This window comes from Collinsella aerofaciens, assembly GCF_041537385.1.
Classification (GTDB): domain Bacteria; phylum Actinomycetota; class Coriobacteriia; order Coriobacteriales; family Coriobacteriaceae; genus Collinsella; species Collinsella aerofaciens_BV.
The window spans coordinates 286,947-402,289 of sequence record NZ_JBGORS010000001.1 but is presented as its reverse complement, the minus strand read 5'-3'; the positions used below and the strand labels follow the sequence as shown (position 1 = coordinate 402,289).

General features: G+C 59.0%; 97 protein-coding genes and 3 tRNA genes (1 of these 100 only partly in view). 78 read left to right on the top strand and 22 right to left on the bottom strand.

Annotation, left to right across the window (positions count from 1 at the left end):
* The 19 genes from ACEG18_RS01860 to ACEG18_RS01770 all read left to right on the top strand — a co-directional run.
* Positions 1 to 340 carry the end of a replication-associated recombination protein A gene (locus ACEG18_RS01860; RefSeq protein WP_372541035.1) on the top strand. The gene continues 1,010 nt to the left of window position 1, outside the view, so 340 of the gene's 1,350 nt are visible here — the last part of the coding sequence; its start codon lies off the left edge, out of view; its stop codon occupies positions 338 to 340.
* Between the two features lie 94 nt (positions 341 to 434).
* Complete coding sequence (locus tag ACEG18_RS01855) at positions 435 to 1,025, top strand: hypothetical protein (RefSeq protein WP_372541034.1); 591 nt, start codon at positions 435 to 437, stop codon at positions 1,023 to 1,025.
* Complete coding sequence (locus ACEG18_RS01850) at positions 1,018 to 1,395, top strand: ATP-binding protein (protein ID WP_372541033.1); 378 nt, start codon at positions 1,018 to 1,020, stop codon at positions 1,393 to 1,395. The genes ACEG18_RS01855 and ACEG18_RS01850 overlap by 8 nt, the downstream gene beginning before the upstream one ends.
* A gap of 1 nt (position 1,396) precedes the next feature.
* Entirely contained in the window at positions 1,397 to 2,188 is a 792-nt protein-coding gene (locus tag ACEG18_RS01845) for an RNA polymerase sigma factor SigF (protein ID WP_372541032.1), read from the top strand.
* Positions 2,185 to 3,594: an AI-2E family transporter gene (locus ACEG18_RS01840; RefSeq protein WP_372541031.1), complete on the top strand. Its 1,410-nt coding sequence runs from the start codon at positions 2,185 to 2,187 to the stop codon at positions 3,592 to 3,594. The genes ACEG18_RS01845 and ACEG18_RS01840 overlap by 4 nt, the downstream gene beginning before the upstream one ends.
* A gap of 441 nt (positions 3,595 to 4,035) precedes the next feature.
* The gene (gene alaS / locus ACEG18_RS01835; protein ID WP_372541030.1) at positions 4,036 to 6,693 is read left to right on the top strand and encodes an alanine--tRNA ligase; all 2,658 of its coding nucleotides are present in this window, start codon (positions 4,036 to 4,038) and stop codon (positions 6,691 to 6,693) included.
* A 9-nt stretch (positions 6,694 to 6,702) separates the two neighbouring features.
* Complete coding sequence (ruvX, locus tag ACEG18_RS01830; protein ID WP_372541029.1) at positions 6,703 to 7,131, top strand: Holliday junction resolvase RuvX; 429 nt, start codon at positions 6,703 to 6,705, stop codon at positions 7,129 to 7,131.
* Positions 7,124 to 8,515, top strand: a complete 1,392-nt coding sequence (gene mltG / locus ACEG18_RS01825; protein WP_372541028.1) for an endolytic transglycosylase MltG — start codon at positions 7,124 to 7,126, stop codon at positions 8,513 to 8,515. The genes ruvX and mltG overlap by 8 nt, the downstream gene beginning before the upstream one ends.
* Position 8,516: 1 nt before the next feature.
* Positions 8,517 to 9,014: a YqeG family HAD IIIA-type phosphatase gene (locus ACEG18_RS01820; RefSeq protein WP_099431674.1), complete on the top strand. Its 498-nt coding sequence runs from the start codon at positions 8,517 to 8,519 to the stop codon at positions 9,012 to 9,014.
* An 8-nt stretch (positions 9,015 to 9,022) separates the two neighbouring features.
* Positions 9,023 to 9,556, top strand: a complete 534-nt coding sequence (locus ACEG18_RS01815) for a shikimate kinase (protein ID WP_099431675.1) — start codon at positions 9,023 to 9,025, stop codon at positions 9,554 to 9,556.
* Entirely contained in the window at positions 9,553 to 10,662 is a 1,110-nt protein-coding gene (locus ACEG18_RS01810; RefSeq protein WP_372541027.1) for a hypothetical protein, read from the top strand. The genes ACEG18_RS01815 and ACEG18_RS01810 overlap by 4 nt, the downstream gene beginning before the upstream one ends.
* A gap of 131 nt (positions 10,663 to 10,793) precedes the next feature.
* Positions 10,794 to 11,924 (top strand): M24 family metallopeptidase, encoded by a 1,131-nt coding sequence (locus tag ACEG18_RS01805; RefSeq protein ID WP_372541026.1) that lies wholly within the window; start codon positions 10,794 to 10,796, stop codon positions 11,922 to 11,924.
* Positions 11,925 to 12,082: 158 nt separating this feature from the next.
* Complete coding sequence (gene efp / locus ACEG18_RS01800; protein WP_154515524.1) at positions 12,083 to 12,646, top strand: elongation factor P; 564 nt, start codon at positions 12,083 to 12,085, stop codon at positions 12,644 to 12,646.
* Between the two features lie 24 nt (positions 12,647 to 12,670).
* Complete coding sequence (locus tag ACEG18_RS01795) at positions 12,671 to 13,033, top strand: Asp23/Gls24 family envelope stress response protein (RefSeq protein ID WP_372541025.1); 363 nt, start codon at positions 12,671 to 12,673, stop codon at positions 13,031 to 13,033.
* Positions 13,034 to 13,036: 3 nt separating this feature from the next.
* Complete coding sequence (gene nusB, locus ACEG18_RS01790; RefSeq protein ID WP_372541024.1) at positions 13,037 to 13,621, top strand: transcription antitermination factor NusB; 585 nt, start codon at positions 13,037 to 13,039, stop codon at positions 13,619 to 13,621.
* Between the two features lie 2 nt (positions 13,622 to 13,623).
* On the top strand, positions 13,624 to 13,890 hold the full coding sequence (locus ACEG18_RS01785; protein WP_154515533.1) for an exodeoxyribonuclease VII small subunit: 267 nt from the start codon (positions 13,624 to 13,626) through the stop codon (positions 13,888 to 13,890).
* Between the two features lie 8 nt (positions 13,891 to 13,898).
* Positions 13,899 to 14,702 (top strand): TlyA family RNA methyltransferase, encoded by an 804-nt coding sequence (locus ACEG18_RS01780; protein WP_372541246.1) that lies wholly within the window; start codon positions 13,899 to 13,901, stop codon positions 14,700 to 14,702.
* Positions 14,699 to 15,559: an NAD(+)/NADH kinase gene (locus ACEG18_RS01775; RefSeq protein WP_372541023.1), complete on the top strand. Its 861-nt coding sequence runs from the start codon at positions 14,699 to 14,701 to the stop codon at positions 15,557 to 15,559. Before ACEG18_RS01780 ends, ACEG18_RS01775 begins: the two co-directional genes overlap by 4 nt.
* Positions 15,549 to 17,177, top strand: a complete 1,629-nt coding sequence (locus tag ACEG18_RS01770; RefSeq protein ID WP_372541022.1) for a DNA repair protein RecN — start codon at positions 15,549 to 15,551, stop codon at positions 17,175 to 17,177. The genes ACEG18_RS01775 and ACEG18_RS01770 overlap by 11 nt, the downstream gene beginning before the upstream one ends.
* 263 nt (positions 17,178 to 17,440) lie before the next feature.
* Here ACEG18_RS01770 and ACEG18_RS01765 read toward each other — a convergent pair whose 3' ends face one another.
* Positions 17,441 to 18,298 (bottom strand): MurR/RpiR family transcriptional regulator, encoded by an 858-nt coding sequence (locus ACEG18_RS01765; protein WP_372541021.1) that lies wholly within the window; start codon positions 18,296 to 18,298, stop codon positions 17,441 to 17,443.
* Positions 18,299 to 18,571: 273 nt separating this feature from the next.
* Between ACEG18_RS01765 and ACEG18_RS01760 the strand changes: the two genes are divergently transcribed.
* The 10 genes from ACEG18_RS01760 (at position 18,572) to ACEG18_RS01715 (ending at position 29,494) form a co-directional block, all read left to right on the top strand.
* Complete coding sequence (locus ACEG18_RS01760; RefSeq protein WP_372541020.1) at positions 18,572 to 20,581, top strand: fructose-specific PTS transporter subunit EIIC; 2,010 nt, start codon at positions 18,572 to 18,574, stop codon at positions 20,579 to 20,581.
* Between the two features lie 547 nt (positions 20,582 to 21,128).
* Positions 21,129 to 21,392: an HPr family phosphocarrier protein gene (locus ACEG18_RS01755; RefSeq protein ID WP_022094575.1), complete on the top strand. Its 264-nt coding sequence runs from the start codon at positions 21,129 to 21,131 to the stop codon at positions 21,390 to 21,392.
* 133 nt (positions 21,393 to 21,525) lie between these two features.
* The gene (ptsP, locus tag ACEG18_RS01750) at positions 21,526 to 23,229 is read left to right on the top strand and encodes a phosphoenolpyruvate--protein phosphotransferase (protein ID WP_372541019.1); all 1,704 of its coding nucleotides are present in this window, start codon (positions 21,526 to 21,528) and stop codon (positions 23,227 to 23,229) included.
* Positions 23,230 to 23,303: 74 nt separating this feature from the next.
* The gene (locus tag ACEG18_RS01745; protein WP_372541018.1) at positions 23,304 to 24,236 is read left to right on the top strand and encodes a 1-phosphofructokinase family hexose kinase; all 933 of its coding nucleotides are present in this window, start codon (positions 23,304 to 23,306) and stop codon (positions 24,234 to 24,236) included.
* 217 nt (positions 24,237 to 24,453) lie between these two features.
* On the top strand, positions 24,454 to 25,386 hold the full coding sequence (locus ACEG18_RS01740; RefSeq protein WP_372541017.1) for a 1-phosphofructokinase family hexose kinase: 933 nt from the start codon (positions 24,454 to 24,456) through the stop codon (positions 25,384 to 25,386).
* 194 nt (positions 25,387 to 25,580) lie between these two features.
* Positions 25,581 to 26,975: a CCA tRNA nucleotidyltransferase gene (locus ACEG18_RS01735; RefSeq protein ID WP_372541016.1), complete on the top strand. Its 1,395-nt coding sequence runs from the start codon at positions 25,581 to 25,583 to the stop codon at positions 26,973 to 26,975.
* A gap of 151 nt (positions 26,976 to 27,126) precedes the next feature.
* A tRNA-Glu gene (locus ACEG18_RS01730) sits at positions 27,127 to 27,203 on the top strand.
* A gap of 22 nt (positions 27,204 to 27,225) precedes the next feature.
* A tRNA-Glu gene (locus ACEG18_RS01725) sits at positions 27,226 to 27,302 on the top strand.
* A gap of 151 nt (positions 27,303 to 27,453) precedes the next feature.
* Entirely contained in the window at positions 27,454 to 28,746 is a 1,293-nt protein-coding gene (locus ACEG18_RS01720) for a lysylphosphatidylglycerol synthase transmembrane domain-containing protein (RefSeq protein WP_372541015.1), read from the top strand.
* 136 nt (positions 28,747 to 28,882) lie between these two features.
* Entirely contained in the window at positions 28,883 to 29,494 is a 612-nt protein-coding gene (locus tag ACEG18_RS01715) for a TetR/AcrR family transcriptional regulator (protein ID WP_372541014.1), read from the top strand.
* 112 nt (positions 29,495 to 29,606) lie between these two features.
* Here ACEG18_RS01715 and ACEG18_RS01710 read toward each other — a convergent pair whose 3' ends face one another.
* From ACEG18_RS01710 to ACEG18_RS01690, 5 genes are all read right to left on the bottom strand, one after another.
* Entirely contained in the window at positions 29,607 to 30,923 is a 1,317-nt protein-coding gene (locus ACEG18_RS01710) for an ABC transporter ATP-binding protein (protein WP_372541013.1), read from the bottom strand.
* On the bottom strand, positions 30,924 to 31,964 hold the full coding sequence (locus ACEG18_RS01705) for a FecCD family ABC transporter permease (protein WP_372541012.1): 1,041 nt from the start codon (positions 31,962 to 31,964) through the stop codon (positions 30,924 to 30,926).
* Positions 31,965 to 31,968: 4 nt separating this feature from the next.
* Complete coding sequence (locus tag ACEG18_RS01700) at positions 31,969 to 33,540, bottom strand: ABC transporter substrate-binding protein (protein WP_372541011.1); 1,572 nt, start codon at positions 33,538 to 33,540, stop codon at positions 31,969 to 31,971.
* 4 nt (positions 33,541 to 33,544) lie between these two features.
* Positions 33,545 to 34,078, bottom strand: a complete 534-nt coding sequence (locus tag ACEG18_RS01695; protein ID WP_372541010.1) for a hypothetical protein — start codon at positions 34,076 to 34,078, stop codon at positions 33,545 to 33,547.
* 144 nt (positions 34,079 to 34,222) lie between these two features.
* Complete coding sequence (locus ACEG18_RS01690; RefSeq protein WP_022094564.1) at positions 34,223 to 35,149, bottom strand: sirohydrochlorin cobaltochelatase; 927 nt, start codon at positions 35,147 to 35,149, stop codon at positions 34,223 to 34,225.
* A 458-nt stretch (positions 35,150 to 35,607) separates the two neighbouring features.
* Between ACEG18_RS01690 and cobM the strand changes: the two genes are divergently transcribed.
* Genes cobM through cobK form a run of 17 tightly spaced genes read left to right on the top strand, consistent with a single transcriptional unit; the run spans position 35,608 to position 51,912 of the window.
* On the top strand, positions 35,608 to 36,399 hold the full coding sequence (gene cobM / locus ACEG18_RS01685) for a precorrin-4 C(11)-methyltransferase (protein ID WP_372541009.1): 792 nt from the start codon (positions 35,608 to 35,610) through the stop codon (positions 36,397 to 36,399).
* A 1-nt stretch (position 36,400) separates the two neighbouring features.
* Positions 36,401 to 37,585 carry a cobalt-precorrin-5B (C(1))-methyltransferase CbiD gene (cbiD, locus tag ACEG18_RS01680; RefSeq protein ID WP_372541245.1) on the top strand — a complete coding sequence of 395 codons (1,185 nt, stop codon included), beginning with the start codon at positions 36,401 to 36,403 and terminating at the stop codon, positions 37,583 to 37,585.
* Positions 37,578 to 38,267 (top strand): precorrin-2 C(20)-methyltransferase, encoded by a 690-nt coding sequence (gene cobI, locus ACEG18_RS01675; protein WP_372541008.1) that lies wholly within the window; start codon positions 37,578 to 37,580, stop codon positions 38,265 to 38,267. Before cbiD ends, cobI begins: the two co-directional genes overlap by 8 nt.
* Positions 38,268 to 39,401 (top strand): cobalt-precorrin 5A hydrolase, encoded by a 1,134-nt coding sequence (locus tag ACEG18_RS01670; protein WP_372541007.1) that lies wholly within the window; start codon positions 38,268 to 38,270, stop codon positions 39,399 to 39,401.
* Entirely contained in the window at positions 39,401 to 40,144 is a 744-nt protein-coding gene (gene cobJ / locus ACEG18_RS01665) for a precorrin-3B C(17)-methyltransferase (RefSeq protein ID WP_372541006.1), read from the top strand. The genes ACEG18_RS01670 and cobJ overlap by 1 nt, the downstream gene beginning before the upstream one ends.
* Positions 40,132 to 41,481 (top strand): precorrin-6y C5,15-methyltransferase (decarboxylating) subunit CbiE, encoded by a 1,350-nt coding sequence (cbiE, locus tag ACEG18_RS01660; RefSeq protein WP_372541005.1) that lies wholly within the window; start codon positions 40,132 to 40,134, stop codon positions 41,479 to 41,481. The genes cobJ and cbiE overlap by 13 nt, the downstream gene beginning before the upstream one ends.
* Entirely contained in the window at positions 41,478 to 42,860 is a 1,383-nt protein-coding gene (locus ACEG18_RS01655) for a cobyrinic acid a,c-diamide synthase CobB (RefSeq protein WP_372541004.1), read from the top strand. The genes cbiE and ACEG18_RS01655 overlap by 4 nt, the downstream gene beginning before the upstream one ends.
* A complete protein-coding gene (locus ACEG18_RS01650) occupies positions 42,853 to 43,995 on the top strand; it encodes a nicotinate-nucleotide--dimethylbenzimidazole phosphoribosyltransferase (RefSeq protein WP_372541003.1) in 1,143 nt (380 codons plus the stop codon). Before ACEG18_RS01655 ends, ACEG18_RS01650 begins: the two co-directional genes overlap by 8 nt.
* The gene (locus ACEG18_RS01645; protein WP_372541002.1) at positions 43,992 to 44,540 is read left to right on the top strand and encodes a bifunctional adenosylcobinamide kinase/adenosylcobinamide-phosphate guanylyltransferase; all 549 of its coding nucleotides are present in this window, start codon (positions 43,992 to 43,994) and stop codon (positions 44,538 to 44,540) included. Before ACEG18_RS01650 ends, ACEG18_RS01645 begins: the two co-directional genes overlap by 4 nt.
* A complete protein-coding gene (locus ACEG18_RS01640) occupies positions 44,426 to 45,304 on the top strand; it encodes an adenosylcobinamide-GDP ribazoletransferase (RefSeq protein WP_372541001.1) in 879 nt (292 codons plus the stop codon). The genes ACEG18_RS01645 and ACEG18_RS01640 overlap by 115 nt, the downstream gene beginning before the upstream one ends.
* The gene (locus ACEG18_RS01635) at positions 45,238 to 46,302 is read left to right on the top strand and encodes a histidine phosphatase family protein (protein ID WP_372541000.1); all 1,065 of its coding nucleotides are present in this window, start codon (positions 45,238 to 45,240) and stop codon (positions 46,300 to 46,302) included. The genes ACEG18_RS01640 and ACEG18_RS01635 overlap by 67 nt, the downstream gene beginning before the upstream one ends.
* Complete coding sequence (cbiB, locus tag ACEG18_RS01630; RefSeq protein WP_372540999.1) at positions 46,302 to 47,276, top strand: adenosylcobinamide-phosphate synthase CbiB; 975 nt, start codon at positions 46,302 to 46,304, stop codon at positions 47,274 to 47,276. The genes ACEG18_RS01635 and cbiB overlap by 1 nt, the downstream gene beginning before the upstream one ends.
* On the top strand, positions 47,273 to 48,496 hold the full coding sequence (locus tag ACEG18_RS01625; protein WP_372540998.1) for a pyridoxal phosphate-dependent aminotransferase: 1,224 nt from the start codon (positions 47,273 to 47,275) through the stop codon (positions 48,494 to 48,496). Before cbiB ends, ACEG18_RS01625 begins: the two co-directional genes overlap by 4 nt.
* Positions 48,489 to 49,988 carry a cobyric acid synthase gene (locus tag ACEG18_RS01620; protein ID WP_372540997.1) on the top strand — a complete coding sequence of 500 codons (1,500 nt, stop codon included), beginning with the start codon at positions 48,489 to 48,491 and terminating at the stop codon, positions 49,986 to 49,988. The genes ACEG18_RS01625 and ACEG18_RS01620 overlap by 8 nt, the downstream gene beginning before the upstream one ends.
* Positions 49,985 to 50,500, top strand: a complete 516-nt coding sequence (locus ACEG18_RS01615) for a cob(I)yrinic acid a,c-diamide adenosyltransferase (protein WP_372540996.1) — start codon at positions 49,985 to 49,987, stop codon at positions 50,498 to 50,500. Before ACEG18_RS01620 ends, ACEG18_RS01615 begins: the two co-directional genes overlap by 4 nt.
* Positions 50,501 to 51,142, top strand: a complete 642-nt coding sequence (locus ACEG18_RS01610) for a precorrin-8X methylmutase (RefSeq protein WP_372540995.1) — start codon at positions 50,501 to 50,503, stop codon at positions 51,140 to 51,142.
* Positions 51,139 to 51,912 (top strand): precorrin-6A reductase, encoded by a 774-nt coding sequence (gene cobK / locus ACEG18_RS01605; RefSeq protein WP_372540994.1) that lies wholly within the window; start codon positions 51,139 to 51,141, stop codon positions 51,910 to 51,912. The genes ACEG18_RS01610 and cobK overlap by 4 nt, the downstream gene beginning before the upstream one ends.
* Before the next feature lie 211 nt (positions 51,913 to 52,123).
* On the opposite strand, the gene ACEG18_RS01600 is transcribed toward cobK, so the two are convergent.
* The 6 genes from ACEG18_RS01600 to metK all read right to left on the bottom strand — a co-directional run bounded on the left by ACEG18_RS01600 (position 52,124) and on the right by metK (position 60,757).
* A complete protein-coding gene (locus tag ACEG18_RS01600; protein WP_372540993.1) occupies positions 52,124 to 53,338 on the bottom strand; it encodes an ABC transporter permease in 1,215 nt (404 codons plus the stop codon).
* On the bottom strand, positions 53,335 to 54,108 hold the full coding sequence (locus ACEG18_RS01595; RefSeq protein ID WP_372540992.1) for an ABC transporter ATP-binding protein: 774 nt from the start codon (positions 54,106 to 54,108) through the stop codon (positions 53,335 to 53,337). Before ACEG18_RS01595 ends, ACEG18_RS01600 begins: the two co-directional genes overlap by 4 nt.
* Entirely contained in the window at positions 54,108 to 55,541 is a 1,434-nt protein-coding gene (locus ACEG18_RS01590; protein WP_372540991.1) for an efflux RND transporter periplasmic adaptor subunit, read from the bottom strand. The genes ACEG18_RS01595 and ACEG18_RS01590 overlap by 1 nt, the downstream gene beginning before the upstream one ends.
* 132 nt (positions 55,542 to 55,673) lie before the next feature.
* Complete coding sequence (locus ACEG18_RS01585) at positions 55,674 to 57,407, bottom strand: L,D-transpeptidase (protein ID WP_372540990.1); 1,734 nt, start codon at positions 57,405 to 57,407, stop codon at positions 55,674 to 55,676.
* Between the two features lie 149 nt (positions 57,408 to 57,556).
* Complete coding sequence (gene sdaAA, locus ACEG18_RS01580) at positions 57,557 to 59,164, bottom strand: L-serine ammonia-lyase, iron-sulfur-dependent, subunit alpha (protein ID WP_372540989.1); 1,608 nt, start codon at positions 59,162 to 59,164, stop codon at positions 57,557 to 57,559.
* Between the two features lie 312 nt (positions 59,165 to 59,476).
* The gene (metK, locus tag ACEG18_RS01575) at positions 59,477 to 60,757 is read right to left on the bottom strand and encodes a methionine adenosyltransferase (protein WP_089571822.1); all 1,281 of its coding nucleotides are present in this window, start codon (positions 60,755 to 60,757) and stop codon (positions 59,477 to 59,479) included.
* A 220-nt stretch (positions 60,758 to 60,977) separates the two neighbouring features.
* Here metK and gltX point away from each other — a divergent pair, with 220 nt between their 5' ends.
* The 5 genes from gltX to ACEG18_RS01550 all read left to right on the top strand — a co-directional run bounded on the left by gltX (position 60,978) and on the right by ACEG18_RS01550 (position 68,247).
* Positions 60,978 to 62,453, top strand: coding sequence for a glutamate--tRNA ligase (gene gltX, locus ACEG18_RS01570; protein WP_372540988.1), 1,476 nt, complete (start codon positions 60,978 to 60,980; stop codon positions 62,451 to 62,453).
* Positions 62,454 to 62,592: 139 nt separating this feature from the next.
* The gene (gene priA, locus ACEG18_RS01565) at positions 62,593 to 65,046 is read left to right on the top strand and encodes a replication restart helicase PriA (protein ID WP_372540987.1); all 2,454 of its coding nucleotides are present in this window, start codon (positions 62,593 to 62,595) and stop codon (positions 65,044 to 65,046) included.
* An 18-nt stretch (positions 65,047 to 65,064) separates the two neighbouring features.
* Complete coding sequence (gene def / locus ACEG18_RS01560; RefSeq protein WP_148331380.1) at positions 65,065 to 65,601, top strand: peptide deformylase; 537 nt, start codon at positions 65,065 to 65,067, stop codon at positions 65,599 to 65,601.
* Between the two features lie 328 nt (positions 65,602 to 65,929).
* Positions 65,930 to 66,850 (top strand): methionyl-tRNA formyltransferase, encoded by a 921-nt coding sequence (fmt, locus tag ACEG18_RS01555; protein ID WP_372540986.1) that lies wholly within the window; start codon positions 65,930 to 65,932, stop codon positions 66,848 to 66,850.
* Positions 66,847 to 68,247: an RsmB/NOP family class I SAM-dependent RNA methyltransferase gene (locus ACEG18_RS01550; RefSeq protein ID WP_372540985.1), complete on the top strand. Its 1,401-nt coding sequence runs from the start codon at positions 66,847 to 66,849 to the stop codon at positions 68,245 to 68,247. Before fmt ends, ACEG18_RS01550 begins: the two co-directional genes overlap by 4 nt.
* A gap of 141 nt (positions 68,248 to 68,388) precedes the next feature.
* Here the strand turns inward: ACEG18_RS01550 and ACEG18_RS01545 are convergent, their stop codons facing one another.
* The 7 genes from ACEG18_RS01545 to glgB all read right to left on the bottom strand — a co-directional run bounded on the left by ACEG18_RS01545 (position 68,389) and on the right by glgB (position 81,790).
* The gene (locus ACEG18_RS01545) at positions 68,389 to 68,625 is read right to left on the bottom strand and encodes an FmdB family zinc ribbon protein (protein ID WP_118334366.1); all 237 of its coding nucleotides are present in this window, start codon (positions 68,623 to 68,625) and stop codon (positions 68,389 to 68,391) included.
* An 88-nt stretch (positions 68,626 to 68,713) separates the two neighbouring features.
* Positions 68,714 to 72,010 carry a 4-alpha-glucanotransferase gene (locus ACEG18_RS01540; protein WP_372540984.1) on the bottom strand — a complete coding sequence of 1,099 codons (3,297 nt, stop codon included), beginning with the start codon at positions 72,008 to 72,010 and terminating at the stop codon, positions 68,714 to 68,716.
* Positions 72,011 to 72,225: 215 nt separating this feature from the next.
* Complete coding sequence (glgA, locus tag ACEG18_RS01535) at positions 72,226 to 74,532, bottom strand: glycogen synthase GlgA (RefSeq protein ID WP_372540983.1); 2,307 nt, start codon at positions 74,530 to 74,532, stop codon at positions 72,226 to 72,228.
* A 90-nt stretch (positions 74,533 to 74,622) separates the two neighbouring features.
* Positions 74,623 to 75,750: a glucose-1-phosphate adenylyltransferase subunit GlgD gene (gene glgD, locus ACEG18_RS01530; RefSeq protein WP_117564079.1), complete on the bottom strand. Its 1,128-nt coding sequence runs from the start codon at positions 75,748 to 75,750 to the stop codon at positions 74,623 to 74,625.
* Between the two features lie 4 nt (positions 75,751 to 75,754).
* Positions 75,755 to 76,903 (bottom strand): glucose-1-phosphate adenylyltransferase, encoded by a 1,149-nt coding sequence (locus tag ACEG18_RS01525; RefSeq protein ID WP_035138263.1) that lies wholly within the window; start codon positions 76,901 to 76,903, stop codon positions 75,755 to 75,757.
* Between the two features lie 104 nt (positions 76,904 to 77,007).
* Complete coding sequence (locus ACEG18_RS01520) at positions 77,008 to 79,434, bottom strand: glycogen/starch/alpha-glucan phosphorylase (protein WP_372540982.1); 2,427 nt, start codon at positions 79,432 to 79,434, stop codon at positions 77,008 to 77,010.
* 94 nt (positions 79,435 to 79,528) lie between these two features.
* A complete protein-coding gene (glgB, locus tag ACEG18_RS01515) occupies positions 79,529 to 81,790 on the bottom strand; it encodes a 1,4-alpha-glucan branching protein GlgB (RefSeq protein ID WP_372541244.1) in 2,262 nt (753 codons plus the stop codon).
* Positions 81,791 to 82,121: 331 nt separating this feature from the next.
* On the opposite strand from glgB, the gene ACEG18_RS01510 reads away from it, so the two are divergent.
* From ACEG18_RS01510 to ACEG18_RS01440, 15 genes are all read left to right on the top strand, one after another.
* Entirely contained in the window at positions 82,122 to 82,811 is a 690-nt protein-coding gene (locus tag ACEG18_RS01510; RefSeq protein ID WP_372540981.1) for an HAD family hydrolase, read from the top strand.
* Between the two features lie 9 nt (positions 82,812 to 82,820).
* Entirely contained in the window at positions 82,821 to 83,486 is a 666-nt protein-coding gene (locus ACEG18_RS01505; RefSeq protein ID WP_372540980.1) for a thiamine diphosphokinase, read from the top strand.
* A 129-nt stretch (positions 83,487 to 83,615) separates the two neighbouring features.
* Positions 83,616 to 83,691 (top strand) — tRNA-Ala (locus ACEG18_RS01500).
* Positions 83,692 to 84,472: 781 nt separating this feature from the next.
* Complete coding sequence (gene loaP, locus ACEG18_RS01495; protein WP_372540979.1) at positions 84,473 to 85,024, top strand: antiterminator LoaP; 552 nt, start codon at positions 84,473 to 84,475, stop codon at positions 85,022 to 85,024.
* A 54-nt stretch (positions 85,025 to 85,078) separates the two neighbouring features.
* A complete protein-coding gene (locus tag ACEG18_RS01490) occupies positions 85,079 to 85,909 on the top strand; it encodes a sugar transferase (RefSeq protein WP_372540978.1) in 831 nt (276 codons plus the stop codon).
* A gap of 2 nt (positions 85,910 to 85,911) precedes the next feature.
* Positions 85,912 to 86,736, top strand: a complete 825-nt coding sequence (locus ACEG18_RS01485) for a glycosyltransferase (RefSeq protein ID WP_372540977.1) — start codon at positions 85,912 to 85,914, stop codon at positions 86,734 to 86,736.
* Between the two features lie 4 nt (positions 86,737 to 86,740).
* Positions 86,741 to 87,721 (top strand): glycosyltransferase family 2 protein, encoded by a 981-nt coding sequence (locus ACEG18_RS01480; protein WP_372540976.1) that lies wholly within the window; start codon positions 86,741 to 86,743, stop codon positions 87,719 to 87,721.
* A 26-nt stretch (positions 87,722 to 87,747) separates the two neighbouring features.
* A complete protein-coding gene (locus tag ACEG18_RS01475; RefSeq protein WP_161145327.1) occupies positions 87,748 to 87,918 on the top strand; it encodes a glycosyltransferase in 171 nt (56 codons plus the stop codon).
* A complete protein-coding gene (locus tag ACEG18_RS01470; RefSeq protein WP_372540975.1) occupies positions 87,918 to 89,033 on the top strand; it encodes an EpsG family protein in 1,116 nt (371 codons plus the stop codon). The genes ACEG18_RS01475 and ACEG18_RS01470 overlap by 1 nt, the downstream gene beginning before the upstream one ends.
* The gene (locus tag ACEG18_RS01465; protein WP_372540974.1) at positions 89,026 to 90,021 is read left to right on the top strand and encodes a glycosyltransferase family 2 protein; all 996 of its coding nucleotides are present in this window, start codon (positions 89,026 to 89,028) and stop codon (positions 90,019 to 90,021) included. Before ACEG18_RS01470 ends, ACEG18_RS01465 begins: the two co-directional genes overlap by 8 nt.
* A 160-nt stretch (positions 90,022 to 90,181) precedes the next feature.
* Complete coding sequence (locus ACEG18_RS01460; RefSeq protein ID WP_372540973.1) at positions 90,182 to 91,447, top strand: oligosaccharide flippase family protein; 1,266 nt, start codon at positions 90,182 to 90,184, stop codon at positions 91,445 to 91,447.
* The gene (locus ACEG18_RS01455) at positions 91,447 to 92,277 is read left to right on the top strand and encodes a LicD family protein (protein WP_372540972.1); all 831 of its coding nucleotides are present in this window, start codon (positions 91,447 to 91,449) and stop codon (positions 92,275 to 92,277) included. The genes ACEG18_RS01460 and ACEG18_RS01455 overlap by 1 nt, the downstream gene beginning before the upstream one ends.
* Before the next feature lie 3 nt (positions 92,278 to 92,280).
* Positions 92,281 to 93,000: an IspD/TarI family cytidylyltransferase gene (locus ACEG18_RS01450; protein ID WP_161145322.1), complete on the top strand. Its 720-nt coding sequence runs from the start codon at positions 92,281 to 92,283 to the stop codon at positions 92,998 to 93,000.
* On the top strand, positions 92,993 to 94,063 hold the full coding sequence (locus tag ACEG18_RS01445; RefSeq protein WP_372540971.1) for an NAD-dependent epimerase/dehydratase family protein: 1,071 nt from the start codon (positions 92,993 to 92,995) through the stop codon (positions 94,061 to 94,063). Before ACEG18_RS01450 ends, ACEG18_RS01445 begins: the two co-directional genes overlap by 8 nt.
* A 294-nt stretch (positions 94,064 to 94,357) precedes the next feature.
* Positions 94,358 to 94,624 carry a serine O-acetyltransferase gene (locus ACEG18_RS01440; RefSeq protein WP_328291071.1) on the top strand — a complete coding sequence of 89 codons (267 nt, stop codon included), beginning with the start codon at positions 94,358 to 94,360 and terminating at the stop codon, positions 94,622 to 94,624.
* 1,452 nt (positions 94,625 to 96,076) lie between these two features.
* Here ACEG18_RS01440 and ACEG18_RS01435 read toward each other — a convergent pair.
* Positions 96,077 to 96,577, bottom strand: coding sequence for an RICIN domain-containing protein (locus tag ACEG18_RS01435; protein WP_372541243.1), 501 nt, complete (start codon positions 96,575 to 96,577; stop codon positions 96,077 to 96,079).
* A gap of 141 nt (positions 96,578 to 96,718) precedes the next feature.
* A complete protein-coding gene (locus ACEG18_RS01430) occupies positions 96,719 to 97,912 on the bottom strand; it encodes a transglutaminase domain-containing protein (RefSeq protein ID WP_372540970.1) in 1,194 nt (397 codons plus the stop codon).
* A 371-nt stretch (positions 97,913 to 98,283) separates the two neighbouring features.
* Here ACEG18_RS01430 and ACEG18_RS01425 point away from each other — a divergent pair, with 371 nt between their 5' ends.
* The 9 genes from ACEG18_RS01425 to ACEG18_RS01385 all read left to right on the top strand — a co-directional run bounded on the left by ACEG18_RS01425 (position 98,284) and on the right by ACEG18_RS01385 (position 112,414).
* Complete coding sequence (locus tag ACEG18_RS01425) at positions 98,284 to 98,835, top strand: hypothetical protein (RefSeq protein ID WP_372540969.1); 552 nt, start codon at positions 98,284 to 98,286, stop codon at positions 98,833 to 98,835.
* Between the two features lie 4 nt (positions 98,836 to 98,839).
* The gene (locus tag ACEG18_RS01420) at positions 98,840 to 100,603 is read left to right on the top strand and encodes an ATP-dependent nuclease (protein ID WP_372540968.1); all 1,764 of its coding nucleotides are present in this window, start codon (positions 98,840 to 98,842) and stop codon (positions 100,601 to 100,603) included.
* A complete protein-coding gene (locus ACEG18_RS01415; protein WP_372540967.1) occupies positions 100,596 to 102,194 on the top strand; it encodes a UvrD-helicase domain-containing protein in 1,599 nt (532 codons plus the stop codon). The genes ACEG18_RS01420 and ACEG18_RS01415 overlap by 8 nt, the downstream gene beginning before the upstream one ends.
* A gap of 86 nt (positions 102,195 to 102,280) precedes the next feature.
* Positions 102,281 to 104,527, top strand: a complete 2,247-nt coding sequence (locus ACEG18_RS01410; protein WP_372540966.1) for a KAP family P-loop NTPase fold protein — start codon at positions 102,281 to 102,283, stop codon at positions 104,525 to 104,527.
* Positions 104,528 to 104,574: 47 nt separating this feature from the next.
* Positions 104,575 to 108,099 carry an SIR2 family protein gene (locus tag ACEG18_RS01405; RefSeq protein ID WP_372540965.1) on the top strand — a complete coding sequence of 1,175 codons (3,525 nt, stop codon included), beginning with the start codon at positions 104,575 to 104,577 and terminating at the stop codon, positions 108,097 to 108,099.
* Between the two features lie 114 nt (positions 108,100 to 108,213).
* The gene (locus ACEG18_RS01400) at positions 108,214 to 108,513 is read left to right on the top strand and encodes a nucleotidyltransferase family protein (RefSeq protein ID WP_372540964.1); all 300 of its coding nucleotides are present in this window, start codon (positions 108,214 to 108,216) and stop codon (positions 108,511 to 108,513) included.
* Positions 108,500 to 108,868 carry a HepT-like ribonuclease domain-containing protein gene (locus ACEG18_RS01395; RefSeq protein WP_372540963.1) on the top strand — a complete coding sequence of 123 codons (369 nt, stop codon included), beginning with the start codon at positions 108,500 to 108,502 and terminating at the stop codon, positions 108,866 to 108,868. Before ACEG18_RS01400 ends, ACEG18_RS01395 begins: the two co-directional genes overlap by 14 nt.
* Positions 108,869 to 109,086: 218 nt before the next feature.
* Complete coding sequence (locus ACEG18_RS01390) at positions 109,087 to 110,193, top strand: hypothetical protein (protein WP_372540962.1); 1,107 nt, start codon at positions 109,087 to 109,089, stop codon at positions 110,191 to 110,193.
* 595 nt (positions 110,194 to 110,788) lie between these two features.
* Complete coding sequence (locus tag ACEG18_RS01385; RefSeq protein WP_372540961.1) at positions 110,789 to 112,414, top strand: reverse transcriptase domain-containing protein; 1,626 nt, start codon at positions 110,789 to 110,791, stop codon at positions 112,412 to 112,414.
* Between the two features lie 267 nt (positions 112,415 to 112,681).
* Here ACEG18_RS01385 and ACEG18_RS01380 read toward each other — a convergent pair whose 3' ends face one another.
* Positions 112,682 to 113,140 carry a transposase gene (locus ACEG18_RS01380; RefSeq protein ID WP_372540960.1) on the bottom strand — a complete coding sequence of 153 codons (459 nt, stop codon included), beginning with the start codon at positions 113,138 to 113,140 and terminating at the stop codon, positions 112,682 to 112,684.
* 91 nt (positions 113,141 to 113,231) lie between these two features.
* Between ACEG18_RS01380 and ACEG18_RS01375 the strand changes: the two genes are divergently transcribed.
* From ACEG18_RS01375 to ACEG18_RS01365, 3 genes are all read left to right on the top strand, one after another.
* A complete protein-coding gene (locus ACEG18_RS01375; protein WP_161154751.1) occupies positions 113,232 to 113,405 on the top strand; it encodes a hypothetical protein in 174 nt (57 codons plus the stop codon).
* 69 nt (positions 113,406 to 113,474) lie between these two features.
* Positions 113,475 to 113,933, top strand: a complete 459-nt coding sequence (locus ACEG18_RS01370) for a Panacea domain-containing protein (protein ID WP_161154749.1) — start codon at positions 113,475 to 113,477, stop codon at positions 113,931 to 113,933.
* Positions 113,930 to 114,874 (top strand): hypothetical protein, encoded by a 945-nt coding sequence (locus ACEG18_RS01365; RefSeq protein WP_372540959.1) that lies wholly within the window; start codon positions 113,930 to 113,932, stop codon positions 114,872 to 114,874. Before ACEG18_RS01370 ends, ACEG18_RS01365 begins: the two co-directional genes overlap by 4 nt.
* The last annotated feature ends 469 nt before the right edge of the window (positions 114,875 to 115,343 follow it).

Below are 115,343 nucleotides of genomic sequence, written 5' to 3'. Positions count from 1 at the left end.
CTATCCCGAGTGTCGCATTAACCTGGCTCAGGCTGCACTCTATGTGTGCCTGGCGCCAAAATCCAACGCGTGCGAGGCTTCGATCGATGCGGCGTTGGCCGATATCCATTCAAGTGGGCTGCGCGAGGTGCCGAGCTATCTGCGCGACCGTCATCGCCCGGGCAGCGACGAATACGGTGCGTATAAGTATCCGCATGATTATCCCGAAGGCTGGGTCGATCAGCGCTATTTGCCCGAGGGGCTGGAGCGCGGTGCGTTTTGGCAGCCTGCCGGCCGCGGCTGGGAAGAGTGGCGTGTAGAGCAAAGCGAGCGCGATCGTAGCGGTAACGCGCCCAAGTAGGTTATAGGAACCCCGTATATTCCCTTTGGGTACTTTCCCCTTCTTTGGGGTACCATGAAAAGCGTCTGTATTTCGATTCCTTCGGGAGGCTTGTATGAGTCCCATTCAAATCGCCCTGCTGTTGCTCGCCGTTGCCGGTGTGTGGGCTGTTATCGAGCTCGCGCTCACGCTACGAAAGACCCGTACCGTCGTTGGTTCGCTCGACAAGACGGTGAGCGACCTTAACAATACGATCGCCGAGGCGCAGCCGGTGGTGGCAAAACTCGACGGCGCTGTCGACGAGCTTACGCCGGCACTTGCCCAGATGGAGCCGCTGCTTAAGTCGAGTAAGACGGCAGTTGATGCCCTTACCTCCAACCTCGTCGAGGTTGAGGCGGTTGTTCGCGACATTTCCGAGGTTACGGGCAGCATGGCCGAGGCCAGCAATGCTGTGTCGAGCGTGACCGACTCTGCGGCCGGTGCCGTGCAGAAACTCTTTAACAAGGTGAAGGCTCCCGCGGCCGACGCCGAGCGCAAGCTTTCCGCTGCAGCCGAAGCCGAGCAGCCGACCGAGCGTGTCCTGATTGGCGAAGCCGGGGACGATGCCGCTGCTGGTGACGATGGTGCACAGAAGCCTGCTGCTAAAGCAGCCCAGTATTACACCTACACCCCCGCCGAGTCCTCCGAGGAGTCCTGCGATGAGTAGCGAAGCAACTTGCCCCATCACGCTGACTGTTGCCGGGGATCCGCGTCTGGCGCGTCTCGTACGTATGACGGCCGCCAATGTCGGTGCGCTGTGCTCCATGTCCGTTGATCGCATCGAGGACATCCGTATGGCTGCCGAGGAAGCCTTTATCTTTGGCTGCACGGCTGTTGATTCCGACGACATCTCGATCATATTCGACGTCGACGAATCTCACGTGGGCATGACTTTTACCTTTGGTGACCAGGCGACTGTCGATGAGGATGACCAGGCTGCTGTGTATGCCGAGCTCATTTTGGCGAGCGTGTGCGATTCCTATGAAAAGACTGAGGCGCCCCTGACGCTTTCCCTCGATCTCAAGGCGGATATCTAATATGATCGAACGTTCCCGGAGCGGTAAGACCGCTTGGGACAAGGAGAAAACCCGCGAGCTGTTTCGTCGCTACAAAGAGACCGGTGATCCGGACGCACGCGAGCAGCTCGTCATGTCCCACATGAACCTGGTAAGGTTTCTTGCCAACAAATTTAAGAACCGCGGTGAGCCGCTTGACGACCTTATGCAGGTCGGATACCTGGGTCTACTCAAGGCAATCGACCGCTTTGATCCCGAGCGCGGACTCGAGTTCACCACGTTTGCCACGCCTACCATCCTGGGCGAGATCAAGCGTCACTTCCGTGACAAGGGGTGGAGCGTGCGCGTGCCGCGCCGTCTGCAGGAGCTTTCTGCCAAGGTTAACCAGGCTACCGACAAGCTTACCAACGAGTTGCAGCGCTCGCCTAAGGTCGAAGAAATCGCTGAGTACCTGGACGTGACCGTTGACGAGGTGCTGGAGGCCATGGAGTCGTCCTCGGCCTATACCTCGGTACCTATCGAGGCTCCCGGTGCGTCCGATTCCGACGATGCACCCTCGATTCTCGACCGCTACGCCGACGACGACAACGAGCTCGATTTTACCGATGACCGCCTGGTAATCGAGGAAGCCATCCGTGATTTCTCGCCGCGCGAGCGCGAGGTTATCGAGCTGCGTTTTGTGAAGGGCATGACCCAGATCGAGATCGCAAAGAAGCTGGGAATCTCGCAGGTGCAGGTCTCGCGCCTGCTGCGCCGTACCCTTAAGAAGATTCAAGATAAGATTGACCCCGACGGAGTTATGGTTCGTTCATGAGTGAGCACCCCCAACAAACCGACCGCACGCTGCGCGATACCCGTATTCTGACGCTTCGCATTTGGGCTGTCGTCGGCTGCATTGTCATCGCCGCCGTCATCTTTAACCTTATGGGTATCCTGGCGCCGGTTATCGAGTTTCTCGCTGTCGGTTCCATCATCGCTTTTGTGATGTCACCAATCACCAACTGGCTCGAGCATCACGGCGTCAACCGTGGCATTGGTTCGCTTATCGCGCTTATCGTCGTCGTCGCCGCGCTCGTTGGTGTCGTCTGTATCCTGTCGCCTATTTTGCTCGGTCAGATTATGGAAGTCCTGAGCCGTCTACCTGAGCAGCTTCGCGTTGCGGGCGGTGATCTCAACGAGATGATCTCGCATGCCAAGACGCTCAACAACACGCCTCTCAAGGAGTACCTGGACGATAACCTGTCCTCGCTGGTTACTGTGGCGTCTAAGTATGTATCACAAATCGCTGCCGAGCTCGGTCGCGGTGTATTCCCGCTCATTAGCAACACGGCCTCGCAGCTGTTCGTCATCTTCCTGGGCTTGGTGCTTGCCTATTGGTTGGCCTGCGACTATCCCCGTATGCACCACGAGGTCTGCACCATCATTGGCCAGGAAAAGGAGACCTCGTACCGCTTTATGGTCGCGATTCTTTCGCGCTCGGTCGGCGGTTATATGCGCGGCATGGTCGTGACGTCCATCTGCGGTGGCATCCTCGCCTTTATCGGCTTTACGCTCATCGGCCATCCCTACGCGGCGCTCATGGCCATTTTTACCGGCATCATGCATTTGGTCCCGGTTGTTGGCCCCTGGGTAAGCGCGGCGATCGCCACGGTGCTCGGCTTTATGTTCAGCCCCATGCTTGCGTTGTGGACGCTCGTTGTGACCATGGTGGCTCAAAACGTCACCGATAACGTCATTTCCCCCAAGGTCATGCAGAGTTCGGTGCAGGTGCATCCCGTCATGAGCCTGACGGCGCTCGTTATTGGTTCGGCACTCATGGGTCCCATCGGCATGGTCATCGCTATTCCGCTATGCGCGGCCCTCAAGGGCATTTTCGTCTACTACTTTGAGAACGAGACCGGCCGCCAGCTCGTGGCATACGATGGCGCCGTGTTTAAGGGCACGCCGTATCGCGATACCGAGGGTAACCCGGTCGCCGCCTATGACGCGCTTGGAGACGATACATTCATTTACGAGTCCGAGCTCATCGGCAACGAGACTGCGCCCGAGGCCCAGGCCATGCCCAAGCCCGAGCTCGAGAATCCCTGGATTAAGCTCTCGGGCCTGCAGCCCGATGCGACGGGTTTCTTCAAGAACCCCTTCGCCAAGGACGACGATTCCAGCACGGACGATACCAAAACCGGCATCGACGGCTCCATGGACGATTCGGATTCTAAATAAGTCCTATTAACGTTTCTTGAAGTTGTAAATGACAAGAAACACGAGCAAAGCGATTGATAAGGGGCCGGCTACATAGAAAAAGAGAACGTCAATTGCGCGTAGAGTGAAATAAGCCTTATCGCCGGACATTACTGTATACAATACGTAGCCAAATGCTGGTTGGTTTGCGTACCAGCAGGAGAATGCCAAGAGCGCTAAAAGCGCTACTACCAGAAGTGCATTCAGGACAAATCGTTTGCTTTTCATCGATCGTTCCTTCCGGTCGAGTCTTATATGGTATTTTACTAAAACAGTTTTTTAAAAGGATTGCTCAGTCCTAAATAACGTGCACTTTCGCTGGAGGGTCGCTGTTTGGCGACCCTCTTTTTTGCACGGGGGCGGTTGGATGGTAATATCGTTACGTTTGAACTGTTTCGATGTGAAATCGAGGAGATTCCCTCTATGAGTGCTGACTACCCGTCAATGACTACGGCCGAGATCCGCTCCAAGTTCCTCAACTTCTTTGAGGAGCGCGGTCTTAAGCTCTATCCTTCTTCGTCCCTCGTCCCCGACGACCCTTCGCTGCTGCTTGCCAACGCCGGCATGAACCAGTTTAAGGAGTATTACCAGGGCAAGAAGACCATGAAGGAGATCGGCGCGATCTCCTGCCAGAAGTGCGTCCGCACCAACGACATCGACTGCATCGGCGAGGACGGTCGTCACCTGTCCTTCTTCGAGATGCTCGGCGACTTCTCCTTTGGTGGCGTCTCCAAGCAGCAGGCCTGCGCTTGGGCCTTTGAGCTCATCACCAAGGAGTTCAAGCTGCCGCTCGACCGTCTGTACTTTACCGTCTTTACCGAGGATGACGAGACCCACGACGTGTGGCGCTCCCTGGGCGTTGCCGAGGACCATATTTCCCGCCTGGGCGAGGACGACAACTTCTGGGCCGCTGGCCCCACCGGCCCCTGCGGTCCGTGCTCCGAGATCTACTTTGACATGGGCGAGGAGGTCGGCTGCGGCAGCCCCGACTGTAAGCCCGGCTGTGACTGCGACCGCTTCCTGGAGTTCTGGAACCTCGTCTTTACCCAGTACGACCGCCAGGAGGACGGCTCCATGCCGGAGCTGCCGCACCGCAACCTCGATACGGGCATGGGCCTGGAGCGCATGGCTGCCATCATGCAGCACAAGACCGCCAATTACGACGGCGATTTGATGCAGCACCTCATCAAGCTCGGTGAGGAGATCAGCGGCAAGACCTATGACGCCGACGATTACTCCGGAGCCAGCCGCTCCCTGCGCATCATCGCCGACCACTCCCGTGCCGTTGACTTCATGATCTCTGACGGTATTCTGCCCGGCAACGAGGGTCGCGAGTACGTCCTTCGCCGCCTGCTCCGCCGCGCCGTGTTCCACGGTCGCCTGCTGGGCATCGAGGGTGCCTTCCTGACCAAGTTCATCGACGAGGTCAACGCTCAGATGGGTGAGGCCTATCCCGAGCTGCTCAAGAACGTCGCGCTCGTCAAGGGTATCGTTGCTTCCGAGGAGGAGCGCTTCTCCACGACGCTCGACAACGGCCGCGTTTACCTGGATGAGGCCCTGGCCGCACTCGCCGAGGGCGCTGTGCTTCCGGGCGACGTTGCCTTTAAGCTGCACGACACCTTTGGTTTCCCCATCGACCTGACCGTCGAGATCGCCGGCACCGCCGGCCATGACGTCGACATGGACGGCTTCACCGCCTGCATGGAGGACCAGAAGGCCCGCGCCCGCGCCAACGCCAAGGGCGACGCCTGGGGCAGCTTCAACGACGTGTGGGTCGAGCTTTCCGACAAGGTCGCTGCGACCGAGTTCGACGGCTATGACAACGATGTGATCGAGGGCGCCAAGGTTGTCGCCATCGTGCGCAACGGCGAGTCCGTCGAGTCCGCTGCCGCGGGCGAGGACGTCGAGGTCGTGCTCGACCGCACCCCGTTCTATGCCGAGATGGGCGGCCAGCAGGGCGACGCCGGCGAGCTTTCCGCCGAGGGCGTTTCGCTGACCGTTTCCGATACCAAGAACCACAACGGCCTGTATGCCCACGTCGCGCACGTCGCTGAGGGCACGCTGACCGTCGGTACTATCGTGACTGCCGCGCTCGACGCCGAGCGCCGTGGTTTCCTGCGCCGCAACCACACCGCTACGCACCTGCTCGACGCGGCCCTTAAGCAGGTCCTGGGCGAGCACGTTTCCCAGGCCGGTTCGCTGGTGACGCCCGAGCACCTTCGCTTTGACTTCACGCACTTCGAGGCCCTGTCCTCCGAGCAGCTCAAGGCTGTCGAGGACCTGGTCAACCAACAGATCTTCGCCTCCAAGCCGGTCGTGACCCGCGTTATGGGCATCGATGAGGCCAAGGCTGCCGGTGCTGTCGCCCTGTTTGGCGAGAAATACGGCGACGTCGTCCGCGTCGTCTCCGTGGGTGCTGAGGACCAGCCGTTCTCTCGCGAGCTCTGCGGTGGTACGCATGCTGCCAACACCGCCGAGATCGGCCTGTTCAAGATCATTTCCGAGTCCTCTACGGGCTCCAACGTCCGCCGTATCGAGGCTGTGACCTCTAAGGGCGCCCTCGACTACATGGCCGACCGTCTGGCACTCGTCGACGCCGCTGCCGCTGCGCTCAAGTGCCGCGTCGACGAGGTTCCCGCTCGAGTGGAGAACCTGCAGGCCGAGTTGCGCGAGACGTCTAACAAGCTCAAGAAGGCGCTGACCGGCGGCTCCTCCGATGCGATCTCCAGCGCCATCGAGGGCGCTGTCGAGCTGAACGGCTACAAGCTCGTTGTCGCTGAGCTCCAGGGCCTTGAGGCGGCCGATTTGCGCAACGTCTGGGATACCGTGCACCAGAAGGTTTCCGGCCCCGTCGCCTGCGTCGTTGCCAGCGTGACCGAGAAGGGCACCCCGGCCCTGCTCGCCGCCGGCTCCGATGACGCCGTGAAGGCCGGTTTCCACGCCGGCAACGTGATCAAGCAGATCGCGGGCCTGGTCGACGGTCGCGGTGGCGGCCGTCCCAGCATGGCCCAGGCCGGTGGCAAGAACGCTGCCGGTATCGCCGATGCCCTCGCTGCCGCCAAGACCGCGCTCGGCGCCTAAGTAGTCGCTGTGGTCGCGCTCGCGCTGGACATAGGGGAGACCAGGATCGGCATCGCCGTCTCGAGCCGTGATGGCAAGATGGCGATGCCTGTCAAGGTGCTCCCGGCTGCAGAGGTCACCAGTATGGCCAAGACGTTCCGCTACCTGGTCGAGGACTATGAGCCCGATATCCTGGTAAGTGGGCGTCCCCTGACCATGGCCGGTGAGCCCGGTCCCCAGGCCGAGCGCGTTGCCGCTGTTGCGCAAAAGATTGCCGACGAGCTCGATCTTCCGTTGGAGTTTGAGGACGAGCGCCTGTCCTCGCAAGAGGCAAAGCGTATCCTGCGCGAGCAGGGCCTCAGCGAAAAGCAGATGAGGGGCAAGGTCGACATGATCGCCGCCAGCCTGTTTTTGCAGACGTGGCTCGATCGTATAAACGAGGAGGTTTCGCATGCCTAGTGCTTCTGATCCGCGCCAGCAGAATCGTACACGTCAGCCCGTGCCGCGCCCTGCTCAGCCTACCGCGCGCCCGGTGCAGTCCTTCTCTCGTTCGGCCCAACCTGTTCAACGGACGGGTCAGCAGCCTTCTGCTCGTTCGGTTCAGCATCCGGCTTCTCACGCGGCTCAGCAGCCCACTGCTCGTACGGCCCAGCCTGCAGGCGGCACCCGCTTTAAGCAGCAGCCACCTACCCAGCGAACGCAGGCCCCCCAATCGCATTCGCATCACGCTCGTGGTTCGCATGGCGTTGCTCCGGCGACCCGCTCGAGCTACAACACACATGCTCGTCGCGGTGCTCAAAAGAAAAGCTCCCCGGTGCCTATGATTATCGGTGGCGTCGTCGCCGTGCTCGCGCTTGCTGCGATCGCTTTCTTTGTCGTGCCGGCCGTCAAGGGCTTCTTCGCCGGTGAGGATACGAAGGTCACGGCTGGTCAGCAGGTTACGGTGACCATTCCCGACGGTGCTTCGGGCGATACGATCGCCTCGATTCTCTCCGAGAACCATATCGTCGAGAATCCCAAGGATTACTATGCGGCGGTGAAAAAGCTCAACGCCGATATGTCGCTTAAGCCTGGCACCTATTCGTTTACCACGCTCATGGATGCGACCAAGGTTGTTCAGCAGCTCATGGAAGGCCCCAACGCGGGCTCCAATGCGCTGACTATCCCTGAGGGCCTAACAGTCGATCAAGTTGCCGACCGTGTGGCCCAGGCCTACGACAGCATCTCTAAGGAAGACTTCCTCAACCAGGCCAAGGCCTCCAACTACGTGGACGACTATAGCTTCCTTAAGGGCGCCGCCAACGACTCGCTCGAGGGTTTCTTGTTCCCCAAGACCTATTCGTTGGGTGATTCGCCGACGGCCGATGACGTGATTCGCGCCATGCTTGATCAGTTTAAGACTGAGTACAAGTCGCTTGACTTTGCGAGCTGCGAAGCCAAGATCAAGGAACGCTACGGTGTGGAGATGTCCGACTACGACATCGTCAACTTGGCCTCTATCGTTGAGCGCGAGGGCCTTAACGCCGATCAACGTGCGCACGTGGCCTCGGTCTTCTACAACCGCCTTGCCGGCAAGCTCGACGGTTTGCGCTATCTCAACAGCGATGCGACCATGATGTATGTCACCGGTGGCGAGGTTACCGCCGACGACCTGCAGAGCGATAGCCCGTATAACACTTATAAGCACGAGGGCCTGCCGCCCACGCCCATCTGCTCTCCGTCGCTCGAGGCGCTCAAGGCCACGCTTGAGCCGACCGACTCCGATGACCTGTATTTCTACATTACGCAGGACGAGGAGTACTTCTCGCAAACCTACGAAGAGCATCAACAGTCTTGGAATTAGCATGAGGATTTTTAGCCCCAAACGATACGTTGCCTCGGTCGATCGCATCGACCTTGATACCCTGTGGGCCGACGGCAAACGCGCCATTCTGCTCGATCGTGATAACACCCTGGTGCCGCGCGACACCGAGCAGGTTCCCGCCGCGGTTTCCGCTTGGCTCGATACCGCCCGCGCCAAAGGCTTTAAGCTGTGCATGGTGTCCAACAACTGGCATCGCGATCAGGTCATGAGCTCTGCACGCGAGCTGGGACTCGAGGCCATCAGCCACGCCATGAAGCCCGCCCCGTTTGCCTTGAAGGCGGGTCTTAAGCGCCTCGGCGCCACGGCGGACGAGGCGGTGCTGATCGGCGATCAGCTGTACACAGACGTGTGGAGCGGTAACTTTGCAGGCGTTGACACTATTCTGGTCAAGCCGCAGGCAACCCAGGACCTGTGGTACACGCAGATCTTCCGTATCTTTGAGCGCCGGGCCCTGCGCGACCTTCCCTGCGAGGAATAGGTTTCGCCATGTCTCAGCACATTAAACACGGCTGCGACCATATCTTCTTTATCGGCTTTTTGGGCGCGGGCAAGTCGACGCTTGCGCGCAACGTGGGCACTATGTTCAAGCGTCGATTCATCGATACCGATCGTTTGGTTGTGCGTCGATGCGGCAAGTCGGTGACCGAGATATTTGAGACTGAGGGCGAGGACCGTTTTCGCGAGCTCGAGACCTCGGCACTCCGTTCGCTTCAAAGCGAGCGCAGCCTGCTGGTATCGTGCGGGGGCGGCATCGTCGAGACACCGGTGAACATTGAACTGATGCACGAGATGGGTACATGCGTGTACCTCGAGGGCGATTTCGAGGACTCGTTGCGCCAGATTCGCCGTTCGGATACACGGCCCGATTTCCGTTCGCCCGAGCACGCTGCGCGCCTGTTTGAGCATCGCCGTCCGCTGTATCGCCAGGCCGCCGATATTACCCTTGATATTCGCAACAAGTCCTTCGAGGACGTTTCCTACCTTTGTGCCGAGATGCTTTTGGAGCGTGGACTGCTATGATTCGCCGTCAACTTATCAATTTCCAAAACCGCAGTGTCGATGTCCGCGTCGGATTGGGCGCGTTCGAGGAGCTGCCGCGCATGTTTGCCTCGGCTGTGGGCAAGCCTAAGCGCGCGATGGTGGTTTGGAACGATGCTACATCCGAGCGTTTTGGTGAGGCTGTCGAGCATGCACTGGTTGACGCTGGTTTTGCCGTGTCGTTGCTCGTCCTCGAGGTTTCGCCTGCCGGTGCCACGCTGGCCGATGCCGATACCGTCTTTGGTGCCCTGTCGGCTAACGGCATTACCTGCGACGATCTCGTTGTCGCTGTCGGCGACACGGCGACCTGCTCGGTCGTTTGCTGGTGTGCCAATCAGTGGTGCGGTCGCACCGAGTGCGCCTTGCTGCCGACGACGTTCGATGCTATGCTCACGGTCGCGACGACCATGAAGCCGCTCGTCGCCTCGTCGGCGAATGCGCTTCCCGCTATCGCGTTCCGTCCCGAGCCGGGCTTGGTCGTGTGTGACCTCGACCTTGTTCGCGAGGCGGACCCCGATGACCTCAAACTCGGCTATGTGGTACTTGTTGGCACCATGCTTTCGAGCAGCAAGTCCCGCTGGAATCAGTTTACCGAGACCGTCCCCGAGATTCTCGCGGGCGAGGAGGTTGCGCTCGTCAATGCCGTTCAGTGGTCTCAGACTGCCCGTAAGGACGTACTGATGGCTACGAATCCCAGCGCCCGCCACGCTCTAGACTTTGGCAAGACGGGGGAGCGTACCCTGCGCGCCTGCTTGGGCGATGCCGCGTCGCAGGTCCCTGCCTACCAGCTGTTGTCTGAGGGCATGCGCTTTGAAGCGCGCCTAGCACATGATGCCTGCGACTTTGATATCGATTACGTCTTTGAGGTCGATGACTGCCTGGAGGACTTTGGTATCGAGGAGCTCGCCTTCGATCTGGAGCCTGCCGCATATATCGAGGAGTTCCGCAGGCAGCAGTTTGTCCGCTCGAACCGCAGCATGTTGCCGCTGCCCGCGGCGCTCGGCGCCATTCGTCTAACGAGCGTTGAGGACGAGGTTCTCGACCGCCATGCTCACGCATACTTGGCTTCTCGCAAAGATCTTCTCTAGGATTTATTGACATCCATAGTCTTTCGTATCATGTTGAGGGGCGGGTTTCCAATCGGTTGCGAATCGCTCGCGATTCCGTACGTTGATTGAGCCCGTCCCGTCTTTATGAAGACAACAAGAAAGGAATCTGCATGTCTGAGTTTGCTGCCGGTCCTGCCGGTCGTATCGAGCGTGTCCGTGCCCTGATGGTTGAGCGCGGTTACGACGCCATCGTGGTGCGCGACGAGGCCAATCTTCGATGGCTTACGGGCGTCAAGGGCGTCTTTGATTACACCTTCGAGTTCCCGCACGCTGCGTTTATTACGGCCGACCAGTGCCTGTTCCATACCGACTCGCGCTATCTCAACAGCTTTGAGGAGAACACGCCCGCGGGCAGCCCCTTGGTCTACGACATGGACGAGGGCACCATCCCCGGTTGGGTCGCCGGTAAGATCGCGGCCAACAAGTGCCGCGTCTGCGCTGTCGAGGACGATATGCAGATTAATTTCTACCAGGGTATTCAGCGTGGTCTGGAGGATCGTTCCGTCGCCTGCATGTTGCCGCTGATGCATGACGACATTCGCAAGATGCGCGCCATCAAGGACGCCGAGGAGATCGAGCTCATGCGCCATGCGCAGTCGATCACCGACGCCGCCTTCCAGCACATGCTCGGCTATATTAAGCCCGGTATGACCGAGAAGCAGGTCCGCAACGAGCTCGAGAACTTTATGTTCGCTAACGGTGCCGATAGCCTGGCCTTTGGCTCCATCGTCGCGAGCGGTCCCAACACCGCCAACCCGCATGCCGTTCCGAGCGACCGTGTGATCGAGAAGGGCGACTTTGTCCTGATGGACTACGGCGCGGGCTACTGCGACTATCGCTCCGATATGACGCGTACCGTCGTGATGGGCGAGCCCACGCCCGAACAGCTCGACCTGTACGCGCTCGTGCGCCGTACGCACGAGGAGTGCGTCGCCGCCATTCATCCGGGCGTCGAGGGCAACGACATTTTCAAGCTTTCCAAGAAGATCATCGGCGATGCCGGCTATGGCGATTACTACAACCATGGTCTGGGCCACGGCGTGGGCATCGACATCCATGAGCTGCCCAACTTCAACCGCAGCAAGAACATCATCGAGGTCGGCTCGGTTATCACCATGGAGCCCGGCGTGTACCTGCCCGGCGTGGGCGGCGTGCGCCTGGAGGACTACGGCGTGGTCACCGAGAACGGCTACGAGCCCTTCACCAAGACATCGCATGACCTTCACGTTATCGACTGCTAGCCCTCTTCGATAGATTTTTGGGCGGGGCGTCCGGAGCAATTCGGGCGCCCCGCGTTCTCTTTTTATGCGCTCGCCGCAGCTGCCGTCTGCAAGTGTATAATTTCGCTCGTATGTAATTTGGACGCTTGTGCGTCTCGCCAATAACAAGAAAGGTCGCTATGCCTACTATCTCTACCGCCGACTTCAAGAATGGCCTCGGTCTCCGCATCAAGGACAAGGTCTACACCATCGTCGAGTTCCAGCATGTCAAGCCGGGTAAGGGCGGCGCGTTTGTGCGCTACAAGACCCGCGATATCAAGAGCGGCCGCGTCGTCGAGAACACCTGCAACGCCGGCACCAAGTTCGAGAGCGTCATGCTTACCACCCGTGAGTTCCAGTACCTCTACAACGACGGCGCCGACTACATCTTCATGGACAATGAGTCCTACGAGCAGGTTCCTGTTCCCGAGGACATGGTGGGCGAGAACTCCAAGTGGCTGCGCGAGAACGACACCTGCCAGCTGCTCTTCGCCGACGACGAGCTCATGGGCGTGACCCCGCCGATGTTCATCGAGACCACCATCGTCCAGACCGACCCGGGCTTCAAGGGCGACACCGTCCAGGGTTCCACCAAGCCGGCCACCATCGACACCGGCGCTGTCATCCAGGTCCCCATGTACCTCAACGAGGGCGAGGTCATCAAGGTTGACACCCGCGACGGCAAGTTCGTCTCCCGCGTCTAGCAACCAACTCTTCTAGGAGGACTCATGCCCCAGGAAATCAAGATTGACGGCATCGGCATTTCGCCCGATGTTCTGACCGCCATCGTCTCGCGCGCCGTCACGGATGTCGAGGGCATCGCCTCCGTGGGCGTCAAGGACCTTGCCACCAACCTTGTCTCCATGATGTTTTCATCCAAGGCCCCGGCTTCCGAGCCGGCGGTCGAGGCCGAGGTCATCGGCGACAAGCTCGCACTTACCGTGCGCGTCGTGGTGTTCTTTGGCTATCCGTTCAAGAAACTCGCCGAGGCTGTTCGCGCCGCCGTGGTCGCCGCCATCGACGCCCAGGTGGGCGTCGAGGTCGAGCGCGTTGACGTTTGCATCGACGGCCTCGTTTTCCCCAAGGAGTAACCTTTGAGCCTTAAGGTTTATCGCGGGCGTACGCTTGCCCGCAGTCAGGCGCTGCAGCTGCTGTTTCAGGCCGAGGCCACGGACAGCCCGCTCGAGCGCGTCCTCGAGGGCGATTTCCTGATTTCGAAGGGTCCCCTCGACCCCTATGCGCTGGAGCTGTGCCGCGGTGCCTACGAACACATCGACCGCATCGACTGCGCCCTGCGCTCCGTCGCCAAGAACTGGGATCTTATGCGCATGCCCGGTGCCGACCGCAATCTGCTGCGTATCGCAGTCTATGAGATGCGCTTCCTTACCGACGAGGAGGTCTCGGACGCCATCGTGATCAACGAGGCGGTCGAGCTTGCCAAGGCCTATGGCACCGACCAGTCCGCGTCGTTTGTCAACGGCGTGCTGGGCAAGATCGCTCGTAGCGATGAGCTGCCGGGCGAGGATTTGTATCAAGAGTTGCTGGCCGAGGACCGTGCCCGCGAGGAGGCCCAGGCTGCCGAGGCTGCCGCCAAGGTTGCCGCCGCTCAGGCTGCGGCCGGCGTTCTCGACGAGGATGCCGATGTCGCTGAGGCCGAGACCGGTACCGTCGAGGAGTAGCCATGCCAGAGGGTTCCGTCCGCAACTTCGACGAGATCTCGGACCGCTTGGACCAGATTATCGCGACCGTTCGCTCCAAGGATACATCCCTGGAGCGTTCGCTCGATCTGTTTGACGAGGCGATTGAGCTGGGCTCCCGCGCGGTCGATATGGTCGATAAGTTTGAGCTGACGCCTCGCGAGGCCGATAAGCTCGAGCAGGAATACGATGAGGATGCGGCAAACGAATCCCAGGATAGCCAGGCCGCGTCTCCGGATACGAATGGTTGATGGCATTCATGAAACGCGTGCGTCTCGATGACGAACTGATTTCACAGGGCATCTGCGCCGATCGCGCGGATGCCCTTCGCACTCTTATGGCCGGCTTGGTCTCGAGTGGCGGTGAGCGTTTGACCTCGCCGGGTCTTAAGGTGACGCCTGGCCTGTCCCTACACGTGAAGGGTCGTATTCCCTATGTGGGGCGCGGCGGGCTCAAGCTCGAGGGCGCGCTCGATGCGTTTGAGATTGATCCGACGGACCTTGCCTGCCTCGATGTGGGCTGCTCCACGGGCGGCTTTACCGATTGCCTGCTCAAGCGTGGCGCAGCCACGGTCGTTTCGGTCGACGTGGGTCGCGCCCAGTTTGATTGGTCGCTGCGCCAAGACGATCGCGTGACGCTCCATGAACGCACCAACGTGACGCAGCTGCCCGAGCTCGGCTACGGCGGCGCTATCGATTTGGCCGTGTGCGATGTGTCGTTTACGAGCATCGCGAATATCATCGACGCCGTGCTGGCGTGCCTGAAGCCTTCGGGTTCGTTCTGCACACTCGTAAAGCCCCAGTTTGAGGCACCGGCTGCGCTGGTGGGCGAGGGCGGTATCGTGACCGACCCCGCCGTCCGCCGCGATACGCTCGTCGCGGCGATTGAGCTCTTTGCCGCCAAGGGTCTGTTTCCGCGCGACGTGTGCGTGTCGCCTATCCATGGCGCCAAGGGCAACGTTGAGTTTTTCCTGTACGGCACGAGGCTTGCCCCCGGCGAGCGCGCTGACGATGAACTGCAATCCCAGGTATCGGTTTTGAGCGAGAAAGCTGCAACGCTATGAAGGTCTTTCTGGTTCCCAATTATTACAAGCAAGAGGCGGTCGAGAGTGGCCTGATGCTCGAGCTTTGGCTTTCGCGTCAAGGCTACGAGGTCGCATGGGCTGCCGACCAGCGCTCCAAGATCCAGAGTGCACCCGATGTTGACGATGCCGACCTGGTTATTACGCTCGGCGGCGACGGTACGCTGCTGCGCGCGGCTCGTATTCTCAACTACCGCGAGATTCCCATTTTGGGTCTTTCCTATGGTCATTTGGGCTTTTTGACGGCCGCGAGTCCCGAGGAGCGCGACATTTTGCAGGTTGTGAGCGATGCCCTGTCCGGCGAGCTCCACGTGAGTCGCCGCGCCACCATCGCCGCCGATATCGTCTCGGTGCGCGAAGACGGCACGAAGGATGTCGTGCGCACGTTTGCCCTCAACGATATGGCGCTTACTCGCGGGCCCCTGTCCGATATGGTCGAGTTCGATATCACGGTGTCCGGCCATCATATCGACCGCCTGCGCGGTGACGGTGTCGTCGTTTCGACGGCGACCGGCTCCACCGGCTACGCGCTATCCGCCGGCGGCCCCATCGTCAGCCCCGATTACACGGGCATGGTATGCGTACCCATCGCCCCGCATACCATTCAGGCTCGCGCCTTTTTGACCTCGCCGAGCGACGTTGTCGAGATCTTTATGTCCGATGATCGCCCGAGCGTGCCGGCGATTGCCATCGACGGACAGTTTATTTCCTGCGATGGAACCGTCGAGAGCGTGGCTGTGCGTCGCGGTCCCGGAGATGTGCTGCTGCTGGATTACGGTCCCGAGAGCTTCTATAACTCAGTGAGCCGCGTGTTCTACGGAGTGCGTCATGATCGATGAGCTGCAGGTTTCCAACATTGCGCTCATTCGTGAGGCGACGTTGGTTCCGAGCGCGGGTCTAACGGTTCTGACCGGAGAAACCGGCGCCGGTAAGACCGCGCTGCTCTCGGCGCTCAAGCTCATTTTGGGCGAGCGCGCGGATTCGTCGACGGTGCGCGAGGGCGAGACGCTTGCCAGCGTCGAGGCGCGTCTGTTCGACGGGCCGCACGACACGGAGGGCTTCACCGTGCAGCGCAGTCTTTCTGCCGAGGGCCGCAGCCGTGTAAAAATTGACGGCCGCATCGCCAGCGTGCGCGAACTTTCGGAGCGTGTCGGCGTGATGGTGGATCTTTGCGGCCAGCACGAGCACCAGCGCCTGCTCGACCCGGCGCATCATGTTGCCATGGTGGATGCCTGGGCAGGGCGCCCGGCACTCGAGGCGCTCGAGCACTACCGTGCTTGCTTTAAAGCCTCGCGCGCGGCTGCCAAGGAGGTCCGTCGCGTCGAAGAGGCCTCGCGTGCGCAGGGGAGTCGCGTCGAGGAGGCGCACTTCGCCCTGGATCGCATCGCCGAGGTCGATCCCAAACCGGGTGAGTATGAGGAGCTCGAGGAGCTGCTGCCGCGCTCCGAGCATGCCGAGGTGCTGGTAGCCACGGCCAATGATGCCCATGCATCACTTGCAGACGAGGGGGGAGCGCTCGATGCAGTGAACAGTGCCGTGGCGGAGCTTTCCCGCATGGCTACCGTCGACCGAAAGCTGGGCGACATTGCCGATGCGCTTTCGGATGCCTGCATCTCGCTTGAGGATTGTGCCAACGAGCTGCGCGCCTATCGCGATGGGGTCGCCTTCGATCCGCGCGAGCTTGCTCGTATGCGCGAGCGTTATTCCGATCTTAAGGCCCTGCTGCGTCAGTGGGGGCCCACCATGGACGATGTCTTTGCCATGCGCGACCGCTCACAAGAGCTGTTGTCGCTGGTAGACGATGGTGATGCGCAGATCAAGAAGGCACGCGAAGCACTCGGGAGCGCCGAACGCGAGCTTTTTGCTGCTGCCAAGGCGCTTAAACGCGTGCGGAATACGGCAGCCCCGCGCTTTTGCCACGAGGTTGGCTGTCAGATGGCGCGCCTGGAAATGGGCGGCGCCGAGCTCGTTTGGGAGTCGCGCGATCTTCCGCGTGCCGAGTGGACGTCGGCGGGCCCTTCGAGCTACGAGCTTTTATATCGCAGCGGAGCCGGATTGACGCCGCGCCCCCTGCGCCGCATTGCCTCGGGCGGCGAGCTGAGCCGCGTCATGCTGGCGAGCAAGGTTGTCCTCGGCAACGCGGATGGCGTGGATACGCTGGTGTTCGACGAGGTCGATGCCGGTGTCGGCGGCTCTACCGCACGTGCCCTCGCGAGCGTGCTGGCAGATCTTGCCGCTACGCATCAGGTGATTGTTGTAACCCACCTGGCGCAGGTTGCCGTAATGGCCGATAAGCACTACGTGGTGAGCAAAGAACCCGGCGACGTTCCCCAAACGCATCTGGATGAGGTGGCTGGGGACGCCCGTACCGCAGAGATCGCCCGTATGCTGAGTGGCGATCAATCGGAGGCAAGCCTGGCACACGCAAATCAGATGCTGGAAGAAGTACGAGGTTAGAACGAGCCGGCGCTGTTGGTGGGGACAAAATTTCAGCAATCGTTGCCCCGCCACTTGCTTGTCTGGCCCGACCGTCAAATAACTATGCCGGTTTACTACGTTGAATGGGCGTATCTCGAGTACAGCTAAAATTGCAAAAAGAAAACCGCAGGTAGAACGCCTGCGGTTTTCTTTTAAAACGCGATGTGGTCGCATATTCCGATTTCATCGTAGTAAACCGGCATAGTTTTGAGGGGCGGGTACATAACGACCCCTGTTAAAACCTATTCCACGACCTTATCCGGCTGGATGAGCTCCTCGTAGAAGCTGATGTGCTCTCGGGCGTCCTCGATTTCGGGCAGCAGGAAGTTGTAGATAACCTCGATGATCATCGTGGCGCTCATCTTGGAGAACGCAAAGTCGCCCGTGGTGAGCAGCGCCTCGTGGTTCACGGTATTAAAGGTGTAGTCGGCCAGGCGAGCAAGCGGAGACTTGCTGTCGCTGCTGATGACGACTACGGTAGCACCGCAGCCGCGAGCCGCTTTCGCCATGCGATTCAGTCGGCGCGACTTGCCAGAGTTCGAGATCAGCACTATACAATCGCCAGGGCGCAACGTGAGCGCAAAACCAATCGAGGTCTCGCTGATGGTGCTTGCCATGCAGCGAAGGCCCAGCTGCGAAAACTTAAATGTCGCGTCGAGCGCGACGGCGTTGGTGTTGCCTACGGCTGCAAACTCGATAGCCCCTGCGTTCTTAAACGCGTGCACGACGGCTGCCAGCGTGTCGTGATCAATGCCATCGATAGTCGCATTGAGTTCGCTTACCTTGGCAGCGAGAATATTCTTGAGGCTCTGCTCCATATTGTCGAGCGATACCTCGTCAGTGAGTCCTTCGTTGCGCTGACTCTCCAGATCGCGCGCCAGCGAAAACTGAAAACTGCGAAAACTGCCAAAACCCAGTTTGCGGCAGAAGCGCGAGACGGTTGCCTCGGAGGTTGCAGCGGCGCGCGAAAGCTGGGCGGCTGTCAGACGCGGCGCCTCGGACTGATGCTCTAGGATATAGTCGACAATACGCTGCTCGGACTCGCTGTACCCCCTGTGCATACTAATAAGGGAGAGTGCGCTCTTGCTGCTATCGGACATGGGATGGCTCCTGGCTGGCATGGAAATCGGACTTGTTTTGTAATGTCGTAGTATACGGGCATTTTCAGTTACAAGATACACCTTGCCGTTTCAATAGTTGATGGTAAACTTTCATCGACCGTTTACGGTAATGAAAGAACCTTTCACCGGAGAAATGAGCTACATTGCTTCTCATATAAGCGGTGGGTTGGTATCTTTCAAGTGTGGAAAAACGCGCATCGAAGCGCGTGTAGGGGAGCGCCCGCGGGCGCAGTACTCAAGAAGGAGGGACACATGGCTAAGTTTGACATCATCGCCGCCACCGGTTGCCCGACCGGCATCGCGCACACCTTCATGGCGAAGGAGGCGCTGGAGAAGGCTGCTGCCGAGCGCGGTCTGACCATTAAGGTCGAGACCCATGGCCAGGTCGGTGTCGAGAACGAGCTCACCAAGAGCGAGATCGCTGGTGCCAAGGCCGTCGTCGTCGCAGCCGACAAGGACGTCCAGGAGGAGCGTTTCGCCGGTAAGCCTATGGTTTCCGTTGGTGTTTCCAAGGCCCTGTCCGTCGAGGCTGCCGGCAAGCTGATCGATCGTGCACTCGCCGCCAAGGGCGACGACACGGTTGCGGCTCCTGCCGATGTCGAGGATGAGGTCGAGGAGAAGGAATCCATCGGCCACGTCATCTATAAGCACCTCATGAACGGCGTCAGCCACATGCTGGTCTTCGTCGTCGCCGGTGGCGTCTTGACCGCCGTTTCGTTCCTGTGGGGCATCACGTCCTTCGATTCGACGGCTTCCGACTACAACAGCTTCGCCGCTATGCTCAAGATCATCGGCGGCATCGCCATGAACCTCATGGTTCCCGTGCTTTCCGCCTACATCGCCGAGTCCATCGGCAAGCGCCCGGCACTCGTCCCCGGCTTTGTTGCCGGTATGATCGCCATCCAGGGCCTGCCTGTTAACGCCGATACCCACATGATCGATGCTGGCGGCACCGGCGTGGGCTTCGGCTTCCTGGGCGGCATTGTCGGCGGCTTCCTCGCTGGCTATGTCATCCTGCTGCTCGAGAAGGTTTTTGCCAAGCTGCCCAAGAACCTGGACGGCCTCAAGGCTATCTTCCTGTACCCGCTGTTCTCGACTGCCATCGTCGGTCTGGTGATGCTCGGCATCTCCGGTCCCATGGCTGCCATCAACACCGCTATGATGGACTTCCTCAAGGGTCTGTCTGCCTCCGGCGCTGTTGTCCTGGGTCTTGCTATCGGCTGCATGTGCGCCTTTGACATGGGCGGCCCGGTCAACAAGGCTGCTTACGTCACCGGTACCGCCATGCTCACCGAGGCCCTGGCTGCTGGTGTCGGCACCGACACCTACAACTTCGGCACCAACTTCATGGCTGCCGTCTCTGCTGCCTGCATTGTTCCGCCGCTGATCACCACCTTCGCCGTCATCGTCGGCAAGAAGTACTTCAGCCAGGAGGATCATGACGCCGGTGTCGTCAACCTTATCCTTGGCTGCACCCACATCACCGAGGGCGCCATTCCGTTCATGACCAAGAACATCTGGCCCGTCATGCCTATCATGATGCTCGGTTCCTCCATCGCCTCGATCCTGACCATCATGTTCAACGTCCACGATCCGGCGCCCCACGGTGGCTTCCTGGTCCTGCCCGTTGTCGAGAACGGTCCGCTGTGGGTCCTCGCGATCCTCATCGGCGCCGTGGTCGGTGGCATCCTGTTCGTCGCTTTCAAGAAGTATGACTTCGAGAAGAACCAGAAGGCCGCTTCTGCCGCTCCCGCCAAGCAGGTCGAGGCCCCTAAGGCCGCTGCCGTCGAGGCCTCCAAGGCCGAGGCTGCCGGCTTCGTGAAGGTCGAGAACGTTTTTGTCGCCGAGGACTTCGCTTCTCGTGACGAGGCCCTGAGCTTTGTCTCCAATCAGGCCGTCAAGGCTGGTCTCGCTGACGACGCCGACGCCGTGATGAACGCCTTCCTGGCTCGCGAGGCCGAGGGCACCACGGGCATGATGGAGGGCTTCGCTATTCCGCATGCCAAGTCCGATGCCATTACCGAGGCCGCTGTCATCGTCGTCAAGGACGACTCTGGCGTGACCGGCTGGGACACCATGGACGGCGCTCCCGTCAACGTGGCTATCGCCCTGCTCATCCCCGGTGCCCAGGCCGGCACCACGCACCTCAAGATCCTCTCCAAGGTCGCCGAGGCGCTCATGGACGAGGACTTCCGTGCCACCGTCAAGGGTTCCTCCGACGCCGCCGAGATCGCCAAGACGATCAACGCTCGTCTGGTCTAATCCCGCAGCTCGCGAATAACATCGCCCCCTGTATATAAGGCGGAGACCCTCCCCAGGGCCTCCGCCTTTTTCTGCCCCTCCCATAAGTTGCGGTGAAATAGGGACTGTTTAAACGATTCAACCCCAAATTCAGTCCCTATTTCACCGCAACTTACAGAAGGGTATAGAGGAGACTGCCTATCGAGTGATTGTCGCGAACAGGTCATCAGCCAGAATTCCGTTCGCACGATATTACTCTGGACCGACCGAGTTTCCGCAGCTTGCTCGCCCACAGAGGGCCGGTCGCGGCCTGTGAGATTTGTCGCGAGTTCCGCACGAGCCGAAGAGCACTTAATGTGCTCTTCGTGCGAGCAGGACTGTAGAGCAGGAAATCTCACAGGCCGCGACCGGCCCTCTGTGGGCGAGCGAGCGGCCAGCAACGACATCCGTCCAATAATTCGTGCGAAACACAATGAAAAACAGTTTGATGTGAGTTAATATAAACAACGTCGTGAGTATGGCTCCTGTCGCATGGCTGACAGGGCTTAAACACAAAAAGGAGTCAATTATGGTTTCTGAGAAGGCTACCCTCGTTAATCCTCAGGGTCTTCACATGCGTCCCGCCGGTCTCTTTGCCTCTACCATGGGCAAGTACGCCTGCGACGTGACGGTCGTAACCCCCGAGAAGGAGGTCAACGGTAAGTCCCCGATGGCACTCATGGCTGCTGGTATCCCCTGCGGCACCGAGGTCGAGGTCAAGTGCGACGGCGCTGACGAGGCCGAGGCTCTGGCTGCTGCCATCGAGCTCATCAAGAGCGGTCTTGGCGAGTAGAACTCAAACGGGTCGCATGTTGAACAATTAAGTTCATACTTGGGGGCGCAGTGACCTGTATTAAGGTAGCTGCGCTCTTTTGTCATGGATATGGCAAAACGCTTTATCACATGACACGGAGAGAGGAATGGGAATGTATCAGGGAGTCAACGCATCCGAGGGTATCGGTATCGGCACCGTCATGGTCGCCGTCGATCCTGACTTGACGTTTGAGCCGCACGAGGTTGCTGATTCGGTAGCAGAGAAGGAGCGCTATCAGACCGCCCTTTCGGTCTTCTGCGAGAAGACCCAGGCTCAGGCCGACCACATGAAGGAGACGGTGGGCGAGGCCGAGGCCGAGATCATGAGCGGACACATTGTCCTGGCTCAGGATCCGGGCATGACCGACGCCATCAACGCCGCCATTGACGGTGGCACCTGCGCTGAGCAGGCGCTCATGGACACTTCGACCATGTTCGAGAACATGTTCCTGTCCATGGACGACGAGATGTTCCGTCTGCGCGCGGCCGACATCGCCGACATCCGCACCGGTATTCTGGCCGAGCTGCTGGGCAAGGAGGTCGTTGACCTCTCCGTCCTGCCCGAGAACACCGTCGTTGTCGTGCACGACCTCACGCCGTCCATGACCGCCACGATCGATAAGGCCCACGTTGCAGGTATCGTCACCGAGACCGGTGGCCGCACGTCGCACTCCGCGATCATCGCGCGCGCTCTCGAGATCCCGGCCGTCCTTTCGGTTTCCAACAGCTGCACCGCACTGCGCAACGGCATGACCGTTGTCGTCGACGGTGGCAAGGGCATCGTCGAGGCCGATCCCGACGAGGAGACGCTCGCCGCCTACACCGCCAAGGCCGAGGCCTTCGCTGCCGAGAAGGCGGCCCTCGAGGCTTTCCGCGGTAAGCCGTCCGTGACTGCCGATGGCATCAAGAAGATCATCGCCTGCAACATCGGTAACCCCGATGACGTGCCCAACGCGCTCGATCACGACGCCGAGGCTATCGGCCTGTTCCGCTCCGAGTTCCTGTTTATGGACTCTGCCGAGCTTCCTTCCGAGGAGGAGCAGTTCAACGCCTACCGCAAGGTCGCCAGCGCGCTTAAGGGCGCTCCGGTCATCATCCGTACGCTCGATGTGGGTGGCGACAAGGAGATTCCGTATCTGCACATGGTCAAGGAAGATAACCCCTTCATGGGCTTCCGCGCCGTGCGTTACTGCCTGGCCAATCCCGATCAGTACAAGGTCCAGCTCCGCGCCCTGCTGCGCGCCAGCGCATTCGGCGATGTCAAGATCATGATCCCGCTCGTCACCTGCGTCGAGGAGGTCGTGGCTGTCAAGGAGCTCGTCGAGCAGTGCAAGGCCGAGCTGACCGAAGAGGGCCGCAAATTCAATGAGAACATCGAGGTCGGCATTATGGTCGAGACGCCCGCCGCTTCGCTGCTCGCTGACCGCCTGGCCAAGGTCGCCGACTTCTTCTCCATCGGCACCAATGACCTGATCGGCTACACTATGTGCGCCGACCGTGGCAACGACACCATCTCCAACCTGTACCAGGTGTACTATCCTGCCGTGCTTCGCTCGCTCAAGAACATCATCGAGAGTGGCGTGAAGGCCGGCATCATGGTTGGTATGTGCGGCGAGGCCGCTGCCGATCCGCTGCTCGAGCCGCTGCTGATCAGCTGGGGCCTGGAGGAGTTCTCGATGAGCGCTCCGTCCATCCTGCGCGCCCGCAAGACCATCAGCCAGTGGACCAAGGCCGAGTGCGACGAGCTCGCCGAGAAGGCGCTTGCCTGCAACACCGCCGCCGAGGTCAAGGCGCTGCTCGAGTCTGCAGCTCGTTAATTTGGTATCAGAGGTAACCGCGTGGTTGGAATGGGCCGGCCACGCGGCCCTCACATATACAGGGGGTACTGTAAATGTTCTACACGCTAACCGCTAATCCGGCCGTCGACATGACGGTTTCGAGCTCTCCTCTCGAGCCCGACGAGAACGTCCGCACCGGTTCGGCCAGCTACACGGCTAACGGCAAGGGCCTCGACGTGTCCTTCGCCTTTAAGAAGATGGGTGTCGACACCGTCGCGCTCGGCTTCTTCGCCGGCTTCACGGGCAAGTTTATCGTCGAGGAGGTCATGAACCTGGGTTGCCTGTGCCGCCCGGTCTGGACCGACGGTATCACGCGCATCAACACCTACGTCAATGATGGCCAGCACGAGTATGGCATCCTGAACCCCGGCGCACCGATTACGCCGCAGCATCAGGAGGAGCTCTACAACATCCTGGACACCGCGGGCGATCTTGAGTGCCTGATCGTCTCTGGCTCCGTGCCTCCCAAAGCTACGCCCGACTTCCTGGCTAAGGTCATGGAGCACGCTCAGGCTCGTGGCGCCGATGTCGTCCTGGACCTGTCCTCCGACAAGCTCAAGGAGCTCGCTCACAAGAAGCCGCTGCTCATTAAGCCGAACCATCACGAGATGAAGGCCATCTTCGGTGTGCCGGTCGACACCGACGACGAGGTCCGCGTTGCCATGAAGCTCGCCCACGACGCCGGCGTTCAGAACGTGCTGCTCACCCGTGGTAGCCGCGGCGACGCTTACTTCTCCAACGGCGAGGACATCTGGTACGCCAAGCGTGAGTTCAACATCAAGCTGGTCTCTTCCGTCTGCGCCGGCGACTGCACCCTCGCTGCGTTCCTGCACAAGTGGTACAGGGATCGCGACAACGTCGAGGAGGCCATGAAGCTCGCTATGGCCACCGGCGCTAACGTTGCCGAGTCCGTCGGTATCGGCGACTTCGGTCACGTCGATGAGTACAGCAAGCGCGTTGCTGTCCGCAAGCTCGATCGCAAGTAAGCGAATTACATTATTTTCGCGTGTATGGCGCCCCGGTTTTGGCTGGGGCGCCATTTTTGTATATTGTGGGCGAGCGACAGGACAAGGACCCTGTTTCTTTTTGCCCATCATCTCGCCGCCCTGCACGCGTTCTACACCGTTCGCCGGGCTGCTATGGTCTTTTTCCGAAGCGTGGAATATACTTTCATTAACACGTTGCCTTGTGAAAGGAACTTACATGATTTACACGCTCACTGCAAATCCCGCCATTGACTACAACATTGCCTGCGACGGTCTTTCCGCCAACACCGTCACCCGCACGCGCGACGCGGTCTATACGCCCAACGGCAAGGGTCTCAACGTCTCGTTCACCCTCGATCACTACGGCGTCGACACCACGATCCTGGGCTTTTTTGCCGGTTTCTCGGGCGAGTTTATCGTCAAGGGCGCCGAAGCCCTGGGCGTGCCCGTCAAGCCCGTGTGGACCGACGGCATCACGCGCGTCAATGTCTTCCTCAACGCCGGTCCCGACACCGAGTACAACATGGTCAATGCAGGCGCTGCCATCAATGCTGCCAACGAGCAGGAGATGTTTGAGCTCATTGATTCGCTCGACGACATGACCTGCCTGGTCATTAGCGGCTCGCTGCCCCCCAACACCTCTGAGGGTTTCCTGGCCGAGGTACTTCGCCGTGTTAAGGCAAAGGGTGCCGAGTTCGTGCTCGATATTTCGAGCCATCAGCTGGCCGACCTCATTGCCATGGAGCCGTTGCTCATTAAGCCCAACGACGACGAGCTGCTCGACATCTTTGGCATTAAGGTGAGCGGTGGCGACGACGAGTCCGTTAAGGGCGCGATGGCCGAGCTGCACGCCAAGGGCGCTAAGAACGTGCTGCTGACCCTTGGTGGTGACGGCGCGTACTTCTCCAACGGTGAGCACATCTGGTTTGCCAACCGCACCTTTGAGGTCAAGCTGCTGTCGACGGTCTGCGCGGGCGATTCCTCGCTCGCTGCCTTCCTGTCCGTGTGGCACGATGCCCCCGAGCGTGTTGAGGACGCCCTGCGCCTCTCGATGGCCACCGGCGCCAACGTGGTCGAGTGCCCGGGCTTGGGCGATTTTGCCAAGGTTGACGAATACAAGAAGCACATTGAGGTTCGCCAGGTCTGCTAACCGCATCGATACATCGTTGCCGAACACCCGTTTTGGATTCCCAAGGCGGGTGTTTTTGCATTCTGGCCGCATGTGGCGCCTGCTGTCTCGTTCGTTCGAATCGACGATGCGATTGCATGTGCGCGCATGCTCGTTTCTTGTTAGACTTCTTGAGAACCATCGATTAACTCTTGTATGCGTAGGAGGCCATAGGTATGTGCAATGTTTCGCTCAACGGTACGCAGCCGTCAGACGCCTCCCTGCGTGTGCTACATGCGCTCGAGGCAGCCGGTCTTGAGGCGTGGTTCGTGGGTGGTTGGGTACGTGACGCCCTGATGGGACGCCCCAGCCACGATGTTGACATGTGCTGCAGTGGTCTGTGGCAGGAGTCCAAGGCGGCGCTCGAGGCCGCCGGCATTGCGGTAGTTGAGTCGGGCATTAAATTTGGCGGCATCACGGCCATTTGCGATGGCGAGCGTATTGAGGTCACGACGTATCGCCTGGACGGCTTTTACACCGATGGCCGCCATCCTCAGAGTGTGGAGCGTGCGGCGTTGCTTGAGGATGATCTGGCGCGTCGTGACTTTACCGTCAATGCCATGGCTTGGCATCCGCAGCGCGGTCTTGTCGACCGGTACGATGGCCAGGGCGACCTGGAGCGTAAGCTGATCCGTGCCGTCGGAGATCCCAAGCGTCGCTTTAACGAAGATGCGCTTCGTATGCTGCGCGCTGTGCGTTTTGCCTGCCGCCTTGATTTTATGATCGAGCCTAAGACTAAACAGGCGCTTGCCGAATGCTCGCCGCTACTCGATGCCGTGGCACGCGAGCGCGTGGGCATTGAGCTCGAAGGCATTCTTTCGACCGGTCATGGGGGAGACGCGATGCTGCGCTACCCCGAGCTTATCTGTGCTGCCGTGCCCGAGCTTGCGCCGGCTCGTGGGTTTGACCAGCGTAGCGTCTACCATGCCTTTAATGTCTACGAGCATATAGCTCGCGTGCTGACGGTGGCGGGGGAGTTGGCGCTGTTTGACGGCGTGGCGCCTTCGTCGAGTTTAATGTGGGCAGCGTTTTTGCACGACGTCTCCAAGCCCGATTGCTTTACGGTCGACCATGCGGGCAGCGGCCACTTTTACGGCCATCCCGAGCTTGGCGCCAAGAAGGCGCGTGCCATTATGGATCGTCTGGCGCTTTCACACGATTTGGTTCGCGATGTGTGCCTGCTTATCAAGTATCACGATAAGCCGCTGCGCCCCGAGCGCTCTTGTTTGCTCAATATGATGCGCTTGCTTTCGGGCGAGGGTATCGACACGCCGCGTCTGATTGACGAGCTTATGGATCTTAAACGTGCCGATACGCTGGGCAAGGCGCCATCATGCTTTTATTACGTCGAGACGATCGAGGAGATGCGCACGCTCGCCCATGATTTATTGGAGGCGGGGGAGCCCTATACGCTCAAGATGCTTGCTATCAACGGCGGCGACCTGATTCGTGCCGGCTTCAAGCCCGGGCCGGAACTGGGGCAGCTGCTCAACGCCGCCCTTGACGCCGTGATCGAGGATAACATCCCCAACGAGCGCGAAGCCCTTCTTGCTCACCTGCACCTGGGGTAGCCTTCGGTTCCATTCCAAATGAGCTACCTATTTGACCTGCGTGTTCCATAACCTCCCGACAAAAATTTGGGCAATTTGGAATTTCTTCTTGCGCTCGCGTTTTTTGTCCCGTAATATATTTCTTCGCAGCACGGCAGTGCAGATGTCATGTGGCCCGTTCGTCTAGCGGTTTAGGACGCCGCCCTCTCAAGGCGGAGATCACCAGTTCGAATCTGGTACGGGCTACCACTTCTTTTCTGCTGAGTCTTATGGCCCGTTCGTCTAGCGGTTTAGGACGCCGCCCTCTCAAGGCGGAGATCACCAGTTCGAATCTGGTACGGGCTACCATGTTTTAGATACCCGGCCTTTCTTGAGAAGGTCGGGTTTTTTATTACCAGTGGTCTGGTCTGTTAATCCCATTTGCCTCGCAGCTTTACGTTTTGCTCATCTCCCATACGGGTACAATAGGCCAGATACTTTGACGGTCAGAAGGAGCCTCATGACGGAGTCCTCTCAGCATGCGCCTAAGCCTCAGGTTGAGGTTTCTGGCGGCGATGACAACAAGAGCGCGCGTCGCGGCGCTATCTTTATCGGCGTTGTGCTGATTGGCTATATCATCTATTTGGTCGTGACCGGTCAGATGGGGCAGTTTTGGGCCGCTATGTCCAGCGTTCAGATGCCCTGGCTCTTCGCTGCATGCTTTTGCATGTTCCTGTATCTCGTTTTTGGCATCGTGGCGTACGCGATCGCCGTTTGGCTCGACCCCGAATCGCCCGTCGGTATCCGCGACCTCATTTCGGTCGAGGCGAGCGGTATCTTCTTTGGCAATCTGACGCCCATGATGATGGGCTCTACGCCTGCCCAGATTTACCGCCTGACCAAAGCCGGCCAAAACGTGGGCGAAGCGGGCGCCACGCAGTTCACCCGCTTTATCGTATATCAGTTTGGTCTGGTGGCATGGGGCGCCATTCTGCTGCTTGCCCGCATGCCGTTTTTCGCCGAGCGCTATGGCGACATGACGCTGCTGTGCGTCTTTAGTTTTGGCGGCCATTGCTGCATCCTGCTCGGCATCTTTGCCGTGGCGTTGATGCCCAAGACCGTCACGCGCGTCGCCCATTGCATCATCAATTGGCTCGAGCGCGTGGGTGTTTCCGCCACAAAGATTGAGAGCTGGCGCACCTTTGTCGATGGCGAGATCTATTCGTTCTCCGAGAAATTCAAACTCTCTGCCGGTCATTTTTCGTCCATGCTGCTCACGGTCGTCATCACTATGCTGCAGCTGGCGTTTTTCTATCTGGTTCCGTACTTTTTGATGCTCTCCTTTGGCCACCACGAAGTCGACTTTTTCTCGGTCATGGCCGCGAGTGCCTTTGTCCAGCTGCTGAGCTCCGCCGTCCCGCTGCCCGGCGGCACCGGCGGCGCCGAGGGCGGCTTCGCACTGTTTTTGGGTCACTTTTTTGGCACGGCCTCGACTGCTGGCTATCTGCTGTGGCGTCTGATCACCTTTATCGCGCCGACCATTTTGGCCGCCCCGCTGCTGGGCCTTAAGAGTGCTCACAACGAGAGCATTCATGCGCGCTGGGACCGTGTGATGCGAAAGCTCGGACGTGCGCCTCAGACGCCTTCTGCGCCCGTTAAGGCACATCCTGCGTGCCAGGTTACCGTCGACCCCAATCAGCGTGCTCAAAAGGCTACTGTGGCCCCTAAGCCGGCACGCAAGACCTACGTTCGTCAGACTGGCGACGGCATCCGCGTTTCTCCTGCGGCGCTCAATAAAAAGAAGAGGCTCTAGCGCTCAGTGGGCGAGTCGTGCGTTCTTGATGACGCTCGTCATTGCGATGTCAGATGTAGGATAATCCTCTTACGTTGATTATCTCCCACATGTAGAGGACTTACAGGTGGGCAGTTGACATGAAAGGGACACGTCTATGGCTACCACCAAACCTCGCCTTGACCGTCGTATCGTCCGCAGCCGCAATGCGATTCTTTCGGCGTTCGAGCGACTGCTCATGGAAAAGCCCCTGGCCGATATTACGGTGAGCGCCATTGCACGCGAGGCAAACGTCGACCGTAAGACCTTCTACGTGCACTTTGGCACGGTCGACGGCTTGCTCGATGCCATTGCCGTCGATGTGGTCGAGATGATCGTCGACTCGGTCGAGAAGACGCTTTCCTCCATGGGTGGCGACACCAACGAGCGCGCACTCGGCGCTGCGGCGTCCTTTTTCAAGACCGTTAACGAGGCACTGTGCAACAACCTGGTGCTCAATCGCCAGTTGATTGAAAACATTCCGCTCGACGACTTTATGGCTCGTCTGCGCGTGCCGCTCGAGCACGAGATTGCCGAGCGCGATCTGTTGCCCGAGGGCCTAAAGGACGAGATGTTCGATTACTACCTGGCGTTTTTGCTGTCCGGTATTATCGGCATCTATCGCACGTGGGCATTGTCCGACGGCTCTGTTCCTATCGAGCGCGTCTCAGAGGTCGCCAACGACCTGACTCTCAATGGCCTGTCGAGTCTGGAATCTCGCTTGGATTAGGCCTAGTTGGGCTCGTCGGCGTGGAAATTCCTGTTCACGAGGTTCTCCGGCGCCTTGGAGACCTCGCCGGCGTAGGAGCTGTAGCCTGAGGATCCTTAAATGAAAGTCCAGTTTATCCTTCCCACTCCAATTGGGAATCCTCCGATGCGCCTTCGCACGCTCGCATGACCTCGATATCATGCGAGCGTGCGAACTCGACGAGCTCTGCGTTGCGGGCGTTTATGGTGCCGAAGGCGGCGGGGCACACGATAAGGAGCGCGCAGTGGACGAGGAGCTCTTTGGCGCGGGCTATGGTTTTATCCCCGATCGGCTCGAAGGCGCGCTCGGCCACGCATTCCGTCGCCAGGTCGCGCGCGAGCTCGCAGTCGATGTCCCCTTCGTGCAGAACGCCCGCGTAGAACGCCTTGCCCTGCCGAATGAGCTGGCGAAACACAGTCGACCCCGTACCTGCGCCGGCGATGACGAACGTGTGCGCATCGCCGTGTGGGCGCCCAATTTCCACGCTGCCGAAGCGCTCGTTGAAGGTGCCATGTTGAAGGCCGTAGAGCTCGCCAATTGTCTCGCGCGTGAATATGTCCTCGGGTGCGCCGGCGCGGAAGACCCGGCCGTCCTTCACGCAAATCACCTTGTCGGCGCTTTTCTGCGCGAGCTCGAGTTCGTGGATGGACATGATGACAGCCACATTCCGCGATTTCGCAAGGTGGCGAAGTATTCGCAGCAGGTCGATCTGGTAGCGGATATCGAGATACGACGTGGGCTCGTCGAGCACGAGCACACGCGGATCCTGCGCGATGGCGCGTGCGAGCATGACGCGCTGGCGTTGCCCGTCGCTTATCTGCATGAAGTCGCGCTCGGCGAGCTCTTCCACATGTGCGGTTTTCATGGCCTCGTCGACCCGACTATGGTCGTTAGGCGAGAGTGTGCCCATTCGCCCGGTGTAGGGATGTCTTCCCGCCTCTACGATATCGCGGCAGGTGAGGAGCTCGGTCCGGGGGCGATCTGTCAGCATAACGGCAAGGTTCCTTGCGAACTCCGCCGTCTTCCATCGGGAAATCTCTCGCCCGTCGAGCTCGACCGCGCCGGCAAGCGGTGCTAGATGGCGTGTGATGGTTTTCAAGATGGTCGACTTGCCCGAGCCGTTCGGCCCGATGAGCGCCACGACGTCGCCCGCGCGAACCTCCAGATTGACGCCTTCGACTACAACCTTCTTGTCGTAGCCCGCCGACAGGTCGCTTATGCGGAAAAGCGGCGCTCCGTCAGCCTGCGTTTCGACCGGGGTTTCGAGGTTCGACTCCGCTCGGAGGAGGCGTTCCGCGCGCAGTTCCGCACGAGCCGAAAGTGCCTTCTGGCGCTTTCGTGTGAGCTCAGGACTGTCTAAGCATGGAATGTCCCCTCTGAGCATTTTGGGCCGCGGCACGAATTCCCCCATCTACCTCACCCGCTTCTTCAACATGAGCGCGATAACCACCGGCGCGCCGAAGATGGCGGTGACAGCGCTGATGGAAAGCTCGACGGGAGAGAACAGCGTGCGCGCGATCAAATCGCAGCCCGCGCAGAAGATGGCGCCTCCCAAGAAGCACGCAGGAATCACGCGGATGGTCTTCGACGACTTTAGCGCCGACTTCACGAGATGCGGAACCGCGATGCCTACGAACGACACCGGACCAGCGAACGCGGTCACGCAGGCGGAGAGCATGCTCGCTAGAAGGACGAGCACCACGCGGAAGCGTGCGACGTTCACGCCGACGCTTTTCGCGTAGGCTTCTCCCAGCTGGAAGGCGGAAAGGGGCTTCGATATCGCGAATACGCATGCGCTCACGGTGATCACCACGACCGCGATGACCGCCACGTCGTCCCAGCTCGAACCCGAGAAGCTACCCAAAGACCAGTTGTGCAGGTTCACGATGGACTGGTCGTCGGCGAAGGCGATGAGGAAGTTCGTCGCCGCCGAGCAGATGTATCCCACCATGACACCCGCCACGATGAGCATGGCCATGGAACTTATGCGCCGTGCGATGAGGAGCACGAAGCCGATGGTGATAAGCGAGCCCAGAAACGCTGCGGCCACCATGGCCGGCGAGGACATGGCCTGGTTCGCGCCTAGAAGTACGATCATCGTAAGCGCGACGACGAACTTTGCGCCCGAGGAGACGCCTAAGATGAACGGGTCGGCGATGGGGTTGTTGAAAAACGTCTGCAGCAGGAACCCGGAGAGCGAAAGTGCCCCGCCGAGAAGCACGGCTGAAAGCACGCGCGGCAGGCGAATCTCCCAGATGACCTGGCTTTCCATGGAATTGGCCGCGCCGCCCGAAAGGATGCCGGGGATGTGGTCTGCGGGCACGAGCACGCTCCCGATGCACAGGTTGGCCCCGACGAGCACGATGAGGGCAACAGCGAGCAGCGCCGTCACGACGCGACACCGCGCGGCGCGCCCCGATTCGTCGTATGCCATGGAAATCCGGCTTCTCATGGCGCTAGCCGAGCTTCCTCAGATAATGGAAGTCGCTCGCGTCATCGCCGGTGAACGCCCCGTGCAGCTCGTCGATAATGTCGGCGGTGGAAGTCATCTGCTGGTACATGTCGGCGCTTGTGACCCAGACGTTGCCGTTCTTCACGGCTTTGAACTGCGACAATAGCGCGTTTTTGCCTACGAAGTCGTTCAAGGTGGCAACCGATTCGTCGATGGTGCCGTTGTAGACGATGATGTCGGCATCCTTCGCCGTCGCGTAGAAGCGCTCCATTTCGAGCGTTACTGACGAACCTGACGTCGACGCCGTCTGCGCGTCATCGAGCGCATAGCTGCCGCCTGCAAGCTCGATCATCTGCGCCACGTAGTCGCCCGCCCGCCGCGTGACGGCGGCCCCGTTCGAGTTAATGTAGAAATACGCCACGGTTTTACCTGACGACGCGAGCCCCGACGTTTGCGCGACGCGGGCCTTCTGCTCGTTGAACAGGTGCGCGGCCTCGTCTTCCTTGTCGAATAGGACGCCGAAAAGCTTAATCCACTCGACGCGCCCGAGTGCTTCGGGCTCGATCGACGACTGTTCGGTGAGCACGACGAGCCCGAGCTTCTGCAGCTTTTCCTTCACATCGGGCGTGTGGTTGATCATGGTGTTCTCGATGGCGAGCGTGCAGCCCGAGGCCGATATTCGCTCGTAGTCGGGCGCGCTGTACTTGCCGCCGTAGGCGATCGCCCCACTTTCGAGTGCGCTTTTGAAGCCCGCGACCGAGCAATCGTCGGCCTTCGTGCCCGACATGATGATATTGTCGTTCGCATCGAGCGCGTCGACCAGGCACATCGTCGCCGACGACACGAGGTACACCTTGTCGGCGGGGCGCCTTATGACCGCGATGTCGGAGCTCAACCCATCAGGTACCTTCGCATCTTGCGGCACCACGAGGAAACGTTCCCCATTCGAAACGCAGATAAGCCGCAGACCGCCTTCGAACTCGTCGACAGTGAAGTGCTCGGCGTATTCAAGGTGAAGCGCCCCCGTCGGCTCCCAGCCACAGCCCAAATCGGCGTTGTGGAAGTCGGCCGCGGCGCTTGAAGCCGTTCCCGCAGGGGAGCCGCCGCTTGCTTCGTCGCCCGATTTCTCCTTCATGGTGGATGAGTCGAAGTGGAGCGTGTAGTCGATGGTATGCGGCGTCGACATGGCGACGGTCTCGGCCGACACGGCGATGTCCTCGTCGAGCGTGACGGGTATCTCGAATGTGGAGTTGCCGCCGTCGTTTACGGGCGCGTAGTCCACGCCGTCGACGGTCATCTTGTCGTAGTTCGAACTCGACCAGGTGATGGTCGCGGTGTAGGCGTCGCCATCCTTCACAATTGTGGTGGGTGAGGCGATGCTTGCGCGCCCTGACCCGCCGGAAAGCGAGACATTCACAGTGTATTCCTGAGAGCCCGCCGTGCCACCGGTCGTGTTCGGGCTCGCACTGCACCCCGCGAAGGAAAGCGCGAGCAGGGCGACGAGAACGCAGACGATCGCGCGCGCCGCGATGCTGCGGCGCTTCCTGTTTTCCCCCTTGGGAAGAATCGACCGCATGGCGTTACTTCAGTGCGTCGGCGCGCAGATCGACGCCGGCGGATTCGAATACGAGCGTGCGGTCGTACCATCGCTCCCTTTTAATGCTCCACGCGGCGCAGGCGGTGTCCTCGTCGAGCGCATCAACGGGCACGTCGTAGGTGTACTTGCCTTCCGCGTTTTCCACATAGGGGATGAAGTCGGCCTCGCTCGCGGCGGCAGCCTTGTCGCCCGTGCCCATGAAGAGCTTGCCGTAGCCCGTGCCGGAAAGTGTCATCACGCAGTGCATGGAGTCGTTTTCCACGATGAGCTGTGCGTCCACAATCCTGAACATGTTCGAGCTGGAATCTACGGTGATCGGATAGGTGCCGTCGGCCACCTTGTCGGCGGTGATGGGGGCAGCGCTTGCGCCCTCGGGCGCATCGGCCGCCTGTTCGGTCTTTTCCTGGGAATCGGCATCACTTGCTTTTGAGCTGTCGCTTGAATTTCCGGCGCAGCCGGCGAGCGAGAACGCGAGAAGCGCCGCCGACAGGGCGAAGACGAGGGTTTTCTTCAACATGGAGGGGTTCCTTTCAATCGCTTCGACCGCCCGCGCCGTGCGGTGGGCGGGCGGGATGCGAATGCAACGGGCATGCGCCGTCGGTCGGGGAAGGCGCATGCCCGTTGCACGGGGACGCGACCGGCGCCCCCGTGCGCGGCGAGTTTACAGCTTGGCGATGGCGTCGTCCACGTGCGAGACGTAGATGTCGTCGACCGCGACGTTCTGTCCCAGACCCTGGAGCAGGCACGTCACTTCGAAGCCGGCGGCCACGAACTTCGCAGCCCAGCTGTCGGGGTCGGTCTCGTCTGCCATGTCGTTGTTCGCGTGGTCGCCCGCGACCACCATGAACGGCGCGAGCACGGCCTTCTTGTAGCCTGCGGCGCTCGCGGCGGCGATAACATCCTCGCAGGTCGGTTCAGCCTCGACGGTGCCGACGAAGAACTGCGTCAAGCCCTCGTTCTTGAACACTTCCTGCATCTTGGCATAGTCGGCGTTGGAGTCGGCTTCGGTGCCGTGGCCCATGAGGCACAGCGCCGTCTTGCCGTCGTCGAAGGACGCCATGTTCTCCTTAATGGCTGCGGCCACCTTCTTGTAGTCATCGTCGGAGGTGAGCAGCGGGTCGCCGAGCGAGATTTTGTCGAACTTGTCGGCGTACTTGTCGAGCTCGTCTTTCACGTCGGTGTATTCCAGGCCACCCATGAGATGCGTCGGCTGCACGACGATTTCCTTCACGCCGTCTTCCACGCAGCGGTCGAGCGCCTCGGTCATGTTGTCGATCGTGATGCCGTCGCGCTTCTTCAGCTTGTCGATGATGATCTGCGCGGTGAAGGCGCGGCGGATGTCGTAGTCCTGCCAGTACTTCTCGCGGATCGCGTCTTCGATGGCGCCGATGGTGATGTGGCGCGAGTCGTTGTAGCTCGTGCCGAAGCTCGTGACGAGGATGACCGGCTTCACGGCCTTCTCCTTTTCGCTCGATTTCTCGGAACTCGCGGAGGTGTTGGAGCAGCCCGCGAGCGCGACTCCGGCGAGCGCGACGGCTCCGGTTGCTGCGGCGCCCATGAAGCCGCGGCGTGACATCTGGTCGGACATGGTTTTTCCTTTCCTCGGTTTGCCGGTCCCCCGGCGACAGTTGCTTGTCGGCACAAGCGAAAGAAAAGCGCACCCCTCGGGGTTCACAAGGAGCTAACGCCACGGCGATGCCGTGAGGAAAAGGCGAAGCAGTCTGGCTTGGGGCGCGAGGCGGTTCGCCCGCGCGTCCTATACAGTAATGTCCCTTGCCCAGGATTCCCACCTGGTTCCCTCCGCAAGCCAGCGCGGGCTGTGCGGGCGCCGCGCCGGTCATTTCCTTTTATCCGATTGTCATATGCTCGTTGCCGAAACTTTTACTATGATAGTGGGCACTTGTGAACGTGTCAAAGCCAGGGCGGGCGGCATTGTGCCTCCTGCCTGCGTATTTGCGCCGATTGCCGCCGCAGGCGCCGTGTTTTGCCCGCTGCGCGAATGGCGGCGTAAACGGTTGCGATGAGAAACGGGAAGGGAAGGCTCGGATGATTCATATCGTTGGCGCAGGCTCGGGCGCCGCCGACCTTATCACGCTGCGCGGGGCGCGTCTTCTGCGCGCGGCCGACGTGGTCGTTTGGGCGGGAAGCCTTGTGAATCCCGAGCTGCTCGCTGAGTGCAAGGAATCCTGCATCGTCTACGACAGCGCGCACATGACCTTGGAGGAAGTGCTCGACGTGATGTGCGCGGCAGATGCACGGGGCGAGGAAGTGGTGCGCCTGCACACGGGCGACCCGTGCCTGTACGGCGCCATCCAGGAGCAGATGGACGCGCTCGACGCGCGCGGCGTGGACTACGAGGTGGTGCCCGGCGTGTCGAGCTTTTGCGGTGCCGCGGCGGCGCTTCGCCAGGAATACACGCTGCCGGGAATCAGCCAGTCGGTCGTGATCACGCGGCTTTCCGGGCGCACCCCTATGCCCGCGGGCGAGGGCATGCGCACCATGGCGGAAAGCGGCTCGACTATGGTCATCTTCCTGAGCTCGGGTATGCTCGCCGAGCTTTCCGCCGAGCTTTTGGCCGCGGGCCGCAGCTCCGACGAGCCGGCGGCGCTCGTGTACAAGGCGTCCTGGCCTGAGGAGCGCGTGGTGCGCTGCACAGTGGGCACGCTCGCCGATGCGGGCGCGCGAGAGGGCATCGACCGCACGGCGCTCGTGGTGGTGGGCCGCGTGCTCGGAGCTCGCGGCGGGCTTGCGCACGACGGCGCGCAAGCGGAGTCGTACGAGCGCAGCAAGCTTTACGACCCTTCGTTTGCCACGGGGTATCGGAAGGCGAGAAGCTAGCGTGGCCTTCGAGCACTACATATATACCGGGACGACCCGCCTGCGCTGCGGCTATACCACGGGGAGCTGCGCCACGCTCGCGGCGAAGGCGGCCTGCGAGATGCTCTTGTCACGAAAGCCCGTCGGCCGCGTGTCGATCGTCACCCCCGGCGGGCTGCCCGTCGAGGCGAACGTGGTCGACGCATGTATCGGCGAGGGGTGCGCCCAGTGCGCCGTGCGAAAGGACGCAGGCGACGATGCCGATGTGACCGACGGCGTGCTCGTGTACGCGCGTGTGGAACATGCGGGGTCGGGCACGGGCGCTGCGGGCAGCAAGGGCGTGCCCGCGCGCGAATCGGAAGTTTCCGTCGATGGCGGCGTGGGCGTGGGGCGCGTGACGTTGCCCGGGCTCGAGCAGCCGGTGGGGGCGGCCGCCATCAACGCGACGCCGCGCGCGATGATCACTTCGGCGGTGCGCGAGGTGTGCGCCGCGCACGGCTTTTCTGGAAATATTGCTGTGACGATTTCGGTACCCGAGGGCGTTTCCCTTGCCGAAAAGACCTTCAATCCGCACCTGGGGATAGAGGGCGGAATCTCCATCCTGGGCACGACGGGCATCGTCGAGCCGCGCAGCCTCGCTGCCTTGCGCGACAGCATCGAGCTCGAGATCCGGCAGCATGCGGCTATGGGGCGGCGCGGAGTCGTGCTCACGCCCGGCAACTACGGCGAGCAGTTCATCTCGGGGCATTTCCACCTAAACGGTGCGCCGATGGTCTTCATCTCCAACTTCGTGGGCGATGCGATTGATTGCTGCGTTCGCGAGGGATTTACCAATGTCCTTCTTGTGGGACACATCGGCAAGCTGGTGAAGGTCGCGGGCGGAATCATGGACACCCATTCGCGTACCGCCGACTGCCGCGCGGAGATTCTGGCCGCCCACGCGGCCTTGGCCGGCGCGGACGCGAAGACCGTGCGCGAGATCATGTCGTCGGTCACGACCACGGCGGCGCTCGAGGCAATCGAGGCCGCCGGCGTGGGGGACGCTGCGCGCGCCTCGCTCGCTGCGGCAACCGAGGACAGGTTGCGCCGCCGCGCGGCGGGCGCATGCGATATCGCCGCGGTCGTGTTCGACGCCGAGCGCCGCGAGCTTTTCCGCACGTCGGGCGCCGATGCAGTTATCGGGGAATTGGGGGCGACGTATGAGTAAAGGCGTGCTGTACGGGGTGGGCACGGGGCCTGGCGACCCCGAGCTGCTCACGATCAAGGCCGTCCGCATAATCGAATCGTGTCCGGTCATCGCCGCACCGCAGACGGCGGACGGGGTCATGGTCGCGCTCGACATCGTGCGCGGCGCCGTCGACCTTACAGGCAAGACGGTGATTCCCGTGCGATTCTCGATGACGCGCGACGCCGAGCGCCGCGCGGCCGAGCATGCCTCGCTTGTTCGCGAGCTTGTCGCGCACCTGGATGCGGCCCGCGACGTCGCGCTGCTGAACCTGGGGGACCCGAGCATCTACGCCACCTTCCAGCGCATAGCGCCCGACGTGCGCGCCCGCGGGTTCGAGGCGCGCGCCATTCCCGGCGTACCGAGCTTCTGCGCGGTCGCCGCGGCGCTCGAGCGCGACCTCACGCCCGAGATGTCGTCGCCTCTGCACATCGTGCCCGGCGGCTACGACGACGTGCGCCGCGCAATCGGCTGGCCGGGGACGAAGGTGGTCATGAAGGCGCGCCGCTCGCTTGCGGACACGAAGCGCATCCTTCGCGAGGAGGGCGCCTTCGACGGTGCCGAGCTCGTAGAGGATTGTGGGCTTCCGGGCGAGCGCGTGTACCGCTCGCTCGACGTTGTGCCCGATCGGGGTAGCTACTTCTCGACGATGGTGGTGCGCTAGATGAGGGTTTCCTGCATAGCGTTCACTGAGAGGGGGTATGCGTTGGCTGAGCGCACCGCACGCGCGCTTTCCGATTGCGCGCAGACAGGTGAAGATGACCCTGGCTGGGACGTTTTCGTTTCCCGAGGGTTCGGCGAGGGGAAGGCCGACCTGCGCACATGGACGGCGCTCGCGTGGGAAGCGTCGGACGCGCTTCTGTTCGTGGGCGCGGCGGGCATCGCCGTGCGGGCGATCGCGCCGCATGTCGCCTCGAAGGCAAACGATCCCGCGGTTGTGGCGATCGACGAGGCGGGGCGCTTTGCCGTCTCGCTTTTGTCGGGGCATTTGGGCGGTGCGAACGAGCTTGCGCAAACTGTGGCACGCGCGGCAGGGGCCATCCCCGTCATCACCACGGCGACCGACGTTCGCGGTGTTTGGGCGGTGGATACGTGGGCGCGCTGTGCGGGGCTCACCGTTTCGAATCCCGAGGTTATCAAGCGAGTGTCGGCGCGGCTGCTTTCGGGCGGGCGCGTGGCGCTCTATTCCGACATGCCGATTTCGGGACAGCCGCCTGAGGGGGTTGACATTGCGTCCGACCGCGCTCGGGCCGATATCGTCGTGTCGCCGTTCGCTGGGGCGAATGCAGGTGCGTCCGTTCGCGCGGCGGAGACTACGGGCGAGGTCGTGCCCGCCGGTGAGACGGGGAAGCCGGCGGGCGTTCGGGCGCAGGCGCCTGTGCCCGAGCCGCTTCGCCTTGTCGTGCCCTGTATCGTTGCGGGCATAGGGTGCCGTCGCGGTGCGTGCGCCGAAGCGATCGGGGAGGCGTTTCTTCTCGCGTGCGGGCAGGCGGGTATCTCGCCTTCGGCCGTGCGCAAGGCGGCGACGATTGACGTGAAGGCGCACGAGGAGGGTCTGCTCGCCTTCTGCCGCGCGCGCAATATCCCGCTTGCGACGTATTCCGCAGATGAGCTGTCGCAAGTCGAAGGCAGCGTTTCGCCATCTGATTTCGTGCGCGCGACGGTGGGGGTCGACAACGTGTGCGAGCGCGCGGCGCTCGCGGACGGGGACAAACTTATCTTCCCGAAGCTCGCTCACGGCGGCGTGACCGTCGCATTTTCCAAGGTAACTATCGAACTTTCGTTTAAGGAGCGGTGATGGGAAAGCTCTTCGTGGTGGGGATCGGCCCGGGCGGCCCCGACGGCATGACGATTGCGGCCCGGCGCGCGCTCGAGGCGGCCGACATCGTTGTGGGGTACACGAAATACGTGGAGCTCGCGCTCGGCGCCGTGCCCGACGCGGCGCATCTCGCGACGCCGATGATGCACGAGGTCGAACGGTGCCGCCTGGCGCTTTCGCGCGCGCAGAGCGGAGAAGCCGTGGCGCTCGTGTGCAGCGGTGACGCGGGCGTGTACGGCATGGCGAGCCCCGTGCTGGAGCTTGCGGAGGACTACCCCGATGTAGACGTGGAAGTTATCGCCGGGGCCACCGCGGCTCAGAGCGGGTCGGCGGTGCTCGGCGCCCCGCTTGCCCACGACTTCGCGGTCGTGTCGCTCTCCGACCTGCTCACGCCGTGGGAGGTCATCGAGCGCAGGCTCGCCGCCGTGGCGAGCGCCGACTTCTGTATCTGTTTGTACAACCCGCGCAGCAGAAAGCGCGCCGACAGGCTCTCGCGCGCGGCGAAGATTATGCTCGAATGGAAGGCCCCCGACACGCTCTGCGGCTGGGTACGCAACATCGGGCGCGAGGGGCAGCAGTCGGGCATGTGTAGGCTCTCTGAGCTGGGGGAGATCGACGCTGACATGTTCACCACCGTGTTCGTCGGCAACGCGGACACGAAGCGCGTAGGCGGCCGTATGGTCACGCCGCGCGGGTATCGGGAGATTCCATGCGAAAGGTAACGATCATCGGGGCGGGGCCCGGAAACCCCGACTTGCTCTCGCGCGCGGCGCTCGACGCGATCGACATCGCCGACGTGGTCATCGGCGCTCATCGCGCGCTTGCCGGCATCGACGTGCCGCCCGACGTGGTGAGATGCGAGCTCGTGAAGACGGCGGACATCGTCGCCGCGCTCACCGATGCGGCGTCGTGGCAGCGCGCCGTGGTCGTGATGACGGGCGATGTGGGGCTGTTCAGCGGCACACGCCGCCTGGTGGAGGCGCTCTCCGGCGACGCGCAGGTGGACGTGCACGTCATTCCCGGCATAAGCTCAGCGTCGTATCTCGCCGCGCGCCTCGCGCGTCCATGGCAGGATTGGCGCTTCGCAAGCGCTCACGGCGTGGCGTGCGACATCGTGGCCGAGGCCGAGCGTGCAGGTGAGCTCTTCCTCGCCACGTCGGGCGGGGAAGACCCCTCGCGGCTTTCGGGCGAGCTTGTGCAGGCGGGCTTCGGGGACGCGCGCGTGACGGTGGCCGAGCGCCTGTCATACCCCGACGAGCGCATCACCTGCGCGACCGCAAGTGAAATCGCAGGTCAGACGTTCGACGACTTGAACGTGATGCTTATCGAGCCCGCAGGCGGTGCCGGGTCGCCTGCGGGCTCTAGCGCAGCCTCCGAGGCGCCGGCCGGCGCGTCTGCGCCCGCGGCGGCTTCTTCCGCGGCGGACTCTGCGGGCGCATCCCGCGCCGCGAGCCCCCGCTGGCCGTACGCTTCCTCGGGCATTCCCGACGAGCTCTTCATCCGCGGCGACGTTCCCATGACCAAGCAGGAGGTGCGCGCCGTCGCGCTCGCGAAGCTGCGCCTTACCGCGACCGACACCGTGTGGGACGTCGGTGCCGGCACGGGGAGCGTGTCGATCGAGGCGGCGCTCGTCGCGCGAGCGGGGTCGGTATGGGCGGTCGAGCGCAACGCGGCCGGCGTGCGGCTCATCCGAGAGAACGCGGATGCATTCGGGTGCGGCAACGTGCATGCTGTCCCCGGTGTCGCCCCCGAAGCGCTCGCGAAACTGCCCGTCCCCGACGCCGTGTTCGTCGGCGGGAGCGCGGGCGAGCTTCCCTCCATCGTGGAGGCGGCGCTCGAGAAGAACTCGCAGGTTCACCTGTGCGTGCCATGCGTCACCGTTGAGACGCTCACCGAGGCGTGCGCGCTCCTCTCGGGTTCGCGCTTTAAGGGGTTCGAGGCGTGCCAGGTGTCGGCCGCCCGTGCCGAGGCTGTAGGCTCGCACCATCTTATGAAGGCGCTAAACCCCGTGTTCCTCGTCAGCGCACGTGGTGCAGGTGGGGAAGGCGGCGCCCGGTGAGCACGTCCATCCCGCGCTTCATGGTCGCTGCGCCCTCGAGCGGGAGCGGCAAGACGGTCGTAACGTGCGCGCTCCTGCGCGCGCTCGCGCGCCGCGGCCTCGCATGCGCGGCCTTTAAATGCGGCCCCGACTACATTGATCCGCTCTTTCATCGCCGCGTCGTGGGCGCGCGCTCGGGCAACTTAGACGGCTTCTTCACCGACGCCCCGACGCTGCGCGCCCTGCTTGCACGCGGCGCCGCGGGCGCGGATGTCGCGGTGCTCGAGGGCGTCATGGGCTTCTACGACGGCATGGCGCCCGGCGTGGCCGACGCGAGCAGCTATCAGGTTGCGCGCGACACTGAAACGCCGGTCGTTTTAGTGGTGAACGGGCGCGGGGCGTCTTTATCGCTCGCCGCCGTAATCCGCGGCATCGCCGAGTTCCTGCCTTTTGCGAACGTGCGCGGCGTCGTGCTGAACAAGACGAGCGCCGCTGCCTGCGTCTACGCGGCGCCTGCGATCGAGAAGCACACGGGCGTCGCTGTTTTGGGGAATATCCCCGCCGACGAGGCGTTCTCGCTCGAAAGCCGGCATCTGGGGCTTGTGACCGCCGACGAGGTTGAGCAGCTCTCGGCGCGCATCGACAAGATGGCCGAGCTGGTGGAAAAGAGCGTCGACGTCGACCGCTTGCTCGAAATAGCGGCGACGGCACCCGATATCCGTGAGGAGCCTTACCGGTTGGAGCCGATCGCGGGAGCGCGGCCCATCGTCGCCGTCGCGCATGACGAGGCGTTCTCGTTCTACTACGAGGAGAACCTGCGCGCGCTCGAGGACCTGGGTTGCGAGCTGGCCTTTTTCAGCCCCCTGTGTGATAGCGAGTTGCCCCGGGGGACAAGCGCCCTCTATCTGGGGGGCGGCTACCCGGAGCTCCATGTGCGGCAGCTCTCCGAGAACGCGCCGATGCGCGAGTCGGTGCGGCGCGCGGTGGAATCCGGCATGCCGACGGTCGCCGAATGCGGTGGGTTTCTGTACCTGCAGCGCAAAATCGCCGATAGCGAGGGGCGGCGCTGGCCTGTTGCGGGCGCCCTTGAGGGCGCAAGCGAGAACGGGGGAAGGCTGTCCCATTTCGGGTACGTGGAGCTCACTTCCCAACGCGACGGGCTCTACGGGCCGCGCGGCACACGCATCCGCGCGCACGAGTTCCACTACTGGCAGTCCACCTGCCCGGGCGGCGAATTCTGGGCGCAGAAGCCCCGGCGCGACAAGGGCTGGCCGTGCATGACGACCACCCCGTCCCTGGTGGCGGGCTTCCCGCATGTGTACTATCCTGCTAACCCCGATGTTGCACGCGCGTTTGCGTCTGCCGCAGCGTCGTTCGCAGAGAGGAGACGGCATGGCTGAAGCAACCGAAACCGCGCTTGCCTGCATCCGCGAGGAAGTCGAGCGCGCGTTCTCGTCGGCGCCGGGCGCCGTGCTCGAAGCCGCGCTCTCCCGGATCGCGCCCGCAGACGAGTGCGCCCGCGCCGCCGCGTACGCCGCGTGGGACTCCATCGCGCACCCCTTGGGGGGATTGGGCGACTTTGAAGACGCCGTCGCGTGTATCGCCGCAGCTCAAGGGAGCGCCGAGGTGGCCGAGTTCCCCCGTGCGCTCGCGGTATTCTTCTCCGACAACGGGGTCGTTGCCGAAGGCGTGTCGCAAAGCGGGCAAGACGTGACGCGAGCCGTCGCGCGCAACATGTGCGAGGGGGCCACGAGCGCCTGCCGCATGGCGGCGTTCGCGGGTGCCGAGATCGTGCCCATCGACGTGGGTATGGCCCGGGGCATAGAAGACGCGCGCATGGTGCGCGCAAACGTGCGGCGGGGGAGCGGCAACATCGCGCACGGCTCCGCTATGTCTCGCGATGGGGCCGTGCGCGCGATCGAGGTCGGAATCGCCGTCGCGTGCGGGCTTGCCCGCACCGGCGTGCGCCTTCTCGCCGCGGGCGAGATGGGCATCGGCAACACGACCACCTCGGCGGCGGTAGCCGCAGTGCTCATCGGGGCGGACGGGCGGAGCCTCGTCGGGCGCGGCGCGGGGCTCTCGGACGCCTCACTCGCGCGCAAGCGCGACGTGGTCGAGCGTGCTATCGACGCGAACTCGCCCGATCCCGCCGACCCGATCGACGTGCTCTCGAAGGTGGGCGGCTTCGACATCGCGGCGATGTGCGGCTTCTACCTGGGGGCCGCGGCCTCGAAGGCCCCGGCGCTCCTCGACGGGGTCATATCCTGCACGGCGGCCCTGTGCGCGGTGCGCCTGTGCCCCAACGCCTTGGGCTACCTCGTGGGCACCCACGCATCAAGCGAACCCGCAAGCCAGGAGCTCCTTCGCGAGCTCGGCATAAAGGCACCCCTCGACGCAGGTATGCACTTGGGTGAGGGCGCGGGCGCCATGGCGTATCTGCCCCTTCTGGATTCGGCGCTGCGCGTGTACCGGGATGGTAAGACGTTCACGGCGACTGGCATGGCTGCTTACGAACATTTCGAGGCCGGGAAATGACGGTGACGCTCGTCATCGGCGCCGCCGCGAGCGGCAAGAGCGCCTACGCCGAGTCCCTGTGCCTCGGGCACGACGGCCCTCGCGTGTACCTGGCAACGATGGAGCCCTTCGGGGAAGAGGGCGCCCGCCGCATCGCGCGCCATCGGGCGCTGCGCGAGGGCAAGGGTTTTTCCACCCTCGAACGCACGCGTGACGTGGGCACCGCAGTGCCCGGGCTTCCGCGCGGCTGTACGCTTCTTTTGGAGGACGTGGGCAACCTGGTTGCGAACGAGCTCTTCGCGGAAGGCGGCTTGTCCCCGCGTGACCCCGACGCTGCGGCGCGCGAGGTGCTCGGAGGCATTGAACGGCTCGCTCAGGCCGCTGCGCATACGGTGGTGGTCACCGTCGACGTGTTCGCCGATGGGATGCGCTACGATGAAGGGACCGAGGCATGGAGGCGCGCGCTCGCGCGCGTGAACGCGGGCGTGGCGGCGCTGGCCGACCGCGCAGTCGAAGTGGTATGCGGGATTCCCGTGTGGATGAAAGGCGAAGGGCCTACAAGGTGAAGATAGCAGAGGCAATCGGCGCGGCGTTCGGAACGTTCTCGCGCATCCCCGTCCCGAAATCGACCTGGACCGATTTCGGATCAACCCATGCGCTTGCCGCGTTTCCCCTGGTGGGCGTTGCGGAAGGCTTCCTCATGACGGCGTGGGGGTACATGGCGAACCTGTTCGGCGTGCCCGCGACCATCGTCGCGGCTGTGCTCGTGGCGCTGCCTGTGGCGGTGACGGGAGGCATCCACCTAGACGGGCTCTGCGACACCTCCGATGCGCTTGCAAGTTGGGCCCCACGCGAGCGAAAGCTCGAGATCATGCACGACCCGCGGGCGGGCGCCTTCGGGGTCATCGGTGTTGTCGTGTACCTTATTCTGCAGTTTTCCCTGTTCACCGCGCTGCCGCTTACGGCGGGGACGTTCCTTGCGCTTCTGTGCTCGCTCGTGTTCTCCCGCGCGCTTTCGGGGCTCGCCGTTGAATGTTGGCCTGCCGCGCGGGCGGACGGCATGGCCGCGGGACTCTCGCCTTCGAAGAAGCGCGCGGCGATCGTCGTGCCGCTTTGCGCTTTCGCTGCGGCTTCGGCTGCAGGGATGGTCGCGTGCGCTCGGGCCGTCGGCGCCCTTATGGCGGTGGCGGGGCTTTTGGCGCTCGCGTGGTATCGCCATGTTGCCCTGTCCCGCTTCGGCGGGGTGACGGGGGATTTGGCCGGATGGTTTCTGCAATGGGCCGAGCTCGCGATGCTTGCCATGCTGGTGGCGGGGGGCATGCTCCTATGATGCTCGTGGTAGGTGGCGCGCTTTCGGGGAAGAGGACCTTCGTGCGCGAAAAGCTCGGGTTCGCGGCGGACGATTTCGTCGACGCGGCGCAGCTTGCGGAGGGCGGCGTGCCCACGGCTTTTGCCGGCCGTGTCGCGTACCGTGCTGAGGAACTCGTACGCGCGCTCGACGCTGACCGGGCGCTCGAGCGGCTGACCGGCTTCGACGCAGTGATTCTGCCCTTGGTCGGCTCGGGGGTCGTCCCCATGCGTGCGGAAGACGCCCAATGGCGCGAGCGCGCGGGGCGTCTGGGATGCGCGCTCGCTGCGCGCGCCGACGTCGTCGTGCGCATGACGTGCGGGATTCCCCAGGTCATCAAAGGAAACCTTACCGATGCGCCTCGAGGGACGCAGGGCGCGGGCGCGCCTTTGGAAGTCGTCTTCGTGCGCCATGGTGCCACGGCGGGCACGGAAGACCATCGCTACAGCGGGGCGGGCACCGACGAGCCCCTGTCGAGTGCGGGCGAGCGCGCTTTGCGCGAGCTCGCGTGCGATCGTGACGTGTTCCGTGTTATCACGAGTGGCATGGCCCGCACCGACCAGACGGCACGCATCCTCTTCCCGAATGCGGAGCTTATGGCATGCCTCGGTCTGCGCGAGATGGATTTCGGTGACTTCGAGGGGCGAAGCGCCGCCGAGCTTAAAGAGGATGCGCGCTACCGCGCCTGGGTAGACTCCTGGTGCGAGACGCGCTGCCCGCATGGCGAGGGCAAGAGCGATTTCACCCGCCGCGTCGTCGCGGCGTTTCGGGAGGCGTGCGAATCGGAGCGCGCCCAGGGGAGTGGGCGCGCCGTCTTCGTCGTTCACGCGGGTACCGTGAAAGCGCTGCTTTCCGAGCTTGCTGTCCCGAAAATGGAATACTTCGACGTGCATACCGAGCCGGGCGGCGCATGGGCCGCCACCTGGGATGGGCGCTGCCTTCGCGACGTTCGCCCCGCTTCGGGGGGCGATGCCCGGTGATGACGATTCTTGCCGTCGCCGCCGGGTTCGCGGCCGACCTTGCCTTCGGCGACCCGCGCTGGCTTCCCCATCCCGTCGTCGCCATGGGGCGCGCAATCACGTGGGCCGAAGGCCGCCTGCGGGGCGCATTCCCGCAAACGTCCGCGGGCACGCGCGCCGCAGGGCTTGTGCTCGCCGTGGCGCTTCCGCTTGCGTGTGGGCTTTTGACCTGGGGAATCCTGCATCTTTGCGGCATGGTTCACCCCGGCTTGCGCTTCGTGGCCGAGGCATGGGCGAGCTATCAGATTCTTGCGGCATGCGAGCTGCGCCGCCAGAGCCTGGCCGTGGCCCGCGCGTTCTCGAAGGGCGGCCTTGTCGCGGCTCGCGAAACAGTCGGGCTCATCGTGGGACGCGACACGTCTGTTCTCGACGAGCAGGGCGTTGCGCGCGCCGCCGTGGAAACGGTGGCGGAGAACGCGAGCGACGGCGTCATCGCGCCGCTTTTCTACCTTATGATCGGGGGTGCGCCCTTGGGCATGGCGTACAAGGCTGTGAACACGCTCGACAGCATGGTGGGCTACAAAAACGAGCGCTACATCGACTTCGGCTGCGCCTCGGCGCGCCTCGACGATGCGGTGAACTGGATTCCCTCGCGCTTATCGGCCCTGCTGATGATCGCCGTGTGCCCGATCGTCGGGCTCGACGCGCGCGGGGCGGCGCGCATCTGGCGTCGCGACAGGCGTCGCCATGCGAGCCCGAACGCGGCACAGACCGAGTCGGCGTGCGCGGGCGCGCTCGGGCTGCGCCTGGCAGGACCCGCGGTGTATTTCGGCAAGCTCGTTGAGAAACCGACGATAGGCGACGCGTCCCGTGAAATCGAGTGGGGCGACATCGCCCGGGCGACAAGGCTCATGCTCGCCGCGTCCGTATGCGCGCTCGTCGTCTTCGGCGCCGCGCGCGCGGCGGTCGTGCTCGCCGTGGGGGCGATTGCATGAGGGAAGACCACGCCGCGTCCCGGGCTGCCGGGGGAATCCTGCGCGCCCGTGCGCATGGGGGCAGCTCGCAATCGCTCGGCATCGCTTGCGAAGGGGGCGCCTCCGACCTCATTGACTTCTCGGTGAACGTGAATCCGGCAGGCCCTTCGCCGCGCGCCGTCGCCGCAGCTTGCAAGACGCTTTCTCGAATTGACGCCTACCCCGATAGGGAAAGCCTCGCCCTCGTTCGCGCCCTGGCGCGTGCCCAGGGCATTCCCGAAGATACTATCGTCTGCGGCGCGGGCGCGTCCGACATCATCTGGCGACTCGCCGCGGCGGTGCGCCCGAAACGCATCGTCGTGTGTGCTCCGACGTTCTCTGAATATGCGGAGGCGGCATCGTACTACGGTGCATGCGTGCAGGAGTTCCCGCTCTCCGAAGCGTACGACTTCGACGTGCCCGCCACCTTCGCCCGCGCGATCGAGGGGCCGGGAGACGTGGCGTACCTCTGCAATCCGAACAACCCGACGGGGCGCCTCGTCGACCCCAGCGTGATCTATGCCGCGGCTTGCCGCTGCGAGCAGGTGGGCGCGCTGCTCGTCGTGGACGAGTGCTTCCTCGGATTTGCGCCCGACGCCCGCGAAAGGAGCGTGGCCGCACGCGCCGCGTGTTCGCGCCATGTGGCCGTGCTCTCCGCGTTCACCAAGCTCTACGGAATGGCGGGGTTGCGGTTGGGATATCTGATCAGCGGAAACGCCCAACTCATCGAGGGGATTCGCCGGGCGGGGCAGGCGTGGCCCGTCTCCTCGGTCGCCGAGGCCGCGGGCATCGCCGCCCTGGAAGACGTCGAATACGTCTCGCGCACGCGCGATGTATTGGCGGGTGAGCGAGCGTGGCTTTCCCACGAGCTCTCCTCGCTCGGGCTTTCCGTCGTGCCGTCGGATGCGAACTTCCTTTTAGTCCGCACGCCGGCGAAAGACATCCCCGAGCGCCTGTATAAACAGGGGGTTTTGGTCCGCACGTGCGACTCGTTTTCGGTACTGTCCCGTTTCTGGTGCCGCGTCGCGGTGCGCACGCGCAAGGAGAATGCCCGGCTTGCGATGGCGTTCAGCCGCGCGCTTCGGGCGGAAGGTGCATCGGGCGAAGCCGAACCCGACGTACGGGGCGGCGCTTCTTGCAGCGGCGCTATGGCGGGCGCGGATGGCCGAGGCTCAGCGAAGGAGGTCGATACCCGTGGGTAGGGCGAAGCCCATCATGATCCAGGGCACCATGTCGAACGCGGGGAAGAGCCTGCTTGCGGCGGGGCTGTGCCGTGTGCTTTCGCAGGACGGCCTGCGCGTGACTCCCTTCAAGAGCCAGAACATGGCGCTCAACAGCGGTGTCACGGCCGACGGGCTCGAGATGGGGCGCGCCCAGATCATGCAGGCCGAGGCGTGCGGCATCGCGCCCGACGTGCGCATGAACCCCATCCTGCTCAAGCCCGAAAGCGACCACCGAAGCCAGCTCATCGTGGCCGGCAAGGCGCAGGGAGCCTTCGCAGCGAGGGACTACTTCGCGCGAAAGAAGGCGCTCATGCCGCAGATTTTGGAGGCGTTCAATTCGCTCGCGGAGGAAAACGACGTCATCGTCATCGAGGGCGCCGGCAGCCCCGCCGAAATCAACCTTGCCGAAAACGACATCGTCAACATGGGGCTCGCGCGCGCCGTGTCCTCCCCCGTGCTGCTCGTGGGCGACATCGACCCAGGCGGGGTGTTTGCCCAGCTCTACGGCACGGTCGCGCTCTTTGCGCCCGAGGATCGCGCGCTTTTGCGGGGGCTTTTGGTGAACAAGTTCCGCGGCGATGTGGAAATCCTGCGCCCGGGTTTGGCCCCGCTCGAGAAGATGTGCGGGGTTCCCGTCGTGGGGGTCGTGCCGTATCTTACGCTCGACCTGGACGACGAGGACTCGCTCGCGCCGCGCCTATCTGCCCGCGAGGCGCGCGGCGTCATCGACGTCGCCGTCGTGCGCCTTCCGCATCTGTCGAACTTCACCGACTTCGACCCGCTTTCGCGCGTGCCCGGCATGGGCGTGCGCTACGTTTCCTCGACGACCGATCTGGGCCGACCCGACCTGGTGGTGCTTCCCGGCTCGAAGACCACGCTCGACGACGCGCGCTGGCTTGCGGCTAGCGGCATCGGAGCCTGTGTGCGCGCGCTTTCGGGCGCGGGCACGCCGGTGCTCGGCATATGCGGAGGCTACCAGCTTTTGGGAGACGAGCTTTCCGACCCGCACGGCAGGGAAGGCGCTGGCACCGCGCGCGGGCTCGGGCTCATCCCTGCAAGTACGGTGTTCAAGGAGGAAAAGCGCCTCGCCCAGTCGGAGCTGCGCATCACGGGCGCCCAAGGCGCGTTCTCGGTGTGGAACGGCATGACGGCGCGCGGGTATGAGATTCACGACGGTGAAACGACCGTCTCCTGCGCCCCTGCGGGCACGATTGGCGGCAAACCAGAAGGCGCGGCCTGCGGAAACGTGTTTGGAACCTATCTCCACGGCCTGTTCGACGAACCGGGGGTGGCGCTCGCCCTCGCGCGCTCGCTCGCGCGCATGCGCGGCCTGCCCGAGAGCGTCGTGGGTGCTGCGGGCGCGGCGTCCGCGGCCGATCACCGTGCGCGCGAGTTCGACCGCCTGGCCGACGTCGTGCGTGGGGCGCTCGACATGGAGTATGTCTACCGCATTATCGAGGAGGGCGTATGATCCACGTGTATCATGGCGACGGCAAAGGCAAGACCACGGCGGCGATGGGCCTCGCCCTTCGCATGCTCGCCGCAGGCCGCCGCGTCGTCGTCGTGCAGTTCCTGAAAGACGGCGAAAGCGGGGAGGCGCGCCTGCTCGCCGAGCATTTCGGCGTGCCTGTGTACGCGGGGAAGGTGTCGGACAAGTTTACCTGGTCGATGACGTCGGAAGAACTTGCCGCGACGTGCGAGCTGCACGATGGGAACCTCGCTTCCGCGCTCGCCGAGCTCGAGGGCGCGCAGGAGGGGCTGCTCGTGCTCGACGAGGCGCTCGACGCGCTTTCGAAGGGGCTTGTCGACGAGGCGCTCGTGGACCGCGCGCTCGATATGTCCGCGCGCGGCGTCGAAGTGGCGCTCACCGGGCGCGCGCCTTCCCGCAAGATCGTGGAGAAGGCCGACTACATAACCGAGATGCGGTGCGAGAAACACCCCTACGCTCAGGGGATATGTGCAAGGGAAGGAGTGGAGTACTAGATGGATTCCAAGGAGATGGCGCCCGGCGACATCGAGCGGCGCAGCTTCGAGATCATCACCGAAGAGCTCGGCGGGCGCACGTTCCCGCCGCTCGAAGAGCCCGTCGTGAAGCGCGTCATCCACACCACTGCCGACTTCTCGTACGCCGATTCCCTTGTGTTCACCCATGACGCCGCGCACTGTGCGCTCGACGCACTGCGCGCAGGGGCCACGGTGCTCACCGACACGAACATGGCGCTCGCAGGCATAAGCAAGCCCGCGCTCGCGAAGCTCGGCTGCAAGGCCGTGTGCTACATGGCCGACCCTGATGTCGCCGCAACGGCGCGTGCCGCGGGCACGACTCGCGCCGTTGCGAGCATGGACAAAGCTTGCGGCATCGAGGGTCCACTCATCGTGGCCGTCGGCAACGCTCCCACAGCACTTCTGCGCCTCGCCGAGCTCATGGACGCGGGGAAGATCGCGCCCGCGCTCGTCGTTGGGGTGCCGGTCGGGTTTGTGAACGTGGTCGAGGCGAAAGAGGAGCTACTCGCGCGACGCGTGCCGACCATCGTCGCGAGGGGTCGCAAGGGCGGCTCGACCGTGGCGGCCGCCATTATGAACGCGCTGCTCTACCAGATCACGCGCCCAGGCGGCCCGAAGTGACGGCGCCCGCATCCGCGCCGGCGCTGCGCATCTTCGCCGGCACCACCGAGGGCCGCCTTCTGTGCGAATGGGCGAGCGAGGCGGGCATCCCCGCCCGTGCCTACGCGGCAACCGAGTACGGAGGTGAACTTTTGGGCGAGCTTCCGGGCATCGAGGTGCATGCGAGCAGGCTCGACGAGGCCGACATGGAGCGCGAGCTTTCCGGCGCGCGCATCGTCGTTGACGCCACGCACCCCTTCGCTACGCTCGCAAGCGGCAACATCCGGGCCGCTTCGCTCGCTGTGGGTGCACGATGCCTGCGCCTTGCACGCCCGGCCGAGGCGCTACCCAAAGGCGTCGTGTCGGTCGCGTCGATTGCCTTCGCGGCGCGCTTTCTCTCCGAGAACCCGGGTCGCGCGCTTCTCACGACGGGGAGCAAGGAGCTTGCTCCCTACACGCGCGTCGCCGATTTCGCGGAGCGCTTCTTCGTGCGTGTGCTCCCGCTACCCGGCGCTATAACGAAGTGCATCGACGCGGGGTTTTCGCCGTCGCACGTCATCGGCATGCAGGGGCCCTTCACCCGCGAGCTCAACGAGGCGATGCTTCGGCAGGTGGGCGCCCAGTGGCTTGTGACCAAGGACTCGGGAACCGTAGGCGGCACGGCCGAGAAGCTCGCCGCCGCGCGCGACGTGGGAGCGCGCTGTATTGTGGTCACCCGTCCCGCCGAGGGGGGCGGGGCCCTTTCTCTTCGGGAAGTGGAAGACGCGCTCTTACGGGAGTTCGTGCGCTAGGCGCTCGCCGCGCCTGCGCGCCCTCCCGCCCGCGAGGAGGAGCGCCCCGAGCAAGCTCGACCCGTACAAGCCCGTCATCCGCCAAAAGCTCGAGGACGACGCGCGGAACTGGCGCAAGCAGCCCTTCAATAAGTTGCGGTGAAATAGTGTCTGTTTTTGCTGCTAGATAGCATATTCAGTCCCTAATTCACCGCAACTTGTTGGTGGTGGCTTACTGGTAGCGTAGGCACTCCACCGGGTTGAGCTTTGCCGCGCGGCGAGCGGGGTAGAAGCCAAAGATTACGCCGATGCCGACGGAGACGGCGAAGGCCAGCAGCACCGTGGCGATTGAAAAGCTCGGTGTGATTTGCCCGCTGGCACCGAGCTCGCTGAGAACCCCTGATCCTGCGGCAAACATCGCGAGGCCCCAGGCCAGCAGATAGCCAATCAGGACACCCAGCAGGCCACCGGTGACGCACAGCGCCGAGGACTCGGCCAAAAACTGCGCGGTGATATCGCGACGACTGGCGCCCAGGGCACGGCGAATGCCGATCTCGCGGATGCGCTCAGTCACGTTGGTGAGCATCATATTCATAATACCGATCCCGCCGACAAGCAGCGAGATACTGGCGACAGCACCCATGATGAGCGAGAAGGCGCCCATAAAGGAGTTGAGTGCATCGATGGCGCTTTTCATGGAGGTCGCCGATACGCTGTCGTACTCATCATCCTCCGAGATGCCCTTCATCGCGCGCACCTTGGACTCGATGGTCTTGCAGAGCTCGTCCATGTCCGTGCCCTCGGCGGCAAGTGCCGTCACGCTGGGGAATGAAGGATTCTCGTCGCCAAACAGGCCGGAAATGGTTTCGCGTGGCATATACAGCGTAAGCGAGCCCATGGAGTCGCTGCCGCCATCAATCACGCCTACAATCTGCACCTCGCCGTTGGACACCTTGATGGTTTTTCCCAGTGCGTCCTGTTCGTTGCCGTAAAGCTGATCGGCGCCGCCGCGGCTGATGAGCGCAACGCGCGAGCCTGATTGAGACTCGGCCTGTGAATAGACACGTCCCGCAACGAGCTTGCTGGCACCCACAGCGTCGAGCATGTCGCTATCGACACCCTGTGCCATGACGGTATAGCTTTTATCGCCGGTCTTGTACTCGGTATACGCGCTGTCGACAATGCCAATCTGCTCTATCTGCGGCACCAGTTTTTGAAGCTTCTGGACGTCAGAATCGGTGAGTTCTTGCGACGAATAGATTTGCACCATGCGTGCCGCATTGAGGCCTAGGCTATTGACCAAGCTGTTTTGGATGCCGCCGATGAGCGATGTCATGGCGATAACCGAGGCGATGCCGATGACAATGCCCAGGATGGTGAGCAGGCTGCGCCCCTTGTTGGCCTCGAGCGAGTGAAGTGCTTCTTGGATGAGGTCGCGCGTGCTCACACCATCACTCCTTTCTGCGGGATGGTCGGGTCGGAGATCGTGGGTAGGTTATCGACGGCGCTGCGCAGGGTCCGCGGTGTATGTGGAATATACGCGCCGTCGTGAATACGACCGTCGCGGATGGTCACGGCACGGTCGGCCTCGGCGGCGATGCCGGGGTCGTGCGTGATGAGTATGATGGTCTTGCCGCGCTCCTGGAGCTTATGGAAGGTTTCCATGACGAGCGCTCCAGTGGCGGAGTCCAGGTTTCCCGTCGGCTCATCGGCCAGGATGATGGGCGGATCGTTGACGAGCGCACGTGCGATGGCGACACGCTGCATCTGGCCGCCCGAAAGCTCGGATATGCGGTGGTCCCAGTGGTCGACGGGCAACGTGACGGCCTGCAGCGCGTGCACGGAGCGCATTTCGCGCTGGCTACGGGGCACGTTGGTGTAGGCCAGCGGCAGCATGACGTTTTCGATAACCGACAGGCGCGGCAGCAGGTTGAAGCTCTGAAAGACAAAGCCAATGCTCAGGGCGCGGACTTCGGTGAGCTCGTCATCATCGAGCTCGGCCACGTTGAGCCCTTGCAGGTAATAGTCGCCCGCCGTCGGTTTGTCCAGGCAGCCCAGGATGTTCATGAGCGTTGATTTTCCCGAGCCCGAGGGGCCGGTAATGGCGACGAACTCGCCGGGATCTACCGCCAGGCTCACGTTGTGCAGGATATGGGCGCATCCGGCCTCGCTCTCAAAGATGCGGTGCGCGTTGCGAATGTCGATGACGGGACGCATTACATACCCTCATCGGCAGACATGCTGCCCGAATCAGCGCTGTAGCCGCCGTCAGCCGTTGCGTCCGCTCCGGTGTCCATGACGAGGGTGTCGCCATCGCGTAGCTTGGTAACCGGCACGTTAGGATTGATCTCGTTGCCCTGTTCATCGTGCTTGACCTGCGTCTTGCCGACTACGGCTTCGTTGTCGTTTTGCGTCACGACGGTCACCTTCACGCGATGGGTTTGCTTGCCCTCGTTATCGGTTGCCACGTTGACGTAATAGTGTTCGCCGTCTTCGGTCATGAGCGCCATCGCCGGCACCATCACCACGTCGTCGAGCTGCTCGGTCACCACCGAGACCTCGGCCGTCATGCCCGGCTTAAGGCGTGCGTCGGGCGCCTCGATGAGGATGTCGACGTTAAAGGTTACGCTGCCGCCGCCGTAGTTGGAGTCGGAGTTTGCCACCGAGGCGATAGCCGTGACGGTGCCTTGGCTCACGATATCGGGAAACGCGGGATACGTGACGTTGGCGCTCTGCCCAACGGCGATCTTGGCGATGTCCTTTTCGCCCACCTGCACGGTCACCTTCATCTTGGACAGGTCGGCGATCTGCATGCACTGCTTGCCGCCGCTCGTATCGCTTTCGCCCATGATCATGCCGCCAGTTACCGTGGCGCCCACCTTGGCGTTGAGCTCCACGATGCTACCCGAGCTCGGGGCCGTGACCGTGCGACTGGCGGCCTTGGCATTCGCCTGGTCTAGGTTTGCCTGGGCCGATGCGAGGCTGCGCTGCGCGGCCGATACGGCGTTCGTGTCCGCTGATGCGGCGGAGATGCCAGCCGCTGTGGAAGCTCCATCGACGTCCGTCGTTGGGGTGGCCTGCGCGGCGGCTGCGGTTTTCTGTGCGTTGGCGAGGTCTTCTTGAGCGGCTGCAACTGCACGCTGCGCCTCGGCAACGTTGCGATCGAGCTCGTCGTTTTTAATGGTCATGAGCACGTCGCCCTCGTTGACGGATTGGCCTGCCTGCACGTTGATCGAATCGACCGTGCCGTCAACAGAAGGGGAGACCACTGAGGACGAAATGGGTTTGAGCTGGCCTTTCGCCTCGACCGTTGTGGTAAACGTGCCCTCGGTCACCATGTCGGTCACAGGCCCGCTAGCGCCCTGAGGCTGCGCATTGATAACCAGGGTTGCGACAATGGCAATGAGCGCGATGGCACCCACGACGCCGGCGGCAATACCGCGTCGAATCAGCTTTTTGCGTCGACGTTCGGCACGTTTTGCCTTGAGCTTGGCATATGCCTCTTCATCGGAAATCTCGGCCGTATCGTTCGTGCGTCCGTTCTCCTTGTCGGCATGTACGTCAGTAATCAGAGGAATCGTTTCGGTGGCACCTTCGGGCGTGTGCTCGGTATCATCCGGGCCCGGGGCGATCGTGGGGACATTCGGCATAGCGTCTCCTTTATAGAAAGAACCTCGATAATTATATGCGCCCACCGGCTGGGGCGGGCGCATAGGACGGTTTCTTTCGGAACTGTTAGATTGGTCGTAGCGGTTCCACGTTGTATGAATGTGCGCGTTGCACTACGAGTGCACGACCACGCACAGGCCGACTTTGATGCAGTCGTGAAGTGCCTTGGCGTCGGCCAGGCGCAGGTTGATGCAACCGTGGCTGCCGCACCACTTGTAGGAGTTGGGGTCGTCAAAGCTCTTGTCGTTTTGCCACGTTGCATCGTGGAAGCCGACCATGTTTCCCTCAAACGGCATCCAATAGCTTACCGGGCTCTCGTATTTGGGCTTGCCGGTCTCGGGGTCCTTGGCACCGATGAGTTTGCTGGCGCCGTCGTTGCTGTTGATCTGCCAGACGCCCTCGGGCGTGGCGTCCTCGCCCGGCTTTCCCGAGATAAAGTTGGCCTCCCACACGATATTGCCGCTCTCGTCGTAGTAACGCGCGTGCTGCTCGGACAGGTCGACGTCGATATACGCCTTCCAGTCGGGCTCTCCCTTTGCGGTAAAGGTGTCGGCCTTCTGGGAGTACTTGATCTCGATCTCGCCGGTCTGCTTGTTGTTAATGGCGTCCTCGACCTGCTTGGCGAGCGAGCTGCTGTCGATGGACCAACCAAAGTCGCCGCCTTCGACGGCGCACTGCTTGCCATCGGCGCGCGTCCACCAGCGAGTGGAGCCCACGGTATTAAAGCCGTTGGCGAGCTCGGCTGCCCAGCTACTGATCTGCGACGTATCGAGCGTGGGGTTGGCGGGATCGGCAAAGCTGATCCACTGCAACACGGAGCTGCCATCAACCTTGCCGGCATCCTCGCCGTTGAGCTTGAGGGTCACGTTGACGCCCAGGAAGTTGTTGGCGGCATCGCATGCGGCCTGAATCTGATCATCGGTCAGCGTTCCATTGAGTGGCTCATAGGCATCGTTGCCGAGCTTGGAAAGATCTACGGTCTCGGCCAGCGAGGCAAGCTCGAGCTCGGCATACTTAATGACATGCTCGCGGTTGAGCTTTTCGTTGGAGCGCGCCTTCTCGACGGTAAACTTGCCGGCCTGCTCGTCATAGGAGCTATTGGCCTCGAACGTGCCCGAACGGCCCTCGTTAAACTCGTCGATGGCGGCGCCCAGATCCTCCTCAAACTGCTTTTGGTCAAAGGTGTCGGAGAGCATGGACAGGTCGACGTCTTGATCAAGATCGACTTCGTTGGAGGTAGCGGTTGTTTTGGTCTTGCCGCTTAAGGATTCCACAAGACGGACCGGCCATATAAAGGCTTCGTTGTGGCTGATGATTTCTTTTGCGGCAGCTTCGCCGTCGACGATGGGCTCATCGGACTCGGGCTGATAGGTCCAGCTAAAGTCATCGCCTGTCACGGCGAGCTTATAGTGCTTCCATGCCGAGTTGACCTTGGTGGCGGCAGACGAAGCGTTGGAGAACGAGACGTCGACGCCGGCGATGGTGGTGTTGGGGTAGGCTACCTGCGAAAACGCTACGATGCCTACGATATAGACAATGACGATAAGACCCAGGACGACAAAGAGCGTCGTCTTTTTGCCCGACTTATTGTTGCCGGCGGACTTGCGCGCGGGACCGCGATCGCCTCGGGCGTGCGTGGGGGGCTGCTTGGGCGCATTGCCGTTTGCCTGGCGCTGCTGACGTTGTTGACGCTGCTGTCGCTGCTGGTTCGGGCGTTGGGAAGCGTTTGCCGCACCACGCTGCTGACCGTGGCTCGGCGCGATAGGACGCGATGACTGAACGCCGCCGGTGTGCCTGCTCGGCTGCTGCGGATCGGGAATCAGTTGAGTTCGATCGTTTTGCGACATCGTATGCATATCCTTCGAATTTCGCCTTATGGCTCATCGTGTTTTTACTGGGCTTGCATTATAGCGATTGCCCTGCTGTTTGTGGTACGGAAACGGTGGCATTCAAAAGAGGTGGGACATTTGTCCCACCTTTGAGTCATTCTTTGCCGCTATCCGCACACACCGCATTTTGCACAGGCCGAAAGTGCGGCCGGAGCCTGCGCGATGCCGCCCTTTGCCGTCTCGCGCAGCGTGGCCGGCAACGCGTGACCCACCGAGAGCATGACATGTGCCATCTGGTCAAACGGCACCAAGCTCTTAATGCCTGCGAGGGCGAGTTGTGCCGAACTAAAGGCCGCTGCCACGCCGATGGCGTTGCGGTTTTGGCAGGGCACCTCCACGAGGCCACCGACGGGGTCACAAACGAGGCCCAGCAGGTTACTCAGCGCGATGGAACTGGCGTCGAGCGCCTGCTCGGGCGTGCCGCCGAGCATCTGCACCAGCGCGGCGGCTGCCATGGCGGCGGCGCTTCCCACCTCGGCCTGGCAGCCGCCCTCGGCGCCGGCGACGCAGGCGCTCGTGGTGAGGTTGAGGCCGATGGCGGCTGCGCAGTAGAGCGCGTCCATGACCTGCTCGTCGTCGAGCTGAAGGTGATCGGCGAGCGCCAGCACGCAGCCGGGCACGACACCCGCGGAGCCTGCCGTGGGGGCGGCGACGATCACTCCCATCGTGGCGGAGCGCTCGAGCACGGCCATCGCGCGGGCCACGGCGTCGGTTTGAACGGTGCCCATTAAGTTGGAGCCAAGGTCGTTGCGGCCGGTGGCATCGACAAGCTTTGCTTCGCCGCCGATAAGCCCGCCGAGCGAGCGCTGCGGATTGACGATGGGGGCCGTGGTCTCCTCGCGCATAACGTCGAGCACGCGGCGCATGGCGGCGACGGCGTGGGCCTCGCCGGTCAGACGCGCCTCGCGCATGGCCATGATGGCGCCGATGCTGAGCCCCAGTTCCTTGCACGCATCGAGCAGCTGCTCGCCGTCGTCGAAGATCTCCTTGGCCGAGACGCCTGGGGAGAGCGACGAGGCCGAACCGGGGAGCTCGATAAAGGTCGCGTAATCGACATTGTCGAGCTTGCGTAGCATGGGGATAACGGTGTCGTCGGGCGCGCCGTCGGTCTCAAAGACGGAGTAGGCCTGGCCGCCCACTTCGGTGCGGTAGGTGCGGCAGAAGGCGATGTTCACATGGGCGTAGGCGAGCAGGTTGGTGAGCGCTGCGAGCACGCCGGGGACGTCCTGGTGCGCCACGAAGAGCGTGGAATACATGCCCGAGATGTCGACGCCGACGCCGTTGATGCGGCTGATGCGCATCTTGCCGCCGCCCAGGCTCTCGCCACGGACCTGCGCCGCGGCGCCCGTGGCGTCGACCATGTCGATGTCGACGGTGTTGGGGTGGATGGAGGCGTCGTCGCCCTTAATTTCAAAGTGATAGTCGAGGCCCTGCTCGCGTGCGAGGTCGAAGGCCTGCTTGATGTTCTCGTCATCGGTGTCGAGGCCCAGGATGCCCGCGACGAGTGCACGATCGGTGCCGTGGCCGCGGTAGGTATGGGCGAAGGAGTTCCACAGGCCAAAGGTAACCTTGGTGATGCGGCCTTCCAGCAGGCTGGCGGCAACTTGGGCGCACCGCAGGGCGCCGGCGGTGTGCGATGAGCTGGGGCCGACCATGACGGGGCCCAAGATCTCGAATGCCGAGGTCGTAGCTAGTGTTTGCGGCTTGCCTGCCATGGGTGCTCCTTTACGTGGCTCGTCGTCCCGAGGGGCGGGGCATAAGGTCGCCTGCTCGGACAGTCCTGCTCGCACGGAGAGCACATTAAGTGCTCTCCGGCTCGTGCGGAACTCGCGATCGACCTTATGCCCCGCCCCTCGGGACTAAGGATACATGGTTGGAGTGCCCGTGCTGCAAAATTCATTAGCTAGTGACGCAGTGTAGGTTCATATCGAAACATCTTCACTACTGGATTAATAAAAAAGAAGTACCGCTTGGGGGCGGTACTTCTTTTGAAAGCGTGTGCGTGTTGTGACCTTGGTGGTTCCCAATTACAGTCCGCAGGCTGCTTTGAGTTCTTCGACTCGGTCGGTATTCTCCCAGGTGAAGTCTGCGTCTTCGCGGCCGAAGTGACCGTAGGCTGCCGTCTTTTCGTAGATGGGGCGACGCAGGTCCAGGTCGCGGATGATTGCGCCCGGGCGCAGGTCGAAGGTCTTTTCCACGGCCTCGACGATTTTGTCCTCGGCAACATGTGCGGTGCCAAAGGTGTCGACCATGATCGACAGCGGCTTGGACACGCCGATGGCGTAGGCAAGCTCGACTTCGCAGCGGTCGGCCAGACCGGCGGCGACCACGTTCTTGGCGACCCAGCGCGCGGCATACGCGGCGGAGCGGTCAACCTTGGTGCAGTCCTTGCCACTAAAGGCGCCGCCGCCGTGACGGCCGTAGCCGCCGTAGGTGTCGACGATGATCTTGCGGCCGGTGAGGCCCGTGTCGCCCATGGGGCCGCCCACGACAAAGCGACCGGTGGGGTTCACGTAGATGTCCGCGTTGTCCCACGGCATGTTCTCGGCGGCCATGACCGGGGTGATGACGTGCTCGATGAGGTCAGCCTTGATCTTGCCCATGTCCTCGATCTCGGCGGCGTGCTGCGTGGAGATGACGATGGTCGTGACCTCGACGGGCTTGCCTTCCTCGTAGCGCACGGTGACCTGGGTCTTGCCGTCGGGACGCAGATAGGCGAGGGTGCCGTCGTGGCGCACGGCGGCCAGGCGCTCGGCCAGGCGGCTTGCCAGGTAGTGCGGCATGGGCATGAGGGTCTTGGTCTCGTTGGAGGCATAACCGAACATCATACCCTGGTCGCCGGCGCCGATCAGGTCGATCGGGTCGGTGGTGGCTCCGGTCTGGGTCTCGAAGGACTCGTCGACGCCCTGGGCGATATCGGGCGACTGCTCGTGGATGAGGCTCATAACGCCGCAGGTGTCGCAGTCAAAACCGAACTTGGCACGGTTGTAGCCAATGCGACGGATAACGCCGCGGGCGATTTCCTGTACGTCGACGTAGGCCTGGGTGCGAATCTCGCCTGCGACGATGACGGTGCCGGTGGTCACGAGGGTCTCGCAGGCGCAGCGGACGTTCTCCACGTTGGCAGGCACGCCGTTGGGGGCGATGTAGCCCTGCTCCTGGAGCTCTATTTCTTTGGCGAGGATTGCGTCGAGGACGGCGTCGCTGATCTGGTCAGCGATCTTATCGGGATGACCTTCGGTCACCGACTCCGACGTAAAAACAAAGGACCCGTGTTGGGGTGGGATGGAACGAAGTTCTTCTGACATGATTGTCCTTTCAAAAACGTGTCCCGGCGACCGTTACCATTCCGCCGGGCTCTCTATGCAAGGGCACATCATAGCGCGTAAATCAAACATTCACACCCTTTCCGCACCTACTCATTGGGGACAGACTTAAATGAGTAGGTCGGTGCCCTTTGTGCGGAGGTTGCTTTGATGCTTTATACTGATGCGATTAGACATCCATCCTGCAATCGAGGAGATTTCCATGGCATCAGACGTTCGCGTCCGCTTTGCACCCTCACCGACGGGCAAGCTGCACATCGGCGGCGCCCGCACCGCTATCTATAACTGGGCTTTCGCCCGCGCAAACGGCGGCACGTTCATCCTGCGCATCGACGACACCGACCCCACCCGCTCCACCGACGAGAACACGCAGATCATCCTGCGCGCCATGCGTTGGCTGGGCCTGGACTGGGACGAGGGTCCCGAGGTGGGCGGCGACTTTGGCCCCTACGCCCAGACCGAGCGCCTGGACCTGTACAAGCAGGCCGCCCAGAAGCTTTGGGACGAGGGCAAGGCCTATCCCTGCTTCTGCACCAAGGAGCAGCTCGATGCCGACCGCAAGGCCGCGCAGGAGCGCAAGGACCCCTTCCAGGGCTATCAGCGCCGTTGCCGCGATCTTGATCCCGAGGAGGCCCGCCGCCGCATCGAGGCCGGCGAGTCCTACGTCCTGCGCATTAAGGTGCCCGAGGACCGCGGAGACGTCGTCATCCACGACGCCGTCCACGGCGAGGTGACCTTCGACGCCAAGGAGCTCGACGACTTTGTCATCTTCCGCTCCGATGGCACGCCCACGTACAACTTCGCGACCGTCGTCGACGACGCCATGATGAAGATTACCCATGTCATCCGCGGCGACGACCACCTGTCCAACACCCCGCGTCAGGTCATGGTTTACGAGGCCCTCGGCGCGCCCGTGCCTACGTTCGCCCACATCTCCATGATCTTGGGTGCCGACGGCAAGAAGCTCTCCAAGCGCCACGGCGCCACCTCGGTGGAGGAGTACCGCGACGCCGGTTACCTGTCCGACGCCTTCGTCAACTACCTGGCGCTGCTCGGCTGGTCGCTCGACGGCGAGACCACGATCATCCCGCGCGATGTCCTGGCCAGCAAGTTCTCGCTCGACCGCATCTCCAAGAACCCGGCGACCTTCGACCCCAAGAAGCTCGACTGGGTCAATGCCGAGTACATCAACGGCATGTCCGATGCTCAGTTTGCCGACGAGATCATGGTCCCCGAGCTGCATGAGGCGGGTCTCATCGAGGGTAATGTCGAGTACGGCGAGGATTGGATAGACGCGCTTGCCGCCATTGTAAAGCCGCGCACCAAGATGCCGGCCGACGCCGTGACCGTCGCCGCTCCCATCTTCGCTACGGCAGAGACGCTCGAGTATGACGAGAAATCCGTCAACAAGGGCCTGGCCAAGGAGGGCATGGGTGCCATTCTTGATGCCGCCAAGGCCGCGCTCGAGGGTGTGAACGAGTGGACGGCTGCCAACATCGACGCCGCGCTTGAGCCGCTGCCTGAGCAGATGGACCTCAAGAAGCGCGTGGTGTTCCAGGCCGTGCGCGTCGCCGTCTGCGGCAACATGGTGAGCCCTCCGCTGGGCGAGACCATGGCGCTCGTCGGTCGTGACGACTGCCTGGCGCGCATTGACCGCGCCCGCACGATGGCGCTGTAATCGCTGCGCAAACGTATGTATCCGAGCCCCGTTCACCCGAGCGGGGCTCTTGTTTCTGTACCGATGAGCGGGTTGCTGGGACAAAATAATCAGTAGTGTTTGTCCCACCCCTTTCAGGTTCGTTCGTTAGAGGTGGTGTATGGCTCAACAACTGTCGCTGTTTGGTTCGCCGGAACCGGAGGTGGCTCCGGTGGTGCCGGTATCCGCTGCTGCCCCGGCAAAGCCCAAGCCTGCACCTGAACCCGTCGCCGCTTACGCGAGCGTGGTCCTCGACATTCCCACCCGCGCGCTGTCCGAGCCATTTGCCTACGGCATTCCGCAGTCCATTGCCAACGAGGCGCAGATCGGATCCACGGTCCTGGTCCACTTTGGTAACCGTGCCGCCGCGGGCTATATCGTTGACATTGCGCTTGAGATAGGCGACCTGCAAGGCAACATCGCCCTCGATCCCACGCGCATAAAGCCCATCGAAGCTATCCTCAGCAAACCGCTCTTTACCGCCGAGGCTGCCCGTATCGCACGCTGGATGAGCCGCGAGTATGTCGCGACGCTTTCCGAGTGCCTCCGTCTGTTCTTGCCTCCGGGTGGCAGTCCGCGCGTCGTTAAGGGCGATGACGGCGCATGGTCGGTTGAGCGCCCCGCCGTCAAGCCCATCCAAAACCGCTGGGTGATGCTTACGCCCGAAGGCTTTGACTACACGCCGCCCAAGACCGCGGTCCGCCAGCGTCAGCTCATCGAGGCGCTCCAGTGCGGCCCGGTCACGACGCGCGACCTCAACCTTCTCTATAACAGCATGTCGGCGACCATCAAGGCGCTCGAAAAGCGCGGCGTCGTGGTGGTGGAGGAGCGCCGCGCCTGGCGTGGCTGCGGCGAGCAGACCACGCTGTCCTCGGCAAGCGGCAAGGCGCCGGTCTCCCTTACCAACGGCCAGCAACAGGCACTCGCGCAGATTGAACGCGCCCGTCTGGACGCCCATGGCGACGTGGTGCTCGTGGACGGTGTCACGGGCTCCGGCAAAACTGAGGTTTACCTCTCTGCCATCGAGCGCGTGCTCGTAGCTGGTCGCTCTGCCTGCGTGTTGGTACCCGAGATCTCGCTGACGGCCCAGACCGTCGGCCGCTTCCGCTCGCGCTTTGGCGAGACGGTCGCCGTTTTCCATTCGCGCCTTTCGGCCGGCGAGCGCTTGGACCAGTGGGATATGGTTGCCAGCGGTGCGGCCCGCGTGGTGGTCGGCGCCCGCTCGGCGCTCTTTTGCCCGCTCAGCGACCTCGGTCTCATCATCATCGATGAGGAGCATGAGACCAGCTACAAGCAGGGTTCCAGCCCGCGCTACCATGCGCGCGAGGTAGCGGCCGAGATGGCGCGTCGCTATCGCTGCCCACTCGTGCTGGGCTCGGCCACACCTTCTGCCGAAGCGCTCGACCGCTGCCGCCGTGGCACGTATAACGGTGGCACCTGGACGCGCGTCGAGATGCCGGAGCGTCCGGGACACGCCGTGCTGCCTACGGTGCGTATTGCCGACCTGCGTCGTGAGTTTTCGCACGGTAGCCGCTCAATGTTCTCAAAACCGCTGATGGAAGGCCTGGAGCGTGTGGTCGAGCGTCGCGAGAAGGCCGTGCTGCTGCATAACCGCCGCGGCTTTGCGCCGTTTTTGATGTGCCGCGAGTGCGGTTGCGTCCCCACCTGCAACCACTGCTCCACGGCGCTTACGTACCACGAGCGCACCCATACGCTGCAGTGCCACACCTGCGGTTCGTCTTGGCGCGTGCAGCCGTATCCCGCTCCCACGAGTCGCTGCCCCAAGTGCGGTGGCCGTTACCTGGCAAAAATGGGGCTGGGTACGCAGCAGATCGAGGACGCACTGCACCAGATGCTGCCCGACGATGTCGCCATCATTCGCATGGACGCCGATTCCACGCGCGGCAAGGACGCGCACAAAAAACTTCTCGAGCAGTTCGATGCCGCCGATTGCGCGGTGCTGCTGGGTACCCAGATGATTGCCAAGGGCCTCGATTTTCCCGAGGTCACGCTCGTGGGCGTGGTCAATGCCGACTTTGCGCTGAAGCTGCCCGATTTTAGAGCGGGGGAGCGCGCTTACGATCTGCTGGAGCAGGTCGCGGGCCGTGCCGGACGCGGCGATCGCCCCGGCGAGGTCATCATCCAGACCTATTTGCCCGAGGATCCGGTCATCCGCGCCGTCGCCGAGCACGATCGTTCGATCTTTACCGACTACGACCTGGACCAGCGCCGCGACGCACTGTATCCGCCGTTCGTGCGCCTGGTCAATATTTTGGTGTGGTCGGCAAGCCGCGACGATGCGCAGGATTACATTGGGCGCATTGCAAAGTTTCTCAAGCGCCGCTGGCATGCTGCCGCGCCCGACTTTTTGCGGGCGGGGAGCACCGTGCCTCAGGTACTGGGGCCGGCTTCGTGTGTAATCGAGAGAGCCAAGGACCGTTATCGTTTCCACCTGCTTGTGAAGTCGCCCGTGGGGTACCATGTCTCTGATGATATCGACGCCTGCCTCAAAGAGGTGGGTTCCGTGCGCGGCGTGAGCGTGAGCGTTGACGTCGACGCCTATGATTTGATGTAACAACCCGAAAGGATGGCCATGGAAGCCAACGGAATCGTACTGTCGCCCGACCCGCGCCTGCGTCAGGAGTGCGCCGTCATCGAGGAGATCACCCCGGCGATCGAGGCGCTTGCCGAGAAGATGAAGAAGATGATGTTCGAGAACGGCGGTTGCGGCCTGGCTGCTCCGCAGATCGGCGAGCTCATTCAGCTTGTCACCATCGACTGCGACTACAGCGACAAGAACGACTACGACCCGTACGTGCTCATCAACCCTGTTATTGTTGAGCAGAGTGACCATCTGGTGCCGTTTAGCGAGGGCTGCCTTTCCATCCCCGGCATTAGCTGTGAGATCGAGCGCCCCGACCATGTCGTCGTCGAGGCGTACGACCTGGATGCCAACCTGATTCGCTATGAGGCCACGGGCGACCTGTTCTGCGTGTGCCTGCAGCACGAGATCGATCACCTGCACGGCAACACCATGTTCGAGCGACTGAAGCCCATGCAGAGGCTCAAGGCCGTCAAGGAGTACCAGGACGCCCTGGCCCGCGGCGCTCGACCGGGCGAGACGGAGTAAGTCCCACCGTCCCCGGTGCTGAGTGCCCGCATATCATCCCGTGCTCAAACATTCTCGCTTTGCTGCGAAACTGCGCGCGGGACGATATGCGGGCACTCAGCACCGGGGACTGCGTTGTTTTTACTCGGTTCGCTCGGGTGCCGTTGGGCCAGGGAGGGGCGTCTACGCTGATAATTGCTTTGTTGGAAGAGCTGCTTTTATTGCGGCTCTTTCTTTGGTTTTGGGTATATTTGTTTCTGTTGAACTGTTCTTGCGGCTGGGTGCGCTTCCGACCTGGGCGCTGTTATTTGTAGCCGTCTCGGCTCGGTTTGAGGGGAGACATTGTTTTATGCGTATTGTGTTTATGGGTACGCCCGATTTTGCTGTGCCCTCGCTGACTTCGCTTGTCGAAGCTGGCAACGAGATTTCGCTGGTTATTACACGTCCCGATGCTGTTCGTGGGCGTGGTAAGAAGCTTGAGCCTTCTCCTGTTAAGGCCAAGGCGCTTGAGCTGGGGTTGCCGGTTGTTGAGGCCAATCGTATGACGCCGGAGGTTGTTGAGGCGCTTCAGGCTGCGCAGGCGGATATTTTCTGTGTGGCTGCTTATGGCTGCATTTTGCCCGATGAGGTGCTGCATATGGCGCCGCTTGGCATTGTGAATGTTCATGCCTCGCTGCTGCCTCGTTGGCGTGGGGCTGCTCCTATTCAGCGTGCCATTCTTGCTGGTGATGAGATTGCTGGCGTTTCTATTATGCGCATTGGGCATGGCGTGGATACTGGTGCTTATTGTGCTCAGACTTCCACGTCGGTTGCCGGTAAGCATGCCGAGGCGCTGACTATGGAGCTCGCTGAGCTCGGCGGCAAACTGCTTGCCGATACGCTTCCTTCTCTTGCCGATGGCACCGCCGTGTGGATCGAACAGGATGAGGCGCTCGTTACCCATGCTGCCAAGATTTCTAAGCAGGAGATGCGCTTGGATCCGCACATGGCGGCGCTCGATTGCGCGCGTCATGTGCTGGCCTCTTCCGATACCGCGCCTGCTCGTTGCGTGATTGCCGGCAAGACCGTGCGCGTGCTCGATGCTGCGCCGGCTGATGTGTCGCTTGGTGAGGGTCAGGTTCTCGTTCAGGCTAAGCGTGTTTACCTTGGCCTTTCCGATGGCTCGGTTGAGTTGCTCGAGGTTAAGCCTGATGGCAAGCGTGCTATGGCCGCTTCTGCTTGGGCTGCTGGCCTGCAGGGTGCCGATCTTTCGTGGGGTGTTTTGTCATGAGCAAGCTGTCTCCCGCGCGCAAGCTTGCGCTCGATGTGCTGATGGAGGCCGATCGCCGCGGCATGTATGCACGCGACGTGCTGTCCTCTCGCGCATCGGCCAAGGCTATTGACCAGCGCGATTCCGCTTTTGCCGCCCGCTTGGCGCTGGGTGTTGCCGCCACGCAGGGTATTTTGGACGAGCTGCTCGACCAGTTTCTCGATAAGCCTAAAAAGGTTGCGCCGCGTGTTCGTATGGCGCTTCGTATCTCGGCCTTCGAGATGCTCTATCTGCATACGCCGGGCCGCATTGCCGTTAGTCAGGGCGTTGAGCTCGTTCGCAGTGGTGCTAAGTCTGCTGCGGGCCTGGCAAACGCGGTGCTGCACAAGGTTGCGGACAACGTTGAGGACTTTGCCACGGCATCCGACGTGGATGAGTCCGAGCGACGCTTGGTTCGTCTGTCGCGTCTGATGGGTCTTCCGCGCTGGCTATGCGCTCGCATTATGGCGTCGTTTGACACTCCAGAGGGTGCGCTCGGCTTCGCCGGCAATCTGGCGCCCGCGCCGCTCGCTTTGCATGAGAACGCCTTTGCAACCAAATCTGATCCGTACCTATCGCAGCTTGTGGCGCCTGTGTTCCCTGGCTGTCATGCTCCGGTCGATGCTCAGGTTACGGTTGCGTCGGGCGTATTTGAGCGTGCTGCTGCCGTGGCCTCGGACCTTAACGCCCAGCTTATCGCCACAGCTGCCACGCGCCCTGGTAGCTGCCTTGAGATTGGTGCCGGCCGTGGCACCAAGACCTATGTGATGATGTGCCAGGCCAAGCGTGCGGGCTATGAGCGTCAGCATACGGCGCTCGATCTGCATGATCGCAAGTGCGATCTGAATCTCGCTCGTCTGCATAAGGCCGGTATTCAGGGCGTTCGCACGGTTTCGGGTGATGCCTGCGAGCTTAATGAGGTGCTCACATCGTTTGATGCCATGCTTGGCGAGCCGGTTAAGTTCGACACGGTCTTTATCGATGCGCCGTGCTCTGGCACCGGAACCATGCGCCGTCATCCTGAGATACCGTGGCGCCTGACCGAAAAAGATGTGACGGTTGAGCTGCCCAAACTGCAGCTTACGATGCTCAAAGAGGCTGCTGCGCGCGTGGCTGCCGGCGGCGAGCTCATCTATGCGACGTGCTCGGTTTTCGACGAGGAGAACACGCAGGTCGTGGAAGCGTTTCTGAACTCTCCCGAGGGTACCGGTTTTAGCCTGGAGCCGCTCTCCGAGGCGCAGATTCTGCAACTTCCCGAGTTCGATCCGGCCAAGAAGCTCGTCTCCGTTCGTCAGAACGATCGAGGCCTGTTCCAAAGCGTGCCGGTAAATGCCGATTCCTACGACGGCCACTTCTGCACCAGACTAGTCCGCAAGTAACTACTAAGTTGCGGTGAAATTGGGATTGAATAGCGGCTTCTAGCCGCCAAACAGTCCTTATTTCACCGCAACTCATAAGGAAACCTGGGTAGCTAAAGAAGCAGCCCCGCGATCGGTGTTGGTCGCGGGGCTGATTGGTTTCTAGTGGTTATGCGGGCAGTTGGCGCAGCAGCCGTTGGTGGCGCTGGTGCTGGAGCCGCCGCTTCGCTGGTCGGTGTTGTAGAAGCCGCTGCCCTCAAATTTAATACCGCTGGTCGAGAACGTCTTGGCCGCCGGGGCACCGCAGCTCGGGCACACGACCTCGGGAGTCTCGGACATGGGATGCTCAACCTCAAACACGTTGCCGCAGCTCGAGCACTTGTAATCGTAGCGCGCCATAATACTTCCTTTTCAGCACAAAGCGGGCAGATCGCTCTGCCCGCAAAAATTCAAACGTCTGTAACTGTACCCTATATCGGGCGTTTTATCACGCTTCGCCCCAGAATCTATGCGTGTTGCGCAGGAGCTGTGCGGTTTTGCCCTCAGCGGCCGCAACGTCGGCCTCGTCAGCCTGCCAGGTCCAGTTGCCCGTGGCCACGCCCGGTACGTTCATGCGCGTGTCGTCGCCAAGCCCCAGCACGTCCTGCAGCGGCATCATCACCAGGGGAGCGTCGCTTGTCAGCGCGTCGCTCATCAGCTTGGCTGCCACCTCAACACCGCTCGGCTCGTCGCCGCCCGCAAAGGAGCGCGTGCACCAACCCGCGAGCGTCGACGTGTCGTGAGTCGATGTGTACAGGATCTTGCCGGGCGTAGGGTGCACGCCGCAACGAACGTCGTAATCGCTAAACTCCAGTACGTCCATACCGGGGAAGCCGCAGGTCGAGGCCATGGCGCGAACGCCGGGCGTCAAATAGCCCAGGTCCTCGGCGATAAAGTTGAGCGGACCCAGCTCGTCATAGGCGGTCTGGAACAGGTCCTTGCCCGGTCCCGCCAGCCAACGCCCGTCGGCGCAGGCCTTACCCGCGGGAATGCTAAAGTAGCTGTGGAAGCCCAGGAAGTGATCCAAGCGCACGCGGTCGTAGAGCGAAAACGCACGACGTAGGCGATCCATCCACCAGCTATAGCCGTTCTGCTTCATGTGGTCCCAGCGGAACGTCGGGTTGCCCCACACCTGGCCCTCGGGCGCAAAGTTGTCGGGCGGCGCGCCAGAAATCTCAATCGCCTTACCGGTATCGGACAGCCAGAAGTTCTCGGGCTCGCTCCATGCATCGGCCGAATCGTCCGAGACATACATCGGGATATCGCCGATGACCTCGATGCCCTTCTTGTGCGCGTAGTTCATGAGCTCGCACCAGGCTAGGTCAAAGCGGTACTGCATGTACGCCTGCAGCTCTGCCTCGTCGTGGAAACGCTTGTCGTCAATCAAGTGCTCGTTGTAGCGCGCAACATCTGCCGGCCAATCGTGGCGCGATTCGCCCTCAAAGTACTTTTTGACGGCCATATAGACGCAGTACTTCTCGAGCCAATCGGCATTGCGATGTTTAAACGCGGTGTACAGCGGATCGGCATCCTCGCCGCCGTGGGCCTTCCAGGTCTCAAAGTCGGCGGCTAGCTCCTTGTGGCTTTCGGGCAGCAGGTCGATATTGCCTGCAAAGGCCGAAGGACCGGCGTAAGGGGAGCGAAAGAAGTCCGTCGGGTTGACAGGCAGGACCTGCCAGTAGCGCATGCCCATAGCGGCCATATGGTCGATAAAACGACGCGTGGGCGCGCCGATCGTGCCGGGCTTACCGTCGTCGGTCGGCACCGATGTGATATGGCACACAACGCCCGCACCGTAATCGAGCGGCTCCTGCAGACGCTGCTCGGCGTGGTGATAGATGATCGACGATCCCAGCGGATACAGGTCGAGCGTGACGGTGCCATTGTGAATCTCGCACTCGTGACCGCTAATCACATCGCTCGCACATTCGTCGAGCGCCGGAATCGTCACGCGGTGTGAATTGCGCAGGCTGCGGTTGATGATAACCGTAGCGGCCTCGCCATCCTTGCCCGTGCGGTTGTATGCCAGCACCTCGTCGTTGAGCGCGAAGGCCTTGATCTCGCCGTCGATCATAAACGGCAGTGCGCGGCGTACGGCGGAGGCGTTTTTGACAATAGCCAGCGTGTCGAAGTCGTGCAGTTGGTCCTTGGTCGGCAGGGTGCGGCGGTTACCCGGATCGGTAAGGCCCTCAAGGCCGTACTCGTCGCCATAGTAAATCGATGGCACACCGGGGAACGTCATCTGCATGAGCGTTGCGAGCCAAAAACGGCTCTTGGCCAGGCCCATCGAGTTCTCGTCCAGACGCCATTTGCTGCGCTCGCACTCGGGCAGCTGCGACTCATCGGGGCCGCCGCCGAGCACCGAGATAATGCGCGGACGGTCGTGGCTCGAAAGCAGATTAAGTGCGCAGGACAGGGCCTCACGGGGATAGTTCTCGCGCAGGGTTTCGATATCCTCGGCTGCCTGGTAGGCGTTCTTGTAGCCCATCAAAAAGCCGATGACCATGTCGCGGAAGGGATAATCCATGGCCGAGTCGAGCTCTGAGCCTTGCAGATAGCGGCGCAGATGGCCGTAGCTGATCTTGTTGGAGGCGTCTTCCCAGACTTCGCCGAGCAACAGTGCATCAGGCTTCTCGGCGAGCACGGCCTTTTTGATCTCGGCCAGGAAGTCATCGGAAAGCTCGTCGGCCACGTCTAGGCGCCAGCCATGAGCGCCGGCACGTAGCCATTTACGGATCACGCCGTCCTTGCCCAGGAGCCGCTCGCGTACCAGCTCAGAGCTCTCATTGATGGCGGGCATATTGCCCACGCCCCACCAGCAGTCGTATGAGCCGTCCTCGTGGAAATAAAACGCATCGCGCCATGGAGAATCCTCGCTCTGCCACGCGCCCACGCCGGGGTAGTTGCCGTAGCGGTTGAAATAGATCGAGTCATCGCCCGTGTGGTTGAAGACGCCATCCAGAATGATGGAGATGCCCAGCTTCTCGGCCGCCTGGCACAGCTCGGTAAAGTCCTGCTCGGTGCCCAGGATCGGGTCGATCTTGGTGTAGTCGGCCGTGTCGTAGCGGTGGTTGCTCGCGGCTTCAAAAATGGGGTTGAGGTAGATGGCTGTAAAGCCCAGCTCGGCGATGCGAGGCAGGTCTTCCTGGATGCCCTTGAGCGACCCGCCGTAGAAGTCCCAGGTTTTGATGGAGCCGTCTTCGGCGCGCTCGTACACGGGCGGCTCGTTCCAGTCCTCGACCATGCGGCGCTGGATTCCGTTGCGTGGTTTTTCGACCTCGGCCAGCGTGCGCTCGCGCCAGTTTTCATCTCGGGCGTAGCGATCGGGGAAGATCTGGTAGACCATGCCACGCTCGTACCACTCGGGACGCACTTCGCGGTGCTTATAGACGGTAATCTGGAAGGACGGAACCTCGGCGTAGTCGTAAGTTACGCCCTCTCCGCCGGTGCGACCCTGCGGTGCGCCCAAGCGGACCTCGGGCTGGCCCTCGATATTGCATATAAAGCTGTACCACACAAGACACGGTTCAGTGCATTTGAGCTCGCCGGTAAAAATGCCATCGCCTTCGTGCTCCATTGGGATCAGGGTCTCGCCGACTTCATCGACCCAGGTGCGCAGCGTAAGCGTTGCCTGGTTGGGATCGGCATCCTCCAAAATCACCGAGAGTGCAACGGAAGTTCCAGTGGTCACAGCGCCAAACGGAGTGCGAAACTGCGGTAGACGGCTGTTGTGTATCAATCTCATAGTACGGTCCAGTTCAATAGAATCATGGCCTGCGGGCCATGGGTTTTACGCCTAAGATGTAAGTATATCTGTAGTACACAGGGTGTATAAACAACATCCGTTTACCATCGGCGAACGGTTGTCCTAGAAAATCGTTTTACCACTACCTACAGAGAAGGGGCGCCCGGTTGGAGCGCCCCTTGCTTAGGGTTTGATGAGGTTTTGGATCGTCTGGATTAGCGGCGCTTGCGGGTGGCCGTTGCCTTGCGGACGGAAGTCTTCTTGGTCGGAGCCTTTTCCTCGGTCGCGGCGACGGGGGAGACCGGGGCCTTCTTGGCGGGCTCGACCTTAGGCTCGGCCTTTGCCGTAGCCTTCGGAGCGGTCTTGACCTCAGCGGCCTTCGGTGCCGGCTTGGGCTTTACCTCGGGCTTGGCCTCGATCTTAGCTTCCGCCTTGGGAGTTGTAGCCTTGGTCGTGGACTTCTTGGCCGTCGTCGTTGCGCGCTTGCGCGTGGTGGTCTTGGCGGTCGGCTTGGCCTCGGCAGCTGCCTCCTCGACCTTGACGGCGGGTTTTGCGGCAGCCTTCGGGGCGGTTTTAGCCGCGGTGGCCTTGGTCGTCGTCGATTTCGTTGTTGTGGTCTTCTTGGCAGCCGTTGCCTTCTTGGCGGTCGCGGTGGTCTTCTTGGCAGCGGTCTTTGCCGGAGCCTTGGCGGCCGGTTTGGCCTCAGCGACCTCGGCCTTTACCTCGGGAGTAGCCTCGGCCTCGGTGGCCTTCTTGGCAGCGGCGGTCGTGCGCTTGCGCGTGGTCGTTGTCTTGGCAGCCGTTGTTCTAGTCGCGGCAGCTTTGGTCGTCGTAGCCTTCTTAGCGGTCGTCTTGCGGGTCGTGGTCTTCTTAGCTGCGGGCTTTGCAGCAGGCTTTGCAGCGAGCTTGACCTCGACCTCTGCCTCAAGAGCAACCTCAGCCTTCACCTTAGGCTCGGCCTTTGCGGGCTCAGCCTCAACCGGCTTCTTCTCGGCCTTGGGTTCCTCAGCGGCCACCGGCTCAGCAACAGCCTCAGCCACAGCCACCGGCCTCTCAATCTCCGGATGCATAAAGAAGTACAGGTCCAGATACTTGTCGGCCGAGCGCGTCCAGCTAAAGTCCTGGCTCATGGCCTGCGTGACCAGCTGGTTCCAGGCATCGCGGTTGTCCCAGAACAGGCGTGCCGCACGGAACACGGCGTCGCCCATCTCTTCGCCGTTAAAGTTGCTAAACGAGAATCCCGTCCCCTCGCCGGTAAACTCGTTGTACGGCTGCACGGTGTCCTTCAGGCCACCGGTCTCGCGCACGATGGGCAGGGTGCCGTAGCGCATGGCGATGATCTGCGACAGGCCGCAGGGTTCAAACTTCGAAGGCATTAGGAACATGTCGGCGGCGGCATACATGCGCTGCGACAGCGCGGGATCGAACTCGATGCGCGCGGCCATGGTGCCGGGGTACTTGTCCTGGAAGTAGCGCAGGCCGTCCTCGTAGTCGCGGTCGCCGGTGCCCAGCACCGCCACCTGCACGCCGCCGGCCAAAATGCGGTCGAGCGCGTACATGACCAGATCCATGCCCTTCTGGCGCGTCAGACGCGTGACCATCACCATAAGCGGGCGGTCGTCGCGCACCTCGAGCCCCAGCTCTTCCTGCAGCTTGGCCTTGCACACGGCCTTGCCGGAACGGTCCTCCACGGTGTAGTTGGCGGCAATGCGCTTGTCGGTCGCCGGGTCAAAGCCTGCCACATCAATGCCGTTCAGGATACCCTGCAGCGCGTACGAACGCTCGCGCAGCACGCCGTCCAGGCCCTCGCCAAATTCGGGCGTCTGGATCTCGTTGGCATAGGTGGGGCTCACCGTAGTGATGGCGTCGGCATAGCGCAGGGCGCCCAGCATGTAGTTGATGCTGCAGGCGTCGCAACGCAGCTGCGAGGCGGCCGCCGGAATATGCGCCACACCAAGGATGTCCTCCATCACGGTGTCGCTAAACTGGCCCTGGAACGCCACGTTGTGGATAGAGAACACGGTCTTGACGCGGTCGTACAGCGGCAGGCCCTGGTAGAACTCGCGCAAGAACACGGGCGCCAGTGCCGTCTGCCAGTCGTTGCAGTGCAGGATGTCGCACTCAAAACCGGCCGGCAGGTGCTGCAGACTCTCGGTGATGGCCTTGGAGAAGAACGCAAAGCGCTCGCCGTCATCAAAGAAGCCGTACGGATAGTCGCGCGCAAAGTAGCGCTCGTTGTCGATGAACATATAGGTGACGCCGTCGTGCTCGAGCTTCTCGAGACCGCAGTACTCGTTGCGCCAGCCCAGGCTAACGTAAAAGTCGGAGAAGTGCTCCATCTGCGCCTTGTACTCGTCCTTGATGGTGGCGTACTTGGGCACCATGACGATGACCTCGGCGCCGGCGCGCACAAGCGCCGCGGGCAGCGAGCCCGCCACGTCGCCCAGGCCACCGGTCTTTACAAACGGTGCGCACTCGGCCGAGGCAAACACGATCTGCATCTTTTTGCTGGAATCTGCCATATTGTCTCCCATGTTGCAATTCGAGAATAGCCGCCTGGCGCTAACCGGGCGGCTATTCTACATGTTACGAGCGATGTTGCGGTGCCAACGTTAACGTACGATGGTGGTGTCGGAAGTTAACGGAGCCTTGCCCAGCACCAGGATGTTCTCGGGCGTGCCGCGAAGCTCGGTGTTGGTGGGGACCACGTTGTTCTTGTCCAGAATGGCGTTCTCAACGCGGGCGCCGCTCTTGATGATGCAGCTCTGGTTGATGATCGAGTTGGTCACCGAAGCTCCTTCCTCGACCACGACGCCGCGTGACAGGATCGAATTGCGCACGGTGCCCTTGATGATGCAGCCGGCCGAGATGATCGAGTTGCACGCGTGGCTGCCGGTCGCATAGCGCGAAGGCGGCACGTCGTGAGCCTTGGTCAGGATTGGGCGCTCGGGATCGAAGAGCTGGTCGGCGACGGTCTGGTCGAGCAGGTCCATGCTGCGGCGATACAGCGACTTCTCGCTAAACACGCCCACGACCTCGCCCTTGTACTCGTAGCTGCACACGTCGATGTTGCCAAAGTCGCCCTGGAGTGCCTCGAGCAGGTCCAGATAGTCGGCGGCCTGGTAGTGGTCGATGATCTCGAGCAGCGTCTCGCGGTTGACGATGCAGCAGTCCATGGAGGCGTTGTCGCCGTACACGACGCCGGCGCTCACGCCCGTCAGGCGGCCGTTCTCGTTAATCTCGAGCTTGGTCTCGTCATCGACGTTGCGCGTGGCCTTGCAGTACACCACGGTCATCTGGGCGCCAGAGTTCTCGTGCGCCTCGATGATGGTGTTGAGGTCCATGTTAAAGATGATGTTGGTGCCCATCATCACGACATAGGGCTTCTCCGAGCGCTGGAACAGCGTCTTGTTGGAGATGATGTCGCGCAGCAGGAAGCGCATGCCGCCCTTGGTGGTGCCATACGCGTTGCCGGGCACCATGAACAGGCCGCCCTTCTTGCGGTCCAGGCCCCAGTCCTTGCCCGAGCCCACGTGGTCGATCAGCGAGCGGTAGTTGCCCGGCATGACGACGCCGACGGTCTTAATGCCGGCATTCATCATGTTGGACAGCGGGAAGTCGATCAGGCGGTAGCGGCCCAAAAACGGAACGGACGCGATGGGGCGGTCCTTGAGCAGGACACTGCCGTAGGACGAAGAGTAGTTAGCGGTGATATAACCGATGGCCTTGCGATTGATCATCGGATCATTCCCCCTTCCCGATAACGACGTCATTTCCAACGACGGCCGTATCCTTGGTGGTATCGACAGAGCCGAGCTTCACGCCCTCTTCGACCGTGGAGTTCTCGCCCAAAATAGCGCGGCAGATGTGCGCGCCGCTCTTAACGTGCGCACCCGGCAGCAGCACGGAGTCCTCGACCACGGCGCGCTCCTCGATGATGACATCGGTCGAAAGGATCGAGTGGCGAGCGGTGCCGTAGATCTTGCAGCCATTGGAGACCAGGCAGTCGTCTAGGCGGCCGTCCGGGCCAATGTAGTGCGGCGGACGCGTGGTGATGTTGGACATGATGGGGAAGTTCTTGTCGAACAAATCGAACTCGGGGTTGTTGCCCAGCAGGTCCATCGAGGTCTCATGGAAGCTGGCGATGGTGCCGACGTCCTTCCAGAAGCCGTGGAACTCATAGCTGTACAGGCGTTTGTTCTCACCGAGCAGCTTGGGGATGATGTCCTTGCCAAAGTCGTGGCTCGAGCGCTGGTCCAGAGCGTCCTCCTCGAGCGCCTCGATCAGCACGTCGGCCGAGAAGATGTAGATGCCCATGGACGCGAGGTTCGAATCGGGCTTCTCGGGCTTCTCGGTGAACTTGGTGATGCGGCCGTCTTCGGGGTCGGTGGTCAGGATGCCAAAGCGGCTGGCCTCCTCCCACGGTACGGGCATAACGCTCACCGTGAGGTCGGCGTTGTTCTCAATGTGCGTCTTGAGCATCTTGCGGTAGTCCATGCGATACAGGTGATCGCCCGAAAGAATCAGGACGTACTTGGGGTCGTTGGCCTTGATGTAGTCGAGGTTCTGCGTAATGGCGTCGGCCGTGCCCGCATACCAGGCGCCGCCGGTCTGCGTCTCGTACGGCGGCAGGATCGACACGCCGCCGTCGCGGCTGTCCAGATCCCACGCCTCGCCGGAGCCCACGTAGGCATGCAGCAGGTAGGGACGGTACTGCGTCAGAACGCCCACCGTGTCGATGCCCGAGTTGGAGCAGTTGGACAGCGAAAAGTCGATAATGCGGAACTTGCCACCAAAGCTAACCGCTGGCTTGGCGATCTTTTGGGTGAGTGCCCCCAATCGGCTGCCCTGTCCTCCTGCGAGGAGCATCGCGATGCATTCTTTCTTACTCATCGATTTCTCCTTCTGTCATCGATGTTCCTAACCCATTAGCGACGGGCGCGGCGCACTGTCACGCCCGTCGAGTAATGCCGTGCGGCAAAGGGAGCTCGCGCGCTTTATGCGTGCCAGATCTCGTCGCGATACTCGCGAATGGTGCGGTCGGACGAGAACCAGCCACTCGAGGCGGTGTTGAGCAGGGCCTTGCGGTTCCAGGTCTCCTGGTCGCCGTAGCTGCCCGTGAGGTTCTCCCATGCATCCACGTAGCTACGGAAGTCAGCCATGACTAGGTCGGGGTCGTTGTTGTTCATGAGCTCGTTGTAGATACTCTCGAAATTGCCCGAAAGGCCGGCAAAGGTGTTGTCCTTGAGCTCGTCCATCACGCGGCCTAGACGCTCGCGGTCGCCGTTGAGGGTATCCCACGCAAAGTAGTTGTTGGATGCCCAGAGCTGCTCGACCTCGGGAGCGGTCAGGCCAAAGATGGCCTCGTTCTCACGGCCGGCCAGGTCGGCGATCTCGATGTTGGCGCCGTCGAGGGTGCCCAGCGTAATGGCGCCGTTCATCATGAGCTTCATGTTGGACGTGCCCGAGGCCTCCTTGCCGGCTGTGGAGATCTGCTCCGAGATCTCGGCGGCGGGGTAGATGAGCTGGGCGTTGCTCACGCGGAAGTTGGGGATAAAGCAGACCTTCATGACTTCGTTCACACGGGCGTCGTTGTTGATGACGTCGGCCACGGAGTTAATGAGGCGGATGGTCTCCTTGGCAAAGGTGTAGCTCGAGGCAGCCTTGCCGCTAAAGATGAAGGTCGTCGGCGTCACGTGGAAGTTGGGATCGGCGATGCGACGGTTGTAGATGTCCATCACCTTCATGATATTCATGAGCTGGCGCTTGTAGGCATGGAAGCGCTTAACCTGAACATCGAAGACGGTGTTGGGGTCGATGGCCAGACCGGTTTCGGCCTTAACGTAGGCGGCCAGACGCTCTTTGTTGGCGCGCTTGGAGGCACCAACGGCCTTAAGGAACTCGGTGTCGTTCTGGAAACTTTTAAGCTTCTCCAACTCAAAGGCGTCCTTGAGCCAGCCGTCGCCAATGGCCTCGGTCACAAGTTTGGCGTAGGTGGGGTTGGCCTCGGCAAAGAAGCGACGGTGCGAGATGCCGTTGGTCTTGTTGTTGAACTTCTCGGGCGTCAGGGCATAGAAGTCCTTGAGCACGATGTTCTTGATGATGTCGGAGTGGATCTTTGCCACGCCGTTGACGCTGTGGCTGCAGATCACGGACAGGTTGGCCATGCGAATCTCGCCGTCCCACAGAATGGCGGTCTGGCGCAGACGCTCCTGCCAGCCATCCTGCGTGGTGTCGAACGACTCGTGCCAACGACGGCTGATCTCGTCGATGATCTGGTACACACGGGGGAGGAGCTTGGAGAACGTGCCGATGGGCCACTTCTCCAGAGCCTCGGGCAGGATGGTGTGGTTGGTGTAGCTCACGACCTGCGTCACGATGTTCCAGGCGTCGTCCCACTCGAGCTTCTTCTCGTCGATGAGGATGCGCATGAGCTCGGGGCCGCACATGGCGGGGTGCGTGTCGTTGGTGTGGATGGCCACAAACTGCGGCAGCAGCTCCCAGTTCTCGCCGTGCTCCTTCTCAAAGGTGTCGAGCAGGCTGTAGATGCCGGCCGAGACAAACAGGTACTCCTGCTTCAGGCGCAGCAGACGGCCGTGCTCGCCGGCGTCGTTGGGGTAGAGGATGGCGCTGATGGCCTCGGCCTCGGCGCGCTCGGCATCGGCCAGGGCGTAGTCGCCGCGGTTGAATGCCTCAAGGTCAAAGTGCTCCTCGACCGGCTCTGCGGCCCAGACGCGCAGCTTGTTGACGGTCTCGCCGGCATAGCCCACAACGGGGATGTCATAAGGGACGGCCAGGATATCCTGCGTGTCCACCGTGCGGTAGAACGTGCGGCCGTTCTCCTCAAAGCCCTCAACATGGCCACCAAACTTGATGGTCACGGCCTTGTCCTGACGACGGACCTCCCAGGGATAGCCGTGGGTGAGCCACTCGTCGGTGGCCTCGACCTGGCTGCCGTTGACAATCTCCTGCTTAAACAGGCCGTAGCGGTAGCGCATGCCGTTGCCGTAGCCGGCAATGCCCTCGGCTGCCATGGAATCCAGGAAGCATGCGGCCAGACGGCCCAGGCCACCGTTGCCAAGCGCCGGATCGGGCTCCTGGTTCTCGATGACGGACAGGTCAAAGCCCATGTCGTCGAGCGCCTCGGCGACCATGTCGCGCACGCCAAAGTTGAGCAGGTAGTTGTCGAGCAGGCGGCCGATCAAAAACTCGATCGAGAAGTAGTACACGCGCTTCTTGCCCTCGGCGGTGGCGCGGGCGTCACTCTTGGTGGCAACGGTACGCGCCTTCTCGGCCACGAGCTTGGCCAGGGCGTTAAAGCGGTCGAGGTCGCTGGCGGCCTCGACGCTCTTGCCGCTAATGCTCATGACGGCATCGCGATAGAGCTCGGTAAACTCTTGCTTGTTATCGAAGATCTTATTCATACGTTCCTTTCCCCCGGGGATGTTTCTCCCGGAACGGTTATGACATGTATCCTACGCCCCCGCGGGGCGGGTAATTACAGCTGTAACGGTTTTGTTACGCTTTCTTAGCAGGAGCCTTAACGGCAGCTGCCTTAGCCTTGGGAGCGGCCTTTTTGGTGGCTGCCTTTTTGGCCGTGGCGGACTTGGCCGTGGCCTTGGCGGCGGGCTTGGTTGCCTTCGCCTTAGCCGGAGCCTTCTTAGCAGCCGCAGGCTTGGGCTTCACCGAAGACATACGCTTTTTGGGCGCAGCCTTGGGCTCCTCGACCACTGGCGGTTTATAGCTGCTGGGACCACGGCGCTTAAGCACCACGCCTGCCAGGCCGGGAACCTTAATCTCGATGGAGTCCATCTGCCCGTTCCAGGGATAGGGCTCGCTCGAGCAGGTGTAGGGCTCCTCGCCGGCATAGCCGCTGCCGCCAAACTCGGGACGGTCTGAGTCAAAGATGACCTCCCAGTCGCCCTCGCGCGGCACGCCCACACGGAAGCTCTCGTAGCTCGCCGGGTCAAAGTTGATCAGGATCACCAGATCGTCGTCGACGTCCTCGCCCTGACGCACAAAGCTCACGATGGACTGCTTGGAATTGTCCGCATCGATCCAGGTAAAGCCGTCGTCGGTGTAGCCGCGCTCGTACAGGGCGGGCTCGGCGGTGTACAGGTGGTTGAGCGCCTTGATAAACGCCTGATGATGACGGTGAGTCTCGTACTCCTCGGTCAGGAACCACTGGATGGACTCGTAGTAGCGCCACTCAATAAACTGGCCAATCTCGTTGCCCATAAAGTTGAGCTTGGCGCCGGGGTGCGTCATTTGGTAGAAAGCCAGCGTGCGCAGGCCGGCAAACTGACGCCACCAGTCGCCCGGCATACGGCCGATCAGCGAGCACTTGCCGTGGACGACCTCGTCGTGGCTCAGTGGGCAGATAAAGTTCTCGGTAAAGGCGTACATGATGGAGAACGTGAGCAGCCCGTGGTTGCCGGGGCGCCACGGAAAATCGGTCTGCATGTAGTGAAGGGTGTCGTTCATCCAGCCCATGTCCCACTTGTAGTGGAAGCCCAGGCCGCCGTCCTGCGGCGGGTAGGTCACGAGCGGCCACGCGGTGGACTCCTCAGCCATCATCATCACGTCAGGGAAGTGGGCCTCCACGGCGCAGTTGACCTGGCGGATAAACGCGCTGGCGTCCAGGTCCTCCTCGGTACCGTACTTGTTGAACTTCTTTTGGCCGGGATCGTCAATGCCAAAGTTGAGGTACAGCATGCTGGACACGCCGTCCATGCGAATGCCGTCAACATGGAAGTTCTCGAGCCAGTACAGCACGTTGGAGACCAGGAAGGAGCGGACCTCGCCACGGGCGAAGTCGAACTTGTGCGTGCCCCAGTTAGGGTGAATCTCGTGCTCAAACAGCATGTGGCCGTTAAAGGTGGCAAGGCCGTGGGAGTCGGCGCAAAAACCGCCAGGCACCCAGTCCATGATCACGCCGATGCCTGCCTCGTGGCATGCATCGATAAAGTGCATGAGCTGCTGCGGGTTGCCGTAGCGCGACGTGGCGGCATAGTAGCCGGTCGTCTGGTAGCCCCAAGAGCCATCGAAGGGATGTTCCATAAGTGGCATGACCTCGATATGTGTGTAGCCCATGTCGCGCACGTAGTCCACGAGCTCCACCGACAGGTCGTCGTAAGTGTAGAACTCGCCACGTTGCGCGGGGAAGGGATCCATGGGGCCGGGGTAGTTGCCGTACTCGTCCGGCTCGCCCTGCGGTGCGTCGCCATGGCGCTTCCACGAGCCAATATGCACCTCGTAGATGTTAAGGGGCTGTGACATGTGGTTATGGCCGGCACGATGCTTGAGCCATGCGGCGTCGTTCCACTTGTAGCCATCGAGGGTCCACAGCACGCTCGCCGTTCCCGGAGGGCACTCGGCCTTAAAGGCATACGGATCGGCCTTGTAGAGCTTCTCACCCTCGTTGGTCTCGATAAGGTATTTATAGAGCTGGCCCTGCTCGGCGCCAGGAATAAAGCCTTCCCAAATAGCGCTCGTATGCACGGGCACCAGCGGGTTGGCTTCTTCATCCCAGTCGTTAAATTCGCCAATGACATGCACGCTCTTTACATCGGGCGCCCAAACGCAAAAGCGCCAGCCGCGCGTACGGTTCTGCGTGTCGGGGTGCGCGCCCATCTTTTCCCAGCTGCGCTCCCACGTGCCGATGCCAAATAGATAGACATCGTCCTTGGTGAGCTCCGGTGCGTGCGGGGCGGCTTTACGGGTTGCGGGCTTTTTAGCCGTTGGCTTTAGCTTTGTATCGCTCACGTTTGATCCCATCATGACGCGGCAGCGTGTTGCCTTGGTGACTAGATGCGAAAGGTCCAAGGCTGCACGAATCGAAGGGACGGCGATAGTTCTATGATTCGTTCCACCTCGCGTGCTCGGTGGAACTTTCGGCAGAAACTACGATAACACCTGTACGTTACTTTTATGAAGGAAAGTGGTTTTTGGGCGGCGTTTAATCGGTAAGCGCCATGTTTAGACCACTGGCAGAATTGCGATGGTAAAACTCTTGACAGTTTTACCAATAAGGGTTTTTTGATTGTTGGTTTGACGTTTGGTAAAACGTTTTTAGCAGGTTGTTTACCATTTGACATCGAAAGGTACTTTTATGTCCCAAACCGCCGCTCCCAATGTCGCTTTTATTTTCGATTGCGACGGCACGCTGGTTAATAGCACCCCCGTTTGGGCCTATGCCCAGCCCGAGTTATTGCACCGCCACGGAGTTGACGTGACGGTCGACGATTTTGCCCAGTTTGAGCATTTGTCGCTCGAGGACGAGTGCCAGGCCTACCACGACACCTGGGGCATTGGAGCGAATGGCGAGGAGCTGTATCGCGAGCTGAGCGACATCCTGATCGATGGGTACTCCAAGGTGCCGCCGCGCGAGGGGCTCCTGGCATTTTTGGAGCAGACGAAGGCGGCGGGCATTGCCTTGTGCGTTGCCACGTCCACGCCGGCCGAGCTGGTTAAGTCTGCGCTTGCGGGCGCCGGGCTCGACGCGTACATGGAGTTTGTTACCACGACGGGCGAGGCAGGACGCTCCAAACAGTTCCCCGACGTATACGAGCTGGCGCTGCGCCGCCTAGAAGAGCGCCACGGGCACAAGTTTGAGCGCGCGTGGGTGTTTGAGGACGCCGTCTTTGGCCTAAGGAGTTCTGGGGTCGCCGGCTTTAAGCGTGTAGGTATTTATGACCCGCACGGCCGCATGAAGCGCGACGATGTGCGCGCCAACTGCGATATCTTTATCGACAGCTACGAGGAGCTGGATCTGGCCCGCCTGCTTGCGTTTGAGGGATAGGCGAGAGCTGTGGCTTGTAAGGTATTAGTGGTTTGCGGCTCGCCCTTGGTGGCGAGCGCGGATCTGTTGCGTAGGCTAGTAGGGGAGTGCGACCACGTTGTCGCCGTGGACCGCGGTCTCGACGCGCTGCTGGGCGCTCGCCTGAGCTGCGACGTGTATGTAGGGGACGCCGATACGGTAAGCGAAGCCGGTCGCGCTCTTGTTGATGCCACTGAGGACTTTGAAGTTGAGCGCCACGACCCGTACAAGGACTATACCGATCTGGCGCTGGCGCTCGATTCCGTCCGCCGTCGCTGGCCGGGCACCGAAGTGGTTGCGACCTGCGCCACGGGCGGCCGCCCTGATATGGCGCTATCCGTACTGGGGCTGCTCGCGGGTTACGAGGATGCCCCTGTCTGGATTGCTGAAGACGAGACCACGGCCCGCATCCTTCGCGCCGGCGAATCATGGACCATCGAAGGTGCCGAGGACAAGACGTTCTCCATCATCGCCATAGCCCCTGGGACGGTTGTAAGCGAGCACGGCCTAGAGTGGGAACTAGATCACAGCCCCCTGGGCTTGTTGGCCGACACGGGCATTAGCAACGTCGTAAAAGGAACAGCTAAAATAGACGTTCACCAAGGAACCGCGATAGCGTTTTTGCTGCGTGAGGGTTTTATCGGGACGGTGGGTTAATTGACTAATTTTGCCGAAGTCAAAATTAGTCAATTCAGCCCCGTCCCAGGAAAACCCGTAAGTAAGATAATCAACTCAAAAAAGTCCTTGCACGTCGCGCCAACTTCCCCTATAGTATCTCCTCGTCACGGGGGCGTAGCTCAGCTGGGAGAGCGCTTGACTGGCAGTCAAGAGGTCAGGGGTTCGATCCCCCTCGTCTCCACCATCGTGAATGTAAGGCCTTCGGAATTCCGAAGGCCTTTTTTTCATGCTAAAATTCCTCGCGCTATTACCTCACATCCACACCAACAAAAAGTTGCACAATTTATTTCACATGTCTGTACATAGTTTGTTAGACAAGCGCAATTTCCAGTGCAGCTCGCAATTTCATTTGGGCTTCAGGAACGCTCCCAATTATTGCCAGCACCCCAATAACCTGCGCCAACTTGAACAACATTCCAAAACAACCCCCTTTAGCACGTTAAATGAACGATATGTGGTCCAACGCAGCCCAAATCAGTTTCGCTAACAGCTTGTGCTAGGATACCTAACGTTACATGAGTTCAACTGTGCTCACGACTCCAATAGGCCACGTAGCGCAGGGTCGATCAGCATCCGGCCGTAACGGCGGTGCCAGAAACACCACGAGCTCCAATATCAATTGCCATGCGTGATTTTGCACTTGGTTTTGCGGTCATTTAAAAGTTCGCATCGTGTAGTGTATCAAGTTGCCACGGCAATCCTCAGCAGTCTTTAGCTGGCTGCGTGCGGTCCAGTTTTGTTCCCGCTTGACTGGCTCGCACGCAGCCAGCTGGGGTCGCGGTCATTTTTGTTATACACGTCCGCGTCTCTAGCAACTGCATTTGTACATACCGTTCACGGTGGGGCAGAGCCACGTGCTTGTCTAACTGGGCTCAGGGTTTGAATATGGAGCGCCTTCGCGCACAAGCGCCCTGGCGAAGCCATACCCAAACCCCGTGAGCCACACGTAAGACAGCAAGGGGGTGGTGCTCGTGTGGTATGTGATCCAGGTCATCAACGGTCGCGAAGACATAATGCGCGAGCGCATCGAGCGTATGGTGCCAGCGGGCGCCATGCAGGAGCTCTTTTATCCCCAATATCAAACCGAGATCAAGGTACACGGCGAATGGGTCAATACGATCATGCCACTGTTCCCCGGTTATCTTATCTGCGATACGGCAGATCCTCGAACCGTTCAACAGTATTTGCTGCGAATGGACGATTTTGCCCGGGTGCTTGCGCAGGACGGTCAGTTTGTGCCGCTGGCAAAAGAAGAGGTCCAGCTTATTGGCAGCTTTACGCATAGGGAAGACCGCGTAGTGCCCATGAGTGAGGCCCTAAAAGACGGCGACCAGGTCGTAGTAACGGCTGGTCCACTGCTGGGCCACGAAGGCCTCATCAAAACCATTAATAGACGCAAGTGCACTGCTTATTTGGAGCTCGACCTGTGCGGCCGGCGCGTAACCACCCGCGTTGGCCTTGCCGTTCTTTCAAACGAGCAGCGCGTCATGCGCAACCTTAAAAAGGCGATCGCCTAGCTGCAGACGGTCGGTACACAGAACAGGGAGGATCCCCGACCCGGGGACGAAGTGTTGGAAGAGAACGTGTCGGATAAAACTAAATATATAACTGATGTTCCTTGTGGTACGTCAATGATCGCTCAAGTCATTGATCGGCAGAATGGCTCTCATGCTCCTGTGGCGACGGAATTTCCGCCTCCCGTCGAGAACCCTGCTCCGGCGCAAGGTTTCGTAGCGACAGGAAGCTATAAGGCACCCGCTGCCGATCCCAATGCTGCTGCTCCCAAGAAAGGTGGGCCAGGCTACTTTGCCTTCAAGCGAGCCTTTGACATCGTGTTCTCTGCTGGCGTCTGCGTGGTATTGGCTATCCCCGTCGTAGCCGCATGCATCGCCATAGAGATTGACTCTCCCGGCAAGCCGTTTTTTCGCCAAAAGCGAGTCGGTAAGGGCGGCAAGCCTATCTATATCTTCAAACTCCGAACCATGGTCTCTGATGCTCACGAGCATCCTGAGAAGTACATGACTCCCGAGCAGTTGGCGCAATGGCAGCGCGAACAAAAGGTTGACGATGACCCTCGCATTACGCGCGTTGGTCGTTTTCTACGTCACACTTCGCTCGACGAATTGCCGCAGTTCATCAACGTTCTTATAGGGGATTTATCCGTTATTGGACCAAGGCCTGTGACGCTCGAAGAAACCTACGAGTACGGTGACGCTCGCGACGAAGTTCTTGCTTGTAAGCCGGGCATTACTGGCTGGTGGGCCGCAACGGATCGTAATGACTCGACTTGGGGGAGTGGTCAGCGACAGGCCCGTGAACTCTTCTACGTTCGTCATCAGTCGCTTGGACTTGACGCCCGCGTGTTCGTCAAAACGTTCAAGGCGATGAGGAGGGGAAAATAATAATGCAATACCCTGCCTATACCGTACTTATGAGCCTGTATGCTAAGGAGCGCCCAGAGTACCTTAAAGAGTCGATTGACAGCATGCTTGCTCAGACCGTGCCGCCGACTGAAATTGTCATGGTCAAAGATGGTCCATTGACGGACGAACTGGAAGCCGTGCTTCTGGATTATGACTCCGCACACCCCAAATTGTTCAACTTCGTTTCGTACGCTAAGAACCGCGGTCTCGGATATGCCCTGCAGCAGGGCATGCTCGCCTGCTCCAACGAGATTGTCGCTCGCATGGACACCGATGACGTTGCCCGACCCGACCGCATGGAGAAGCAGCTCGCCGCCCTAGATGGCGGTCTCGACATGGTCGGCAGCGATGTTTCCGAGTTCATTGATTCGCCCGACAAGCCCGTAGCCACAACCGAACTACCTAAAGGCTTAGATGCAATCCTTGCCTACTCCAAGAGACGCAATCCCTTTCGTCACCCTCCCATGACGTTTAGAAAGTCAAAGGTGATGGAAGCGGGCAACTACAGTTCAGACTTCCTCTATTTTGAGGACTGGGACCTCTTCAACAGAATGCTCGCGTGCGGCTGCTGTGCGGACAATTTGGGTGAGCCCTTAGTTGCCATGCGCGTAAGCGAGGACTTCTACGCCCGCAGGGGCGGAGTTCAGTACCTCAAGTACGCCAAGGCCTTCAAGAGAGCGCAGGTAAAGCGGGGCTATTTCACTGAACGCGACTATGTCTGCTCATATGTGCCGCACGCGCTGGTCTGCCTTATGCCCAATTCGCTGAGGTCGCTGATCTATCGAATTCTTCTACGGAGGGCGTAGCAAAATGGCTTCCGAAGTCGATTACCCTCTGGTAAGCATTATCGTCCCCATGTACAACGTGGGGAAGTTCGCACTTCCTTGTGTGAGGTCGCTGCTCAGTCAGACGTATCCGAACATCGAGATTCTTATCGTGGACGATGGCTGCACAGATAATACTATAGATTTGATTGAAGACACCGTCGGAGACGACCCACGCGTTGTGATTCACCATAAGGAGAACGGGGGTCTCTCTTCCGCTCGCAATTATGGCACGCAACGATGCCGCGGCAACTATCTCATGTATGTTGACGGAGACGACCTCATCGACCCGCGAACCATTGAGCTTATGGTTGAAGCCGCCCTGAAATACCAGGTGACTCTTGTTGCAGGGTCTTTCGCCAAGACGCCCCTTCTCGAGAACTACGAGATTGAGCAGGCTGCTGAGTTCAAGGTGGAGTCCGGTGCTGAGCGTTTTAGGAAGCTGCTTTTATTCAACGGGGAGAGTGGCTCAGCGTGCGGCAAGCTCTTCGCCCGGTCCCTGATCCCTTACCTTGCCTTTCCCGAGGGGCAGCTTTTCGAAGACATGGGCGTGATCGCCTCTATCTGTTCGCGTGTTGGGGAGATTGCCTTTTCTGATGCTCCTTTCTACGCGTATGTAACGAGACCCGGCTCCATCACCACGTTTAAGAAGCAGGGCCCCAAGCACGCGCAAGACATGGATGAGACTATCGAGACCGTGCGACTAATTGCCGGGGGCGGCTTTAAAGACGAGTTTGAGTGCTTTCGAGCTTACTGTACGCTGCGCGTCGACCTTGATGCCTTTGGCGACAGGGCTGAAGGGCGGTCGTATCTGAAGCGTGCTCGCGAGCTTGTGGGGCGAGCTTCACGGAGCCCTTTGGCGTCCCGTACCTGGAGGCTGCGGTGCATGCTCTTCGCGATCTCCCCAAAGGCGCACAACGCCTTCTACGCCTTCTACGCCGCAGTCTCGGGCAAAGCAATTGGATAAACCCCAAGAAATTAAGGGTTGATAAGGTGAGATTTTGTGCAATCGTTCCCGAATGCAACGTCGAGAACTTTTTTGGCGAGTGCTTGGCTAGCATCGCACGTCAGGACCACTTTGAGTACGAGGTCGTCATTGTCGACGACGGATCGACTAACGGCATCTCTGAGGGCTATGTACAACTTGCTGAGCAGGTGCAGTGATGCAGATCTATCTAGTTGCGTTTGCATTCCATATTGCTTTGCTTTATCTCTCAGCGCGCATCGGCGATAAGCGAGTTGGGCTTGTCCTCGCGATAATATCGGTTCTGCCCCTTTGTGTAGTGGCGGGTGCTAGAGATATAACCGTTGGAACAGATACTTCGGCATATCCTCTAAGCTGTTTTAATGCGTCTCAAGTTTATTCGCCTATAGGAGCCCTCAGCGCTTGCTCGGATCAAGAGCCGATTTTTGTGCTTTTATTCTGGTTTCTAGGGAGATTGACTGGCGATTTCAACGCAGTGCTTTTCTTCTGTGAGTTAATATTTTTTCTTCCTTATGTTCTGGTTGCAAAAAAACAATTTCCTCAAGGGTATCCTGTCATCGGATTCTTTCTTTGTTTCATTGTCTTTGGATACACGCTAAACATACTCAGGCAGTGCCTAGCAACAAGCATGCTCGTCTTGATGGTTTATGAGCTGATTCACGGGAAAAATCTACCTGCTTTTGTTTTTTTGGCGATTGCCGTTGGTTTTCATAGGATGTCAATTGTGGGCATTTTTGTTTGGGTTATCTACATTGCTTGTTGCGAGAGCAGGGGTGTTCGCTCATCCAAAACTCTTGCTATGTTGTTTTGCTTCGGCATTGCCGTCTGTGCTGTCAGTGCAGTTTTGATTGGGCCAGATTTAATGGATCTGGTCTCGTCCTTTACGTCGTCATATTCGTTTCAAGTGAAACATGCTGGAATGGGTTCACTGAACAACACGATGTTAATTTACCTGCTTTTTTGTATGATTATGTTGTTTTTGGGCCATAAAAGTTCAATGGGACCTGCTAATCGGGAGATGCTTAATTTTTACATCTGCTGCGGCGTATCCTCGGCTGTGTTCGCTCAGTTTGCAAGCATAAGTCCCGAGTTGATTAGACTCAGTTTCCCATTTCTTTTTATCTCGGGATTCCTCTATCCATTTTTATCGGAGAACCTTGGTAACGAGCGTTTGCTATCCGGGGTACTTGCAATTACTTTTTGCGTGCTCTATTTCGCTATCACATTCGTATTTGGCGGCAGCTGCAATCTTTTCCCGTATTCCTCAGCGCTTTTAGGAGTCTTTTATGCTTGATGTGAAGCCCGATATTTCCATTATCGTGCCTGTCTACAATACCGAAAGCTTCCTACCAGCCTGCTTGGAGTCTATTGATGCCCAAGGGCGAGGAGCGTATGAGGTTATCCTTGTTGACGATGGCTCAACTGATGGGTCACCTAAGATATGTGACGAATATTGCAAAGGGAACAAAAAGGCCTTCGCAATCCACAAGGATAACGAAGGCTTATTAGCCGCGCGGCGGGACGGCCTTCGTAGGGCGAAGGGGCGCTATGTCCTCGCTCTTGATTCTGACGATTGTCTTCTGGCGGGATGTCTCAAGAAAGTCTGCTCTGCCATCACATCGTCAAATGCGGATATCATTTCTTTCGATTTCACCATGAAACTAGATCCTGTTCGGCCATCGTTGAAGGCCTGCATTTCTCCTGGGATACATGTTGGCGGAGATTTTGATGCCATTAGAAGTATGTTATGCGGCTGCGATTTCAACAGCGTTTGGAATAAGGTTATTCGCACCGATTTGTTCCCTGGATATGATTGGTATACAAACCGGACTGGCCTTATGCACGGAGAGGACCTTTGTCAGTTGCTTCCCGTCTTCGATAAGGCGCGTAGCCTCTTTCATATTGATGAGCCCCTCTATTATTACCGACAGCATGACTCTAACAGTACGAAAGTATTCCAAGAAAAGCAGGTGGCCGATTGGGGCCGAGTGTGCGATGAAATGCTTCAGTACGCGGCAAGATGGTCGAAAAGCGCGCATCTAAATGCAAGGCGCGGCATTTGTCAGCATTATTGCGATCTCGATGAGATCCTGTGGCGTTGTGATCTGGATGATGAGGCAAAAAATACATTCGATAAAATGATCAAACTTGAGTATCGTAAGCGCGTTAGCGGCTTCCCTGATTTAGTTCATAGCATGGTTTTGTCGAATAACGTCATTGTTTCTTCAACTTCCCGCAAGGCGCTTGGCGTTTTCAAGGCTATTCGGCGGAGTTCTATATAGTGCGCCTTGCATCTTTATTGCCTTCTTTCTGCGGGGCAATTGCATTTAGGTATTTCATCCCCCCCCCCTTCAAGTCCATTGGAGTTGCGAAATTGCGGTTTTCTATCCGTCGATTCTATTTTAATAGATTGGCTAACGTCTCCTTCGTCTTTAAAGGAGGATGCTGTCGGTGAAGCACAATACATTCTACAAGAACACGCTTTGGCAGTATGGCCTTCAGATACTCAAGTATCTCTTTCCGCTGCTGCTTATTCCCTATCTTACTCGCATCCTCGGGACTGAGGGCTATGCCGTTTACGCCTATGTTCTCTCCTTCATGGGCGTGGTCCAAACCATCGCCGATTTCGGCTTTACACTCTCTGGTACCAAGAAGGTAGTTGATCTCAGGGGGGACACTACAGCTCTCTCCCGCCTCGTGGGGGCGATAACGGTCGCACGCCTCATGTTGCTCTGCGGCCTTTTCTTCTGTGTCATGGTAGTAACACGCTTTATTCCTATTATGGCCGAGAATACGGTCTACGTCATCTGGGCGTTCTTTGCAACGGCAGGTCGCACAGTGCTGCCCGACTTCATCTTTCAGGGAAATGAGCGTATGGGGCCTTTGACGACCCGATATTTCGCATCCAAGGGAGTGCAGGTCGCGCTTACGATCCTTCTCGTACGCGGGCCGGGGGACCTTATCCTCGTTGCCGTAGCTGACGTACTGTCGGAGATCGTCGACATCGCATGGAGCTATCGCGCCCAGAAGCGCATGTTCGGCGTCGGTATAGCAAGGCCCACCTTTAAGGAGAGCTTCGAGGAACTACGCGTCTCCGCCATCTATTGCGTTTCGAACGTCAGCTCCTCTCTTTTCTCTGGATTCACAACGGTGATTATCGGGTTAGCGATCACAAGCAAGACGGACATCGCCTTTTGGTCGCTTACGCTCACGACTGTGAATGCCGTGCAGTCGCTCTACACGCCTATTGCTAACAGCCTTTACCCCCATATGATCAAGAACAGAGACTTCGGGTTCGCACGAAAGTTGGCGCTGGTTGCGTTGCCTGTTCTCGTCCTAGGTATCGTTGCGTATTGCGCTCTCTCTAAGCCTATCATGCTCGTCCTCGGAGGACCCGAGTACGTTGGCGGTGCCCATGTTATGTGGATGATCTCGCCGATCTTTATCTTCTCAGTTTACGGAATTCTGATTGGCTGGCCGGTTCTGGGCGCCATGGGGCATGTAAAGGAGCTGACCGTCTCGACGTTATTCACTGGGATCGTTAATGTGGTCTCGCTTCTGGCACTTTACCTTGCCGGGTTGATAACCCTTGATGTTATCTGTGTTGCTCGCTGGGGTTGCGATGCCTTGTTGTTGCTAGTAAGAGTTTTCATGCTCTGGCGCGCGGCGCGGTCGAAGACAGACTTTCATAAGAATCCTAAGGAGTAATGATGCAGTACCTTCCCACAATGGAAATCCAAAAACTCTTGCTTGCTATGCTCGTCGATTTTGACAGGATGACAAACGAGCATGGGCTTCGTTATTCACTTGATGGCGGCACGCTTCTAGGTGCCGTGAGACACAGAGGATTCATTCCTTGGGATGACGATATCGACGTCATTATGCCCAGGCCTGATTTCGATGAACTTGCATCACATCCCGAGTGGGTGCCTGCTGGGTTGACTGCCAATATTCCTGGACGCAAGGGGTACATCTATCCCTTCATGAAACTGACCAACCCTTCATGGAGGGCGCAGGAACCGCACTTAGAAGAGGTGATCGAAGAGTTTCTCTGGATCGACATTTTTCCCGCTGATGCCATGCCTGACGAAAATACTGAGAAAGCGACCCTAATGGCGGCTCAGGAAAAGACATTCTTTAGGGCATTGCGGTCATACGTAAACATCAAAACATCTACTTCAAATCCCTTGAAAAAGGTCGCAAAACATGTCCTATTTCCGATTCATAGGGCGTTGTTTCCTGCGGAAAAGCAGTTTTCCGAGCTAGGGGAGAGGGCTCGTGGTCTTCAGTTCGGAGATACGCATGAAGCGGGGGATGTTGTTTGGGGGCCCTACAAGCCTGATAAGCCAGGTTTTCCCACCGAGGACTTCGACAACTTGATCGATATGGAGTTCGAGGGTCGTACTTTCAAGGCGTGTCCGCACTGGGACGCGTACCTAAGGGGGCTCTACGGCGACTATATGCGGCTTCCGCCTGAGGACCAGCGGGTCACTCATGGGATGAAGGTATGGAAGGTAAATTCCGGGGAAGGAAAATAATTCATGAACGTGGCAATCATCATCGCGGGCGGTGTAGGCTCGCGTATGGGGCAAGAGATCCCCAAACAGTTCATCAATGTTGGCGAGAAGCCCGTCATCGTCTACACTCTCGAGGCTTTTCAGGAGCACCCGCTTGTGGATGCCATTGAGGTCGTATGCCTAGCCGGCTGGGAGCAGGTCTTACGCGCCTATGCAAGGCAGTACAAAATTGACAAGCTGAAGTGGGTAGTCAAAGGCGGTGCCTCTGGTCAGGAGTCTATCCGCAACGGCGTGTACAACTTTGAGGGTGTGCTTGCCGAAGATGACATTTGCATCGTTCACGACGGCGTGCGCCCCATGCTCGACCCAGAGGTTATCACCGACGTCGTCCGCGTGGCTAAGGAGCGCGGCAACGCTGTCACAAGCATGCCTTACAACGAGCAGATTTTCCTTGTGGACAAGAAGGATTCCGCCACCACTACGCAGTACATCCCCCGCGAGACGCTTCGTCGTGTGTCTACACCGCAGGCCTACCGTTTTGGGCTCCTCGACTCCAAATATCACGAGGCTTTTGAGAAAGGTGTCGGAATCGACGGCTCCAACTACACGAACACAATGATGGTCCAGCTGGGCGTGAGGCTCAACTTCGCCGTCGGGTCGGACCGCAACATCAAGCTCACCACGCCGGAAAACCTCGAGTTCTTCCGCGCATGGGCGACGGAGAGGGATGCCCGCGATGAATAGGCTCAAATGCCCAGAGTATATCGCCGACGTTGACAAAGTTTGCTCGCTTCCCCTGCCATGGGAGAAGCTCGCGAATAAAACGGTCGTCATCTCCGGTGCGACCGGTTTGATCGGGACCTTCCTCGTCGACGTTCTGATGCGCAAGAACGACATTGATGGGGCGCGGTGTAGCGTCATCGCTTTGGGGCGCAACATCGAGAAAGCGCGCTCGAGACTGCCGTACTTCGGTCGAGACCACTTCTCGTTTGAGGAGGGCTCCGTTGCTGCGATAGGTTACAGCCCTGCCGCCCCCGCGGACTACGTTTTGCACCTAGCGAGCTCCACTCACCCGCGCCAGTACGCTACCGATCCCATCGGCACCATCCGAGCCAACGTGGACGGCTTACAGAATCTCCTCAGCTATTCAGCCGAATGCGGTGCTAGGCTACTCTTTGCCTCATCGGTCGAGATTTATGGCCAGAACCGCGGTGACGTGGAACGTTATGATGAAAAGTACTGCGGGAACATCGACTGCAACACTCTTCGCGCCTGCTATAACGAATCAAAACGACTAGGCGAGGCTATGTGTCAAGCTTACCGTTCGCAGAAGGGGGTCGAGGCCGTTATCGCGCGCATCGCGCGCGTCTACGGGCCCACACTACTGCCCGATGATTCCAAGGCGCTCTCCCAGTTCCTACATCGCTCGCTTGCCGGCGAGGACGTTGTACTCAAGAGCGAGGGGACGCAGAAGTTCTCTTACCTGCACGTCGCAGACGCCGTGTCTGGTCTGCTTCATATACTGCTCCTTGGTATCGACGGGGAAGCCTACAACCTCGCAGATAGGGAATCCGATGTAATGTTGAAGGATCTTGCGGGACTTGTAGCTAAAGCCAGTGGTGTTAAAGTTGTATTCGAATTTCCCGACGCTCAGGAGGCGGCAGGGTACTCTAAGGCCACGCTTGCGCTGATGGATGGAAACAAGGCACGTGACGAACTTGGTTGGTCTGCGCATATGGGCATCTCCGAAGGCATATCAAGAACGCTTTGTGTTCTCCGCTCGCTCAATAATCCCGGGGGATGCTGATGGGCGCAAAGGCGATTTGGCATGGCTTCAGAAATATGGTTTTCGGAAGGTACGATGACGATAAGTTTTGGAGAAGGCGACACGCCCTTCTTACTGGAAGTGCCCGGGGTATCCGCAAAACTTATTATTCGTTGTATGTTCACCACGAGATGCGCAGGAGCTGTGCGGATATCATGCCTGGATGGAGCGACGATGCTTCATGCGTGTGCGAGAATTTTTTGGCGCCACCCAATATCACTGCGCACGGCATCAACGGTATAGTCATTGCGGGGGGGGGCAACCATAGGGCGAAATGTGACCATCTTTCACCAAGTAACTATAGGACGCAGCAGAGGGAAAGCTCCCGTTATTGGTGATAATGTCTTCATCGGTCCCGGCGCCAAGATTTTCGGAGGAATTCGCGTTGGTAATAACGTCAAGATCGGAGCAAACTGCGTTGTATTCCAAGACGTACCCGATAACTCGACGGTTGTTCTCGATAAACCGCGAATTATTGAACATAAGCAGCCTTCACCTTATATCGTTGCCGAGGAAGGCGAGTATAAACCTCGCGAGTGGTAGACATATGGAAGTTTGTATACCAATGCCAACTCGCTCCGATGCGACTGGGGGCAAACACGCTTTCCTTGTTATGGCTCATAAGGACAATGAGGTTCTTCACACCCTGATGAGAGCCCTCGATAATGAACGAAACGACATCTTCATCCCTATGGATGCAAAAAAGCGGATGGAAAGAAAATCGCTTGTTGGCTTTTGTCAGTAAGACGGGGATCTTTTTAATTCCTCGTATCAGAGTCACTTGGGGCGCGTATTCGCAAATCGCCTGTGAACTCAACTTTCTCAACTCCGCAGTTGCAAAGGGACACTATTCCTATTCTCACCTTTTGAGCGGTCAAGATCTTTCTATTTAAAGTCAGGACCAGATTCACTCATTCTTTGACTCTTGTGGAAATAAAGAGTCCATTCGCTTCGAAAACCACAACAGGGACTATCGGAGAAGAATCGGTGAGCATGTTATCTAGAATACTTTCGGGATAAGCAAATCTCAGGTTTTCTTACGAAAGATGGATGGCCTTCTATCGAGTCTTTTGCAGAGTTTTAGGAAGCCTGCTAGAGACTTGGAATTGATGAAAGGTGACAACTGGTTTTCAATCACCGTTGGCCTCGCTCGTTACCTTGTCAAGAATGCCTCGTCGATACGTTCGGTTTTCTGGGATTCTATGTGCGGCAATGGAATCTTCCTGCAAACTGAGGTTTGGGATGCGGGGAGTAGATTTAGATGCTTTCGAGCCCCGGCGATCAAAGGGATGATGCGATAATGCGGCTTATCGATTGGGGTGCTGATGAGTCACCCCGTGTGTCGGGAATTGCAGACTTAGAACTCATCAGGAATTCAAGAATGATGTTCGCGCGCAAATTCGATTCAGAAATCGATAGCGATATCGTCAAAGCTATTGAATCAATGGTTGGATAGATCTTTTTTCTAACAGTTTAAATAGCAGTTTATGATTCGGCGGTCGCATGGCCCCCGAATGCTATGCTCTTCAGCCAAATAGAGAATGTGCCCGAATGCTCACCCGAATCTATATTTGTCGACAATTCCTTCGGTTGACACTCGGGTGAATGGAACAGATGGATATGAAAGGAGCGACCCCTCGAGATGCTCGCGACGGGTCGCTCCGCTGACGAGCTCCCGTTGTTCGGCGAGGATGTCGACAAAGAAACTGCCGCTCATGAGTGAGAAGATTCGTCCCTCTAATGGGCATTGCTCTTGAGCGCTCCTCAAGCCGCCCGTGTCGGGATGCTCTTCTTCACGTCCAAGCGCCTCGCGTCCCAGTTGAGTACGAGGCCGAGCTGTGCGGCGCCAACAACAAGACCATCTCCGAATGGCGGAACCGCCTGCTCGCCATGGCAGCCGGGCACTTGGACCGGAAAGGTAGGGCTCCATATCCAGATGGCTGACGCAATTCACGCTACTTGGAGCGGGTAAAATAACACGCGCTATCTTACCCGTTAAATCCATATTTCATTGATTAGGGTTGATTTGTCTAATCTAACCTTATCAGTTTTATTTGCTATAGACACTAGCTTCCAGCCCTGCGCGGAGGCTCCGCTTGCCGTGAAGATGCGCACGTTTGTGTCGTCCGAAGTGGAGACCCATTTCGCGTTGAGGGCCAGGCTGGGGTTGCCTGCTGAATCTATCGCGTATGCACCGTCCTTGCGCGCCTCTATTACCCATCTCTGGGCGGCGGTGCCGTTCCTGGAAAACTGCTGGACGTTAGCCCCCGAGGAGAAGTTGGCGCTCTTCACGTCGAGTGCTAGGCCGGTCCCGGAGCAAACGATCTTGTACGCGCCGAACCTGCTGTCATAGGTGAGTCTGAAGCGCCCAGCTCCGGACCCGTTGCGATTCCAGAGCTGGGCGTTCGCTCCGTTCTCCGGCGAACAGCCCGAGATGTCTAGCATCGTCATGCCCGACCCGGCTTTTTCTATCTCGTACTCGCCGTCGGGGACGATTTGTACCGGTTTTGCTGCCTCACCTTGGTATGTGCTTTATGAAGTCATACTTTGCGGTCCACTTGTTGCTTGATGTCATGGTGACGTTGGAAGCGGCGGTGAGGTAGGCCTTGGTGTCGTCTGCCTTCCACTCGCGTTGATTCATGGCGCAGACGATAATGCCGTTCTGGATGCCGCTGATGCTGGGCGGGAAGGACTGGTTGTCGGCATCGATAGAGAAGCCCTCATCGCGAAAGTCAAGGTCTTTCTGAATTCGTTCGACATACCTGCGGCCCACTCATCATCCTTACCATTACGTATAAAGTAGTTATCTTTAAGACTGGTAGAACGTGTAGCGTAGCTGTCGGCGGTATAAATATTTTCGTGCCCCGGATGCGCGATTGCCATGAGCTCGTCGATGAGGCAGCAGTACAAATGACGCTGATCTAAATCGCCGTAGAAGTTATCGGACGTATAGTCCCAGGTGCAGTCGACCTGGTACCATTTTCCGTCGAGCTTGACGGCATTCCAGGTGTGGACATCATAGGTATCGCGGGTCTCTGAATTGGTGATGCCGGCAGCGGTGAGCAGCTTGGAATAGGCGCTTTCATACTCCTGACAGGTGCCTAGGCCGCGCGTGAGGGCACTCTCAGCAGATGACCACTTCAGCGAGTTGTCGTACTCAAGCTGATCTAGAAGCCAGTCATGAAGATAAAGGGCCATTTCGTATTCAGAACCATTTGTGTTTTGCCTGGCCTGGGACACTGCTTTATTAACAATACTCGCAACACTGGGATACGCATCATCTTCAACCTGGATATACGTGTTGGTGGGCAAGTAGTAAACGCCCGACGCCTTGTCCATGAGGTAAAAGCGGAAGTTGTATGATCCGCTAGCCGTCGTTGTGAACGTGAAGTCGTGGCTAACGCACGCGTCGGTGTACTTTGTCCACTCTCCGCGGCTTGGGTCGGCGACCGACTCGTAGGCGTACTCGTTGGGGTTGGAGTACGAGGGTGCATCCATGCGGAAAAGATAGCTGCCACTGCCACCTGTTGCGCTTACATGGAAGGTCGTTGGCTGTCCAAGTACTGGATCGTTCCATTCGACGGTGAGGGTGACACTGCCGCTGGTGGCGCTATCGCTGTGCTGATATCCATTTGCTGCGGCCTTTGTGGCTTGTTCCGAATCGGGCGACATGTCAGAAGCTAGGGAAACCTGAGGTTCCGCCTGATGCGAAATTGGATTCGCGAAATCGGATTCATTTTTGATAGACTCATTGCCGATCTCTCTTGTATCGATGTCGCCTGTCATGCTGCCGCTCGAATTGTCCGCTGCGCCAGTCTCAGACTGCTCCAAGGTGTTTTCTTGAAGCCGTTCTTCTTCCGCTAAAACCCTTACAGGTATTGCTGCGCTAAGCATGGATACGCAAAGAACTGCGCAGAGCGAGCGGTAAAAAAACTCGTTTCATAGCGGTGCCTCTCGATAAGGTGGGCGCCAAGGCCCGGAGGCGGCGCCAGGCCAACACTCCGTGTATATGTAAGTGGGGTTAATTTTACGGTAACGTCAGTCAACAACTGCAAACTTTTTGGACTGAGTTGGGGAGGGGATGTAGGTGCACCTGGAATCGGCAATGAGCTCGTATCGACGGCTATAGTTGGTTATTCAGGATGTAAAATCACAAACCAAGCTGGTTTACTACGGGTTATTAATTTGATTGGGGGCCAAAGATGGTGGATGAATCTATTCTTGTCTCGATTCTTGATTCAGTTGCATCCATGCTTCCCTCCCTAGTAGGCACCCTAATTGGCGGCGGCGTAACACTGCTCGCTACGCGTATGACTATCAGGCACCAAAACGAGCTTGAAGACAAGAAAAGAAGGTTAACGCTTAAGGACGATTGGCGACAATACGAAAGGGAGAACCTTACACGTCTTCAAGAGACGATTCAGCACAGTATGCGCGCAAACTTTAAATGCTATACACAAATGCTGGAGTATGCCGCGACCGGAAGAAATTATATCGAGTGGATTATTGACGACAATGATTCTGAAGCTCAGCGACATTATTTAGAGGATATCCTTCTACTCAGTGCACGTTTACCTGGAAATGACCTGAACGACGCCATGACTTTATACCGAGAGAAAACGCACCGAGTGACGCATGAGTCGCATAGCGAATCACAGCTGAACGCTGCAATGAACGAACTTTTAATTCAGTATGCCGCATGCATGGCGCTTGTGGGTGAAAGACTTCGGCGATGCGTGGGCGGCAATGAATAAATAGTTGCCTGAAACTAAAAGGGATAATTGCGGCGGTGGTTCAATAATGAAAATCGAAAAAGTTCATATCAAGGGTTTCCGTAACTTCGACGACGTTGTTGTTGAACTTGGGGAAAAGACTCTTATTTTCGGGCCTAACGATTCGGGGAAGACAAACTTCTTGCATGCGTTGAGGATTCTTTTCGATCCTAGCCTCTCCGCGAGGGATTTCGAGCTTTCTTCGTCCGATTTCAACTGTAGAACCAATCCTGATCGAGTGGAGATAACTGCGACATTATGCGACGTCCACGAGGATTGCCTGATCAGCGCATTCGGCGGCAATTTAGCCGAAGGCAGAACTGTTATTGGTTATACCTGCAACCGAGAAGGTGACTACAAGTTTCTGGTCGGAAATGAAAAACTTGGCATCGAGCACGTACAGTCACGCTTCTATATCAAGCATCTGGTGCTCGAGTATGTTAACAGCACCCGCGACGCCGCCCGCTTCCTAAAGCGCAGCCAGACTGCCCTGCTCGAGGCCGCACGCAATTCACGAAACGACGACGATGCTCATGACGACGACGTTTCGATCAAAGAGATTCAAAGCAGCCTCGAATCGCTGAACGACGGAATTAACGGGCTCCATTACATAACCAATGCTCTTAAAACTGTGAACGATGAGATGGCCAGGATGTCGGCCTTGAACGAGGGACGCGAGGCCCGTCTTGTGGCTGGAAACACGGACGCGGGCAAGCTTCTTGACAACCTTCAGCTCGCCTATCTGTCCGATGATGTTCCCTTGACTTTTGGCGGCGAGGGTCGAAGCAACCAACTGTTCTTCTCCACTTGGCTTTCTCAGAGAAATATTAAAAAGCCTGTTGAGAAGGTAAGCATCGTCGCCATAGAAGAGCCTGAGGCGCACCTTCACCCCCAGCAGCAGCGGGCATTGGCTAAGTACCTTTCCGGCTGTATTGACGGACAGGTTCTTCTGACGACCCATTCGCCTCAGATTGTCGAGCGGTTTGCTTCCGACGCGCTCGTGAAGATGGGCAACGAGGGCAAACCCACATGCTCCGGCATCGAGCTCAGAAGGAAAATCGATGCCTTGGGCTATCGTCTTAACCCTATTGTGGCGGAGGTGTTCTTCAGCCGCGGAGTGTTCTTGGTGGAGGGACCATCGGAAATCGTCTTCTTCCGGGCCCTTGCAGCAGCAATCGGCATAGACCTTGACCGAGAAAACCTGTCAATTCTTTCTGTGGATGGCATCGGTTTCAAACCTTACGTGCTTTGCTGCGAGGCGCTTGGGATTCCCTGGGTATTACGCACTGATAACGATGTATTCAAGGTCCCAAATAAGGAACGATATAGGCTTGCCGGAGTTGCTCGCGCATACGGGATCGTCGAATCGCTCGGACGTTCCTACGTTGAGGCGCTATGGCTGAGAATCAAGAATTCATTGACATGGGATGGCGGACCGGCTGTCCCTGTTGAAGTTGCATCCGCGGTGAATGAGCTGCGCGATGCCCTTGATTTTGAGGGAATATATCTTTCAGATCGCGACCTCGAGTACGATCTCATTGCAAGCGGTCTCCGCGGAGTTCTGGAAGAGCATTATGGAGTGGATAACCAAGAAGAGCTTTACGCCGCGATGACCGTGCGAAAGGCAGAGGGCATGCATGCGTTCATCTCTAAGTATCCAAGCGAACTGGGATGTCTTGCGGAAAGCACCTTCTGCAAGCCGTTGAGGAGACTCCAACTGCTGGCTTCTGTGGGTCACGGCGATGATTAAGCCTAGTGAGGAGCAGGCCAAGGTTATCGCCTGTGAAGAGTCCGCCGTCATTTCGGCACGACCGGGCAGCGGCAAAACTTTTACGATGGCAAGGATGATAGTCAAAGCATCTGAGCGTCTTTTGAGTTATCAGGGCGTTGTGGCCATTTCATACACCAGGAAGGCTAGTACTGAGCTTAGGGACAGGTGCTCTGGCTTAGGGGTGCGTGCTGGCAATTCGTTTTTCGGAACGATCGATGCTTTTTGCCTTGCTATGATTATCCAGCAGTTCGTCCCCCATATCGTTGGTCGAATGGTCGAAATTGATATAGTCGACGATGACCAGTCGCTTCCCGCGTCGAGGATCAAAGACCATTGGGTAAACCCCAACGAGGACCGCTGGGATCTTATCCGCGACGCACTTTCCTTGGGAGTGCTTCCGGTCTCGGCTTTGAGCGAGGTCGCTTACTGCATGGTGAAACACGTCCCCGCCGTGAGGAGTTTCCTGCACGCCCGCTATAAGGCGGTGTTCATCGACGAATATCAGGACTGTGGACTTGCCCAGCACATGCTGTTCAGAGAACTCGTCAACATCGGAATTCGAGGCGTGGCCTTCGGGGATATGGATCAAGCTATCTTTGCATATGACGGCCGGTCTTCAGTCTTCCTAAATGAGCTGATTGCGGATCCACACTTCAAGACTTTCGAGATTACCGAAAACCACAGGTGCCATCGGAGCATCGTTGATTACTCACTGAGGCTTCTAGGTACGCAAGCGCCTTCTCGCGCCTGTCAAGACAAGAGAGTTGTGCTGGTTAAGGTATCGGGCGACGAAAGAAACATAGCCGAGACCATTTGTGAGCATCTAGATGTGATTACCGAACAATACAAAGTTGAGCGCCGCAACGAGTTCGCATTGTTGTCTACATCCAACATGATGCTCGAGCGGTACGCAGGACTTCTCGGCATACCTTCTAAGATTGTTATTTCCACGAAGCTGGACGTTAGCTTCAGCCGGTCTCGCATATTCTTCAGGGAATTGCTGGCGTTTCTGTACTCAAGTGGTTATGTGGGTGATTTTCTCGACAGGTATATTCCTACAGAGCAAATGCCTCGCGCAAGGTTTACAGCTAACGACCTTCTGCGGGCTCTAAAGAATGCCCCAGATGATTCATGGATCGAGCTATATGATTCCTTTTGCAGCCTAGAAGAGCTGTGTCTTGAGAACGATGTCGACCCGGAAGCGCGATTTGATCTCGGTGAGGTCCTTTCTGATGTCGATGAGCTTAGGGGTGGTTTTCGGCCTGCCCGCGAAGATGAGGTGAACCTGCTTACATACCATAAGGCGAAGGGACTTGAGTTCGACGTTGTGTTCTGTCTTGATTGCTATAAGTTCCTCATGCCTCCTTATAATTACGAGAATCAAGACTATGACGCATATCGACAATCTCTGAATATGCATTATGTCGGGCTTACGCGAGCACGAAAGGTTTGCTATATTCCGCTTGCCGACTGGCGCCATAATGCGAAGGGGAAAACAATGGAGGCAATTCCTTCGGAGTTCCTACAAAAGCCTGGGCTAATGAACCTTCGACGTGAAGTGCGCTGGTAAACCAGAAATGTCGAAGGCGGACTCGATGCAAAACCTAAACAGTTTTATATCCTACAAGCCATTTCTTTAGTATTTGGAGGAATACTATGGAGTCAAAAGGGCTTTCCAATGATACGCCTATTAATAATCGCGATAAGGATATGTACAGCTATTCAAGGTTAGCCGAACGAATTGCAGATTGCATTTGTTCCGCAAATGCCGAAGACTCGTCCTTTACAATAGGAATTAGAGGATCGTGGGGGAGCGGAAAGACTTCTCTGATAAATCTTGTTGAATCTGAACTATCCGACAGAAAATCTCATAATTTGAATGCCCCCGAAGTGCTTAGGTTTAACCCTTGGAGGTTTAACTCCCAAGAGCAGTTGCTTACTGAATTTTTTAATTCTGTAAAAATCAAACTTACGGGCACCACTTTTGACCTAGAAAATGAAACTTGCAACAGCATCGGGGAAGCGTTGTCAACTTATTCAGCAAGCATTTCCTATCCAAGCCTCGCATCTCTTTCTACATTACTATTGTCTCCTAATCCACCGCTAGGGGTCGCCCTATCGGTCGGAAGTCGATTTGCTATTAAAATTGGAGCGCGGGTTTTAGGCAAGCAACTTCAGAGTTATGTCAAATCACTCGAAGACCAGAAGCATGACATCGATAAAAAACTGAAGAAAGTCCATCCAAATCTTGTTGTTGTCATTGATGATATCGATCGCCTTTCTGATGATGAAATTTGCCTAGTATTTAAACTAGTTGCTCTAACTGCCTCATTTCCTCATGTTGTATATCTGCTTGCTTACGATCGCTCTATTGTTGAACGCGCACTAAATAAAATTCAAAAAGGGGATGGAGCTGGTTATCTCGAGAAGATAATTCAACTCCCCATTGAAATGCCAAAGCTTCTCGAGGTTGACGTAGCGCCTCAACTTGATTTAATAGTTCACGAACTGCAGGCTAAATCACGGTTTGCCGATTCGATGAATCAGGATGACAGGCTTCATTCACACGCAGTTCTATCTCGAGTGGTGCTTCCCCTAATTCGCGTTCCTCGCGACATCTGTAGGCTTAAAAATAGCGCCATAACAAGTCAAATGCGTACTGATGATGAGATATGCCCAGCAGACATCTTAGGCATGTCTGCCATCCAGTGCCTAGCGCCAAACCTTAGCATCTGGCTTTGGGAAAACTCTGATTATTTGTTTGGCGAAAAGGTCGTTAACTGGACTAGTGATCAACTTGCTCAGTTTAATCAGGATTTCGAAAGCACCGTACGTCGATCCTGTAAAGATTGCTTAATGGAGCCTAGTAGTATTTCTAGGCACATTTTAGGGTTGGATTTGACGGAAAAGCACAATCGTCGTTACGAGATAATTGAAGAAACTGCCAGGATTAAGGGTCGAGTTAGTTCTTACGCTTTATTCAAACTTTTCTATTGCTCTAAACTCGAATCCGGTTCTTCTAAGACGGAATTCGATTTAATCTGTAACACTTCAAATTCCAAATCACTCAGTGATGCATTCAGAAACCTCCGTTCAGATGAAGAAAAAAACGAGTTGGCAGGCAGATTAATAATTGGCATTGCCGGAATAGATTCGAATCGCTGTTTGCATCTAGCTGAAGAAGTATTAACTCTGATGTGCAAAGAGGGCAACGCTCTGGCTCCTCGCTTGTTCTTGAGCCCAATCGAATCTTACACGAGGCTATTCGAAGCACTTGGAAAACGCATTGGAAAGTTTGAATTCAGCAATTGGCTGATCAATACAATCGAACGCGAAAAGGAGGAGTATTTTGCTGGCTTAATTTATTTTATTCGAGACGAGAGGCTAAATCGTGAGAACGCGGCCTTGGATAAGATTGTTCTAATTGATGAGTTCTATCTCGAGCTTTGTAAAAAATACTCAAATTGGATGAATCGCAATTTTATGGAGCTGCTACGAAGGGCTGCGGTCTTTGAGTTCAAGATCTGGCAAGCGATAGACACCGATAACAACTTCTCAAATTGGAATCATTTCGAAAATATTCTTATGGACAACGACGAAGCAAAGATTCTTTTCGGAACACAACAGATGTCGATAGGAAGATCATTAAATACCGGCGAAGTCATGTTTGGGTCTATTCATGGTGGAGATGAAAGCATTACCCATGAAATGGTCTCGTCAATTTGGCAGAAGCCATGGTATTCATCCTTGGAACCTTTGGCAAAGAAATTTATTGCAGCACATTACATCAAAACGGATCCCAATCAAAACGATTTAGACGATGTTACGGATCACCGCGTTGCTACTCTAGTGCAGGAGTGGGACCGTTTCGTTATTAACGCTGACATTAATAACGAAGAATAGAAGCCCGTCGCTTATCTATTCCATTGGCGCTTAAGTAAGGTTACGACATGTACATTAATGACATTCAAGTACCCGATGGGTTAAATCAAGCGCTCCTGAAGCACGAGCTTGTAATATTTGCTGGATCCGGCGTTTCAATGCAAGGTGATTGCCCTCTTCCTGATTTTAGGGGACTTGTTAAACAAATCGCCGAGGTTGTTGCTCGACCGGGTTCCACAAACATAAATGAGCTATTGGAAGAGCCTTGCGAAACGGCGCTTGGTCATTTAGATCAAATGGGGAATATACACCAAGCGTGTGCTCGTGCCATTGGAAAAGGACTTGAAGGGTATTCTGCCCTGCATGTCGGCATATTAAAGTTATTTGGCATCAAAAGAAAAGTACGTGTAGTTACAACCAACTTCGACCGCAGGTTTGAAGGTGCCGCCGAATCAATAGGCATTTCACCTCAGACGTACATTGGCCCCGCATTACCCCTGGGTGACGATTTTGAAGGGATCGTCTATTTGCACGGAAACGTATTGTGTCCAGAACAGACCGTCTTAACAGATGTTGATTTTGGAAAGGCATATATCACCAACGCGTGGGCATCGCGCTTTCTGCTTGATATGTTCACGCGGTATACCGTGCTATTTGTTGGCTATAGCTGCAGCGATATGATGGTCAAATATCTAACTCGATCCATTTCGGCAGATATGAATGGGCGCATTTTCGCACTTGAGCGAGGTGAAAGTAGAGATAGTGAGTGGAGTTCACTTGGTGTCATCCCAGTCCATTTTAATGACTATAACGAGTTGGCACCTCTATTTATGGGGTGGGAAAAATTAAGTAATGAGTCGTTGAGCGTACGCCGCTCTGCTGTTGCATCGTATGCAGAATTAACATCCCAGCTGTCTTATATGGAATACGAGAACCTTGCCTCTTTCTTTACCAATCCCGAAGACGGTGATGAAGAAAGAAATGCTCTTGCTACCGCTTTTTGTACAAATGCCAATAGTATTGAGTCATTGAAGAGCCTCGTTGATTGCGGGATCGATTCATTCTTAACAAAAGACAAACTGGATGGTTGGGAATGGACCTTTCTCCATTGGTCAGTTGAATCTTTTTCAGTCGATCAATACGTAGATGTCTATCAGATTGTCTCGGGAAAAGGTCGAATGTTGTCATCGACATATGTCTGTCAGTCGCTTGAGCACATTGCCGATTCCCATGATTTTTCGGATGCCAGCATTTCCTTCTGGCTCTCATTTTTAAATCTCGATAAGACAGACGATATATGGATGGAGTTCACGTTCCCAAAGCTATTGTCCAAAATTGCAAGTCCAGATCTGGCGCTAAGATTAATTGAAATCATGCTCTCTTACAAAGCGGAGTGGGTTAAAGGATTCGCCGGCACCAAAGGCAGTTTTTGCCCTCGTTTTAGATTTAATTTTTCCGATAACGTCGAAACCGTCACCAAAGCAATCGTTGCCTGGGCGGATCGTCTTGGCGTGCGGCTGCTTTCATTGCTCTGTAATCGTTTGAGTGACATTGCTAATCTTGAAGCTGGCTATACCGATCTATGTGAATGGATAGACTCATCAAGTTTTATTCGCCATGCAATTGAAGATCATGAGCAAGATATGCCTAAGGAGGGCACTTTTTGCGTAATGATCGATTGCGCAAGGGAGGTTGGTCGCAAACTCTTCTTGACAAATATACTTGAGGCAAATAAGGTGCTTGCTTTAATAGATTCAAAGTGCAGTCTCATAAAACGCTTGGGCCTCTATTTATATTGCCTGAGCCCATCAGACGCTAACCAGGCTTTAGCTCTCGCAGTTAAGTGCGGGGCTCTTAAAGATCCAGCCGCCAAATTTGAGATATACCATCTTGTCCTCACGGTGTACCCCAAAGCAAGCAAGTTGGCTAAGAAAGAGTTTATCGAGGGGGTTAATTTAACATTCGCCAAATATGCGGACGATCACCACTGTTCGTATGCGCGTTTCAACTTATATCAGTGGCTTGTGGACAACAATGTAATGGACGATCTATTGCAGCAACAACTTGAACAGATCGCAGTCGACCATCCCAACTTTAAGCTAACCGAATTTCCGGACTTATCGTCCTTTACTACCTGCGGGTTTCCGCAAATTATCCCATTGACCGCATCGGAATTTACGGCAGAAAAAGTAATCCAGCTGTTTGAAAGGGCAGGCGATGTTGGTCATGATGACTTTGAAGCGGACGAGATAGTTAGGGCCAGCTGTAACGCCCACCCTGACTCAGTGATTAAAGTCATTTCAGACATAGCCAACAGAATTGAATCCAAGCCTGAAATGCTCGCAGCTAAATTCATGCTGCTTAGCATTCCATGGGAATCATTAGATTCCGATGAACTTGCACAGCTACTTCCTGTTTTCAACATAACAGCAACATATCATGAGTCCTACGCGGCAACGATTCACGCCCTTGAGTACTTAGTCAGAAAAATTGACAATGCTCATGTCGCGGAATGCGTCCAGCTTACTCTCAGCTCGGTCGCACCCGAAAGAATACTGACATGCGTCTCACACGAAGGAATTTCAAATAGCGTAAAGGTGGATTGGTTTTCCAGGGCGCTCAATAGTACGTTGGGGCAAGCCGTCAACGCTCAAATTTACTTGCTGGCCAGATGCGATGAATTGGAACTCAATGACGAAAGCACCTCGCTGCTCGCCTCAATTGAGCAGCTCATTGAGGCGTCATGCAACGACGAAGTCTCGTCAAACATTATATTTGCAGCGCTATTCTCGCAGCTAAATTTTTGGGCAACGAATCACATGCCCTTCTATAAGTCGCATATGGAGTCGGCGTTGGTAAACAACGATGTTCCCGGGCACATCGGAAGTGTTTGGGGACTCAGCAATTTGAATATTGCGAATCGCCAAACATGGCGCTCCCTTAGCGAAGTGTGGCTTAAGTTTGCAGTAGCGCCTTGTGAGGAGCTCAGCAAACCTTATGAACGCATTAGGAAGTACTGCCTATTCTCATCAATTCGTTTTGACGAGAAGGAAAGCCGCTCTAAACTGCTTTCCCATTTTGGACGCACTCCAGCCCTAGTCTCAGAGGCTGTTTCCGCAATTATTCATTACTTAAATAGTCTCGACCCAACAGATATCGTAAAAGCCTGGAATGAATGGGCAAAAGATGATCTATTCAACTTGATTGATACCGAGGCAAACTTTGAGCAAGGAGCGCCTCTACTTAAAAGAATGGTGACTCTAAATGAGGATATCGCCTCGAATTGCATTGCGTTCATGGCACAAAGATGTGAATGGAAGCTGGATCGCACCATCCTGACCGACAAGCAGCTCGATGCGGTGATCACCTGCTGTAATGCGAGTAAAGTCGATATTGTTAAAGTCATTCTAATGCATCTAAAATGGAGTAGGCTGCTTCAAAAAGTTCAGCAATCATGCGTTGTTTATATTAATTCAAAAGTAGAGGCTGGCGGTCTTGAAGAGGACCTAATCGACATGGCAAAGGACGTGTACGCATATAAGAGTATTCCCGTTCCGCGAACACCCAACTGGCAAACCGCCAGAGGAGACTAGGGTTTAGCTCGACAACTGCATCCACGCTGGGTTTTTGAATCTTACCTTACTGAAGAGCCGTGGAGCACACGCATGGCGATTGCCTTCCATACAATCGAAAAGTAAAATTGAGCCATGATTACTTTTGTCGACATATCTGCCGCTGTTTCTCGCGTACTGTCTCGCTACGACGTCCGCGAGGCATATCTTTTTGGCTCTTTTGCCCGCGGTGAGCAGACGCCAGATAGTGATATCGATTTGCGCCTCGTTTGCGGCGACAGCATGACGTTTGGCACGCTATACGAAATCTCCCTTGAACTCGAAAAGGAGCTCGGGCGAGAGGTTGAGATTGTGACCAACCCGCCCGAGCACATGCGTCCGGCTTTCCGCAAAAACATTGAACAGGATGAGGTGCGTCTTTATGAAGCGGCATAAACGAGATGCTGAACTCATCAATGTCATTCTGTCTGATTGCGAGACGCTGACTAAACGTATCGACCATTTTGGCTCCACGGAGAGTTCCTTTGTTTGCGATAGGAGCGAGGAAGGCGAACTTGCCTACGACGCGATCATGAGCCCCGTTTACAGAATCGCTGAGGATGCGCTCCATCTTTCTGATGAGGTCCAATCGGCTTTCCCAGAGTATCCCTGGAATGATATTAGGGGTTTTCGCAACTTCGTAGCGCACGGTTATCGAGAGGTTGATCGGTCCCTTGCTTGGAAAGTAATCGTCGATGATATTCCCGAGCTAGAGAAAGCTTTGCGAATCTTTAAGGAGCGTCAGAGCTAATGCGTCGTTGGTTGGCGCTGTACCCTTGGTAGCCTGCGACCCCATGCCGGGCTCGGCCCCTCCTTTCACCGACTGGCAAAACGATTTACGCCTAATTTCCGGGTTCGTTTACAGGTAATTCGTTTGCCACTCGTCCGATCTCACTAAACTAATAACTGCTGCTACCAGGGCATTTTCTGGTGCACATTCTATTGGCTCCAGCGAAGATCGGAGCGGGTATGTTTGCTGCCAAGTCCCACACCAGCCGTTATTACATTGCGATTGTTGCCATAGCCTGCCTATGCGTTTTGCTGGGCGGGCCTTCTTATGCCGCGGGAGCGGAGAGCCTCATCATCGCGGGCGCGACGTACTACGAGCCGGGCGTGTCGGGCCCTGGCTGGGCCTGGACCGATGCCGACCACCTGGAGCTTAACGGCTACGCGGGCGAGGCCGTCGGCGCCGAGGGCGACCTGGTGCTGACGCTTGCCGGGCAAAACTCCGTGGCGGAGTCGCATGCGCCCGATGCGGACATCACACTGTGCGGCATGGAGGTGTGGGGCAACCTGACGCTTCGCGGTACCGGGACCCTGACGGCGACGGGCTCGCAGTGCGGGATCCACGCTTCGCAGGCGCTCGTGGTGGACGGATGCACCGTCGATGCGCGGGCGGACGGGGCCGATATTACGGACGAGGCGGTTGCCGGCGTGATCGCCGGCGACATGGCCGTGCGCGGCGGCGGGCGCGTCGTTGCCGCGGGCACAGGGTCCGGAGCGGGCGTGCGCGCCTACGGCGTGTATCTGCAAGATGCGGGCCTTGGCGATGGTGCGGCCGGCTGTCGTCTTTCCGTCGATGCCTCGTGGCTTGATGCGATCGGTGCCGATGGCGGGGTTGCGTGCCTGGGCGGGTCGCTTGTGTCCGCGCGGTTTGTGACGCCTGCCGGCGGGACCTTTGGTGCTTGTGGCGTGGTGGACGCCTCCGGTGCGGTGGCACCGCATGTGGTGGTTGAGCCCGATGTAGCCACGCCTCCGGCGGGAGAGACGGACTGGGGCGAGGTACCGGGCGATAGCGCGGACAAATCTCCCGCCGATGCTAACCCCGCTGTCGGAGAGCCCACCACAGGGTCCACGGCAAATCCCGCGCAGAAACCCGCGGCCGCGCCAACCAAGACATCAACGACGTCCAAGACGACGGTAAACAAGACCACTATATCCACGTCCTCTAGGCCCAAGACTGCCACTGAGACCACCGCGACGCTCCCCAAGGCCGGCGACAACAACTGGATCGCCGCCTCTTTATCGTTATTCCTGCTGGGATTGGCACTTTTTGGTGCCGCATATCGCTGCTGAGGTGCCAATTTTTCAGAAGTGTGCGGTGATCGATTTCTCATCTATTTGCTAATCACCGATTATCGCTAATCGATGACCTTACAACTGGCAGCATGCCGTCGCATCACCAAGAAGATCATCTCTCAGCATTTTCGGTGCACATGTCGGCTATAAGTTCAATTCGCGACATTGATAGCGCCCTATGACAAACAAGAAAGATTTCTTCTCTCCATTCATAATCATCTTCAAGGAAGACATCGTCTGAATGCCTATTCTGAATGGAAATCCGAGGCAAACACGTGAGCACGGAAACTCAGATTGCAGTATCGATGGAATCTGGAGGCTACTGTTTCTACCTGAAAGGACACGAAGGGGCTCATTGCACAGACGACACCGTGGAAGGCGCGCCAACATCATACTTGCTCCATCGCGGAGTTATAAAGCGCGGTTCAGCCTTTGCGCAAAATTAAAGACTGGTAAAATGACCCTATAGCCGGTTCGAATTAGCGTTTGCGCATCGCAATCGGAAGTGCTTTGTTTGCACATTATATTCTGCTACGTGTCTATCAGGTACGACTCTACGGAGGAACCGGCTATTAACTTTAAGGATAATCTGATGCTCAACGAACTTCAGTCGAAAGGCGATCTGGCTGGTTTTCTTGGCCTGTCCTTGGAAAAGCTTGATCTCTTTGTATATCCAACTTCCATGTATGACCTATATAGAAATAGATTGGTCCCAAAAAGAAACGGTGGCTATCGAGAACTATTAATCCCAAGATCTGATTTAAAAAGGGCTCAAAGACTCATCGCCTCTGAGCTTGAAAAAGGCTATAAGCCATTGCCTTGTGTCCATGGTTTTGTCAAAGGACGGTCAATAAAAACAAATGCTGAAAATCACATTGGCTCGCAAGTAATTGTTGGCCTGGATATTAAGGACTTCTTTCCTTCTATCTCGTCAAGACGAGTGTACGGGCTTCTTGTTTCCAAGAAGTTAGGTCTAACCCCTGAAGTTGCATTCTGTATTTCAAGGATTGTTGCGACACCGAAAGGACTCCCTCAAGGCGCTCCCTCATCTCCTATTATTTCGAACATGATTTGCCTCGGTATGGATAAACAGCTAATGCACCTATCGCGAGAATATCGATACCAATACTCTCGATATGCCGATGATCTTACGTTCTCATTTAAAAGTTCTTACTTCTTTTATCGAAATTTTTATTCAGGTGGAAAGCTCAGGTTGCCCAATAAGCTACGAAACGCAATCACTAACTTTCATGGAACCGAATCGTTTGAGCTCAACGAGGATAAATCGTTTTACAGTTGCAGTTTTTCAAGACAACTGGTCACGGGCGTTGTCTGCAATCAAAAGACAAATATAAAACGCGAGCAATATCGGCGACTCCGCTCAACGCTCCATCGACTTAGCAATGGCGACATTGAAGGCGCGATGGGCTGCTATTACGGTAAAACCATTGCCAAGCTTACCGATGCAGAAAGAGGGTCGTTTGAAGCGTCTCTACGCGGAAGTCTTGATTTTTACAAATCTCTTATTGAGGATCCCTGGACATCGGGTCCACTTATGCGTTTAGGCAGCCTGTACAATAAAACGAAACCAGAAGACACACCTGTTTTCCCAGTCGCACTTCAGCAAGACTCGCTTCTGTATCTAGAAGGAGAGGATGGCAACCAAAACTCATTTGAAGGGCTTGGGTTTTATCTGGCTGGCTACGGTCTTGTTACGGCATGGCATGTGATATGCGATGCCGTTTCCCGCGATAAAAAAAGCAGGGATATTAAATTATTCAGCTCAGATAAGACGCCACTTGCAATATTTAGATTTGGGAATGAGGTAGTTCAGGACAACAAACACGATGCTGTAATACTACAAGATGTTCCCCCTGCGATCTTAAAAAACATTCCCCGGCTTCCATCAAATATGGATTTGCTTGCCAAGGGCGACAGGATTTCTGCTTACCAACACCATTTTTCCGAATCTAGATTCAGCTTTGAGCTACACAGCGGAGATTTGCTCAGGGTCGGAGATCCAAGCGAAGAAGGCACACTTTGTTATACGAATTGCTCATTTCGTCATGGAATGAGTGGTGGGCCAGTGTTTAATGATTTGGGCCAGGTCGTCGGCATAGTACATACTGCAACTGAGCATGGAAAACTTGGCTCTTTCCTTCCTTTAAGGGATTGTGTCCGCTCAACCGATGTTTATGGAGAATGGCTACTCTTCTAACTAGGTTGCCAAGCACTCTAGCCCCGAAACTCTCATCTCGGAAGGCTCGAAACAAGGTGTCTGCCGCTTTTACCTAAACGGCAACGATACGGAATGCCATAAGAAGATGCTGAGCTACATGCTGGAAAACGGGCTAGTCAGGAAGACAAAGAACGGCGAGCTGTAGATAGTGTCGCGAAAGTTGGTGTAAGGCTCGGCTCGCGATGGTGGCCGGAGGCCGCCTGAGTGAGCCGAGAATCACCTAGAATTCCGCCATTCTAGCTCATGTCACGCCGCCTTCCTACCGGGAATCGGGTTGTCGGCCACGACGAGCGCGATGATCCTTGCCGCGTGCTCTGCTGCGGTGCCCTCGTAGGCGTGCTCAGGCGCGTTGACCTTGGCGCCCTCCACGGCCCTGCCGATGGAGTCGTCGTTGAACCAGCGGCGGCCGGCCCAGTCCTCGTCCATCTCGGCGAACACGGCGCCCATCATCCTGATGAGCGATTTCCCGCTGGGGAAGACCTGCACGACCCGGCTGCGGCGCTTGAGCTCTCGGTTGGCGCGCGCCTGCACGTTGTTGGTGCGCAGCCTCACGTGGTGCTCGTAGGGGAAGTCCGGGTAGGCCAGGGCGTCGGCCTCGGCCTCCTCCAAAAGCTCGGCGGCCTTGGGGCAGAAGCGCTCGATCTGCTCGGTGGCCAGCTGAGAGCTCGAGTCCGGGCTCGCCGGCTGCAGGGCAACGCGCGCCATTAGCGAGGGGTGCGGCGACCGCGAGATACACGGTAGCGACCTTGGGCGCATGTGCGCGCTTCTGCAGGTTCGTGCGTAAGGAGGTGAAGTGATGGGCGAAGACGTGAAATGGGCTTTGGGCATTGCGGTCACGGCGCTCGTGCTCATGGCGTTCCTGCCGCACGTGCCGTTCGTCCTGGTGCTGGGGCCGTGGAGGACTAGGGGGCGCGTCCGAGACCGAAACCCCCGCTGGAGGGACCGTTCGTTTTTTGTCCGGACGAGCTGAGATGCTTTTATCACGATAAGCTCAGATGGGAAGCGCATCACTGGTATGATTTGGAAAAGGAGGAAACAGATGAAAGTCCAAATCGGGACAGAGTACAGCGCGATGGAAATCGCCGAGTACGCCGTCAGCAGGCGATATCGCCACGACACGCCCATCAGCAATCTTCAGCTCCAGAAGATTCTTTACTTCCTGCAAGTCATACACGCGAGCGAGACCGGCGAGCTGCTATTCGCCGACCAGTTTGAGGCATGGCCCTACGGCCCGGTCATCAGGGATGTCTACGTTGAGTTCTCTGACTGCGGCGGCTTCCCGATAAAACGCGAGTTCGACACCGAGATAAATGACTCCATCCGCCCGTTCCTGGATGCGGGGGTGGACATGCTCGCCGAGAAATCCCCATGGGAACTCGTCAGGATCTCACACGCCGAGGGGTCCCCGTGGGACGTCATCTACAACCAGAAGCGCCTACACAAGGGAATCATCCCAAATGAGCTGATCATGCAGTGCGCTAGCGAGGTCTCTGAGTGACCGAACAAGAATACGCAAAGGCGGCCGAAAACATCGGAAGAGCCCTCTCTCTGCTCACCAGCAAAATTGGGACTCTTTCGAAACCGCCCCTGAAAGTTCCTCCAATAAACGCAGGCAGTGACGACGCAGAGAAACGCAAGGCTCTCCGCGACATGCTCGAATCCCTCGCCAGCACGGATGATGCTGCGGTGCTCTCCCAAGAGGACATACGCCGAGCCTCGAGCTTCTTCGCAAAGCTATATGGGGGGAGCGAGCCCTATCGCCATAGATATGCCGACATTTGCGACCTGGTATTCAATGCACTCGGGCAGTCCTCTGGGGACTTAGACGAAGGGGTCCCCTATTCGGTCAATTGCCTCGCTGAGAACATTCGCATCATCCATGAGTACCTGACGAAGCATGGACTTTGTGACCAGGCGAAAAGTGTCCTCAAACTCGCCGACCACATCGACCTGGAAAAAACGAGGCTGAGCCACGACATCGAACAGCAGCAGGCCATGCGCGCATTCAAAACGGCAATCGCCGAAGTAAAAGCGGAAAGGGACGAGGCGGACCAGAAACGCGCAGAGCTGGAAAGGGAGTTCGACGAGCGCCTCGACAAGACGAGGATGGAGTACATCGCGATCCTCGGCGTGTTCGCGGCGGTCGTGCTCGCCTTCAACGGCGGCGTCGGGTTCTCGACCTCCGCGATGGGCGCGCTTGGCATCGACGGCGGCATACGTGCCATCGTGCTCCTCGCCGCGCTCGTGGGCTTCGTGCTCATCAACACGGTCTGCATCCTGCTGGTCTTCATCTGGAAGATGTCCTTCAACCACAGGAAGGTGGAACTGGGCAACTGGCCGAGGAACTGCCTGATCGCCGCAGACGTCGCCCTCGTGTTCATTATGGCTGCGATGATGGCGCTCTCTCACCCTGGACTCAGGGAGTTCATCGGGCTGTAGCCCGAACGCGACGCCAAGGGCCGCCCTCCGGGGCGGCCCTTCTCATGGCGACACGTCTAGGAGCATAGCCGTGCGGTAATCCTCCGCCGCATGGGGCGTTGGGAAGCCGTCCTTCGGGGCGGCTTCCCGCTTTTCGCGGCGGGCGCGATTGATTGGGGGCGGTGCTTGGACGCCGACGAGCCGATGGCGAACCCGCGCCACGAGACATATTGCCGCGAGCGCGTGGCCGGCAAGACGCAGAGGCAGGCGATGCTCGCCGCATAGCCCGACCGCTCGCGCTGGAAGCCCGAGACGGTGGACAACAAGGCCTGCAAGCTCGAGGCCGAGCATGAGGTCAAGGCTAGGATTGCCCGCCTCAAGAGGCTCGCGGCGGAGAAGGCCACCACGACGCGCGCCGAGGTGCTCGCGGGCATAAGCTATACCTTCCAGGCGGGCATAGCACGCGTGCGCGGCGCCGGGGACGGCAGGC

Coding starts and splice junctions, on each gene's coding strand:
- efp (WP_154515524.1), top strand. CDS start 12,083: ATGCCTACTATCTCTACCGCCGACTTCAAGAATGGCCTCGGTCTCCGC.
- ACEG18_RS01840 (WP_372541031.1), top strand. CDS start 2,185: ATGAGTGAGCACCCCCAACAAACCGACCGCACGCTGCGCGATACCCGT.
- ACEG18_RS01590 (WP_372540991.1), bottom strand. CDS start 55,541: ATGCCGAATGTCCCCACGATCGCCCCGGGCCCGGATGATACCGAGCAC.
- ACEG18_RS01810 (WP_372541027.1), top strand. CDS start 9,553: ATGATTCGCCGTCAACTTATCAATTTCCAAAACCGCAGTGTCGATGTC.
- ACEG18_RS01385 (WP_372540961.1), top strand. CDS start 110,789: ATGCTCAACGAACTTCAGTCGAAAGGCGATCTGGCTGGTTTTCTTGGC.
- glgD (WP_117564079.1), bottom strand. CDS start 75,750: ATGATCAATCGCAAGGCCATCGGTTATATCACCGCTAACTACTCTTCG.
- ACEG18_RS01550 (WP_372540985.1), top strand. CDS start 66,847: ATGAGCAAGCTGTCTCCCGCGCGCAAGCTTGCGCTCGATGTGCTGATG.
- ACEG18_RS01425 (WP_372540969.1), top strand. CDS start 98,284: ATGGTGGATGAATCTATTCTTGTCTCGATTCTTGATTCAGTTGCATCC.
- ACEG18_RS01465 (WP_372540974.1), top strand. CDS start 89,026: ATGCTTGATGTGAAGCCCGATATTTCCATTATCGTGCCTGTCTACAAT.
- ACEG18_RS01780 (WP_372541246.1), top strand. CDS start 13,899: ATGAAACGCGTGCGTCTCGATGACGAACTGATTTCACAGGGCATCTGC.
- ACEG18_RS01615 (WP_372540996.1), top strand. CDS start 49,985: ATGATCCACGTGTATCATGGCGACGGCAAAGGCAAGACCACGGCGGCG.
- alaS (WP_372541030.1), top strand. CDS start 4,036: ATGAGTGCTGACTACCCGTCAATGACTACGGCCGAGATCCGCTCCAAG.
- ACEG18_RS01380 (WP_372540960.1), bottom strand. CDS start 113,140: ATGGCGCGCGTTGCCCTGCAGCCGGCGAGCCCGGACTCGAGCTCTCAG.
- metK (WP_089571822.1), bottom strand. CDS start 60,757: ATGTCAGAAGAACTTCGTTCCATCCCACCCCAACACGGGTCCTTTGTT.
- gltX (WP_372540988.1), top strand. CDS start 60,978: ATGGCATCAGACGTTCGCGTCCGCTTTGCACCCTCACCGACGGGCAAG.
- ACEG18_RS01640 (WP_372541001.1), top strand. CDS start 44,426: ATGGAGGCGCGCGCTCGCGCGCGTGAACGCGGGCGTGGCGGCGCTGGC.
- ACEG18_RS01805 (WP_372541026.1), top strand. CDS start 10,794: ATGTCTGAGTTTGCTGCCGGTCCTGCCGGTCGTATCGAGCGTGTCCGT.
- ACEG18_RS01795 (WP_372541025.1), top strand. CDS start 12,671: ATGCCCCAGGAAATCAAGATTGACGGCATCGGCATTTCGCCCGATGTT.
- ACEG18_RS01855 (WP_372541034.1), top strand. CDS start 435: ATGAGTCCCATTCAAATCGCCCTGCTGTTGCTCGCCGTTGCCGGTGTG.
- ACEG18_RS01690 (WP_022094564.1), bottom strand. CDS start 35,149: ATGTCCGACCAGATGTCACGCCGCGGCTTCATGGGCGCCGCAGCAACC.
- ACEG18_RS01485 (WP_372540977.1), top strand. CDS start 85,912: ATGCAATACCCTGCCTATACCGTACTTATGAGCCTGTATGCTAAGGAG.
- ACEG18_RS01775 (WP_372541023.1), top strand. CDS start 14,699: ATGAAGGTCTTTCTGGTTCCCAATTATTACAAGCAAGAGGCGGTCGAG.
- ACEG18_RS01610 (WP_372540995.1), top strand. CDS start 50,501: ATGGATTCCAAGGAGATGGCGCCCGGCGACATCGAGCGGCGCAGCTTC.
- ACEG18_RS01635 (WP_372541000.1), top strand. CDS start 45,238: ATGGTTTCTGCAATGGGCCGAGCTCGCGATGCTTGCCATGCTGGTGGC.
- ACEG18_RS01705 (WP_372541012.1), bottom strand. CDS start 31,964: ATGAGAAGCCGGATTTCCATGGCATACGACGAATCGGGGCGCGCCGCG.
- cobJ (WP_372541006.1), top strand. CDS start 39,401: ATGGGAAAGCTCTTCGTGGTGGGGATCGGCCCGGGCGGCCCCGACGGC.
- ACEG18_RS01545 (WP_118334366.1), bottom strand. CDS start 68,625: ATGGCGCGCTACGATTACAAGTGCTCGAGCTGCGGCAACGTGTTTGAG.
- ACEG18_RS01520 (WP_372540982.1), bottom strand. CDS start 79,434: ATGAATAAGATCTTCGATAACAAGCAAGAGTTTACCGAGCTCTATCGC.
- ACEG18_RS01720 (WP_372541015.1), top strand. CDS start 27,454: ATGACGGAGTCCTCTCAGCATGCGCCTAAGCCTCAGGTTGAGGTTTCT.
- ACEG18_RS01405 (WP_372540965.1), top strand. CDS start 104,575: ATGTACATTAATGACATTCAAGTACCCGATGGGTTAAATCAAGCGCTC.
- ACEG18_RS01480 (WP_372540976.1), top strand. CDS start 86,741: ATGGCTTCCGAAGTCGATTACCCTCTGGTAAGCATTATCGTCCCCATG.
- ACEG18_RS01850 (WP_372541033.1), top strand. CDS start 1,018: ATGAGTAGCGAAGCAACTTGCCCCATCACGCTGACTGTTGCCGGGGAT.
- ACEG18_RS01695 (WP_372541010.1), bottom strand. CDS start 34,078: ATGTTGAAGAAAACCCTCGTCTTCGCCCTGTCGGCGGCGCTTCTCGCG.
- ACEG18_RS01460 (WP_372540973.1), top strand. CDS start 90,182: ATGCTGTCGGTGAAGCACAATACATTCTACAAGAACACGCTTTGGCAG.
- ACEG18_RS01390 (WP_372540962.1), top strand. CDS start 109,087: ATGTTTGCTGCCAAGTCCCACACCAGCCGTTATTACATTGCGATTGTT.
- ACEG18_RS01585 (WP_372540990.1), bottom strand. CDS start 57,407: ATGTCGCAAAACGATCGAACTCAACTGATTCCCGATCCGCAGCAGCCG.
- glgB (WP_372541244.1), bottom strand. CDS start 81,790: ATGATGGGATCAAACGTGAGCGATACAAAGCTAAAGCCAACGGCTAAA.
- cbiE (WP_372541005.1), top strand. CDS start 40,132: ATGCGAAAGGTAACGATCATCGGGGCGGGGCCCGGAAACCCCGACTTG.
- ACEG18_RS01815 (WP_099431675.1), top strand. CDS start 9,023: ATGTCTCAGCACATTAAACACGGCTGCGACCATATCTTCTTTATCGGC.
- cobM (WP_372541009.1), top strand. CDS start 35,608: ATGATTCATATCGTTGGCGCAGGCTCGGGCGCCGCCGACCTTATCACG.
- ACEG18_RS01715 (WP_372541014.1), top strand. CDS start 28,883: ATGGCTACCACCAAACCTCGCCTTGACCGTCGTATCGTCCGCAGCCGC.
- ACEG18_RS01455 (WP_372540972.1), top strand. CDS start 91,447: ATGATGCAGTACCTTCCCACAATGGAAATCCAAAAACTCTTGCTTGCT.
- ACEG18_RS01740 (WP_372541017.1), top strand. CDS start 24,454: ATGATTTACACGCTCACTGCAAATCCCGCCATTGACTACAACATTGCC.
- ACEG18_RS01410 (WP_372540966.1), top strand. CDS start 102,281: ATGGAGTCAAAAGGGCTTTCCAATGATACGCCTATTAATAATCGCGAT.
- ACEG18_RS01540 (WP_372540984.1), bottom strand. CDS start 72,010: ATGAGATTGATACACAACAGCCGTCTACCGCAGTTTCGCACTCCGTTT.
- ACEG18_RS01650 (WP_372541003.1), top strand. CDS start 42,853: ATGGCTGAAGCAACCGAAACCGCGCTTGCCTGCATCCGCGAGGAAGTC.
- ACEG18_RS01375 (WP_161154751.1), top strand. CDS start 113,232: ATGGGCGAAGACGTGAAATGGGCTTTGGGCATTGCGGTCACGGCGCTC.
- ACEG18_RS01745 (WP_372541018.1), top strand. CDS start 23,304: ATGTTCTACACGCTAACCGCTAATCCGGCCGTCGACATGACGGTTTCG.
- ACEG18_RS01400 (WP_372540964.1), top strand. CDS start 108,214: ATGATTACTTTTGTCGACATATCTGCCGCTGTTTCTCGCGTACTGTCT.
- ACEG18_RS01760 (WP_372541020.1), top strand. CDS start 18,572: ATGGCTAAGTTTGACATCATCGCCGCCACCGGTTGCCCGACCGGCATC.
- ACEG18_RS01700 (WP_372541011.1), bottom strand. CDS start 33,540: ATGCGGTCGATTCTTCCCAAGGGGGAAAACAGGAAGCGCCGCAGCATC.
- ACEG18_RS01765 (WP_372541021.1), bottom strand. CDS start 18,298: ATGTCCGATAGCAGCAAGAGCGCACTCTCCCTTATTAGTATGCACAGG.
- sdaAA (WP_372540989.1), bottom strand. CDS start 59,164: ATGGCAGGCAAGCCGCAAACACTAGCTACGACCTCGGCATTCGAGATC.
- ACEG18_RS01845 (WP_372541032.1), top strand. CDS start 1,397: ATGATCGAACGTTCCCGGAGCGGTAAGACCGCTTGGGACAAGGAGAAA.
- ACEG18_RS01710 (WP_372541013.1), bottom strand. CDS start 30,923: ATGGGGGAATTCGTGCCGCGGCCCAAAATGCTCAGAGGGGACATTCCA.
- ACEG18_RS01450 (WP_161145322.1), top strand. CDS start 92,281: ATGAACGTGGCAATCATCATCGCGGGCGGTGTAGGCTCGCGTATGGGG.
- ACEG18_RS01595 (WP_372540992.1), bottom strand. CDS start 54,108: ATGCGTCCCGTCATCGACATTCGCAACGCGCACCGCATCTTTGAGAGC.
- def (WP_148331380.1), top strand. CDS start 65,065: ATGGAAGCCAACGGAATCGTACTGTCGCCCGACCCGCGCCTGCGTCAG.
- ACEG18_RS01415 (WP_372540967.1), top strand. CDS start 100,596: ATGATTAAGCCTAGTGAGGAGCAGGCCAAGGTTATCGCCTGTGAAGAG.
- ACEG18_RS01395 (WP_372540963.1), top strand. CDS start 108,500: ATGAAGCGGCATAAACGAGATGCTGAACTCATCAATGTCATTCTGTCT.
- ACEG18_RS01820 (WP_099431674.1), top strand. CDS start 8,517: ATGAGGATTTTTAGCCCCAAACGATACGTTGCCTCGGTCGATCGCATC.
- ACEG18_RS01785 (WP_154515533.1), top strand. CDS start 13,624: ATGCCAGAGGGTTCCGTCCGCAACTTCGACGAGATCTCGGACCGCTTG.
- ACEG18_RS01645 (WP_372541002.1), top strand. CDS start 43,992: ATGACGGTGACGCTCGTCATCGGCGCCGCCGCGAGCGGCAAGAGCGCC.
- glgA (WP_372540983.1), bottom strand. CDS start 74,532: ATGGCAGATTCCAGCAAAAAGATGCAGATCGTGTTTGCCTCGGCCGAG.
- mltG (WP_372541028.1), top strand. CDS start 7,124: ATGCCTAGTGCTTCTGATCCGCGCCAGCAGAATCGTACACGTCAGCCC.
- ptsP (WP_372541019.1), top strand. CDS start 21,526: ATGTATCAGGGAGTCAACGCATCCGAGGGTATCGGTATCGGCACCGTC.
- ACEG18_RS01670 (WP_372541007.1), top strand. CDS start 38,268: ATGAGGGTTTCCTGCATAGCGTTCACTGAGAGGGGGTATGCGTTGGCT.
- ACEG18_RS01625 (WP_372540998.1), top strand. CDS start 47,273: ATGAGGGAAGACCACGCCGCGTCCCGGGCTGCCGGGGGAATCCTGCGC.
- ACEG18_RS01770 (WP_372541022.1), top strand. CDS start 15,549: ATGATCGATGAGCTGCAGGTTTCCAACATTGCGCTCATTCGTGAGGCG.
- ACEG18_RS01370 (WP_161154749.1), top strand. CDS start 113,475: ATGAAAGTCCAAATCGGGACAGAGTACAGCGCGATGGAAATCGCCGAG.
- ACEG18_RS01510 (WP_372540981.1), top strand. CDS start 82,122: ATGTCCCAAACCGCCGCTCCCAATGTCGCTTTTATTTTCGATTGCGAC.
- ACEG18_RS01470 (WP_372540975.1), top strand. CDS start 87,918: ATGCAGATCTATCTAGTTGCGTTTGCATTCCATATTGCTTTGCTTTAT.
- cobI (WP_372541008.1), top strand. CDS start 37,578: ATGAGTAAAGGCGTGCTGTACGGGGTGGGCACGGGGCCTGGCGACCCC.
- priA (WP_372540987.1), top strand. CDS start 62,593: ATGGCTCAACAACTGTCGCTGTTTGGTTCGCCGGAACCGGAGGTGGCT.
- ACEG18_RS01735 (WP_372541016.1), top strand. CDS start 25,581: ATGTGCAATGTTTCGCTCAACGGTACGCAGCCGTCAGACGCCTCCCTG.
- ACEG18_RS01755 (WP_022094575.1), top strand. CDS start 21,129: ATGGTTTCTGAGAAGGCTACCCTCGTTAATCCTCAGGGTCTTCACATG.
- fmt (WP_372540986.1), top strand. CDS start 65,930: ATGCGTATTGTGTTTATGGGTACGCCCGATTTTGCTGTGCCCTCGCTG.
- ACEG18_RS01525 (WP_035138263.1), bottom strand. CDS start 76,903: ATGAGTAAGAAAGAATGCATCGCGATGCTCCTCGCAGGAGGACAGGGC.
- ACEG18_RS01445 (WP_372540971.1), top strand. CDS start 92,993: ATGAATAGGCTCAAATGCCCAGAGTATATCGCCGACGTTGACAAAGTT.
- cbiB (WP_372540999.1), top strand. CDS start 46,302: ATGACGATTCTTGCCGTCGCCGCCGGGTTCGCGGCCGACCTTGCCTTC.